The organism is Mesobacillus selenatarsenatis SF-1, assembly GCF_000813125.1.
GTDB classification, from domain to species: Bacteria; Bacillota; Bacilli; order Bacillales; family Cytobacillaceae; genus Mesobacillus; species Mesobacillus selenatarsenatis.
Map to the genome: position 1 here is coordinate 56880 of NZ_BASE01000071.1, position 85763 is coordinate 142642.

80 protein-coding genes and 2 pseudogenes (1 of these 82 only partly in view) are annotated in these 85763 nt (G+C 43.0%); 5 read left to right on the forward strand and 77 right to left on the reverse strand.

All coding sequences use genetic code 11. From position 1 onward, the window contains the following. Positions 1-877, reverse strand: partial view of an NAD(P)H-dependent flavin oxidoreductase gene (locus tag TY49_RS14465; RefSeq protein WP_041966615.1) — the 5' portion only. The gene continues 71 nt to the left of window position 1, outside the view; the window shows 877 of its 948 coding nt (coding positions 1-877); its start codon is at positions 875-877; its stop codon lies off the left edge, out of view. A gap of 74 nt (positions 878-951) precedes the next feature. Here TY49_RS14465 and TY49_RS14470 point away from each other — a divergent pair, with 74 nt between their 5' ends. Then, positions 952-1473, forward strand: a complete 522-nt coding sequence (locus TY49_RS14470; RefSeq protein WP_041966616.1) for a gamma carbonic anhydrase family protein — start codon at positions 952-954, stop codon at positions 1471-1473. 51 nt (positions 1474-1524) lie between these two features. Here the strand turns inward: TY49_RS14470 and TY49_RS14475 are convergent, their stop codons facing one another. From TY49_RS14475 to TY49_RS14545, 15 genes and pseudogenes are all read right to left on the reverse strand, one after another. After that, entirely contained in the window at positions 1525-2199 is a 675-nt protein-coding gene (locus TY49_RS14475; protein ID WP_041966617.1) for an NAD(P)H-dependent oxidoreductase, read from the reverse strand. Positions 2200-2258: 59 nt separating this feature from the next. Next, positions 2259-3296, reverse strand: coding sequence for a DmpA family aminopeptidase (locus tag TY49_RS14480; protein ID WP_041966618.1), 1038 nt, complete (start codon positions 3294-3296; stop codon positions 2259-2261). Between the two features lie 495 nt (positions 3297-3791). Continuing rightward, positions 3792-4667, reverse strand: a complete 876-nt coding sequence (paaX, locus tag TY49_RS14485; RefSeq protein ID WP_041966690.1) for a phenylacetic acid degradation operon negative regulatory protein PaaX — start codon at positions 4665-4667, stop codon at positions 3792-3794. A 133-nt stretch (positions 4668-4800) separates the two neighbouring features. Beyond that, a complete protein-coding gene (locus TY49_RS14490) occupies positions 4801-5577 on the reverse strand; it encodes an enoyl-CoA hydratase-related protein (RefSeq protein WP_041966619.1) in 777 nt (258 codons plus the stop codon). Continuing rightward, positions 5578-6786 (reverse strand): 3-oxoadipyl-CoA thiolase, encoded by a 1209-nt coding sequence (gene pcaF / locus TY49_RS14495; protein WP_041966620.1) that lies wholly within the window; start codon positions 6784-6786, stop codon positions 5578-5580. It lies immediately after the preceding gene. A gap of 12 nt (positions 6787-6798) precedes the next feature. Beyond that, a complete protein-coding gene (locus TY49_RS14500; RefSeq protein WP_041966621.1) occupies positions 6799-7662 on the reverse strand; it encodes a 3-hydroxyacyl-CoA dehydrogenase in 864 nt (287 codons plus the stop codon). A gap of 66 nt (positions 7663-7728) precedes the next feature. Further along, positions 7729-9246 carry an aldehyde dehydrogenase family protein gene (locus tag TY49_RS14505; RefSeq protein WP_041966622.1) on the reverse strand — a complete coding sequence of 506 codons (1518 nt, stop codon included), beginning with the start codon at positions 9244-9246 and terminating at the stop codon, positions 7729-7731. A gap of 37 nt (positions 9247-9283) precedes the next feature. Beyond that, positions 9284-10057: an enoyl-CoA hydratase-related protein gene (locus tag TY49_RS14510; protein WP_041966623.1), complete on the reverse strand. Its 774-nt coding sequence runs from the start codon at positions 10055-10057 to the stop codon at positions 9284-9286. A gap of 14 nt (positions 10058-10071) precedes the next feature. Continuing rightward, positions 10072-10851 (reverse strand): enoyl-CoA hydratase-related protein, encoded by a 780-nt coding sequence (locus TY49_RS14515; RefSeq protein WP_041966624.1) that lies wholly within the window; start codon positions 10849-10851, stop codon positions 10072-10074. Beyond that, entirely contained in the window at positions 10844-11152 is a 309-nt protein-coding gene (locus tag TY49_RS14520) for an EthD family reductase (protein WP_041966625.1), read from the reverse strand. Before TY49_RS14520 ends, TY49_RS14515 begins: the two co-directional genes overlap by 8 nt. A 115-nt stretch (positions 11153-11267) precedes the next feature. Continuing rightward, positions 11268-11750 carry a 1,2-phenylacetyl-CoA epoxidase subunit PaaD gene (gene paaD / locus TY49_RS14525; RefSeq protein WP_041966626.1) on the reverse strand — a complete coding sequence of 161 codons (483 nt, stop codon included), beginning with the start codon at positions 11748-11750 and terminating at the stop codon, positions 11268-11270. 6 nt (positions 11751-11756) lie between these two features. Next, a pseudogene (paaC, locus tag TY49_RS14530) lies at positions 11757-12576 on the reverse strand (1,2-phenylacetyl-CoA epoxidase subunit PaaC). Next, positions 12573-12920, reverse strand: a complete 348-nt coding sequence (paaB, locus tag TY49_RS14535; RefSeq protein ID WP_041966627.1) for a 1,2-phenylacetyl-CoA epoxidase subunit PaaB — start codon at positions 12918-12920, stop codon at positions 12573-12575. The pseudogene paaC and the gene paaB overlap by 4 nt, the downstream one beginning before the upstream one ends. A 50-nt stretch (positions 12921-12970) precedes the next feature. Then, positions 12971-13930 (reverse strand): 1,2-phenylacetyl-CoA epoxidase subunit PaaA, encoded by a 960-nt coding sequence (gene paaA, locus TY49_RS14540; RefSeq protein ID WP_041966628.1) that lies wholly within the window; start codon positions 13928-13930, stop codon positions 12971-12973. Positions 13931-13949: 19 nt separating this feature from the next. Beyond that, positions 13950-15274: pseudogene (locus TY49_RS14545) on the reverse strand (phenylacetate--CoA ligase family protein). Positions 15275-15432: 158 nt separating this feature from the next. On the opposite strand from TY49_RS14545, the gene TY49_RS14550 reads away from it, so the two are divergent. After that, on the forward strand, positions 15433-15693 hold the full coding sequence (locus TY49_RS14550) for a hypothetical protein (RefSeq protein WP_041966629.1): 261 nt from the start codon (positions 15433-15435) through the stop codon (positions 15691-15693). Between the two features lie 136 nt (positions 15694-15829). Here the strand turns inward: TY49_RS14550 and glnA are convergent, their stop codons facing one another. From glnA to hflX, 4 genes are all read right to left on the reverse strand, one after another. Further along, complete coding sequence (gene glnA / locus TY49_RS14555; protein ID WP_041966630.1) at positions 15830-17170, reverse strand: type I glutamate--ammonia ligase; 1341 nt, start codon at positions 17168-17170, stop codon at positions 15830-15832. Between the two features lie 45 nt (positions 17171-17215). Beyond that, complete coding sequence (locus tag TY49_RS14560) at positions 17216-17620, reverse strand: MerR family transcriptional regulator (protein WP_041966631.1); 405 nt, start codon at positions 17618-17620, stop codon at positions 17216-17218. Positions 17621-17765: 145 nt separating this feature from the next. Continuing rightward, positions 17766-19037: a methionine gamma-lyase family protein gene (locus TY49_RS14565; RefSeq protein ID WP_041966632.1), complete on the reverse strand. Its 1272-nt coding sequence runs from the start codon at positions 19035-19037 to the stop codon at positions 17766-17768. Positions 19038-19256: 219 nt separating this feature from the next. Continuing rightward, entirely contained in the window at positions 19257-20513 is a 1257-nt protein-coding gene (gene hflX, locus TY49_RS14570) for a GTPase HflX (RefSeq protein ID WP_041966633.1), read from the reverse strand. Positions 20514-20694: 181 nt separating this feature from the next. On the opposite strand from hflX, the gene TY49_RS14575 reads away from it, so the two are divergent. Continuing rightward, positions 20695-21300: a trimeric intracellular cation channel family protein gene (locus TY49_RS14575; protein ID WP_041966634.1), complete on the forward strand. Its 606-nt coding sequence runs from the start codon at positions 20695-20697 to the stop codon at positions 21298-21300. Between the two features lie 131 nt (positions 21301-21431). Here TY49_RS14575 and TY49_RS14580 read toward each other — a convergent pair whose 3' ends face one another. From TY49_RS14580 to miaA, 5 genes are all read right to left on the reverse strand, one after another. Next, positions 21432-22451, reverse strand: coding sequence for an STAS domain-containing protein (locus TY49_RS14580; protein WP_041966635.1), 1020 nt, complete (start codon positions 22449-22451; stop codon positions 21432-21434). Between the two features lie 355 nt (positions 22452-22806). Then, positions 22807-23037, reverse strand: a complete 231-nt coding sequence (locus TY49_RS14585; RefSeq protein ID WP_041966636.1) for a glutaredoxin family protein — start codon at positions 23035-23037, stop codon at positions 22807-22809. An 84-nt stretch (positions 23038-23121) separates the two neighbouring features. After that, positions 23122-24078 (reverse strand): stage V sporulation protein K, encoded by a 957-nt coding sequence (gene spoVK / locus TY49_RS14590; RefSeq protein WP_041966637.1) that lies wholly within the window; start codon positions 24076-24078, stop codon positions 23122-23124. A gap of 662 nt (positions 24079-24740) precedes the next feature. Then, positions 24741-24971, reverse strand: coding sequence for an RNA chaperone Hfq (gene hfq / locus TY49_RS14595; RefSeq protein WP_041966638.1), 231 nt, complete (start codon positions 24969-24971; stop codon positions 24741-24743). A 29-nt stretch (positions 24972-25000) separates the two neighbouring features. Further along, entirely contained in the window at positions 25001-25954 is a 954-nt protein-coding gene (gene miaA, locus TY49_RS14600) for a tRNA (adenosine(37)-N6)-dimethylallyltransferase MiaA (RefSeq protein ID WP_041966639.1), read from the reverse strand. A 278-nt stretch (positions 25955-26232) separates the two neighbouring features. On the opposite strand from miaA, the gene mreBH reads away from it, so the two are divergent. After that, positions 26233-27240, forward strand: a complete 1008-nt coding sequence (gene mreBH, locus TY49_RS14605; RefSeq protein WP_041966640.1) for a rod-share determining protein MreBH — start codon at positions 26233-26235, stop codon at positions 27238-27240. A 99-nt stretch (positions 27241-27339) separates the two neighbouring features. On the opposite strand, the gene TY49_RS14610 is transcribed toward mreBH, so the two are convergent. The 18 genes from TY49_RS14610 to TY49_RS23945 form a co-directional block, all read right to left on the reverse strand. Further along, positions 27340-27786, reverse strand: coding sequence for a hypothetical protein (locus TY49_RS14610; RefSeq protein ID WP_041966641.1), 447 nt, complete (start codon positions 27784-27786; stop codon positions 27340-27342). Positions 27787-28134: 348 nt separating this feature from the next. Continuing rightward, the gene (gene mutL, locus TY49_RS14615) at positions 28135-30066 is read right to left on the reverse strand and encodes a DNA mismatch repair endonuclease MutL (protein WP_041966642.1); all 1932 of its coding nucleotides are present in this window, start codon (positions 30064-30066) and stop codon (positions 28135-28137) included. Positions 30067-30324: 258 nt separating this feature from the next. Then, positions 30325-32985: a DNA mismatch repair protein MutS gene (gene mutS, locus TY49_RS14620; RefSeq protein ID WP_041966643.1), complete on the reverse strand. Its 2661-nt coding sequence runs from the start codon at positions 32983-32985 to the stop codon at positions 30325-30327. A 306-nt stretch (positions 32986-33291) separates the two neighbouring features. Continuing rightward, the gene (locus TY49_RS14625; protein WP_052442195.1) at positions 33292-33990 is read right to left on the reverse strand and encodes an ABC transporter permease; all 699 of its coding nucleotides are present in this window, start codon (positions 33988-33990) and stop codon (positions 33292-33294) included. A gap of 1 nt (position 33991) precedes the next feature. Beyond that, a complete protein-coding gene (locus tag TY49_RS14630; RefSeq protein ID WP_041966644.1) occupies positions 33992-34423 on the reverse strand; it encodes an ABC transporter permease family protein in 432 nt (143 codons plus the stop codon). Continuing rightward, on the reverse strand, positions 34416-35606 hold the full coding sequence (locus TY49_RS14635; RefSeq protein ID WP_041966645.1) for an ABC transporter permease: 1191 nt from the start codon (positions 35604-35606) through the stop codon (positions 34416-34418). The genes TY49_RS14630 and TY49_RS14635 overlap by 8 nt, the downstream gene beginning before the upstream one ends. A 13-nt stretch (positions 35607-35619) precedes the next feature. After that, positions 35620-36552 carry an ABC transporter ATP-binding protein gene (locus TY49_RS14640; RefSeq protein WP_232310460.1) on the reverse strand — a complete coding sequence of 311 codons (933 nt, stop codon included), beginning with the start codon at positions 36550-36552 and terminating at the stop codon, positions 35620-35622. Positions 36553-36731: 179 nt separating this feature from the next. Then, positions 36732-37358, reverse strand: coding sequence for a response regulator transcription factor (locus tag TY49_RS14645; protein ID WP_041966647.1), 627 nt, complete (start codon positions 37356-37358; stop codon positions 36732-36734). Further along, positions 37336-38379, reverse strand: a complete 1044-nt coding sequence (locus TY49_RS14650) for a sensor histidine kinase (RefSeq protein ID WP_041966648.1) — start codon at positions 38377-38379, stop codon at positions 37336-37338. The genes TY49_RS14645 and TY49_RS14650 overlap by 23 nt, the downstream gene beginning before the upstream one ends. A gap of 143 nt (positions 38380-38522) precedes the next feature. Beyond that, positions 38523-39032 carry a GNAT family N-acetyltransferase gene (locus TY49_RS14655; protein WP_041966649.1) on the reverse strand — a complete coding sequence of 170 codons (510 nt, stop codon included), beginning with the start codon at positions 39030-39032 and terminating at the stop codon, positions 38523-38525. A gap of 96 nt (positions 39033-39128) precedes the next feature. Then, complete coding sequence (locus tag TY49_RS14660; RefSeq protein ID WP_041966650.1) at positions 39129-39455, reverse strand: hypothetical protein; 327 nt, start codon at positions 39453-39455, stop codon at positions 39129-39131. Between the two features lie 28 nt (positions 39456-39483). After that, positions 39484-39627: a hypothetical protein gene (locus tag TY49_RS25035; RefSeq protein WP_198135625.1), complete on the reverse strand. Its 144-nt coding sequence runs from the start codon at positions 39625-39627 to the stop codon at positions 39484-39486. A gap of 216 nt (positions 39628-39843) precedes the next feature. Further along, on the reverse strand, positions 39844-40299 hold the full coding sequence (locus TY49_RS14665; protein WP_041966651.1) for an NUDIX domain-containing protein: 456 nt from the start codon (positions 40297-40299) through the stop codon (positions 39844-39846). 145 nt (positions 40300-40444) lie between these two features. Continuing rightward, entirely contained in the window at positions 40445-40885 is a 441-nt protein-coding gene (locus TY49_RS14670; protein ID WP_052442196.1) for a hypothetical protein, read from the reverse strand. 146 nt (positions 40886-41031) lie between these two features. Then, the gene (gene nrfD / locus TY49_RS14675) at positions 41032-41928 is read right to left on the reverse strand and encodes an NrfD/PsrC family molybdoenzyme membrane anchor subunit (protein ID WP_041966652.1); all 897 of its coding nucleotides are present in this window, start codon (positions 41926-41928) and stop codon (positions 41032-41034) included. Between the two features lie 5 nt (positions 41929-41933). Then, positions 41934-42470: a 4Fe-4S dicluster domain-containing protein gene (locus TY49_RS14680; RefSeq protein ID WP_041966653.1), complete on the reverse strand. Its 537-nt coding sequence runs from the start codon at positions 42468-42470 to the stop codon at positions 41934-41936. After that, positions 42470-44665, reverse strand: coding sequence for a molybdopterin-containing oxidoreductase family protein (locus tag TY49_RS14685; protein WP_041966654.1), 2196 nt, complete (start codon positions 44663-44665; stop codon positions 42470-42472). Before TY49_RS14685 ends, TY49_RS14680 begins: the two co-directional genes overlap by 1 nt. A gap of 208 nt (positions 44666-44873) precedes the next feature. After that, positions 44874-45488: a molecular chaperone TorD family protein gene (locus tag TY49_RS23945; protein ID WP_052442197.1), complete on the reverse strand. Its 615-nt coding sequence runs from the start codon at positions 45486-45488 to the stop codon at positions 44874-44876. Positions 45489-45825: 337 nt separating this feature from the next. On the opposite strand from TY49_RS23945, the gene TY49_RS14695 reads away from it, so the two are divergent. Beyond that, on the forward strand, positions 45826-46707 hold the full coding sequence (locus TY49_RS14695; RefSeq protein ID WP_198135626.1) for a 4Fe-4S binding protein: 882 nt from the start codon (positions 45826-45828) through the stop codon (positions 46705-46707). Positions 46708-46839: 132 nt separating this feature from the next. Here TY49_RS14695 and TY49_RS14700 read toward each other — a convergent pair whose 3' ends face one another. From TY49_RS14700 to TY49_RS14865, 34 genes are all read right to left on the reverse strand, one after another. Then, the gene (locus TY49_RS14700) at positions 46840-47382 is read right to left on the reverse strand and encodes an outer spore coat protein CotE (RefSeq protein WP_041966656.1); all 543 of its coding nucleotides are present in this window, start codon (positions 47380-47382) and stop codon (positions 46840-46842) included. Between the two features lie 286 nt (positions 47383-47668). Continuing rightward, a complete protein-coding gene (locus TY49_RS14705; RefSeq protein WP_041966657.1) occupies positions 47669-48106 on the reverse strand; it encodes a YlbF/YmcA family competence regulator in 438 nt (145 codons plus the stop codon). A 1-nt stretch (position 48107) separates the two neighbouring features. Continuing rightward, a complete protein-coding gene (gene miaB / locus TY49_RS14710) occupies positions 48108-49652 on the reverse strand; it encodes a tRNA (N6-isopentenyl adenosine(37)-C2)-methylthiotransferase MiaB (RefSeq protein ID WP_041966658.1) in 1545 nt (514 codons plus the stop codon). Between the two features lie 344 nt (positions 49653-49996). After that, on the reverse strand, positions 49997-50863 hold the full coding sequence (locus TY49_RS14715) for a 2-oxoacid:ferredoxin oxidoreductase subunit beta (protein ID WP_041966659.1): 867 nt from the start codon (positions 50861-50863) through the stop codon (positions 49997-49999). A gap of 1 nt (position 50864) precedes the next feature. Continuing rightward, positions 50865-52598, reverse strand: coding sequence for a 2-oxoacid:acceptor oxidoreductase subunit alpha (locus TY49_RS14720; protein WP_041966660.1), 1734 nt, complete (start codon positions 52596-52598; stop codon positions 50865-50867). 297 nt (positions 52599-52895) lie between these two features. Next, a complete protein-coding gene (locus TY49_RS14725; protein WP_041966661.1) occupies positions 52896-53837 on the reverse strand; it encodes a dipeptidase in 942 nt (313 codons plus the stop codon). Between the two features lie 122 nt (positions 53838-53959). Beyond that, positions 53960-54220, reverse strand: a complete 261-nt coding sequence (spoVS, locus tag TY49_RS14730; RefSeq protein ID WP_010193268.1) for a stage V sporulation protein SpoVS — start codon at positions 54218-54220, stop codon at positions 53960-53962. A gap of 474 nt (positions 54221-54694) precedes the next feature. After that, on the reverse strand, positions 54695-55492 hold the full coding sequence (locus TY49_RS14735) for a TIGR00282 family metallophosphoesterase (protein ID WP_041966662.1): 798 nt from the start codon (positions 55490-55492) through the stop codon (positions 54695-54697). A 228-nt stretch (positions 55493-55720) separates the two neighbouring features. Continuing rightward, positions 55721-57283 carry a ribonuclease Y gene (gene rny / locus TY49_RS14740; RefSeq protein WP_041966663.1) on the reverse strand — a complete coding sequence of 521 codons (1563 nt, stop codon included), beginning with the start codon at positions 57281-57283 and terminating at the stop codon, positions 55721-55723. 331 nt (positions 57284-57614) lie between these two features. After that, a complete protein-coding gene (gene recA, locus TY49_RS14745; protein ID WP_041966664.1) occupies positions 57615-58655 on the reverse strand; it encodes a recombinase RecA in 1041 nt (346 codons plus the stop codon). A 269-nt stretch (positions 58656-58924) separates the two neighbouring features. Next, positions 58925-60175 (reverse strand): competence/damage-inducible protein A, encoded by a 1251-nt coding sequence (locus tag TY49_RS14750; RefSeq protein ID WP_041966665.1) that lies wholly within the window; start codon positions 60173-60175, stop codon positions 58925-58927. A gap of 23 nt (positions 60176-60198) precedes the next feature. After that, positions 60199-60777, reverse strand: coding sequence for a CDP-diacylglycerol--glycerol-3-phosphate 3-phosphatidyltransferase (gene pgsA, locus TY49_RS14755; protein ID WP_041966666.1), 579 nt, complete (start codon positions 60775-60777; stop codon positions 60199-60201). A gap of 183 nt (positions 60778-60960) precedes the next feature. Further along, on the reverse strand, positions 60961-61845 hold the full coding sequence (locus tag TY49_RS14760) for a helix-turn-helix domain-containing protein (RefSeq protein WP_041966694.1): 885 nt from the start codon (positions 61843-61845) through the stop codon (positions 60961-60963). Between the two features lie 20 nt (positions 61846-61865). Continuing rightward, a complete protein-coding gene (locus TY49_RS14765; RefSeq protein WP_041966667.1) occupies positions 61866-62657 on the reverse strand; it encodes a DUF3388 domain-containing protein in 792 nt (263 codons plus the stop codon). 209 nt (positions 62658-62866) lie between these two features. Beyond that, the gene (locus TY49_RS14770) at positions 62867-63124 is read right to left on the reverse strand and encodes a DUF3243 domain-containing protein (RefSeq protein WP_041966668.1); all 258 of its coding nucleotides are present in this window, start codon (positions 63122-63124) and stop codon (positions 62867-62869) included. A gap of 101 nt (positions 63125-63225) precedes the next feature. After that, complete coding sequence (gene ymfI / locus TY49_RS14775) at positions 63226-63948, reverse strand: elongation factor P 5-aminopentanone reductase (protein WP_041966669.1); 723 nt, start codon at positions 63946-63948, stop codon at positions 63226-63228. 72 nt (positions 63949-64020) lie between these two features. Then, positions 64021-65316 carry an EF-P 5-aminopentanol modification-associated protein YfmH gene (gene yfmH, locus TY49_RS14780; RefSeq protein WP_041966670.1) on the reverse strand — a complete coding sequence of 432 codons (1296 nt, stop codon included), beginning with the start codon at positions 65314-65316 and terminating at the stop codon, positions 64021-64023. Beyond that, positions 65316-66593 carry an EF-P 5-aminopentanol modification-associated protein YfmF gene (gene yfmF / locus TY49_RS14785; RefSeq protein WP_041966671.1) on the reverse strand — a complete coding sequence of 426 codons (1278 nt, stop codon included), beginning with the start codon at positions 66591-66593 and terminating at the stop codon, positions 65316-65318. The genes yfmH and yfmF overlap by 1 nt, the downstream gene beginning before the upstream one ends. Positions 66594-66827: 234 nt before the next feature. Next, on the reverse strand, positions 66828-67898 hold the full coding sequence (locus TY49_RS14790) for a GGDEF domain-containing protein (RefSeq protein WP_041966672.1): 1071 nt from the start codon (positions 67896-67898) through the stop codon (positions 66828-66830). A gap of 178 nt (positions 67899-68076) precedes the next feature. Further along, a complete protein-coding gene (locus TY49_RS14795; protein WP_041966673.1) occupies positions 68077-69030 on the reverse strand; it encodes an ABC transporter permease in 954 nt (317 codons plus the stop codon). 1 nt (position 69031) lies between these two features. Next, complete coding sequence (locus tag TY49_RS14800; RefSeq protein ID WP_041966674.1) at positions 69032-70111, reverse strand: ABC transporter permease; 1080 nt, start codon at positions 70109-70111, stop codon at positions 69032-69034. After that, positions 70108-71631 (reverse strand): ABC transporter ATP-binding protein, encoded by a 1524-nt coding sequence (locus TY49_RS14805; protein ID WP_041966675.1) that lies wholly within the window; start codon positions 71629-71631, stop codon positions 70108-70110. The genes TY49_RS14800 and TY49_RS14805 overlap by 4 nt, the downstream gene beginning before the upstream one ends. A 268-nt stretch (positions 71632-71899) precedes the next feature. Continuing rightward, positions 71900-72994, reverse strand: a complete 1095-nt coding sequence (locus tag TY49_RS14810) for a BMP family lipoprotein (protein ID WP_041966676.1) — start codon at positions 72992-72994, stop codon at positions 71900-71902. An 87-nt stretch (positions 72995-73081) separates the two neighbouring features. Next, on the reverse strand, positions 73082-73807 hold the full coding sequence (locus tag TY49_RS14815) for a GntR family transcriptional regulator (RefSeq protein WP_041966677.1): 726 nt from the start codon (positions 73805-73807) through the stop codon (positions 73082-73084). Between the two features lie 307 nt (positions 73808-74114). Beyond that, positions 74115-76451, reverse strand: a complete 2337-nt coding sequence (locus TY49_RS14820) for a DNA translocase FtsK (protein WP_041966678.1) — start codon at positions 76449-76451, stop codon at positions 74115-74117. Positions 76452-76707: 256 nt separating this feature from the next. Next, on the reverse strand, positions 76708-76917 hold the full coding sequence (locus TY49_RS14825) for a YlzJ-like family protein (RefSeq protein ID WP_041966679.1): 210 nt from the start codon (positions 76915-76917) through the stop codon (positions 76708-76710). Further along, positions 76914-77654: a ClpP family protease gene (locus TY49_RS14830; protein ID WP_041966680.1), complete on the reverse strand. Its 741-nt coding sequence runs from the start codon at positions 77652-77654 to the stop codon at positions 76914-76916. Before TY49_RS14830 ends, TY49_RS14825 begins: the two co-directional genes overlap by 4 nt. A 128-nt stretch (positions 77655-77782) precedes the next feature. Next, positions 77783-79453 carry a ribonuclease J gene (locus tag TY49_RS14835; protein WP_041966681.1) on the reverse strand — a complete coding sequence of 557 codons (1671 nt, stop codon included), beginning with the start codon at positions 79451-79453 and terminating at the stop codon, positions 77783-77785. Between the two features lie 389 nt (positions 79454-79842). Next, positions 79843-80709: a 4-hydroxy-tetrahydrodipicolinate synthase gene (dapA, locus tag TY49_RS14840; protein WP_041966682.1), complete on the reverse strand. Its 867-nt coding sequence runs from the start codon at positions 80707-80709 to the stop codon at positions 79843-79845. Positions 80710-80766: 57 nt separating this feature from the next. Beyond that, complete coding sequence (gene dapG, locus TY49_RS14845; RefSeq protein ID WP_041966683.1) at positions 80767-82011, reverse strand: aspartate kinase; 1245 nt, start codon at positions 82009-82011, stop codon at positions 80767-80769. A gap of 41 nt (positions 82012-82052) precedes the next feature. Then, complete coding sequence (asd, locus tag TY49_RS14850) at positions 82053-83102, reverse strand: aspartate-semialdehyde dehydrogenase (protein ID WP_084135495.1); 1050 nt, start codon at positions 83100-83102, stop codon at positions 82053-82055. Positions 83103-83500: 398 nt separating this feature from the next. Further along, entirely contained in the window at positions 83501-84097 is a 597-nt protein-coding gene (gene dpaB / locus TY49_RS14855; RefSeq protein WP_041966684.1) for a dipicolinate synthase subunit B, read from the reverse strand. Then, entirely contained in the window at positions 84094-84996 is a 903-nt protein-coding gene (gene dpaA, locus TY49_RS14860) for a dipicolinic acid synthetase subunit A (protein ID WP_041966685.1), read from the reverse strand. The genes dpaB and dpaA overlap by 4 nt, the downstream gene beginning before the upstream one ends. Before the next feature lie 231 nt (positions 84997-85227). Beyond that, positions 85228-85473 (reverse strand): YlmC/YmxH family sporulation protein, encoded by a 246-nt coding sequence (locus TY49_RS14865; RefSeq protein WP_023614840.1) that lies wholly within the window; start codon positions 85471-85473, stop codon positions 85228-85230. Positions 85474-85763 lie beyond the last annotated feature (290 nt).

Sequence of the window (85763 nt, forward strand, 5' to 3'; positions counted from 1 at the left end):
CGGTCGGAATATCAGAAACCAGTCCAGATACCTGGCCTCCATTCATAAATCCGTTTTCTTCGCTTCCTTCCAGTGCACCTTTTTTATGTATTTCCTCAGTCGTCAGTTCGGCAAACTCTTCTACGGTAATTCCCTGCTTTTCAGCTTCCAGCAGTTTTCCTGCATAAGAAGTATTCAGCAGCCTGCGGATTCTTCCGACAGATCTGCCGACTATGACCGTTTCATGGTCGCTTGCCTGCAAAAGCTTTTGCTTATACTTTTCATGGAACGGAGCTTCCTTTGTGGCGATGAACCTCGTTCCCATCTGTACACCGCTCGCTCCAAGTGCAAGCATGGCTGCAAGGCCCTTTCCGTCCCCAATTCCCCCTGCCGCTACAACCGGAATGTTTACCTGGGCGACAATTTGAGGAATCAGCGCCAATGTCGTCGTTTCCAGGTTCGAGTTAATCCCTGCAGCTTCATATCCCTCAGCCACTAAAATATCAGCACCTGCAGCTTCCGCTTTTTTGGCTTGTTTTACAGACGCTACAACAGTAATAATCTTGATTCCAGCCTCTTTTAGCTTTGGAATGAAAGGTGCAGGATTACCCGCTGATAAAGTTACTACTTGAACCTTATGTTTGACTGCCAAGCGCAGGATCTCCACCACATTCGGAGAAACACTTAAGGCCACATTCACAGAAAAAGGTTTTGATGTCCTCGATTTTGTTTCAAGAATAATTTGCTCAACTTCTTCAGCATGCATCGTTCCGGCACCTATTGTGCCCAGGCCGCCCGCTTCGGAAACACCCGCTGTTAAAATGGCATTGCTTATGTTACCCATTCCACCCTGGATGATTGGATATTTTATGCGCAGAACAGAAGTAATTCCATTCACAAAAATTCCCCCTTCGTTAAATTAATGTTATACTAGTTCTAAAATTATGACAATTGAAAAGGGGGATTTTTTCATTGATTCTAAGTTATTTAGATAAAAAACCGGTCATAGATGAAACAGTTTTCCAGGCACCTGGGAGCTACATCATCGGTGACGTGAAAATCGGCAAAAATTCCAGCGTGTGGTTCAATGCAGTTTTACGTGGCGATGAAGATACGATTACTATAGGAGAAAGCTGCAGTATCCAGGATAACGTAACATGCCATCTGTATGAAGGCTCTCCGCTTGTCATTGAAGATGAGGTCACCGTCGGCCACAATGCAATCCTGCATGGATGCACCATCAAGAAAAAATGCATTATCGGCATGGGTTCAACAATCCTTGACGGAGCTGAAATCGGCGAGGAATGCATTATCGGTGCCAATACATTGATTCCTGCAGGCAAAAAAATACCACCCCGCTCACTTGTTGTCGGAGCACCTGGAAAAGTTGTGAGGGAAATCAGCGAGAAGGATTTGGAGCTGATTCAATTATCGATCGATACATATGTTCAAAAGGGAAAGGAATACCGTGAAACTTTAAAAGATATCAAATAAAAAGTTAGAGCCAGGCAGACGCCTGGCTCTTTTGCTTTAATAGAGGCTACACTATACCCATTTAACTATGTCATCCAATGGTCTTCTTGTTTTTGGATTAGGCTCTTTTACCCGGTAGCCGAAGGCACACATGACGGAAATTCCGAAATGGCCATCGTCAAGCAATCCCTCATCTGCCAGAAGTTTGTTCATCTTATCGAAATTGAAGCCTTCAATCGGACATGAATCAATGCCAATTTGCGCTGCCGCCGTCATCATATTAGCCAGGACGATATACGTCTGCCTGCACGCCCAATCAAATAGCGGGCGGTCTCCGTCGAGCAGTTTAAAATCAGTCTTCTGGAATTCCTCGATTCGCTTGAGGTAATTGGCCATGAATTCCTCAGGCATTTTCTTCTTATTTCTAAAATGATCCTGCAGATATTCAGAATCGTATTTTGTATCAAGTTTAGTCCTCGCAAGGATAATCACAAAATGGCTTGCTTCCGGAAGCTTGCCAAATGCTCCCCAGGCGGTATTCTTAACTTTCTCCCGAAGCTCTTCACTCTGGACAACAAGAAAGCGCCAAGGTTCAAAGCCAAAAGAACTTGGTGATAGCTGGCCGGTCTCCAGGATAAAACGGAAGTCTTCCTCTGGAATCTTTTTACTTGGATCAAATTCCTTTGTGGCATGCCTAAAATGGAAAGCGTCAAGAATCTCCTGCTTCCTAGTCTCTTTGTCTCGCATATGTATCTCTCCTTCCAAGATATGTTTTTTTAAACTTATCATATTTTATTTAAAATTGCCTACAAAAAAGGATAAGCTTCAACCACTCTTCCTTTTCTGCCTTTAGTGGTTTCAGCCTGTGATAATGAATTCAGGATTGCTTCCTCGGTTGCTTCTGCTGCAGCCGCGAACAGTTCGTTCATCAATGGATGGTCATCCCTAATCAGGTTGATTGATTGAATAAATCCGTCGGTGTAATGCATTGTTTGATTGGCTGTAGAAAAAGCAATCACAATATCGCCGCTTCCATGACTGAAATGACTCCCAGTTCGGCCCAGGCCAATTCCGCACCTCTTTGCCAGGCGTAACAACTGGCGGTCACTTAACGGGGCATTTGTAGCAAGGACGATGATGATGGAACCGTCTGCCGTCTCGGATAATCCTGACATTATTGATTCAATCCCATATTTCCCTGCCATGAACTCTTCTTTTTTGCCGAAATTGCTGAGCACCAGACAGCCAATAGTATAAGTGTCGGCACTTTTTACAACCCGTGATGCTGTTCCAATACCGCCTTTATGACCGAAGCAAACCATACCTTTTCCCGCTCCGACAGCACCTTCTTCTGCTGGCATGGTGGAAGCTTTTTTAATCGCTTCTTTTGCATGTTCAGGTTTGACTGGAAAATGGCGAATTGAGTTTAAATAGCTATCATTGCATTCACCGACGACAATATTAATGGTACCCGTCGTCTCACCAATATCTTCATTTTCAGAAAGCATATACTCCAGCGTCCCCTGAGTAACAGCAGGTACCGCAAATGTATTTGACAGCATAATGGGAGCCTCGATCGTTCCGAGCTCATTCACCTGGACGAGGCCAGTCGTTTTCCCAAATCCATTAAGGACGTAGCTGGCAGCAGTCACTTTCTCTTTGAATACATTTCCGGCATGCGGCAGGATGGCCGTAACACCAGTGCATGCATACCCCTCGCCTTTGTCATCCAATGTATAATCCAGTGTTTCATGTCCGACTTTGACACCAGTCACATCGGTTATGCAGTTATTGCTCCCGGGGGACATCCTGCCAACCACAACCCCTCTATCGCGTACTTTCATTTTAACCCTCCTATAACACCTTATTGGGAGAAATTCGTTATCCGCCGTAAAGCTCAAGCTCGGCTTCTGACAGCTTTTCCTCTTCTTCCTTCAAACCTGTCCGAACTTGGGGCTACTTCTGACAGCTTTTCCACTTCTTCCTCCAAACCCGTCCGAACTTGGCGCTACTTCTGACAGCTTTTCCACTTCTTCCTCCAAACCCGTCCGAACTTGGCGCTACTTCAGACAGCTTTTCCACTTCTTCCTTCAAACTTGTCCGAACACCGGGCTACTTCTGACAGCTTTTCCTCTTTTCACACCAAACCTGTCAGAACTTCAGGCTTCTTCAGACAGCTTTTCCTCTTTTGACATCAAACCTGTCCGAACACGGGGCTACTTTTGACAGCTTTTCCTTTTTTCCCTGCAAACCTGTCTGAACCTGTAGCCACTTCGCACATCCCACCCAAGTAAATGATAGAAGAAAGCCACCCAAGGCTGTGCAAGGATGGCTTGATACTATTCTAAAATATACGGGTGGTCCATTACGTTATAGTCCACGTCTTTATGCTTGATTTCATTTCCTTCTTTGAAGACGGACTCAAAGAAGCGGGATGCTGGTTCTGCGAGTTCTTTGTAGTATTCGCTGAATAATGCGGCGGCGTGGCTTCCCAGCCATTTTTCAGGCAAAAGCTCTTCTGGGAGGCCTGGGTCAAAGAAGAGGAACTTCCTGTATTCATGTACCAGCTTTGTGCGCTCAACGAAGCATTCGGCATCTGACATGCTGCCCTTTTGTATCTTGTTTTTATCAATGATGTATTTCTGACTGTATTCACTGATAAAATCCTGATACTTTGCGTTGATCTCGCCAAGGTCCCAGCTTTTTTCAACGAGGCGCTGATTTTCATGCGGGCCTTTGTACTCTGCTACAAAAAAATCGACGTATTCTTCGATTTCATATTTCTCGATCAAGTCCCTTACCTGTCTCTCGAGATTATTGGCTGAAATCCAGAAGCTGTTCGACATCGATCCGAAGCCACTCCAGATCAATTCCTTGCGCAGTTCGTCACGAACATTGCGGATTTCCTCGGGAATCGTATACATCAGGATTCTCCACTTTCCGTCCCAATCTTCAGGCTTTAACTTAAAAATACGCTTGCCTGCCTCATCAATCCTCTTTTGGCCACGCGGCGTCAGTGAATAATAGCTCTTATTCCCGATTTTCTCAGCCTGCACCCAGCCCTGTTTGTTCATGCGCGAAATCGCCGCTCTAACCGACTGGTCATTGTGGCCAAACTCATTCAGCAGCCGAATCAGGCTGCCAATCCAAATCTTGCTTCCATAATGGGAGATATAGTCACCGTATAAGGTAAAAATCATTGATCTTGTATTCAAGCTTATGTCATCCTCATCCGTTTTTGTTGTACGTAATAAAACCGTTATAGAATATTTTACAATATTATCATTATTTTGCAAAAACAATTTGCTTAAAAAGTGAAAAACCATAGGGATTTCTCCCTATGGATTATTATTGCGCGGTAAATACAGGCTTGCGTTTTTCACTGAATGCCTTCAACGCTTCCACGCGATCTTTTGTAGGAATGGTAACCTCATAAGCTTTGGATTCAATTGCCAGCCCTGTCCGAAGGTCTGTGCTGCTGCCATGCTGGATCGCATACTTCGCCTGTCTTACGGCAATCGGCGCATTCTGGAGGATTTCCTCGGCAAGCTCCTTGCAGGCAGTCATTACATCTTCTTTAGGTTTAACAGCTGTTAGAATTCCTAGCTCAAAAGCCTTCTCGGCAGAAATCTTCCTTGCTGTAAAAATCAATTCCTTCGCCTTCATTTCACCCACCAGCCTTGATAGACGCTGCGTGCCGCCTGCACCTGGAATGATGCCCCAGCTCACCTCTGTCATGCCCATCAAGGCGCTTTCAGCAGCAATTTTAAAATCACAGGCCAACATCAATTCAAACCCGCCGCCAAAAGCAAAACCGTTCACAGCAGCAATCGTCGGCTGAGGCAGTTCGGCAATCGCACTGAAAACATCGCGAATCTTTTTTACATTGCGGCGCACTTCTTCCTCAGTAAGATGCTTCCTTTCTTTCAAGTCCGCACCAGCGCTGAAGGATTTCTCCCCTGCTCCTGTAAAAATGACGACTCTCACGTCTGAATCTGTATGCAGCATGTCTACTAAATCCCCTAGCTCCTGGAGTGTTTCATAATTGAAGCAATTTAACGATTCCGGACGGTCAATCGTTACATATGCGATATGCTGCTCTTTCTGCAATTTGATGTTTTTCATTTATCTCTCTCCTATATTTTCGATGATCGTGGCGATTCCCTGGCCGACACCTACACACATGGTCGCAAGTCCATACTTGGAATCCCGCTTTTTCATTTCATATAAAAGGGTTGTCAAAATCCTCGCTCCACTTGCTCCCAGCGGGTGACCGAATGCGATTGCTCCCCCATTGACATTCACCTTTGACTGATCCAGCCCCAGCTCCTGGATGCATCCTATTGACTGGGCTGCGAAAGCCTCGTTCAATTCAATCAAATCGATATCTCCAACGGCCAGATTGGCACGCTTTAGAGCCTTTTGAACTGCATATACAGGCCCCATGCCCATAATCGATGGTTCCAGTCCCGCTGTAGAAGACACAATATATTTTGCCAGCGGCTTTAAGCCAAGCTCCTCCGCTTTTTCACGGCTCATCAATAACAATGCCGATGCACCATCATTCACACCTGATGCATTCCCAGCAGTAACAGTGCCATCCTTAAATAAGGGTTTCAGTTTTGCCAGCTTTTCGACTGTAGTTCCTGGGCGTGGATGCTCGTCAGTATCAATCACTGTCTTATTACCCTTTTTATCTTCATAAACAACAGGAACGATTTCATTTTCAAAGCGCCCGGTCTCCATCGCTTTTTGAGCGCGAAGCTGGCTTTCTGCAGCGAATTCATCCTGGGCTTCCCTGGAAATGCGATACTTTTTTGCTACATTTTCTGCCGTCTCAGGCATACTGTCCGTACCGTACATTTCCTTCAGCTTGCTGTTCACAAAACGCCAGCCAATGGTTGTATCAAACATTTCCATATTGCCGCGCGGGAATTCAGCGTTAGGCTTTGCCATCACGAATGGCGCCCTTGTCATACTTTCCGTTCCTCCTGCGATGAAGATGTCACCTTCACCTGCTAAAATCGCTCTTGCTGCATAGTTGACTGCATCAAGTCCGGAGCCGCACAAACGATTGATTGTTGTACCGGCAACCTCGACTGGCAGTCCTGCCAAAAGGCCTGACATTCTTGCGACGTTTCGATTATCTTCGCCTGCCTGGTTCGCATTACCCAAAACTACCTCTTCAATTTCAGCTGCAGGTACGTCTGGATTGCGCTCGACCAACGCCTTGATGACAACCGCGCCTAAATCATCCGGGCGGATATGGCGAAGACTGCCATTGTATCTTCCTATCGGTGTCCTGACTGCATCGACAATTACAACTTCTTTCATTGCCATCCTCCTTTATTTAGTGGTAACTGACTCTCTATAATCGTACACACCGCGCCCGGTCTTCCTGCCGAGGCGGCCTGCTTTTACATATTGTTCAAGCAATGGTGCAGGGCGGTATTTTTCCCCAAGCTTCTCATGCAGGTACTTCAAGTTATTCAATCGTGTATCCAGCCCAACAAGGTCGCCCAACTCGAATGGGCCCATCGGATAATTTAACCCTAGCTTAATAGCCTTATCGATATCCTCGGGGCTGCCCAATCCTTCCTGAAGCATGTAAAAGGCTTCATTGCCGACTAGCGCGCTGATTCGACTTGTGACAAAACCAGGGAATTCGTTGACGATGACGGTTTCCTTGCCCATCTGTATTGCAGCCTTCTGGATCGCTCCAGCTGTTTCATCGCTAGTTTCCAGACCGCGAATGATTTCAACAAGCGGCATTTTATGTACAGGATTGAAGAAGTGCATGGCGATAACCTTCTCAGGACGCTTTGTAAAAGAGGCGATTTCAGTAGGACTCATTGTCGAAGTATTGGACGCAAACAGGCAATGTTCAGGTGCATGCTGGTCAATCACTTCAAAAATCGTTTTCTTGATATCTATTTTTTCAGGGACTGCTTCGATAACAAGGTCAGCATCCTTCACGTTATCAGCGAGGAAATTTGAGTAATTGAGTCTTGCTTTCGCCAACTCTGCGTCTTCTTGAATGATTTTGCCCCTGGCAATTCCTTTTTCAAAAATGTTGTTGATTTCCCGTTCGGCGTTAAGAAGTTGTTTTTCATCAACATCGATCAATACAGTATCAAAACCGCCCAGGCAACTGACGTAGGCAATCCCTCTGCCCATGACGCCTGAACCAATTACGACGAGTTTCTTCATTATATAAACCTCCTGTAGTAAACATTGAAAGGCGAGCACCCGAATCGAGGAGTGCTCGCCTCTTTTTTATACGTTAAACGGGTTAAGCGGGCGGCTGCCGTAATAAGAGACGATACTCTTAGTTTCTGTATATAAATCTAGTGTTTCGATGCTGAGCTCACGGCCGAATCCTGATTGCTTATAACCCCCGAATGGTGTGCCAGGGAAAGCCGAGAATGGACAGTTGATCATGACGATTCCTGCTTGGATCAACTTAGAAACTCTGGTAGCACGACCGTAGTCCTTCGTCCAGATGGCAGATCCCAGTCCATATTCACTATCATTTGCTAGTTTGACAGCTTCTTTTTCATCCTTGAACTTCATGACGACAACAACCGGTCCGAAGATTTCTTCTTTAACAGCCTTCATGCTGTGGTCTGTATCAGCGATGATGGTCGGCTCATACCAGTAGCCATTTTCATAGCCTTCCAGATTGGCGGCCTTTCCGCCTGTTAAAACTTGTGCTCCATCAGCAACCGCTGATTTCACATATCCATCGATGACATCCATTTGGTCCTGGCTAATGACAGCGCCGACATGAGTATCCTTTTCAAAAGGATTTCCAAGCTTAAGCTGCTTTGTTTTTGCCACGAATTTCTCCATGAACTCATCATATACATCCTCATGGACATACAAACGAGAACGTGCTTCGCAAGATTGACCTGTATTGTAGAAGATCCCGAATAGAGAGCCCGCTACTGCAGCATCAACATCTGCATCTTCGAAAACGATGCTCGGTGACTTTCCGCCAAGCTCAAGTGTCACACGCTTTAGAGTCTGGGAAGCTCTTGCCATGATATCCTTGCCGATCGGAGTTGAGCCTGTGAACGCAACTTTGTCGACTTTATCGTGCTCGACTAGATAGTTCCCTACTACTGAACCAGAACCCGGAATAACGTTCACAACACCTTCTGGTACACCGGCTTCGATACAGATTTCACCGAGCAGGATTGCCGATAATGGTGTCAGTGATGCTGGTTTGACGACAACCGAGCAACCTACTGCAATCGCAGGGGCGATTTTCCATGCCGCCATCATCATCGGATAGTTCCAAGGAATGATCTGGGCACAAACGCCGACCGGCTCTTTTTCAGTGATATTCTGGAATGCACCAGGCATGCTGTTCACAGCTCCGCGGTGGCTGACAATCGCACCTGCGTAAAATTCGAAATCCTCGATCGCCTGCATCACCTGTCCCTGTGCAGCAGCAAGGGATTTTCCTGTATCAAGAATCTCCAACTCTACCAGTTCATTGAAACGTGAGCGCATGATTGAAGCGATCTTATTCAGTGTGCGTGAGCGCTTGTTCACAGGGAAATGACGCCACTTACCAAAATCGAACGCATTTCTTGCCGCCTGTACCGCAAGCTCTGCGTCTTCTTTTGAGGCCTTCGCCACAGTTGCAACTTCCTCGCCTGTCGCTGGATTGTAGACTTTGTACGTTTCACCATTGACACTGTCCTGGCGAACTCCATTGATGATTAGCTGATATGTCTCGCGTTTTACTGCCATTGCTTCGAATTTTTGTTCTTTAACTGTTGTCACGCGTAACATCTCCTTTTAGTAGATTGATTGATCGAATTTAGTCACCCTTGAAAACCGGTTTTCTTTTTTCCATGAACGCTTGGACGCCTTCCTTATGGTCGGCAGTCTGCCCGGCAATTCGCTGGCTCTGGGCATCCCTCTCGAGATAGTCTTCGAGATTTGAATGCCAGCTGGCTTTCAGGTTCCTTTTAATCAGGCCGATTGCCTTCGTTGGCATATTGGCAAGTTTTTCTGCAAATGCAGCGACATTGTCGTTCCAGTTGTCCAAAGAGTAGACTTCCGTGACCAGACCAAAATCCTTTGCCTTATCTGCCGGTATTTTTTCTCCGAACACAGCAAGCTCCATCGCTTTCGCGTGGCCAATAAGTCGAGGAAGATAATACAGATTGCCGGCATCCGGCACAAGGCCGACATGGATAAACGCTTCTACAAAACTTGCTTTTTCCGATGCGATCCTGAAATCACAGGCAAGCGCAAGGCTCATTCCAGCTCCTGCCGCGACTCCATTTACTGCAGCAATCACTGGCTTTTCACAACGTTCAAGTTCCAGCAGCATCGGATTATAGCGTTTACGAAGTACCTCGCCATGATCCATTTCATCCGTAACCCCTGCCAAATCCTCTCCTGAACAAAATGCCCGGCCTGCACCAGTGATGACCAGGGCTCTTACCTCTTTGTCACGGGAAGCAGACTTGATTGCACTCTGGATATCCTTATTCAACTGCTCTGTGAAGGCATTCAATTTATCAGGACGGTTCAGGGTAATGTAGGCTACCTGATTCCGCACTTCATATAAAACGGTTTCAAACACAGCTATGTACCCCCTTATTTCCCTTTAAAATCCGGCTTCCGTTTTTCCTTGAAAGCCCTCATGCCTTCCTTCTGATCTTCTGTCGCAAAAAGCATGTAGAAGTTTTTGCGCTCGTATTGCATTCCTTCATATAAAGGATAATCAACCGCTTTCAAAATGGATTCCTTGATCAGCCTTACTGCGATTGGAGCCTGATTCGCGATTGTGTCCGCAAATTTCAGCGTCTCCTCCATCAGAACTTCTTCAGCAAAAGTCGAATTGATGATTCCATGGTGCAAGGCATCTTTTGCAGAAATCCGTTTGCCGCTAAGAATCCACTCCATCGCCTTTGTTTTGCCGACGAGCTTTGTCAGCCTTTGCGTACCTCCTGCTCCCGGCATGACACCTAGATTGACTTCCGGGAACCCGAACTCCGCATTTTCGGCAGCGAACAGCATATCGCAGCAAAGTGCCAATTCAAAGGCACCGCCAAGAGCGAACCCGTGTACAGCCCCGATGACCGGTTTTTTAATCCAGGCAAGTCGGTCCCAGTCAGTGAACTGGTTCAACGTTTCCATTGAGACCGCGTCAGCATCCATCATTTCATCGATATCGGCGCCTGCAGCAAATGCCCGGCCCTTACCTGCGAGGATAATCACCTTAATATCAGCATTTTCATCGTATGCTTCCATAGCCGAAAGCACCTCAGAAACCATTTGCCTGTTCAGGGCATTCAGGACCTTCGGGCGATTCAGCTCGATTAATCCGACTTGGCCTTTTACAGACGTTTCTATCATTTCATAATTTTTATTCATTCACTTCTTCACCGATCATCATCGTGACCAGATCACCCGCAAAGCTCATAACATCCTTTCCAGAAGCTTTGCCTTCAGCAGATTTCATGCCGGCTTTTAATGCTTCATGGTCGTCATAGTACATTTCGCACATTAAATAATATTTGCCTTCTCCACCCATTGGGCTGCCGACGATGCGTGTCACTTCCATTTTGCGAAGACCAGGAATTTTTGCTGTCAACGGAGCGTGCGTTTCAAAATAATGCTTGTCAAATGCCTCTTTGTCCTGTGGATGCTTGTAGATCGCGATTAGTTTTACCATTAAAAATCTCTCCCTTTTCTTCTAAAGTTTTATAGACCAAATAGAATATATGCTTTTCTTCTTGAAGCTATTAATCAATTGATATGACAACAGGGAATCTTTTTCGATTTTGTTCTCACATCAAAGTTGATACTGGTTTCATTGCCTCGAATGGATTTTTGCACGACTTGCAGTATAAAATGCTGCGGCAAGCAGTTGGACCAAAGAGGTTTTCCATCGTCGTATAGGTAGATCCGCAGTAAGGGCAATCAGCCTGCCACTCACCCGTTTCTGTAATATGTCTTGGCGGCGGAGCGATGCCGAATTCCTTCAGCTTTTCCCTGCCCAAATCACTTACCCGATCTGAAGTCCAGGGCGGGTGGAAAATGAATTTCACGTCCACTTTCTCAACTTCATCAATGGATGAAACTGCTTTGACGACATTATTTTTGATGATATCTAGCGCTGGGCAGCCCATGAAGGTCGGCAACAACTTTATCAAGACTCCATCATGAATGATTTCGAGTTCTTCGAGCATCCCTAATTCAATAATCGATACACTGTCGATCTCAGGGTCTTTGACGCTTTGCAACGCTTCGATGATTTTCTCTCTCAGCATCAGGCATCACCAGCTCGCTGCCGGATCAAAGTTGTAGACTTCGCCTAATGTATCGAGAGCAGTCTGCAGATCAGAAGTATGCTCGCCGTTTCTTCCATTTCCGCTCTTTGTCCCGAAATTCTTCGGCATCTTAAGGTCCAGGGATTCAAAAACAGGTATCATCATTTGCATCCATCTCGTTTTCAAATCATCCTCTGAATCTATCAAATTGTGCCTCGTGAACTCATCGCCCTGTGCCCCCATGGAGAACAAGCCTTCAAGTTCATCAAAAGCCTTCTCCATCGCCGCTTCCATCCTGGTTCTCGCTTCTCCACCTGCACTCACAAGCTGAGAGAACCACGTCTTCCAGTGCAACAGATGGTAGTAAAGTTCCATATTGATCTTTACCGCTGCTTCCGCCAATGGCTGGTATGATGAATTCTTCAGGGACTCCATTTTCACTTTTTTTGGCCTGGGCGTAAAAATAGTTTCTCACAACCGCGAATGCCCAGTCATAATGCGGTTCTGTCAAATACGTACCCGGACCGTTTACTTGTTCTAGTAAAATCGCATTCTTCCGTTCTGCAGCTGGCCTTGCATGTGCGAGTTGGTCTGGATCACCGGCTCCCAGGTCGCTTAGAAGCTGATAGAACATCGCCGCGTGACCCATTGTATCCTGGCTGATTGAGGAAAAAGCGACATCCTCTTCAATATGAGGAGCGAGTCCTAGCCACTCGGAACCACGGTAGGCGATCATGAAATCATCATCCGCAAGCTGGAACAGGAGTCCAACTGCAGCGTCGCGAAGGGCTTCATTTTTCAACGCATCTTCAAGTTCATATTTCATTTCTCCTGCTTCCCTCCCCATGACAAAATCTCTTTTTCATCAAGCATTTCCTGCTCATAGTGGCGCCATTTCTTTTTCAAATAGCCATAGCCTTTTGTATTGCGGTAATCTTTGTTATCGAGCCTTTGCAATGTTTGGCGCTCTTCAAGCGACATCTTTCTGACATCGTCCCGCTTGACGACCCAAATATCAGCAACCGGTTCCCGCCGCATGAAATTTTCCTGTGCCAGTACAAGGGCCATCTCGTGGTTCGGTGCCAGCAATGAGAACTGGTACTGCATAGGTGATGTGGCAGTCCGCTTGCTGAACACTTCAAATTCCTGATAAAATCCATTCCCAGACATGAATTTTCGCTCCTTTCCTGTGGTATTCCGGGACAGCTGTCCCCTGTTGCTTATGCTTTAACACTCAATGCATCGATGACCCACTTGTTGTTACTGTAGGAAATCTCCCTCAGCCTTAAACGATCCTTTGATTTCGGGCCATTGTTCTTGATGATTTGCTTGAACTTGCTCCAATCTGGCTGCTTGTATTGCCACATGCCTGACTCCTGGTCGAAATGCATTGTTTCATCCGGCAGCTTCAGACCTAGCGACAGGACCCTCGGAATGTATTTTGTGAAAAAATCCTGGCGGAGCTCCTCGTTCGTTTTCGTCCTGATTCTGTATTTGATGGTTGTGTCTTGTTTCGAAGTTCCAGTCGTAGACGCATCTGCAGGACCGAAAAACATAAGAAGCGCTTCCCACCAGCGGTCTAACGAATCCTGGATCATCGCTTTCTGCTCGTCTGTTCCTTCTGCAAGCGCCATGATGATCGCCTCGCCATGCTGGGCGTGGAAAACCTCCTCGGCACAGATACGCTTCAACGCTCTTGCGTATGGACCATAAGAAGCATCCAGCATATTCGTCTGGGATATGATTGCTGCACCATCAACAAGCCAGCCGATCAATCCAGCATCTCCCCATGTTTTTGCTTCCATATGGAAAACATTGTGGAATTTCAAGTCGCCGGATAGTAAATCCTGAATGATGTTCTCGCGTGATTTTCCGAGCGGCTTCATCAAATCCTCGGCCACCCTTAAAAGCAGTTGTCCGTGTCCCATCTCATCCTGCACCTTCGCCATGATTCCCAGCTTTCTTTTTAAAGAAGGAGCTTTTGGCACCCATTCCTTTTCAGGGAGCGCGCCCATGATCTCACTGATGCCGTGCATTGAAATAAGCTTGATCAGTGTCATTCGATAGTCACCCGGCATCCAGTCTTCTGCCTCGATTTTATCGCCAGCTTCGATTCGCTTCATGAAGTGCTCGTATTTAGCTTCTTCGGTCAGCTGGTCGAAGAAAATTGTGTTTTCCATGCTGCCTACCTCCTTAGATTTAAGTTCCAATCGGTTCTTTTGTTTTATCAACAATCCTTACTGCCTTGCCTTCAGAACGAGGGATTGTTTTTGGCGATGCACACGCACCTCCATTGAAATCAGGCACTGGCTCTTAAGTAATGACTGAATCCTTTGTTCCAATTGATAGACCGAATCCGAAATCGGATCAGCCCCGATCATCGTGAAGTATTCTTCGTTCATCTCAACATGCAGCTCAAGGACCTTCAACGTGCGTTTCTGTAAAATTTGAATCTGGTAATGCGGGGCAAGCTCAGGTACTGCCAGCAGACAATGTTCAATCTGTGACGGAAACACATTGACTCCATTGATAATCAACATGTCATCAATTCGCCCTTTGACTCGTGACATTCTAACTGTCGTCCGACCGCAGCTGCATTTTTCCTTTGTCAAGGAAGCGATATCCCCAGTCCGGTAACGAATGACCGGAAAGGCTTCCTTAGTTAGACTGGTAAAAACCAGTTCTCCTTCTTCCCCATCAGGGACAGGTTTCAAAGTATCAGGGTCAATGACTTCAACGTAAAAATGATCCTCGGCCACATGGAGCCCTGCCTGTGCCTCATGGCACTCACTTGCGACCCCAGGCCCGATCACTTCGCTCAGCCCATAAATATCGCATGCCTTGATTCCGAGCTTTTCTTCGAGCGTCTTTCTCATTTCTTCGGACCAAGGCTCAGCCCCGAAAATACCGTACTTCAATGAAGTATTGCGAGGATCCTTGCCCATTTCCTCCATTGTTTCAGCGATATTCAAAATGTAAGAAGGAGTCCCGCAAATGACTTGCGGTTTAAAATCTTCAATTAACATGATTTGTCTCTGGGTGTTCCCTCCAGAAACCGGTACTGTGACCATCCCTAGCTGTTCGCTTCCGTAATGCAAGCCCAACCCACCTGTGAAAAGTCCGTAGCCATAGGCATTGTGGAGGAAATTGCCTGGTTCTCCACCGCCAAGAGCAATCGCCCTGGCGACAATCTCTCCCCACATTTCAATATCCTTTTGTGTATAGCCAACGACCGTCGGCTTGCCGCTCGTTCCCGATGAGGCGTGTACCCTGACTAATTCACTTTGCGGTACAGCGAACAACCCGAATGGATAGTGATTCCGCAGGTCCTGTTTCTCTGTACAAGGAAGCGCTTCCAAATCTTCAAGACTAGTTAGCATTTCAGGAGAAAAATTGGCGCTCTCAAATTTCTTCTTGTAAAATGGCACCCTTTGAGCGACCTTCTCAACTACTGTCTTGAGTCTTTGAAGTTGAATTTTTTCTATGGACTCACGACTACTTGTTTCGATTTCATGTAAAATCAAGATTTCGCCCCCTGTATTACATAAAATTTTATTTATATAACGTTATATTACCGTAACACAATAAATGTGTTATATATTTTAAAACAAAGATAACGTGTATATAGGAAAAAGTCAATTATTTTTCTGAAAATTTTAATATTTAGTGGTGATTTCTTTGGTTGCAGTTGGTAAAAGTAGTGATTGTTGTCGTTTTCGTAGTGATTATTGGTAAATTCGGAGTGATTGCGGTTGTTTTCGTAGTGATTATTGGCAAATTCGGAGTGATTACCGGAAAAACCGGAGTGATTTCCGTTGTTTCTGGATTGTTTAACGGAGAAATCATAGTGAGTGCTGTTGTTTGGGGATTCTTTACCGGAGAAATCGGAGTTATTGCGAAGGTATCCATAGTGTTTTTAAAAAAAAAGCGGCGTGATTGTTGATAAAATCCAAGTGATTCTATTTATAAGCTTCGAGCTGACCATTGATAACAGCTTGTTTGTGCCAATATCTCTGTAGACTTTCTTTTTTATCTAAAAAAATGACCTCCTGACAGTGTCAAGAGGCCAATTTGTTCTATTAATACATGCTCATGTACTGCTCGCGTTCCCATGGGTGGACTTGAGTACGGAACATATCCCATTCAATCTCTTTTGCTTCGATGAAGTGTTCGAGGATATGGTCGCCAAGTGCTGCGCTGATTACTTCGTTCTTTTTAAGCTGGTCAAGAGCTGCTGCCAATGTTGGTGGCAGATCATCGATTCCTTCTTCAACACGCTCTTCCTTGTTCATCACGTAGATGTTGCGGTCTACTGATGCTGGAGGAGTCATTTTGTTCTTGATTCCGTCAAGACCTGCTGCAAGCAATACTGCCATTGCAAGGTATGGGTTTGCTGCAGGGTCAACGCTACGAACTTCAACACGTGTGCTCAAGCCGCGTGAAGCAGGGATACGGATCAATGGTGAACGGTTCTTTGCAGACCATGCAACGTAGCAAGGCGCTTCATAGCCAGGTACTAGACGCTTATAAGAGTTTACAGTTGGGTTGGTTACAGCTGTAAATCCTGATGCGTGCTTAAGCGTTCCAGCGATGAACTGGTATGCAGTTTCGCTTAGCTCAAGTTTCTTATCTGATGGATCATAGAATGAGTTCTCGCCATTGCGGAACAATGACATGTTGCAGTGCATTCCGGATCCGTTCACTCCGAACAATGGTTTTGGCATGAAGGTTGCGTGCAGACCGTGTTTACGGGCAATTGTTTTAACAACAAGCTTGAAAGTCTGGATCTGGTCACAAGCTGTCAAAGCATCTGCATATTTGAAGTCGATTTCGTGCTGTCCAGGAGCAACCTCGTGGTGGGATGCTTCAATTTCGAAGCCCATTTCTTCAAGTTCAAGCACGATATCGCGGCGGCAGTTTTCACCAAGGTCTGTTGGCGCAAGGTCGAAATAACCACCGTTGTCATTCAATTCAAGTGTTGGCTCACCGTTCACATCGAGCTTGAACAGGAAGAATTCCGGTTCTGGTCCAAGGTTGAAGTTAGTGAAGCCTAGCTCTTCCATTTCCTTCAGGACACGCTTCAGGTTACCGCGTGGGTCACCAGCAAATGGTGTGCCATCAGCATTTTTAATATCACAGATCAAACGTGCAACCTTACCTTTTTCAGCTGTCCAAGGGAAGATTACCCATGTATCCAAATCAGGGATCAGGTACATATCAGATTCTTCGATACGAACGAAGCCTTCGATTGAAGAACCGTCGAACATCATTTTATTATCAAGAGCTTTTTCAAGCTGGCTGATTGGAATTTCCACATTCTTAATCGTTCCTAAAATGTCAGTGAACTGCAAACGAATGAATTTTACATTTTCTTCTTTTGATAATCTTATAATGTCTTCTCTTGTGAACGTCTTAGCCATTGTTAAAGTTCCTCCTAGAATTTTAATGATAGATAATTTGGATTACTAATGAAAAAATTTCGACATGTCTCCGTGATTGCCAGATCGGTTAAAGCGTCCTGCCTGCTGTAATTCCTTGCGAAGCAATTTCCGCAAATCTGCATCAGATAACTCACGTCTCGTTTTTTCAGCTTGTTTTTTCTCAGCAGCACTAATGGCTGTCTGTTGTTTAACATTAAAAATTTGCTTGATGCCTGCCATGTTGACTCCCTGGTCAATCAAGTCTTTGATCTCGAGGAGCTTGTCAATATCGTTTAAGGAAAAGAGTCGTTTATTGCCCTCTGTTCTTGCCGGAGAAATCAATTCATGCTCTTCATAGTATCGAATTTGCCTTGCGGTTAAATCTGTTAGCTGCATGACAATCCCGATGCTAAAGAGCGGCATATTCCGGCGAATTTCACTTCCGCCCATTTTGATTTCTCCTCCTTCCCTATTAAGATAATCTCATTATATTCAATGTTAGGTATTCTGTCAAACATATGTAAGATAATCTGACATGAAAAATCATAAAAAAAAGAACAGGACTTATTTAGCAAGCGTCCTGTTGTATATTTACCTATTTTATAAGAATTAAACCTTTTTCGATTAAAGAATCGATTGCAATACAAACGGCCATCTTCACGTGGGAATAGGTTAAGCCACCCTGAACATACGCGACATAAGGCGGTCTGATCGGTCCATCAGCAGTTAATTCAATGCTCGCTCCCTGGATGAATGTACCAGCAGCCATAATCACATCATCCTCATATCCGGGCATATAAGCAGGATGTGCCGTTACATGGGAATTGATTGGGGATGCATACTGAATCGCCTGGCAAAAAGCCACCATCTTATCCCGGTCGTCGAATTGGACGGCCTGGATTAGATCAGTCCGTTCCGCATTCCATTTAGGCGATGACTTCATCCCTAAACGGTCCAGCATTGCGGCTGTGAAAACAGCACCCTTCAAGGCCTGTGCAACAATATGCGGTGCCATGAAGAATCCCTGGTACATTTCCTGCAATGAATATAATGAAGCGCCGGCCTCTGCCCCGATTCCTGGGGATGTCATCCGGTAGGAACATGACTCTACATATTGTTCCTTACCTACGATGTACCCGCCTGTTTTGGCAATACCGCCGCCAGGATTTTTAATCAATGAGCCAGCCATCAAATCAGCGCCGACATGGCAAGGTTCAAGTTCCTCGACAAACTCACCATAACAGTTATCAACAAACACAACGACGTCTGGTTTGATCTCCTTAACAAATTTGATCATTTCGCCAATTTGCTCAACAGTGAAAGATGGCCTTGTCGCATAACCTTTTGAGCGCTGGATTCCGATCATTTTTGTTTCAGGCTTGATTGCTTTTTCGACGGCACTCCAATCGATTTCTCCTTTTTCCGTAAGATCGACAGTATTATAAGAGATTCCAAATTCCTTTAATGAGCCGTTTCCGGTACCTCGTATCCCGACAATCTCTTCTAGCGTGTCATATGGTTTTCCAGTAATGTATAAAAGCTCATCGCCAGGTCGAAGAATCCCAAATAGTGAGATGGAAATCGCATGAGTTCCCGAGATGATTTGCGGGCGAACCAGCCCGGCTTCAGCTCCAAACACCTCCGCGTAGATTTTCTCAAGTGTTTCCCTTCCAGCATCGTCATAACCATAACCGGTGGTCGGGATAAAATGAGAATCACTCACCCGATGTTTCTGGAAACTCTGCAATACTCTGAACTGGTTTGAATCAATCCGTTCATCGATTTTCTTGTGCACAGGTGCAATTTGCTGCTCAATTTCGCTGACAAGCGGCTGCAGCATCTGCCCGTTTTTTAATTGTGTAAACATGTTGCTCTCCTATCTGTATAAAAGGCTGTTTTCGTAAAGATTGTTTTTAAAATCCTAAGGCCGATTTTAACTTGATAAAAAGCCATTTTGTAGTTCGGTATTAAGTGTGCAAGCTCTTTTCTCATAATAGATTTTTTTGTGAAGAAGCATAATTCATTCAATCCTATTTTGTAGTCAATAGCAACAAAGTTTGAGAAAAGAGCGTTATGAAAAATCAATTTAAATCGAAAATCGTTTCAGCTGGCCGGTAATTTGATGGTCTACCAAAGAGAACCCTCTACAGACATAGCCTTGCTTTTCTTCATCAAAAGCAAGTTCCCTAAGGATGGTCTCATTTTTCAGTTGTGCCAGCAGTTTCCCCTCATCGGACGGCACAAGGACATGAAATGGCTCCATCATACCAATGATTGACTGTTCGATTTTTAAAAGGAGGTTTCTGCGGTCTTCCTCACTGAACGCGCTTATAAAGGCCGTTTCATTTTTGGCATTTGGCACAAAATCCTGGTGTGCGATATCCCGTTTGTTATAAACAGTAATTTGCGGGATGTGGTGAACTTCCAGGTCCTCCAGCAATTTATTGACAGTCTGTTCATGTGAAAAATAATCTTCACTCGACATGTCCACTACATGCAGAAGCAAATCCGCCTCCCGGACTTCCTCCAGTGTCGAACGGAAAGCAGCGATCAATGTTGTCGGCAAGTCCTGGATGAATCCGACCGTATCTGTCAGGAGAGCCGTAAAGCCGCTAGGTAAAATCGCTTTCCTAGTCATTGGATCAAGCGTAGCGAATAATTGATTTTCTTCAAATGACTCTGCTTCCGTCAACCGGTTAAACAGCGTCGACTTTCCTGCGTTTGTGTATCCGACTAGCGCAATCTGGAACGTCTTATTCTTCTTCCGGCGTTCCCGGTAGCGGTCACGGTGCTGAACGATTACTGACAATTGAGTTTTAATATCGTCAATTCGTTTCCGGATATGACGGCGGTCTGACTCCAGCTTTGTTTCACCAGGCCCTCTTGTTCCGATTCCGGCACCAAGACGAGACATCTCAATCCCTTTTCCGCCAAGTCGAGGCAGCAGGTACTGCAGCTGAGCAAGCTCAACCTGGAGCTTCCCTTCTTTGGACCGAGCCCTTTGAGCGAAAATATCGAGAATCAGCTGTGTACGATCAATAACCCTCGCCTTTAAACCAGCAGAAAGATTGCGGTTTTGGCTTGGCGACAGTTCATCATTGAAGATAATTAAGTCCGGCTCGAGTTCCTCCTCTAGTGCTTGAAGCTCTTCCACCTTTCCTTTGCCAATGTATGTAGCAGGATGAACCTTTGGCCGCTTTTGGACAACTTGCATCAGGACATTTCCCTTCGCTGTTTCCGTAAGTGATTCAAGCTCCTCCATCGAATATTGAAAACGAAGATCTTCTTCAGTCGTCTGACAGCCAACAAGAATCACTTTTTCAAATACGTTTTCCTGTTCCAAATAACACCCTTCTTTCCATATATATAGCTAAAGACATCATACCAAAATAAAGCCGCAAACAAAAATTCTGAAAGTCGATGGAAAAATGGTTGTAAATTAAAATAAACATGATAAAATCAATATGTTTTCATTTAACTATTTTAGTATTCAGGCATCATTTTAACAAGAGGAGAAAAACATGATGACATGGGAAGTACTCAGCATGATTGGAACAGTAGCATTCGCGATCAGCGGTGCGTTTATTGCAATGGAAGAGGAATATGATATCTTCGGAGTTTATATATTAGGAATCGTTACAGCATTTGGCGGTGGGGCAATCCGTAACCTGCTAATCGGCGTACCAGTCTCAGCATTATGGGAACAGGGCACATTCTTTAATCTGGCCTTGATGTCAATCACCATCGTTTTCTTATTTCCTGGAAATCTATTAAAACACTGGCAGCGATGGGGCAACTTTTTCGATGCCATCGGGCTTGCTGCCTTCGCGATCCAGGGAGCAATTTACGCCTCAAATATGGGCCATCCATTAAGCGCCGTCATTGTTGCAGCTGTGTTAACCGGAAGCGGCGGCGGAATAATCCGCGACCTGCTCGCTGGCAGAAAGCCACTAGTATTGAAGGCAGAAATCTATGCAGTGTGGGCTATTCTTGCCGGACTTGTCATCGGCCTTGGAATGGCTAATCAAGCTGTCGAACTCTATGGACTATTTGCGGTTATCACAGCACTCCGCGTACTCTCTTATACCTACAAATGGCATCTGCCAGTCCGTAAACTTGGAGTACATTAGAAAGGCTCAAGCGCCTTGGTCAGTCCCGACAAGCGCTGGAGCTAGACAATTCTCGAAGCAAAAATTTATACTACTTATCTGGTAAAAAAAACAGAGCTGATTCATCATGAATCAGCTCTGTTTTTTTATGATTATATAATTTTTCTCCCCATCTGCCCGATTGCATAATGGATTCCATGCTGCAGTGTCTGGAAGCAATCGAATTTCGACAGGTTAATCTTAGATTGGGTGATTTCAATCCCAAGAGTGGATGAAATCCCAACCAGTATTGTTTTCGTGCCGATTAGCCTTGCTGCTGATCCGATTTTCTCGATCAAACTGACCGCATGTGGTCCGATTTCCTGGTCCATGCCTGTCAAATCCAAAACGAGATAGCTGGCTTTATAGGACGGCAGTCGGTTCAGCGTGTTTACAATCAGCTGATCTGCCCTGTCTTCCTCATATTTCCCAATCAGGGGAACGACGACGACTCCTTCAAGTACCGGGATGATTGGGGAGGAAAGCTTATTGACCAGCTCCTTTAATTCAGCTGTTTTTTCTTCAACAAGGCCTTCGAGTTTCCTGATTTGTACCGACTCCTTCTTTCGTGCCAGCTGGTGGATATTATCGGAAATTGTTACATCAGAAGGGAAGTACTCAATCACACTGTGTTCATGCCCTTCCAACTGATGCTGCTTAATTTTATACCAAATATTTGTCCCGAACAGTCCCGAAAAAACTCCAGCGTAATGCGCGGGCAGGAAACTTCCTCCCTTTGTCTTCCCCTGGGCAACATTTACTTTATGCTCCCAGCTGTCTTTCATAAATGCGGTAAATGTTTTCGTTTCAAAGTCCAGATCCTTTATAATCGTCAACCCCCAGCCGGCGGTTGCATATGTATTTGTAATCATGTCAGCAGCTTCAGATACGTTGACTTCTTTCATTTTCTCAAAATATTGTCCGACTACGAGTCCCTGGCGAAATCCAGTCGATTCAAATACAAGGTTTGAAGCCTCTTCTCCTGAAATCTCTTCAATCGTATCGAAAAACGTCTTCATTGCCGAAGAGATCCAAAAAAGCACTGCATCCTGTCCCTCGAACGTGAACTTTCCGGATTTTACATCCCAGCCGAAATCATAACCTGCAATATCGTAATTGTACTCATACCCCATTAATAATTAGCTCCTTTTTTATCTATATAAATCGTTAAGCTCCCTATTTATAATAATGATTAGTTTTGCCAAAAAATCTTTAAGGAAACCCCAATGTTTTACCACTTATTGATACTCCTCAAACCTAAACCCCTAAAAAAACATAGAAGGTAAAAACTCCACACCACCACTAGACTATTGTGATTACCAGCCTCAGTATGTTAAATCGTGGTTAAGAGGCACATCAATAATGGATGAGTTTTGGTAAGCCAATCCCGATGGATCTTCGTCCAAAAAACGGATGGTTAATATGAAGGGATTTATATTTTACACGGAAAATAAATAAGGATTCCAGCATTACTGGAATCCTCTGGAACTATTTTAAGAATGACATAACTGAATTAGGATCGAAGCCTAATACCCAGTTTCCGTTTACGTTTGACTGAGGCACACCCATTTGGCCAGTTGCATTGACCAGCCTTTGTGCGGCGATTGGATCTTGCTGTACATTCACTTCTTTATATGCGATCCCTTTATCGTCGAGGAAGTTCTTCAGCATGGTGCAGTAAGGACAAGTATTTGTAGTGTAAACTGTAATATCGTTCATTCTAAATTCCCCCAGTAGCTAATTTGTATACCCTTATGGGTATACTATCAAAATCAAAAAATAATGTCAACAAAGCTGCTGACATTATTTCCCCTTATCATCTGAAAAAACGAGGTCATTGCTGCGGAGAGTCATAAGTTCATGTCGGTCGTATTGATTTTGCATTAACAGCCGCATTGCCTGTGCCCGGATGGATTTCTCAATCACGTTACGGACATAGCGCCCATTCGAAAATGCTGCGGCACCAAGTGTTGATTTAACATTCACAAGGTGCTCCCGCAACTTCCGTTCAGCCTCGTGGCTCAGACTATATTCTCTCTCCTTCAGCATTCGCTGGCCGATTTCCATAAGCTGGTCTATTGAATAATCGGGAAAATCAATGACGAGCGGAAACCTTGAATGAAGCCCTGGGTTCAGAGTCAGGAAAAATTCCATTTCTCTCGAATACCCCGCAAGGATCAAAATAAACTCATGCTGTTTATCCTCCATATGTTTAACCAGGGTATCAATCGCTTCCTTGCCGAAATCCTTTTCTCCACCACGGCCTAGGGAATAGGCTTCATCAATAAACAAGATGCCCCCCATTGCCTTTTTTATCAGATCTCGCGTTTTTTGCGCGGTATGCCCGATATATTCACCAACAAGGTCAGCTCTCTCCGCTTCGATTAAATGTCCCTTCGAAAGGACATTCATTTTGAGGAAGAGCTTCCCGATAATCCTGGCGACCGTTGTCTTCCCCGTTCCCGGATTGCCCTTGAACATCATATGCAAAGCCTGTTTTCCAGCCTTTAGCCCCATTTCTTCCCTTTTCTTATTCACATAGATCCAGGCATAAATCTCTTTGATCATCCTTTTCATTTCTTCCATGCCCACAAGCGCGCCGAGCTCTTCCTCAATTTCTTTTAAAGCTGCGTGCTCCTGCGGGATTGACTTTGGAACCAGCTGCGACTCAGGCAATTCCTTTGTCAACGTCTTCCTCTGCTGTGCGTTCAAAACAATGCTGATTTGACCGTTGTTTTTCTTTCGTAGGTGTTGGTCCAAGGATTTCACCTCTCATTCTGGAAACAGTATACGCATCCTTGCTGTATTTGTGATATTCGCCTATAACACCATGCATGTTAAACACGAAGGACTTAAAGTTAAACAGGAATCCTCCCCGCAAAATTAAGACTCGCTAAAGTACGACAAACTACAGCAGCATTTATTTACTTTTGTCACAATATGCGCTTTCCCAAGAAATAAACTTCTATATTTATATGTATTCAAGGAAGTGGAAATTCATTTTTAAATTAAGGCTCTTTTCTCAAACTTTGTTGCTATTGACTACAAAATAGGATTGAATGACCTTGTTTCTTCAGAAAAATTAAAGCTTGTTATGAGAAAAGAGCCGGCACACTTAATACCGAACTACCAAAATGGTTTTTTATCACGTTAATATCGGTCTTAGGATTTTAACAACAATCGCTGCGAAAACAGCCTAAAATAAACAATTATCGCTTAAAAGTAAAAGAACAATGGTTTGAAATTGTCCCCTTATCATGTTGGTATTACTTCTTAAGGGTGCATTTAACTTCGAAACAGACCCTTCTGCGGTTGGTTTTACACTCATAAAGGTAAATTCCCATTCCAACAATATGCTCCTAGAAAAATATTTATAAAAAGAAAAAACCCGCACTAGGCGGGTTTCCTTCGTCATTATTTAATTAAGCTTGCCCCTCGAAATCGATCTGGACATTCTTTTGCGGTGCGAATGTTGAGATCGCATGCTTGTAGACAAGCTGCTGTTTTCCTTCAGATTCGAAAAGCACGGTAAAGTTATCAAAACCTTTAATCTGGCCTCTCAATTGAAATCCGTTCAATAAGAAGACGGTCACATTGATATTGTCTTTGCGTAGCTGGTTTAAATACTGGTCCTGAATGTTCACTTGTTTCATGGGCGGATCCTCCTCTTTTATCTCTATTATTATGTATTCGCTTTTATCTCGAGCTTTCCTTCAATGAACTTGGAAATTTCGGCGAATTTTTTTTCAGCGTCTTTAGACTCTGACATATCAAACCATTCCACATTCATCTTGTTTCGAAACCATGTTAGCTGCCTTTTTGCATATCGGCGGGAATTTTGCTTTAAATTCTCGATTGCTTGCTCCAGAGAAATCTTGCCATCAAAGTAGTCGTAAAGCTCTTTGTATCCAATTGCCTGGATGGACTGGCAGTCTTTTAAGCCCTTTTCGTAAAAGTACTTAACCTCATCAAGGAGTCCCTGCTCCATCATTAGCTCGACACGGAAATTGATCCGGGTGTATAGCATCTCTCTATCCATTGTCAGGCCGATTAGTGCTGTATCATACAAAAGTTCGGGTGATTGGTTCTCCTGCAGTTCTCCCGCAGTTTTGCCCGTGCAGTGAATGATTTCCAGCGCCCTGATGACACGCCGAACATTGTTAGGGTGAATTCTTGAAGCACTTTCGGGATCAACCTCTTTTAATTTTCCATGTACAAATTCCTGGCCTTTTGTCTCTGCTTCTTCCTCCAGGCTGCATCTGAAGACTGGGTCAGAAGGAGCTTCAGTGAAATGATAATCAAAAATCACCGACTGGATGTATAATCCTGTACCGCCAACAATCATCGGCATCTTCCCACGGGAGCTTATTTCATTTATTTTCTTGCGTACAAGTCCCTGGAATTCTGCGGTTGAAAAGCTTTCATCAGGCTCTTTGATATCAATTAAATGGTGGGGGACTCCCTCCATCTCTTCCTGGGTGATTTTTGCGGTTCCAATATCCATCCCTTTGTAAATTTGCATCGAGTCACCACTGATGATTTCACCATTGAATTTTTTCGCAAGTTCAATGCTCAGCTTCGTTTTGCCAACTGCAGTCGGCCCAATTAACACAATCAATTTCTGTTTTTGTTCCAAAAAATTTCACACTGCCTTTTCATAGAGCGTGTCAGCAATTTTGCATCTGACATCATTAATTTATTTTACCATTAAATAGAAAGCAGTTGAACATCTATGCATTATACCCGAATTTTGCAGGTATTATTCTCTTATATCATCTTTTGAAAAAATTTTCCTTAACTTTTACAGTTAGATAACGATTCAGTAACAAACGCACTTTCACCCCCACATTCATGATAGTTTAATAGAAGTCTATGAGTGGTTTAATAATTTATATAGAACTGGGTGAAAACAAAATGTTATCAACTACAGAAATAGGAATTGATTTAGGAACAGCTAACACTCTTGTATATAGTAAAAATAAAGGAGTCGCTTTGAACGAGCCTTCCGTCGTGGCGATTGATACTGAGACAAAAAATGTCCTTGCTGTCGGCAAGGAAGCGAAGGAAATGATCGGGAAGACACCTGGAAAAATCGTGGCCATCCGCCCGTTGAAAGATGGAGTCATTGCTGATTTTGATGTGACAACAGAAATGCTGAAACAAATCATGAAAAAAGCATCCAAGAAGGGCGGTTTCTCACTCCGCAAGCCGGACGTCGTCGTCTGCACACCTTCTGGTTCAACAAGTGTTGAACGCCGTGCGATCCAGGATGCGGTAAGGAATGCAGGCGCAAAGAAGGTACATCTTATCGAGGAACCAGTTGCTGCAGCAATTGGCGCAGGATTGCCTGTTGATGAGCCTGTAGCAAACGTTGTCGTTGATATTGGCGGCGGCACAACTGAAGTCGCAATCATCTCATACGGCGGTGTCGTTGCTTGTCATTCTATCCGCATCGCTGGTGACAGATTGGACGAAGACATCGTCCAATACGTACGTAAAGAATACAATGTACTGATTGGTGAAAGAACGGCTGAAAGAATCAAAATGGAGATTGGGTACGCGCTTGTTGACCATGAAATGATGGAAATGGACATTCGCGGACGCGACCTTGTAACCGGCCTGCCAAAGACCGTTACCCTCAATTCATATGAAATCAGAGACACTCTCAAAGAATCCCTGCTTCATATCATGGAGGCTATCCGCGCTACTCTTGAAGATTGTCCTGCCGAACTAAGCGGTGATATTGTTGACCGCGGTGTGATCCTTTCCGGTGGCGGCGCGTTGCTGAACGGAATTCAGGATTGGCTCGGCAGTGAGATGGTTGTTCCTGTACACATCGCACCAAACCCGCTGGAATCCGTCGCAATAGGGACCGGTAAAGCGTTGCAGTATATCCATAAGCTTCAGCCAGCTGTGAGGTAAAACCAAAAGAAAGATTGCCAGTTTTTAATTGGCAATCTTTCTTTTTTAGATTCAGAATCTTGGGTACATTCGTGGATAGGATACCTTATCTGTCAAACTTCACTCTTTATACTGTTTCCTTAGCCTATTAAAATACAGGAATACTGGCAAAGGAATCACTATAAAGCCCAGACTCTTGATGATTTGATTAACCGCTCTGTCTTTTTGCCGAGCCTTTTCTTCTGTAACATACATGTCATAATTACTGCGAAGTTCTTCCTCAGTCATGTCTGTCTCGGAACCATCAATTTTTCCATTTAACGTCATCTGCTTATATTCTGTAAAACTTTGATAATAACCTGTTGGGCTGACTAGATCCGCTGTCGCCATGAAGATCGAAACCCCGCCGCCAATTACCATCATCAATGTAGCAAACAATACTAGATAAGTATATAAATGTCTGACCACTTTCTCTCCCCCTTGCTCTTTATTTTTCACTGCAAAAGCTACTATAAAAATCAGTACAACTACAGGTAGTATGGAAAATAATAATGAGAATACGAACAATATATCGCCCCCTTTGAATATTATAAGAGCCAATAACCCATTTAATGAATAGATCATTTGATGTTTAATAAATTTCCTATTAGTGTAATTTTACACTAAATTTATATGGAATAGAAGAATTTTCATCCAACTGCAGTGAATTTTTTCATTAAAAAAACAGTGCCCCCAATTGGGAACACTGTTTCTTCTCGTAGAATAAGAGAGTATAAATTTTTACTTCAAGAATTGTCTAGCTCCAGCGCCTAGCCCCTCGAGTCGCTTCCGTCCGCCCATTGAAGTCAAAAACGACTTCACTGGGCAGCCCTCCAGCGCTTGTCGGGGCTGACCAAGGCGCTTGCGCTTTTCTAATTACATTACCCGCTTGAACATTTTCTCCATTTCATAAGTGGAATAATGGACGATGATTGGCCGGCCATGCGGGCAGGTGAACGGGTCGGATGAACGCCGCAATTCATCGAGCAATGCCTGAATCTCATCGTTGCGCAGATGGTGATTAGCCTTGATCGATGCCTTGCAGCTCATCATGATTGCTGCTTCCTCTCTAAGCTTTTTAAGATTGACTTTCTTCATCAACAAGAGTTGTTCAATCATGTCTTCGATCAGATCTTTCTCCTCTCCGCGAGGGAACCACTGCGGGTGTGATCGAACGATGAAGCTGTTGTAGCCAAATGGCTCAAGGAAGACTCCTACTTTTTCGAGCTCATGCTGATGTTCATTTATTTTAATGCACTCATCCGCTGAATACTCAAGAGTGATTGGCACGAGCATTTCCTGCAGCTCAGTCACCACCTCGCCTACCTTGTCCCTGAAGTACTCATATTTGATTCTCTCCTGGGCCGCATGCTGGTCAATTATATATAAACCACGCTCATTCTGAGCCAGAATATAGGTTCCATGCATCTGCCCAATTGGATAAAGAGGAGGGACTCGTGAAGCCTGCACTTCTGCAAAGGGTTCTTGGGCTGCAGGAGAAGTGTCTGGCTCGAGGATTTTTTCTTCATCATAAACGAGTTCTTCATCAGCGACAGGCGCAGTGGCCTCGAAGGTCGGGTTTTCTTGAGCTACAAAGGCATTCCTCCAGTCAGGAGCTCCCTGCTGTGAAAGATTTGGTGGTTCGGCAGCTTTATAGTTCCTGCTTAGCTCAACAGCCTTCTCCTCTACAAATGGCCTGCGTTCAATTGTCGATTGCATAATAGAAGGTCTATCTTCTGCTTCCGGCAAATGGTCCAGCTCCATGAAGGTTTGCTCTGACTTCGGTTTTTCCTGTTTCTGAGTGACCATTCCAGCCGGAATTAATTCCTTCGTTTTAAAAGCATTCTTTATGACACTTGAGACTAGCTCATTCAACTCCTGCTCCTTGCTCAACCGAACCTCCATCTTTGACGGATGAACGTTCACATCAATTAAGAGTGGATCCATTTCAATATTCAAAAGAACAACTGGATACCTGCCGATAGGGAGTAATGTATGGTAGCCTTCCTGAATTGCTTTTACCAGGGCATAATTTTTGATAAAACGGCCATTAATCATGGTCGAAATATAGTTTCGGGATGCTCTTGTGATTTCTGGCATCGATATATAGCCGCTTATTTTATAATCCAATGATTCTCCAGAAATAGGAATCATTGATTTAACCATATTAATACCGTAAATGGCAGCCAGCACCTGTCGGACGTCTCCGTTTCCCGTCGTCTTTAAAAGCTGGCGGCCATTATGGACAAGTCTGAAAGAGATATCTGGATTTGCCAGCGCAAGGCGGTTTACGACATCAGTAATATTGCCAAGTTCGGTATGAATGGTCTTCATGTATTTAAGGCGTGCCGGAGTATTAAAAAACAGGTCTGAAATACTGATATCCGTTCCTTTACGGCTGTCGGCTTTCTCTATTGACTCGACCTTGCCGCCTTCGATGACCACTTTATTGCCTTCAATTCCAGTCGATGTTTTCATTTCAAGCCTTGAGACGGAGGCGATACTCGGCAGCGCCTCTCCCCTGAACCCGAGAGTCCTGATCCGGAACAGGTCATTTTCATTCTTGATTTTGCTCGTGGCATGACGCTGGAAGGCGACGAGAACGTCATCTTCCTCAATCCCGTCTCCATTGTCTGTGATCCTGACCCGGGCAAGACCAGCCTCTTCAAGATCGATTTCAATCACAGTACTATTAGCATCAATCGCGTTCTCTAGCAATTCTTTAACAACAGAGGCCGGCCGTTCTACTACCTCACCGGCAGCAATCTTATTTGATAAAGCATCATCTAGTTGAATAATCTTCGCCATTCCGTCACCTCCAGCTTTTATTTATTCGCATGTGGGGTTTTGCAATCTAATTCTTTCTATGAGCCCTTTTTCTCGATCTTTCTTCACTTCGGGCTTATAGAATTTTTCTATAAGACCTTTTTCTCGATTTTCTCACATTTCAGGCTTATAGAATCTTTCTATGGGCCCTTTTTCTCGATCTTCTTTCATTTCGGGTTTATAGAATTTTTCTATACGCCCTTTTCCCCAGTTCCTGACCCATTTAGGGTTTATAGAATCTTACTTCCGCAGCTTCTTTTGTAAATCGTAAAGCATGTTCATTGCCTGCAAAGGGGTCATATCAAGGATTTCAAGCCCGTTTAATTGATCTAGAACCTGCTTCTCCTTTTTGCTTGCACCACTTGCTTTCTTCTGTTCGGGTTCTTCATCAAAGAATGATAACTGAGACGCGGCTGCTGTTTCTGCTGCCTGAAGCATGCTTTGTTTGTCTTGCTCATTTTGCAATGTTTCCCTAACAGAGTCTAAGCTCTTTTGACTCTCAGACCCAAGCGGAACCGGTGTGTCTGTTTGCTCAAGTATGTGCAGGATTTCCGCAGCACGTTCTATCAGGTCTGCCGGCAATTCAGCGAGTTGTGCAACATGGATGCCGTAACTCTTGTCCGCTGCACCCTCCCTGATTTTATGAAGGAAAACCACTTTGCCGTTCTGTTCAACTGCGCTAACATGGACATTCTTTAATTTTTGCAGTTCATTCTCAAGTGAAGTCATTTCATGATAGTGCGTCGAAAACAGCGTCTTTGCGCTAATTTTATCATGGATATATTCAATCATTGCCTGGGCGAGTGCCATGCCATCATAAGTGGATGTGCCCCGGCCAATTTCATCAAAAAGAATCAAGCTATCCTTCGTAGCATTGGTAATTGCGTTCTTTGCCTCAAGCATCTCGACCATGAAGGTACTTTGTCCTGAAACAAGATCGTCTGCCGCACCAATCCTGGTGAAAACCTGGTCAAATATCGGCATTACAGCCTCGGTCGCCGGGACGAAACAGCCAATTTGTGCCATGATCGCTGTCAAGGCAACCTGGCGCATATATGTGCTTTTACCAGACATATTCGGTCCAGTAATCAGCAGGACTTCGCGTTCATTGTCCATGTAGCAATCGTTAGGCACATATTCCTGGGCATTCATTACTTTTTCGACAACTGGATGGCGCCCATCCTTTAGGACGACTTTCCTCTCAGCTGAGAACACCGGCTTTACATATTGTCGCTGTTCACTAAGCTCTGCAAACCCTAAAAGCACATCGAGTTCACTAAGAGCCCTGGCAAGTCCCTGCAATCTAGGAATATATTCTTTGATCGTCTCACGAATTCCGGTAAATAGCTGGTATTCAAGCTCGACGCTTTTTTCCTCGGCAGCCAGAATCAAGTCTTCCTTTTCTTTCAGCTCAGGAGTGATAAAGCGCTCCGCATTCGATAACGTCTGCTTTCGTTCATACTGGCCTTCCTGCAAAAGATGCAGGTTCGCTTTTGTTACTTCAATATAGTAGCCAAACACACGATTGTAGCCGACCTTCAATGATCTTATGCCAGTTTTCTCACGCTCGTCACGTTCAAGCATGGCAATCCAAGTCTTGCCGTTCCGGCTGGCATCGCGATACTGGTCAAGCTGATGATTGTAGCCATCACGGATGATGTTCCCTTCCTTGACAGAAAGCGGAGGGTTATCAACGATTGCCTGTTCCAGCAGATCAGCCGCCTCCTCGCAAGGATCGAGTCTGTCTGCCATGAGGGCAGCTTCCTCATGGGAAAGACTCTCCAAAATATGCTTTAGTGACGGTACTTGTAATAAAGATCTCTTTAGCTGCATAAGGTCTCTTGGATTTAAATTTCCAAAAGCAACTCTTCCAGCCAATCGTTCAAGATCGTATACCTCTCTCAACTTTTCCCGCAATTCCTGGCGTTCAAAAAACTGTCCGACAAAAAGCTGCACCAATTCCTGGCGGCGGCCGATTTCTGCTTTGTCAATCAGCGGCCTGTTGATCCATTGCTTCAGCATCCTGCCGCCCATTGCGGTCATCGTCTCATCAAGCAGCCATAAAAGTGTTCCCTTTTTCGCTGTAGACCGTATTGTCTCTGTCAGTTCAAGGTTGCGCTTTGAAAAATAATCAATTTTCATATATTGCTGAACCTTGTATACTGATACTTTTTGTAAGTGGTCCAGGCTGCGCTTCTGGGTTCGGTACAAGTAATTGAATAACCTGGAAGCTGTGTTTTTTAATTGTTCATTTTCCAGGTCAGCAAAAAGTTCTGAAAAGCTTTCATTGAGATCGGTGTTATCCTCAATTGAAAGCGCCAGGATAGAACGCTCCTTCAACTTCTTCTGGACTTCCGGCGAAAGTGAGCTTTCGATGACAACTTCCTTTGCTCCAGAGATCGATAATTCGTTAATAAGCTCTTCAACACTGCCGTTAACTATTGTCGCCCTGCTTTCCCCTGTCGACAGATCACTGCAGGCAAAGCCATATGTGTCTCCAGGAAAAACTGAAACGGTAGCGATAAAATTATTTTCTTTTTCTAAAAGACCTCGACCTTCCATTACTGTTCCAGGAGTGATTAGCTGGACAACTTCCCGCTTAACGACACCTTTGGCAGTCTTAGGATCTTCTGTCTGTTCGCAAATTGCGACTTTATAGCCTTTGTTAATCAGCTGTTCAATATAGTTAGGAGCTGAATGATAAGGAACACCGCACATCGGAATCCGTTCCTCACCGCCGCCCTCTCTGCTTGTCAGTGTTATTTCAAGTTCTTGGGATGCCTTTAACGCATCATCGAAGAACATTTCATAAAAATCTCCCAAACGGAAAAATAAAAAGGCATCCTGGTAATCCGCCTTCACTTGCAGGTATTGCTTGATCATAGGGGTATATGTAGCCATATTATCCTCCAAAATTCACTTTGCTTTATTGTTATGGTTGTGCAGAGATTCTGCCTCTCCCATTTGATTTTATCAATTTCGGGTAATGCCAGGTGACCTGCCTTTACCCTTTCCGCCATATTCTCTTATTTTCGGGCAATGCAGCATGTCTGCTTTTACCCGAATAACTTTATCTATTCTTGTTCGGTCAACCCAAAAATCATTATTCGACTCTTACTCTAAATATCTATTATAACTCGACAAAATATAATTTTCGATAGAATCCCCTTAAAAAGAATTACCAGTCCAAAAATGGACTGGTAAACATCAATCATATTTCATTCTTTTCAGGCCGATTGTGAAAAATAGTAAGCTGAATGCAAGCAAGATTAATGCTGAATTACGGATGGCGGGAATATAAAGACTTCCACTGACAATTTCACGGAATCCTGTAATCATCCAGCTCTGAGGCACAGCCTTGGCTATTTGCTGCATGAATTCCGGAACAATTTCCAGTGGCCAGTATACGCCTCCCAGCATACATGTACTGACGATCAACACCGCACTTAGTGCACTTGCCTGTTGTCTTGTCTTCACGATACTAGCCATCATCAGGCCAAACCCGACAATCGTTATAATCACTAGTGCTGCAAATGGAACAAAGTAAATCAAATTACCCCACATGGAACCATAAATTAAATTCATCACGACCATAAGGACGAATAATTGGATTGCCCCCATCATGAAATATGAGAATAAATATCCTATCATCACCTGGATCTTCGACGTTGGTGACGTGAGCAGACGCTGCCATGTTCCTCCGATTTTTTCATCCAGAATGGTTGAAGCCGCTCCAGAAATCCCAAACATCATGAACATGATCGTAAAGCCGATCGCCAACATGCCGACTGAACCAGTTTTTGATTCTTCTTTTTGAATTACTTCACTGCTCAAATCCAGCGTTTCTCGCTCTGCTGCTTTATCAAGTATAGCGTTGACGGCAGCTGTATCTTGTTCGGGGACCATTTTAAATGTTTGGATAACTGTCCTTCCAACACCCTCTATATAACTGCTTAGTGCTAGATATTCCTGGTCTTTTTCTTTGGACAACGATTTGAAAAAACGGCTTTTCCGATTCCAAACTCTCAACTATCGATTCAGCGATAAGCACCGCTGCAATGGCTTCCTGATTTTCAACTGAACTCCGGGCTTGTTTTTCATCTGCCTTAAGCCAGGTGTATTGGTCATTTGAAGACAGTAGATCCACGATCCTGCCGTTACTTTCATTTTCTTCCGTAACCACCAGGACGTGAGGTTTATCTTGTGAAGATCCTTCAGAGCCAATACCTCCAAAAATAATACTGAACATGATTGGCATTATGAACATCATAACGATTGCAGATGGTGTTCTGAACAATGTTTTTAAATGGAGAATTGCGATGGACATAACCTTACGCATAGTAAGCCCTCCTTTTTGCCGAAAGGGATACAAATGCAATTAAAAGTGATCCGAGACCAATCGCAACTAAAATGCCGGCTTCGATCAATACTTGCCAAAGGTTTGCACCAGACATCAACTCCAGGAATGTTTGTAGTGCAAGGGCATTGGGAAGGACTTTCACGACCGTATTGACCCAGTCCGGAAAAATATACAATGGGACCATGCTTCCCCCAACTGCAGCCATTATTTGAGTGGCGAGCATGCCGGCAGCGTTGAATGTCTTCTCCGTTTTGACAAGAGTACCAAGCAGCACGCCGAGTCCGCATACGCTAAAAACAAAAGAAAACCCAAGTAGTATGACACCTGTCATCGATTCTCCCCAACGAACATCATAAAGGTACCGTGTCCCAATAATTATGATTAAAAATTGAATGGAAGACATAAACAACAGACCAATAAATTTACCGATTAAGTAATGGAAATCGGTCAGTTTTGTAACAAGCAGACGATTGTATACATCTTGTTCCTTTTCATCAATCATGGCGCTTACTCCGGTAATTACCGTCATCAACAAGAACATGACACCCATACCAGCGGCATAATACTGGAATGACCCTACTGGTTTTTGGTCCCGTTCTACCGCAGCTTCTTCAACTATGTTAATATCAGCATCCGTGAATTGAGACATAGCAGGAATGGCTTTAATCATCTCTGATGGTCCAGCAGCCTCCATGGCTATTACATTTACGGCAGCACTCTGAGTGAATTGCAGCACGACATTCTCCACAATTGATGACTGAATCGAAGCGGACGGAATGGAAATGACTTTCACCTCAGATTCTCCACCCATAATGATATGATCCGAAAAATCTCGTGGAAGAATAATTCCGACGGACAATTTCTGCTGCTTTAATCTATCTTCCAGTTCTTTTTGGGTCATTGCTTCTGCAGAAATCAGTTCAGGAAGACCTTTCATGAATACTTCTTCTGCCAAAGCATTACCTAGTTCACCTTCATCAAGATTGACTATACCTACTTGGAACTTTTCAATGGAGGCCACTTCTTCTTCTCCCATCATATTGCCAAAGGCTGCCCCCAGGATCCCAATCAATAAGATTGGCATGAAAACAAGCGTTAACAATGCCTTCCGGTCTCTTCCCATAAGGAGCGCATCTTTCAATGCCAGCCACCAAAACCCCATTTTAATAACCTCCTTAATCCCTTAAGCTTCGACCAGTAAGATGGAGGAACACACTCTCGAGATTGGGTTCAACTATTTCAACTGAGGCGATTTCAAAACCGGCCCCTGTAACCGACTGGATCAATTCACTTAGTATTTTTTGTGGTTCCTTATGAAAAATGGCAAGCTCATTGTGATTCATTAACAGGTCCTTTTCAGATATCTCAGAAGTTAAAATCGATTTTATTCTTTCAAGTTCGACTGCTCCAGAAAAGTTCATGACAATACGAGAACGATCACCGATTGTTTCCCTTAATTGCGAAATAGTACCTGAAGCAATGAATTCTCCTTGATCCATAATGCCAATCTTTTCACAAAGATACTCAACTTCCTCCATATAGTGACTTGTATAGATAACTGTCATCCCTTCACCATTTAGCTTTTTTACCGTTTCAAGAATGTGACTGCGAGATTGGGGATCTATCCCTACGGTCGGTTCATCCATGATCAATAGCTCGGGATTATGTAAGATCGCAGCTCCGATATTGACTCTCCGCTTCATCCCTCCTGAAAAAGTCTCTACTTTTTCCTTGGCTCGATCAGCCAACCCGATGATCTCAAGCACATCATTTATTCTTTTTTGCAAGTGGTCTCCGCTTAAACCGTACATTCTTCCCCAGAATGACAGGTTTTCCCTAGCACTCATGGTTTGGTAAAGAGCAATTTCCTGAGGGACGATTCCTAAAAGCCCTTGCCCACGCTTTGGCTGCCTGACCATATCAATGCCAGCAATTTCAATGCTTCCTGAACTCGGAGGAAATAAACCTGTAATCATTTGAATCGTTGTTGTCTTTCCTGCTCCATTGGGTCCGAGGAGACCGAAAGACTCACCCTTTTGAACGGAAAAAGAAACTTTCTTGACTGCCTCGAAATCTTTAAACCTCTTAGTCAATTGCTTCACTTCCAAGACTCCCAACCGAAACACCTACTTTCGACCTATGTTGATTTAATTATCTCAAAAATTCATGTCTTATGAAATAAATTCCAATTAATATATGAAAATATTTAGAAAAAATTCTAATGAACTAGAATTCATTCAGTATACATTGGCCAAACAAAAAAGCAAGACATCAGTATGTCCTGCTTCTAAGGTTGAAAAACATTATATTTCCTTGCTGTTTCTACCCATTCATATCGCTTGTGTGTTCCTAGCTTTTCACCAATTTTCTGACGGTGGTTTTCAACTGTTTTGACTGATATATCAAGCCTTTCAGCTATGTCTTTCTGGGAATATCCCTTAACCGTAAGGATGAATACCTCCTTTTCTCGCTTGGTGATCGGAAGGTCGACCAGATTGAATTGGTCACCCTCAATATCATCCTCCCATATATGTGTATCGAACACCTTCTGGTTTGCTAAAATTTTATCCAGAGATTGGATGAGATCATCCCGCTTCAGCTGTTTGATTAGATATCCGTCAGCTCCGGCTTCATAAGCCTTCTTTTGATACCCGATATCATCATGCATTGAGAAAATGACTATTTTTGCGTCCGGGAGAAGTTTCCGAAGCCTTTCCAATGTCGTCATTCCATCCAGGCCGCCTGGCATCGAGAGGTCCAGAAGTACCAGGTCGGCAGGAAAGTCAACCGCAGCTTTAACAGCTTCATAGCCGTCGCAGGCACAAATCCTCCCATCAATGCAAAAGGATTGCTGCAAAAGCATGCTCAGCCCATCCCTGACGATTTCATGATCATCGATGATCATTAGGTTCATCTTTCCTCACCCCTTCCAATTTTGTTAAAGACACAAACCCTTCCACCCGTGTAGGTCCGCCTTCCTTGCTGATCCACTTAATGTCCCCATCAAGCATTTTGCAGCGCTCGTACATATGCTTCAAGCCGAGCCCTTTCGTTTTACATCCTCCTACAATAAAGCCATTGCCATTATCATATAACTGAAAAAATATATATTGATAGTATGTCTTTAAATGAATGGAGAAATAGGTTGCTTTACCGTGGCGAACCGAATTTGTGATGCTTTCCTGGATGATCCTGAATAGATGAAGTTCTTTTTCTGGATCCAGTTTCTGTTCCTTATCGAGCTCCATCTCCAAAAAGATTTCTATCTGGTATAGTTTTCTCCAGTCCTTTACTGCTTGCCGAAGTGATTTTTCCAAACCTATGTCATAAACAATCTCAGGCCTGAGGCTTTTTGTCAGGCGTTTGATATCTTCCAAAGTTTTCCTCATGACATTAACCATGTTGGTGACATGATTTTGATACTTATCTTCGCTAATGTTCTGTTTAATAACCTCGAGGCCAAGAAATATGCTATAGACACTTTGTCCAATATGGTCATGCAGTTCCATGGCAATCCTTTTACGCTCTGCCTCCTGAGCGAGCAGCGTTTCTTGTACAAGCAGCTCATGGAATCGTGCCCGCTCACTATTTTCATTCTGGACTGGAGGCCGTATCCTTAGGACAAAATATACCTCTTCCGATATAGTCATTTTTTTTAAAGACATCTCAAATTCTTCAAGTCCCTCATACACTGCCAGATGGGAGTTAAAAGAAGGAATAGGATTATCAGAGGTTAAGATACAGCGATTCTCATCCTCTTCGAGTTCTCTTTCCTGGCAATAAGTACAGTAAGGTACCTTCTCTCCAAGCTTCCAGCCGGTCATGTCAACTGCTTTTTCATTAAGATAATGTATCGTACGATCTTTATCCATAACAATCATACCCTCAGGCAGATGGTCGACAATTTCCTCCAAATATTCTGTTTGCATCAACATAAGTGATCCCTCGCTAAAACTTCTCTTCGTCGCAACTCCATTTTAACCTCTATTTCAGGTGATACTTCGCCATGTTTATTAACATTAAGTGAAATCTCCAGCTGTTTATGTCTCCATAAAAAAAGACCCAATAAGGGTCAGAGTTAAGAAAATAACTTTTTCTCGTATTTACTGTGATGGTCTGTTTCACCGAGGTAGTGAAATCCGTTCTCTAAATAGAACTGATTCAATTTGCTGTTATCTGCTACACAGTCTAATTTTAGATATGCTTTGTCCGTTGAAAAATTCTTCTCAATCCAATTTAATAGCTCTTTTCCAAGACCTTTGCCTATATGTACTGGTAATACTGCGAGCCTATGCAAATACACTGAATCTCCTTCAGTTTCCCCACCAAAAATATGTCTGTCCCAATCACTTTGGATTGTCGAGAGGGTAAACGTTGCGATTAATTCTTCGTCATTCAGGACAATGAATGTTTCTTTTTGTTTAATCGCTTCCAGAATTTCCTTATCATCCCCTCCATTCAATAGATATTGCCACTGATTAATCTCCTGTTCACGCATCCACTGTGCAACTTTTTTCAGCATCTCAATGACCTTTGGTCCGTCTTCTTTTACAGCAGGTCTTATCTGAGCATCTTCAAGCAAAATCACACCCGCTTTCTATTAATTTATTTTACTATTCGATAATACAATTGTTTTTCCTTCAAAAAAAACAGGCTGAGTTCAGCCTGTTCAAAAGTAATAACATCATTTCAACGTTTTAAGAACTTCCTCAATATCTTCATTGGTCATTTCAGCTGCCTGAGTCATTGTCCTGACATCCTTCGATGCCCAGTAATCATATAAACGTGCCAGGTCATTACGATTATATACCTGATTACCATAGTGGCTGTAGAAATAGGCAACCAATAGATTGACTACATTGGCCGGTAGTTTATTTCGGGTTGAAATCGACCTTAATGCAATATTCTCAAGTCCGCGGATGTTATTATCAGTGAATTTTTCTACCACGTCAATTGGCATAGCGTTTTCACAAAATGAAAGGAATTCTGGATCGGTTAATTGTTTATTCATTTGAAAATCTCCTGCATAGTTTAATTATTCAGATTGTTTCCAGCGCGTACTCTATAAGTTCAATGTCCTTTGATATTGATTGTTTTAGTGTGGCACTTTCACACCGCTGGTATTCTTTATGAAGTCTTCTTAGTTCCTCGTAAAAAATCCGATACTCAAAGTTGTTAATCATAATCGCCCTCATTACTTTTTACTGTTCTAAGAAATATTTTCCCATTTATACCTATTGTCAAACAAATAAATAATGAGGATTTGATTAAACTAACATTACCATTAAGCAGGCGAGAAAGGGAAGAGGTAATTTGGTTCATTTGAATTTCCCAACAAAGCTGATTACAGACTTGTACCGTGGTGACCTTTTCATCAAGCAAGGCAGAGATATTTCACCTTATATTTCCTCATTTTTTTCAATCAAAACCAAAGCCTTTTGAAGGGCCCAGCTCTGATGTTCATGAAATAACATTTTCACTGCTGCGCCAGTTTCAACCCATCTAAGTTGATGGTCAGCTTCCACAGGTTCCCCTGCCTCTCCGGCTATTTCCGCAAAATAAAAATACCCTTCACCAAGATAATATTCAGAATCCTTCTCCGAATAAAAATAACGCTGTGCTTTTCCAATCCATTCTCCAATTTCCAGCAGACTACCCATTTCTTCAATGCCTTCCCTAACTAGACACTCCTTGTGACTTTCACTTCCTTCCAACCCACCGCCTGGAAGGAAGTACTTCCCATCACCCGTTTCAATCAAGGCAATCAAATTCTTTTGTTCATTAAAAATTATTCCATAGACACCTGGCCGTAATGTATAGCTTACTCCTAATTCGATTTCACCAAATGTAATCATTCATACATCCCTTCAGTCCAAAAGAGTCCTGTCAATACATCCGAGACATCGAATCTTGCGGCAACGGGCCATCTTTTGAAGAGATGTCTCGATTTAAATAGCGATCAATAGGTTGTAAAAACAACAAAAGTCGACGAAAAGAGGCCTAATAAAAGAAAAAATCAGTGTTTCTTGGCGTAACGCCCTGAATCCATAATGCTTCTTCCGTATTCCTGGCGGTGAATGCAAATTCAGTAGCCCAATGGCCGGAATGGAAGATGACTTCACCGTGAAACATTAAATTTACCGTGAACCATTTGAACCTATTATTCTTTTTATATTTATTTAAAAGTATATCTTGTACATTTTTATCATTAGAGATTTCAATAATAGTCATGTGGCTGCCAACCTGAACAGAACTGTTCAGTACAGATTGTATTCCCTGAATTGCTTCCTGTTCTTCATTCCAGCAATGTATTTCTACAGTATCTGTTCTTTCAAGGAAATGCTTGACTAAAGGTCTCCAATACTCATAATCATCTGGAAGTGGAAAGGTAGTGTCCACTTCATCAGAATAACTCCAAGGTACCGTAAATTGCACCTCCATTAACATCCCTCTTTTACATAAACGTTGGGAATATAATTCTGTATTCCAGGCTGATATCCCTTCTTTTTTAAGAAATAAAAAGCGTAAGAATTCTATCGAAACATAAAAGACCTAGACTTGTTTAGTCCAGGCCAGCTTTCAATTTTTTATAAAAATATTACCGGTACTGCTGCTGCTAGCAATAGATAGCGTAGAATGAAACCGCCTGCGAGTACGGCACTTTCTGTAATCAAGGTAGCTGTAATTCCGTAAGATCCGGAAGCTGCTACTTCAAGTCCAGCCTGGCTCTGATGAATTTTTTTCGAATTCCATAATTCGAGAGCCTCAATACTAATAGGAACAATCAATCCGATAACAATCAATCCTACCCAGAATAAGGGGCTATACTCACCAGAGAGTAGCATGCCAACAGATTGTGCTGCTGACTCATTGGTCGATGAAGTGATCAGGAACATTGTGAAAATCAGGAATACTTCGGAAATCAGCAATGTTAAGTGAATTTTTTTGATAGACATCACATGATGGATCATCTTTTTATCCAAGATAGCTGACACGAGCATTGTACCGGCAATTCCCGTTGAGAATGCCGACACGACGAACAGGATTGGCAAAATGGCTGTATTCCATAGTGGCACAGCCCCAATGACACCAATCAGGAAGCCGGTGTAAATGGCTGTAGCGACAGCAAATACGATGCCGACATACTCCACAATTTTGTTTGTATCTTTTTTCAGCAATTCCATCAGGGCGATATAAGCTGCAGCCATCATGAAAAAGCTAATGAAATAAGTACCGATTGTCATGACAGAACTGAAATTTGTAAACAAATAGATGAACCTCAAAGGATCCTTAAGACCTGCTTCTGCATCGACAATAAGAAGCAATAGTCCTATCCCCATAAGGATCGGGCTGATTAACCTTCCGACAATCCTGACTGTTTTGGCATCAGGATATTTCCTTGCTGCATAGGAAGATGTTAAAAACGCACCGGCACTAAGTCCAGCAAGGAATAAATAAGCAGCGATAATTGTTCCCCAAACCATTATAATCACCTCACGTAGTAAATTTTTGCCTTGCCTAAGTCCGGCCTTAAAGGCTGGGCATTCATTTTAACGATTGCTTTTGAAACTTCACTGTTCGGATCATCAAGGTCACCGAAAATACGGGCATTGCTGATGCATGTGCTGACACAGGCTGGCTGTTTACCCTCAGCCACAAGTTCAGCACAGAAGCGGCATTTTTCAACTACCCCGGTATTATGATCCTGTGTTCTGGCCCCATAATGGCAAGCCACCATACAATACTTGCAGCCGATACACTTATCAGCGTCAACTAGCACGATGCCTTCTTTTGTCGTGTAGGTTGCCTTTGTCGGGCAGACACTCACACATGGGGCATCCTCGCAGTGCTGGCATTGTACCGGGATGATTTCATTCTTGACGTTTGGGAATACACCCGTTTCTTTTTCGTAAAACTTAATATATGACTCTTCTACCGGAAGCTCATTCTGCATCTGGCAGCTTACCCGGCAAGCATAACAGCCGACGCATTTTCGTGTGTCTATTACCATTCCATAGCGTGCCATCAGCCATTCACCTTCCTAACTTTCACGATTACTTCGTGGATATTTCCTGCGCCACTCCATTTTTCAAAATCGAATGGTACGTGTTCCATATAGCCAAATCCTATGCCCTGTCCTGTCTTTAAATCCTTTGAAGTGATTCCATAATGACTTGGCACAAAAATCGCTTCTGGGTGGATTCTTTCTGTTAGCTTCACTCGAATTTTGCTTGTTGCTTCACTGGATTTCAATTCAACCATATCTCCATCCTTGATTCCCAGCGCTTTGGCACGAATAGGGTTGATCCAGATTCTCTCTAAATCATAATCTTTAGTAATCTGCATCAAGATTGGTATATTCGCAGTTTGAGTATGGCTGTGGATTGCCTGTTTACCAGTTATCAGGCGGAAAGAATCGTCTGCCGGGCTTACCTTTGGCTCAATCCATTCAACGATCGGTTTAAACCCTGCTTCTTTATATGTTTCACTGTAAAACTCAACCTTGCCAGAAGGCGTTTTCAGTTCTTTCATCTTACCTAAGGTGATTTCTTCATTAGGGAACATGATGGTTCCTTTTTCCCTTAGCTGTTTATAGGTAATACCTGTAGGCGCAAGCATCGCTTCGTTCAATTCATCAAGGGAGAAGTTGAAATATTGTCCTACACCGCAGACTTTAGCTAACTCAGTATAGATTTCATGTATTGGTTTTGTCTCCGGATGAACCTTCTCAACCATTTGTTGACGAAACGCAATTCCTGGTATTTTTCCTGATAAACCTTCAATCACCTCATCACGTTCAATATAAGTCACTTCCGGAAGGACATAATGTGCCAGTTGTGCCGTTTCAGACATTTGTACATCGATAGCCACGACGAGATCCATTTTAGAAAGAGCTTCCTTCATTACTTTGGGATTTCCATAGCCTAGCGCTGCATTAGAATGGTAATAAATTGCCGCCTTCATTTTGCCTTCCAATGCTTCTTTTGCCACGATTGTTGCAACACCGTTATTTGGGTATGCAATCGGGAATTCCTTTGAGCCAGCCTTTGGAGCTTCTGGTTCCTTTGGATTAGGATGTTTTTCTTTATTCAGTTTGCCTAGCGAAGGTTTCCCGCCAAATATACTTCCGCCTTTTTGCTGGTAGTTACCAAGTAAAGCATTGAACATTGCAACGGCTCGGCCGGTTTCTGTACTATTTTCATAGTTGCATCCGAATGCTCCTCTCCAAGATTGCTCAATCAATGCCTTTGGTTTGGCCTTGCCCATATCCATGGAAATCCGTGTGATAGCATCAGCAGGGAGACCGGTGATTTTTTCTGCCCATTCTGGTGTATATTTTTTCAGTTCTTTTGCATATTCTTCAAATCCAATTGTGTAGTTCTTAATGAATTCTATATCGTGAAGATTTTCTTTAATCAACACATGTGACATAGCCAGCACAAGAGCCAAGTCAGTGCCTGGTCGGATTGCCAGCCACTCTGTCGCAAGATTGCCTGTGTTATTCAATCGGGGATCGACAATGACAATCTTGGCTCCGTTGTCTTTTGCAGATGCCAATGCTTGTACAGAGCTTGGTCTAATTCCGTCTCCATAGCTTCTGCCTATGAACATAATGTATTTCGCATTACTGATATCTGCACTCGTAGCCGTTACTCCTACTGTATGAAGGAAACCTGCATCCCTTGAGTTTGAACAAACAACATGGTGTGTATAATAGTTCGACGAACCAAGCGCATTAATGAATCTAGGAGAATAGAATTTCCCTGAAGCCCGTGGGTCTTCCGTCAGTGCTACTGACTGTGGGCCATGCTCTTTTATGATCTTGTTCAATTTTTCTGCAATTTCCTTGTAAGCTTGTTCCCAAGTAATCGGCTCAAATTTCTTTTCACCAACACGTTTTAAAGGCTGTGTCAGCCTATCTTGGGAATAAACAACTGTAGCGTAACCATGCCCCCTGGCACATAGCTTCCCTTTCGAATAAGGGTGATCAGGGTGCCCTGTCAGCTTCCATAATCGCCCGTTTTTGACATGGCCGATCATCCCGCATTTACTTGAACATGCATTACATGTACTAGGTATTTCCTTTATTTCTGCATTTGCTCCTGCTTTTACATATTCACTGGACCATTCATTAAAGCCTACTGTTCCCGCAGATGCCAATGCAGCAGTTGCTGCAGAGGCTTTAATGAATCCTCGACGTGATAGTTTTGTATCCACCATTTTCTCTAGCCCTCCTTTTACTCCAGACCGATAAAACACTTAATAATTTTTGCCTTTACCGTTTATGCAAGGCATTTTTGTGATTGATGCTTTCTTACATTACTGCTGAATGTAAAACTCATTGACTCTTTCGCAGAGTATCCGGTCCCTTTAATGGTATCTGTTATCATAGCTCTTTTAAAAAGGATGTCCTTTAAGATTTAGAGCCTTACAGGTAACTATTTCGTTGTGCTTTTAATATTTCCATCAATGCTCTCGTCAATCTCTGATAAAATGGGTGAACCGTTACTTCCGAAAGCTGCGATTCGAATTCATCGAGCCAATCGAAATGATCATCCAAAAATTCAGCAGTGGAATTTTCGGGGGCATGCTCAATGAAATAAGCCAACAACTCCAACAGGATTGCTAGATGGTCCGGCATACCCTGTAATTCATAAGGGATTTCGATCTTAAGCTTTTCTAACAGGTAATTGATATGTAACGCCGAATCTCCCAATATATAACCTTTGTCTCTAGCAAAGGGTAGAGTGCACGTTTCATCCAGTGTCCACTGTTTATATAAAGACTCAATCGGAAGTGCAGCCTCCTTTTGCGTGCTGCCAATAGAGGTCATGTATAATTCAGCAAATTCTTCATAGTTCTCTGGCAGGACCTCCTCTATTGAAAAGTCGATACTAAAAAGTTCGTTGACCGATTCTTCCAGCTTCTTCAGTAGATCCTGCTGCTGAATCTCATCCCAGATCTCTCTAGTTGGTTGTTTATATAAATCTGCAAGGACTATAAAAACATTCGCACATTCTGTTTTTTTATCTAATCCAATCACCGGGATTCACCACCTTTCGATTACAACTTCACTATATTGCAATCAAGTTTGTGAAACAATATACATTCTGTGGATATTCCCCCATGCGTATGTGAAGGATTTCACCTAATTTAATTGTTTATTTTTTTGTGCTGATTATATAAAACTATTAAAAGACACTGAAACAAAGGGTTTATAACGCTTACAGCCGGTATGGAAATGTGAACATTCCTTTAAATATGTTTGAATATCCAGCAAACTCGCCACTTATCATGAACTTTAGTCGTAGAATAGAAGTATATGAATTATCACTCTTGAGGTGACCTATATGTCGCTACTAACCAATTGGCTCGAAAGCTTGAGCTATGAACTGGAAATATCAGAAGCGTGTTCAAAAAAGAAAAGTCCATTGAGTACCTGTACAGCTTGTATGGATGAATGTCCACAAGGTGCACTAATTATTGAAGAAGGAACTCTTAAGTTAGATGAAAAGTCTTGTTCTCTCTGCGGTATCTGCATAACGGTATGCCCGCAGCAGGCAATAAAAGGGCAGTCGCCAGCAAGGAAGGTCATCCAGGATCATCTTTTATTACAAGATGATTCCCCGCTTCCAACCTTCTTGGAATTGCTTTATTTCCATAAAAAAGGAGTCCGCTTTATTCAAAAAGCTGCTGCTGATGAGGAGTTAGAAAAACGCATAGGGAAAGTCAATGAACTTTTGAACGTCATGGAACTTGATCCAGTATTGATCACCAAGACCCTATCACTTAAGCAAGAGGCTCAACCCAAACTATCAAGACGTGGTTTTTTCACAAAACTCTCGATGGATGGCAAAAAAACTGTTCTGTCTTCAGTAACGCCAGTAAAATGGCGGTTCAATGAGGACAGCTTTAAGTCGTCTAACCTTTATAATGAATGGTCGTTACATGAAGTAAGGATACATGAGGAGAAATGCACATTATGTGAAGCCTGTTTTAACATCTGCCCTACACAGATTTTCACACTGGAGAACGATACACTAAGCATTGATGAAAAAAATTGTTCCGGATGCAAACTTTGCATGGACATATGTCAGCACAGCGGAATTCAGGTTGCTCATAGTATCCACAAGGTGCGTGAAGTTGCCTATCATGTGTATAAAAATGAATGTACTACTTGCAGAAGCAGTTATTACTCCTGGGAAGAATCAAAGGAATGTGAAATCTGCAAAAAAATCGAGAAACCAAATTTTTTCCTTTAAAGCCCTTTCAAAATAAAGAATGAGGCACCGGAACCAAAGCTGTTGCAGTTGCATAAACAGCTTCGAAACCGGTGCCTTCTCTTTGTTCACTTACAAAAAAAAACTAGGAAGTGAAAGCTTCCTAGTTCGATGTTATTCTTCCTCTCCCAGGAGGAAGTCTGGGTTCAAGTCTTCGAATTCGTCATCGTCGATGCCATGACCCCACTCGTCATCATCGCAATCGCATCCGCCTGGATGAGTGACAACACATACCTTCGTTTCACCAATGACTTCTACAAGGAATTCCCTCTCGACGTGAACGATGATTTTGTTGCCATTAGGCGAAATGACTGCTTCAATGCAGTTAGGCTGCTGCAGGACCTCTACAAGGACATCATGGTCATCCATGCAGTCAGGGTCACGGTACTTCAGCTTGATGACATCGCAGTAAGTTACTTTCTCCGTCACTACTTCAGTTTTTGTATTATCATCAAAGGAGTACCAGATGTTGGCTTCGTAAGACCCGTTTACTTCAACCACTTTCCCTACCTTTTTTGCCTTATACTTATGGTTTATGACCCAAGCGCCCAGAATGCTGCTCGGATTATGCGCTGGGTTGATCGTATGATTGGACTGCGTGAATTTGCGTCCCTTCGCTACGACGGCTTTCGTAATAATCTCTCTGTAATCTCCCATTGCGAGCGAAACCTCCTCAATCTTTTTCAATTCATCCTATGCGTGATATTAGACTAGTGTGCGATTAATTTTAGAACCGCTGGTAAAAACTTAGGCATAGTTCATTGTATGCCCATATGCCCTGAATGTTCCCGATTGATGAAAGTTGGTGGGGATTTAGATTGCATTAAAGTGACACGCACAGGGGAGGTACTTGCGAAGGCTAATCAAAAATTAAGGATTCAATCGTCAGCTATAAATAAAAAAATGGCACCTGAATATTCAGGTACCATTTACTGATCGATAATTAATGGTTGTGTGTATGGCAGCTTGCTTCGGTTTTCAGAGCTGCTCCTGTTTCACCGCGAAGTATATCTCCGCCAGTTGATGCGACTACTTCATCTGTAACCGTATTTGAAATCGTTGTGGCCACTAGCTGAAGCAATTCATTTACATCGATTTGCGACTGCTTGAATTCCTGGACCACCGGGATTTCATCAAGTTGTTGTTCTAGAGAAGCAATTTTTGCTTCAGTCTTCTTCAATGCTTCTGTTTTTCCATAGTGTTGGAAGTTAACAGCCTGTTTTTGAAGACCTTTAATAGAAGAAATAAGTGTTTTCACTTTTTCATTCTCATGGATTTGTGCTTCTGCACGCTTGAAGAAGTCAACTTCTTCTGTTTCCGCAATCATTCTTGCGATTTCTCTTGAACGCTGGATAATGTCATCTTTATTATATTTTGCCAACTTAGTTCACCTCAACTGGTTCGATTTCTTCTACCATTTCCCCGTTTAAAGACCATGTTTTTGCACCTGTGATCTTTACCTTGACGACTTTGCCGATTGCTGTTTTAGGCCCAACAAAATTGACAAGTTTCAACTTGCTTGTATAACCTGCAAGAACATCTGGATTGTTTTTGCTTTCGCCTTCTACCAGGACCTCAACAAGCTGATCCTGATATTTCTTCATAGACTGTGCAGATTGCTCATTCACAAGTGCGTTCAGTCGCTGCAGACGCTCCTTTTTCACTTCCATAGGGACATTATCCTGCATTTTAGCAGCAGGAGTTCCCTCCCTTGGAGAGTAAATGAAGGTATATGCTGCTTCATAGCCAACTTCACGAACAAGTGACAATGTTTCTTCAAACTGCTCATCCGTCTCGTTCGGATACCCTACAATAATATCCGTTGTCAATGTAACATTAGGAATTGCAGCTTTGATTTTGCGAACGAGTTCGAGATATTGTTCCCGAGTGTACTTCCTGGCCATTATTTTCAATACATCAGTAGAACCTGATTGTACTGGAAGGTGGATGTGGTCCATCAGGTTACCGCCCTTTGCCAGAACTTCAATCAAGTGATCATCAAAGTCACGCGGGTGACTGGTTGTAAAACGAATCCGCGGAATATCAATTTTACGGATTTCATCCATCAAGTCACCAAGACCATATTTCATATCTTCCAGGTCTTTTCCATAGGCGTTTACATTCTGGCCGAGAAGGGTAATTTCCTGGTAGCCCTGTGCAGCAAGCTGACGGACTTCCTGGATGATATCTTCAGGACGGCGGCTGCGTTCTTTGCCTCGTGTATATGGAACGATGCAGTATGTGCAGAATTTATCACAGCCATACATAATGTTTACCCATGCCTTAATATTGCCTTTGCGCACCTTCGGAAGGTTTTCAATTACGTCCCCTTCCTTAGACCAAACTTCTACGACCATTTCTTTGGACATGTATGCTTCTTGGAGAATATGTGGCAGGCGATGGATATTATGCGTACCAAAAATCATATCAACCTGGTTATACGTTTTTAGAATTTTGTTAACGACGGATTCTTCCTGGGACATGCATCCGCAAACTCCCAATAGAAGATCTGGCTTTTCTCTTTTAAGATGCTTCAAATGTCCAAGTTCACCGAACACCTTGTTCTCAGCATTTTCCCTGATCGCGCATGTATTCAAGAGGATAACATTCGCGTTCTCGACACTGTCAGTAGGTTCATAGCCAAGACCAAGGAAAATACCTGCCATGACTTCTGTGTCGTGCTCATTCATCTGGCAGCCATAAGTGCGGATGTAGAATTTGCGCCCCTGTCCCATGCCAATGAATTCTTCAGGGATGTCGAAGTCTTTATGATACTGGACTTCTTCCTTGCCGCGTTTTTTCGCATCCTTCAGGGAAGGAGCTGTATATACTGTTTCAAAGTACTTGCTGTAATCCTTGCTGGATTTTTTGTCCGAAGAATTTTCAGTTAGTACGTGCTGTCCTTCCAAGCGTTGATTTTCGTTCATTATAGATCTCCTTTCATTAGAAAGCGAGCAGGCAGATTGATAGAGCCTGGAGCCAGTGCTAGCTTCACAAACAGTTCTGCTTTCTACTTTTAAAAGGGCTATATTTCACCCTGAAAATATAAAATATACACATTATAATAGTATAAACTCTTCAATCAATGAACACAATAGCAGGCACTGGAAATACAGCTTTCTTGGTAAAAAAAGCCGACTTAATAAATTATATTACCTAACAGATTATTATTTTGTAGTGATGCTTGTCACTAATTCTAACAATAATAACAAAACCCCAATCTTGGTCGATTGGGGTTTTATTTCATTCCGGCTTGATTTCCGGATTTACATTACATGAATTCAGCAACTAGCTTATCAAAGTGAGCTTGATCTAGCTTCAGGTCAGCTTGAGATAGCGGAGTTTCAGAATAACCGCTGACTAGCTCCTGATAAGACTTACGCTCTGTATTTTGATAAATTAATCCAGTCACAAGACCATTGTGCTGCATCAATGTCTGCATTGCAGCTTCACGGTTTGATGGATCATACCCTTCGATGTCGCCAAGCTTTGTCAAGTTTTCCTTGAACCAATCGTAAGTGTTCACCTTGTTATATGTTACACAAGGGCTGAATACGTTGATTAATGAGAAACCTTCATGCTTGATTCCAGCCTCGATCAGAGCTGTCAAGTCCTTCAGGTCAGTTGAGAAGCTTTGTGCCACGAAAGTAGCGCCAGCCGTCAAAGCCAATTCCATTGGAGAAATGGCCTGCTCGATCGAACCTGCAGGAGTTGATTTTGTCTTGAATCCAGCAGCCGAACGCGGGGAAGTTTGTCCCTTTGTCAGACCGTAAATCTGGTTGTCCATGACAATGTAAGTGATATTGATGTTACGGCGGATCGCATGGACTGTATGTCCCATACCGATCGCGAAGCCGTCTCCGTCACCGCCGGAAGCGATAACTGTTAAATCACGGTTAGCCATCTTTACACCCTGCGCGATTGGAAGCGCACGGCCATGGATTCCATGGAAACCGTAAGAATTGATATATCCAGAGATACGGCCTGAACAGCCGATACCTGAAATTACAGCCAGGTCTTCAGGCTCTAAACCCACATTGGCAGCAGCACGCTGCATGGCTGCCTGTACAGAGAAGTCGCCGCAGCCAGGGCACCAGTTTGGTTTTACATTATTGCGAAATTCTTTAAAAGTCGCCATCCTAGAACAACTCCTTGCATTTTGTGTGGACTTCCTGCGGCAAGAATGGATTTCCGTCATATTTGAGGATCTTATGGATCTTCTCATGACTTCCGACATTCATCTTCATGATGTTTGCCAGCTGTCCTGTCGCATTGTTTTCAATAACTGCAACTTTCTTTGCAGATTGTACAAGCTGCATCATTTCATCAGCCGGGAATGGATGTACCAGGCGCACATGTGCGTGGTTTACCTTCAGGCCATCCTTCGCAAGTCTTCCCATTGCCTCTTCAATTGCACCTCTTGTAGAGTTGAAACCTACGATCAACAGATCAGCTTCCTCATGCGGAGCATTCTTGTGGATTGGCGTATTGAACTTCAGATTGCTGATTTTACGCATACGCTTATCCATTTGCGCAATACGGTTAGCAGCAGATTCCGAAGGTTTTCCTGTTTCATCATGTTCAACACCAGTAACGTGGTGGATTCCGTTCTTCATACCTGGGATAACACGTGGTGAAACACCATCTTCAGTTACTTCATAACGCTTGAAGTAGCCTTTATTATCAATTTCAGGAAGTGCTTCTGTAGCCAATTTCCCACGACGGATTTCCACTTTATCAAACTCAAGCGGTTCAACAGTCTGCTTTCCTAACGATAACTGCAGGTCAGTCAGCATAATGACAGGACACTGATATTCTTCAGCAAGGTTGAATGCTTCAGCAGCATCATAGAATGCTTCCTGGACAGTACTTGGAGCAAAGACAATTTTAGGGATTTCACCGTGTGTTCCATAAATCATCGCCATTAGGTCTGACTGTTCCTGTTTTGTTGGAAGTCCTGTTGATGGACCGCCACGCTGTGTATCTACGATGACAAGCGGTGTTTCAGTGATACCTGAAAGGCCGATTGCTTCCATCTTCAATGAAAGACCTGGTCCAGCAGAAGCTGTAATGGCACGTACGCCGCCATAGTTAGCACCGATTGTCATAGTGACAGCAGCAATCTCATCTTCAGTCTGTATCACTGTTCCGCCAAGAGCAGGAAGTTTCTTGATCAGATATTCCATGATTTCTGAAGCAGGTGTGATTGGATATGCAGCCATGAAGCGGCACCCTGCTGCTACTGCTCCAAGAGCGATTGCATCATTGCCAATCATGAACATGCGTTTCTGGCCATCAGCCTTTTCAAGCTGCATTGTCTCAGCGCCGCCTAATTGTTCTTTCGTATATTCGTAGCCAGCTTTGATGGCTTCCATATTTTTATCGACAACTTGTTGTCCTTTGCGTCCGAAAATCTCCTGGACGACTTCTTCAAAAACTTGGATATCCAAGTCTAGAACTGCACTAGTTGCACCGATGGCAACCATATTTTTCATAAGAGATGTTCCCAATTCAGTAGCCATTTCCGTAAATGGAACCGCATACATCGCAGCTTGAGTATCCTCAGGCTTTTTCGGGTCAAACTTCGCATCAGCAATAATTACGCCGTTCTCATGCAATTCTTTGTAGTTTACATCGATCGTTTCCTGATCGAAAGCTACAAGAATATCTAAATCGTCAGAAATAGATCGAACCTCTGTAGTGCTCACTCGAATCTTGTTATTTGTGTGTCCGCCCTTGATACGTGATGAAAAGTGACGGTAGCCATACAAGTAGTAGCCTAGACGGTTCAATGCAATAGAGAAAATTTCCCCGGTAGATTCAATTCCTTCTCCCTGCTGTCCGCCAACTTTCCATGAAAGTTGATTGATCATCTCTTACACCCCTTTAGATACGTAAAAAAATATGTAAAAACGCTTCGTTATTAAGTGTAGCACTTTTCCAAGTAATTCACTAGAATTAAGCGGTTTACATCTTGCATTTATTGCAGAAATCTAGCAAATGGATGGTACTAAACGCTTACAATTCTAGACCTATGTGTAAAAAAAAGCAACCCTTTCAGAATAATTATTGACGAAAATATGAATATTTTTTTATTTATTAAAATATTATAAGTTTCTTACTCTGCAACCCTTCGATTACTATGCAGAAATTCGCTGTCTCCATGGAATTTACGCTCTTTGCACAGATAATCTGGTGGCCATATTCCCATATAGGAACTTACTCACTTGTATATCAGAATAATATTTTTGCAATTCGTTCCAAAGGTTTTCATATTGTTCGTTACCCTTAAGGTTTTTTACAGTGAATTCAATTCCATCAAAGTCTGATCCAAATCCCACATGATTTTCTCCCCCGAGAGAACAAATGTGATCAAGGTGGCGGAGGACATCATCTATTGAAGCAGTATCCTTTTTACCTGATAAGAATTCTGGCACAAAGGTAACACCAATGACTGAATCTCGGTCAATCAGCTCTTTGATCTGATTATCCTTAAGATTGCGGGGATGGTGGCAAAGTGAATAACAGTTTGAATGGGATGCAAATACCCGGTCAGCTGCTTCCATTACATCCCAGAAGCCCTGTTCAGATAAGTGTGAGACATCGCAGATTGTTCTGGTTTCATTCAGAAGCTGGACAACCTGATGTCCAAACCTTGAAAGACCCGCTCCCCGTTCCTCCAGGGCACCATCAGCCACAAAATTCCCAAAGTTCCACGTTAATCCCACAGACCGTACTCCCAACCTCAACAAAGTACGTAATTTCAATAAATCCTGCCCAATCGCATCACAACCTTCCAGGGTCAGCACTGCACCAATTTCATCTTCGACGAGCAGGTCAATGTCCACCCTGTCCTTAATCAGCTTGATTTGGGGATGCGGCCTTAAGACTTTTTCATAAAATAAATCCGCCATTCGCAGTGCTGCTTCAAATTTTAGATCAGGGTGAACTGATTCAGGTACATAGATGGCAAATAATTGGATTTTGGTAGACGATGCCTTCAGCCGTTCAAGATTGACTTGCAATTCAGGGGATTTGGCAAAATCAAGCGTTGGGTCCATGAATAATTTATATAGAACATCACAATGAGCGTCATAGATTTTCACAAACATACCTCCTCTTTACATTCATAATACTCCATTCAATAAAATAAACCTGCTTGCAATAGCAAACAGGCTGAAAGTGACTATTGAAAATTCTTTAGAGTGCTAATCTATCTATAGCGCTGACGCTTTCATCTGGGTTCAACAATCAATTTAATGGCTGTCCGTTCCTCGCCATCAATCAGGATATCAGTAAATGCCGGGATGCAAATTAAATCGACTCCGCTAGGTGCTACGAACCCTCTTGCGATCGCTACTGCCTTAACGGCCTGATTCAATGCACCCGCCCCGATAGCCTGAATTTCTGCGCCCCCTCTTTCGCGCAGTACTCCAGCAAGCGCACCAGCTACAGAATTAGGATTAGATTTTGCTGAAACTTTTAATATCTCCATTCCTGGCTCCTCCTTATTTATCCCGTCCTGGACGTCTTAAGTGGACATCCAGTTTAGTCTGTTCCACTGCTACTATATTCAGGAGGAAGCCCACATATGACCTTCACTAGAAAAAAGGATTGCAATTGATGATAATGATCCTGTTTGTTAGAGTGAATTGTTTTTTTGGGGAAAGGTCTCTTTTGTCTAGGTACTTCCCTCTTGCATAGATTTGTCTCTTTTTCAATCTGCCTTCAATGGGACTTGAATGGTACCTTTATGTGGGCTTCTGGTGCATCATGAGGGTACATTTCAGCGGGAATAGCATCCTTATGCGCTCTTCTTCCTTTTTATAAGGGTATCTTTACTCCAGCTGCCCTGATATAGCCAACTCATACTGAAAACGCCTCCCATAACTAATTCAGGACAAATTAATAGACTGCAGGAATACTGGAATGAGTTCACCTGCAGCCTAAAAAAGGTTATCCATATATTTTAGTCATAAAAAGGATGATCATCATTAACAAGGATCTTCTGGATTTTCACCGCTTTGCCGGTCTTCTTATCCAAATCTATCAATACTGCAGATAGCTGATTCCTTCCATCCATAGCCACTTCAAATCGGGTTGGGAGACTTGTCATGAACCTTCTAAGCACCGCTTCTTTTTCTACTCCCAAAATTCCATCATACGGCCCGGTCATGCCTACATCAGTCAGGTAAGCTGTACCAGAGGGCAAAATCCGATCATCTGCTGTCTGAACATGAGTATGTGTTCCGACTACAGCGGAAACTCTTCCATCGAGATACCAGCCCATAGCCTGCTTTTCGCTAGTTGCCTCTGCATGGAAATCTACGAAAATGAGGGAAGTGCGTTTTCTTGCTTCCTCTATCAATTCATCTGCTTTTTTAAATGGGCAATCAAGTGGCGTCAAGAAAGTACGGCCCTGCAAATTGATTATAGCCAGTTCTTCCTGGTTGATCTTTAAATAAACGATCCCTTTTCCAGGTACTTCTTCAGGAAAATTCGCGGGCCTGACCAGGTATTTAGCATTATCAATGAATTCAAAAATATCACGATTATCCCATGCATGGTTTCCTAGAGTTACCGCTTGGGCACCCTGCTCAAGAAACTGACGATAAATCTTTTCGGTAATCCCTTTACCGCTCGCTGCATTCTCACCATTTATGATCGTAACAGTCGGGCGAAATTTCCCCTTTAGCTTTGGCAGGTATTCCGTAATCATATCCCTGCCCGGGGAACCTACAACATCCCCTACGAATAAAATTCTCATTGCATTCACTTTCCTGTCTATAAATTAAGATATTTAGGTGTAGCTCTTTTCTCAAACACTATTGTATTAAGCTCCAGTTCTTATGAGCCGCCTAGGAAATTAAAGCCCCGAATCTTTAACACATGTAAAACATCCATTATTAAAATTGTACCATAACATCGAGATTAGAGGAAAACCATCAGAACAGAACTATTTGACCAATATAAAAAGCGGCGCCGAAGCACCGCTTTATTTTGCATATTCAACTGCCCGTGTCTCACGGATAACTGTAACTTTGATATGTCCAGGATAATCGAGCTCTTCCTCGATTTTCTTGCGAATATCACGTGCGAGGCGATGTGCCTGCAAGTCATCAATTTGATCTGGCCTAACCATGATCCTGATTTCTCTACCAGCCTGAATAGCGAATGATTTCTCGACTCCCTCATAGGACTCTGAAATCTCTTCCAGCCTTTCGAGACGGCGGATATAGTTTTCAAGCGCTTCACTGCGGGCTCCAGGCCTTGCAGCTGACAATGCATCAGCAGCAGCGACAAGTACTGCAATAATCGAAGTAGGCTCAGTATCACCATGGTGGGAAGCAATACTGTTGATAACAACAGGATGTTCCTTATACTTAGTAGCCAGCTCAACGCCAATTTCAACGTGGCTGCCTTCTACCTCATGGTCGATCGCCTTACCGATGTCATGCAGGAGTCCTGCGCGGCGAGCTAATGTTTCATCTTCACCTAGCTCTGCAGCAAGCAATCCGGACAATTGAGCTACTTCCATTGAATGCTTAAGTACATTCTGTCCATAGCTTGTACGATACTTCAAGCGGCCAAGAATCTTGATAAGATCTGGATGCAGTCCGTGTACTCCCACTTCGAAGGTAGTCTGTTCCCCAACCTCTCGAATGTGTTCATCAACTTCACGGCGCGCTTTCTCAACCATTTCCTCAATTCGAGCCGGATGAATACGTCCATCCTGGACAAGCTTCTCAAGAGCTAGACGGGCTGTTTCACGTCTGATTGGGTCAAATCCGGAAAGGATAACTGCTTCCGGAGTATCATCAATAATGAGATCAATTCCAGTCAACGTTTCCAGGGTGCGGATATTTCGTCCCTCACGTCCGATAATGCGCCCTTTCATTTCATCATTCGGAAGATTTACAACTGATACAGTCGTTTCAGCAACATGATCTGCTGCACATCTTTGAATGGCCAGTGAAAGTACTTCTTTCGCTTTCTTATCGGATTCTTCTTTCGCCCTGTTTTCGTTTTCCTTAATCATTAGTGCAATGTCGTGAGCAAGTTCTTGCTCAGTTCGCTCCAAAATGATGGATTTAGCCTCATCACGCGTTAAGCCCGAGATGCGTTCTAGTTCAGTCTGCTGATTTCGTACCATCTCGTCCACTTTGCTTTCCATCTCTTCAATATGCTGTTGTCTTTTGGAAAGAGCGTCATCTTTTTTCTCTAAAAGATTCTCACGTTTGTTCAACGACTCATCTTTACGATCAAGATTCTCCTCTTTTTGCAATAAACGATTTTCTTGTTTTTGCAGTTCATTTCTTCGTTCACGAATTTCACGCTCTGCTTCTGAACGCAGTTTGTGATTTTCATCCTTAGCCTCCAGCAGGGATTCCTTTTTCATAGCCTCTGCTTCACGCTTCGCATCTTCAACAATTTGTTCTGCGGCGTTTTTGGCACCTGCAATTTTTGCTTCCGCAACGGATTTACGATAAAAATAGCCAACAACTGCACCGACGAATAGGCCAAGCAAAATGGAGATGATTGAAATAATTAGATCCATCATTTTCACCTCCTCTTGCTATGAACTTGTGTTACGTTTTTTAAAGTGTCGGCATGTACATTGTTACAAGCATCAATATACAGCTCAAATGCTTTTAAACGTTTTTAATACCATGAAAATGTAAAATATACATTTTTAATTGTAAAGCTGTCAAATTTTATTGTCAAGGGTTTGTCCCATAACGGTTCTATTGGTTTGATTAATTATTCAATCAATTATTATTTTTGTGCTTCGCCGGAAGATTTTCGTTCCAGGCGCTTCACTGTAAGCAAAAACACAAACAAGGTCTCCTAGCTTTCAGGAGACCTTGATCATAAACATAGATAATCTATTAATCCAATTTGAGTTCTTCCTGGTCTTCATCAGTTTCAGTTACAGTGAACTCGCCATCAAGACCATAGTGATTACGGATCTTCTGTTTGACTTCAAGACGAATGGACGGATTCTCTTTAAGGAAAAGCTTCGCATTTTCCCTTCCCTGCCCAAGACGCTCACCATTATAGGAATACCATGAACCGCTCTTATCGACGATATCAAGGTCTGAACCCATGTCGATGATTTCTCCCTCTTGGGAAATCCCTTCACCATACATAATATCCACTTCTGCTGTACGGAACGGAGGAGCTACCTTGTTCTTAACAACTTTAATCCTTGTTTTGTTACCAACCATGTCGTTACCCTGCTTCAATGTTTCTGCACGGCGTACTTCAAGACGCACGCTTGAATAGAACTTCAATGCACGGCCGCCTGGTGTTGTTTCAGGGTTACCGAACATAACGCCGACTTTTTCACGAATCTGGTTAATGAAGATTGCAATAGTCTTAGACTTGTTGATCGCACCGGAAAGCTTACGTAATGCCTGGGACATTAAACGAGCCTGAAGACCGACGTGGGCATCACCCATCTCACCTTCAATTTCAGCCTTAGGAACAAGAGCTGCAACGGAGTCAACAACAATAATATCAATTGCTCCACTTCGCACAAGTGCTTCTGCGATTTCCAAAGCCTGTTCTCCTGTGTCCGGCTGGGAAAGAAGAAGTTCATCGATATTTACACCAAGCTTTTGTGCATATACAGGGTCCAGAGCATGTTCGGCGTCTATGAAAGCCGCCTGTCCGCCATTAGCCTGTACTTCTGCAATCGCATGAAGCGCAACAGTTGTTTTACCTGAACTTTCAGGTCCGTAGATTTCAACAACACGCCCGCGAGGATATCCGCCTATTCCCAGTGCGACATCCAGTGCAAGGGATCCACTAGGAGAAGTAGATATCTTTGTGTCTGTCTTCTCTCCTAATTTCATAACTGAGCCTTTACCAAATTGCTTTTCAATCTGTTTTAACGCCATATCTAAGGCAGCTTGACGATCACTCACTCAAATTCCTCCTTATTATATAAAAACGAACCAGCATACTGCTTGGCCGCAAATCTCTTATTTAAAGCCTACTATTACTATACCTTTTTCCTAGGTGTTTGTCTATTAAAAAATCGAACATTTATTCGTTTTTTTTAGAACAAGGGAAATTGAGAAAATTGAATTTCATGTGAATGTTTCACTAGTTTTCAAACAAACTGTACCCTTTAAAAGAGGATTTTCGCAAGAAATCTTTCTTTTTTGTACCCTAATTAATAAAACACGGAAGTTCATAACTTCCGTGTTCCTGATAATCTATTAATTATAATCTGGGAGCCAAACTTTACAGCCCTTTTCCTGATAGCGGTGCGGGAGCCACTCAGGCTAAGTTTTTCTGAATGGACTGGTTGGCCTTTTACGTGTAGCCCGATAAATAAGGTCCCTGGAGGATGACCTTCCAGGCTGTCGGGACCTGCTACTCCGGTAAAACTGATGCCGATGTCAGAGTTGGTAAGCGATGCAGCATTCATTGCTAGCTCTTCCGCACATTCACCGCTTACAGCCCCATACTTCTCAATTGTTTCCGGGTTAACCTTAACAAGTCCTATTTTGGCTTCGTTCGAGTAACAAACCAAGCCGCCTTTGAAAAGGCTGCTTGCACCGGAGACTGAAGTCAATTCCTGCTGGAACATTCCGCCTGTCAAGCTTTCAGCCGCTGATACCGTCAAGTTTTTGTTTTTCAATAGTTTCGAAAGCTCGATCATTAACGAAGTTTCATCGTAACCATAAAAATACTCACCGACTCTGTCCATGATTTCTGCTTCCACTCTATCAATCAATGCTTGTGCTGTGTCTTTGGAATCATCCCTGGCCGTAAGTCTCAGTGTAACTTCCCCGTCACCAGCCAAAGGGGCGATGGTTGGATTGCCCTGCTTGTCAATCAAATCTTCTATTTCCGATTCAAGGGCTGCCTCTCCGATTCCAAAAAATCGCAGGACCCTTGATTCAATTTTAGCCTGATTGCCGGTCATGCTTTCTATAGCCGGCTGGCCATATTTCAAGAACATTGGCTCCATCTCGGATGGTGGTCCTGGCAGAAGCATGAACTTGCTGTCTGCTGTTGCCAGGAACATTCCCGGTGCCATGCCATGTTCATTTTTCAGGACGGTTGATCCCTCAATCACGAGAGCTTGCTTCCTGTTATTTTCAGTCATTACCCTGTTCGTTTTTTCAAAATACAATTCGATGGACCTCATCGCTTCTTCATTAAGAACAAGCTGTTTTCCAAGCTGCCCAGCAATTGTATCTTTTGTCAGGTCATCTTTAGTTGGACCTAAACCGCCAGTGAAGATAATCAGGTCTGCGCGTTCCCGTGCAATTCCCATCGCGTTCTTCAATCGATCAGGATTATCCCCCACGACCGTATGGTAGAAAACATTGATTCCCAGGTCGGCAAGCTGCCTGGAAAGGAATCTGGCGTTTGTATTGACGATTTGCCCAAGGAGCAACTCAGATCCCACAGCAATGATTTCGGCATTCATATCTTTTCCCCCTGACAAAATCATTATTTGGAATTACGGAACACTTGCATATTTTTAGCGAAGTAATCCCATCCGGACCAAATTGTAAAGATCATCGCCACCCATAATGCAATATCTGCAAACGGAATAGAGAATGCTTCAAAAATGATATTGTGCAGCAACAGCGCGGAAATTGCCACTGTTTGTGCCCACATTTTAATTTTGCCAGGCATTTTTGCTGCAACAACCTCACCACCGCCTGCTAGCAGTAAACGAAGTCCTGTCACCGCAAACTCCCGACTGATAATAATGATGACAATCCACGCAGGGGCATACCCCAGTTCAACCAACACAATTAATGCAGAGGAGACAAGCAGTTTATCCGCGAGGGGGTCAAGAAATTTCCCAAGATTGGTAACTAGATTGTGCTTTCGTGCCAGATAGCCGTCAACCCAGTCTGTCACAGACGCAAATATATAAATTAGCGCTCCCACAAAATGAGTGACCGGCATGGTTGTGCCAAGAAGGGAAATTTCCCCCCATGAAAATGGGACAATCATAATGATCATGAATAACGGAATCAATAAAATTCGTGAAACCGTAATTTTATTTGGCAAGTTCATATACTTTTCCTCCAGATGAAAAATTACAAAGCCATTACATTGACTTCTTTCATTATATCCAATATGTATAAATCATCATTAAATATGCCTACTATAATTTTAGCCCGTATAAACAAAAGTCCATACGGGCATTTTGATAAATCCTAGTTTTAAATGGCTCTTCAAAACACAAAGCCTTTAAACTTATTTCACGAAATTAATCGTAATCTCCTGGGTCATAACCTCTTCAGGAGGTACTGCATATTCAAGCTTTTGGTCATTTACATAGATTTCGGTATCTGGAGCAAAGCCAACTTTGATCAAAGCCTGAGTATCGTTTGTCAGGTCAGCGGTCTCGCTGACTTTAACATCTTTATTCAACTCTTCGCCAAAATAAGTCTTGCCTGCCCCGTTTTTAACACTGACCCATGTCCTGCCTAAAGAAACAACCTTCACGACGAACTTGTCTGTATTCTTCAATTCATATACCGTATTGCTGCCGGTGTTCGAGGCAACCGTAAGCTCCTGCGCAGGTGTTTCTGGCTCGGCTTCCTCTTCAACTGGTTCTTCTTCCTCTGCAGTATCTTCTTCCTCGCCTGTACCATCGTCACCGCTATCATCTGCAAAGTCATCAGTCTCTTCAAAATTAGGTTTGCTCTTGTCTGTATTTGCAGGCTGGTCAGCTCCATCACCTGCACTCTTGACAATAAGATACCAAACGAGGGCAATGGCACCAATCATGAATATGGCAATTAGTATTTTCGGTAAGAAGTCTAAGACTTTCGAAGTCTCCGGAGAGATGCTTTTCCTCGACTGGACACGGGAAAGCTGGTCAGGCAACTCTTCGTTGTATGTAGATGGAATTTCATTTTTGTGCTGCTCAAACAGTTGTTCTGGATCAAGCCCGACAGCTTCAGCATATTGTTTTATGAATGCACGGACATAAAACTTTCCTGGCATCATTGAATAATTGCCCTCTTCAATACCAAGAAGGTAGCGCTTTTGTATTTTCGTGATGGACTGCAGTTCGTCCAGGCTGAGGCCCTTAGCTTCACGTGCTTCCTTTAATATATTTCCTAACTCAGTCACGATAACACCTTCCAATACTGTTAAAAATCAAATCCTCCAAAATCAGAATCGGTAAACATGTGATTCTTCTGAACCATGTCATAAACGATTTCTTCATCAGGATTATTGCGAAGTTCAATAATATAATCAAAATCATCCATTGTATATTCTGTGTTTTGGACAAAAATATCCGGATGTTCCACAACTTTCACCGCAGGCAGGCGCATAATTTCCCTGACAAGCTGCCAGTGCTTTTCATTTGCCCTCCTTGTGGAAACGATTCCATCAATAATAAATAGGTTTTCTGCGTTATATTCATCTTCAATCAATTGATTCCGTATTGTCTGTTTCAATAATGTTGAAGAAACAAACAACCAGCGCTTATTTGCACAAACGCTTGAAGCCACAACCGATTCTGTCTTGCCAACTCGCGGCATCCCGCGGATCCCAATCAGCTTGTGCCCCTCCTGCTTAAACAATTCTGCCATAAAATCGACGAGTAGTCCAAGCTCATCCCTTACAAACCGGAATGTTTTTTTATCATCTGCGTCACGCTGTATATACCTGCCGTGTCTGACTGCCATTCGGTCACGAAGCTTGGGTTCACGGATTTTAATTACCCTTATTGTATCCATTGTATTCAAAATTGACTCTAAACGCTCAATTTGGTCATCATCTTTCGCAAGGATCAACAGACCACGTCTACCTTCATCGACTCCATTGATCGTAACAATGTTGATGGACAGCATACCAAGCAAAGAGGATATATCACCTAGCAGTCCTGGACGGTTAATCACTATTTCATATTCCAAGTACCATTCTTTCTTTTCCATCGTTCTCCTCCTCTGCTATAAGGTCACTTGATTGCGACACATTTTGACATCAAATATCTAGCTACTATATTATATGATTTTCAAGGAAGATGAAAGGAAAAACAAGCCAGAAGTTAAAAGTAAAAAAAAGCCGTGTATATGTTTCTATTTCAAGAAAGGGACAATAAAAAAAGAGAGGATTCTGGATGTCCTCTCTCAAATCTAACACATTATTTAGTGCCGTTGTTCTGTACAAGTTTAACCATCATTGTAGCGATGGCATGCTGTTCTTCCGGGCTTGCCACTGACCAAAGGTCTGCAAGCACTCTTTCCTGCTCATTTTTAGGATCGACGTTCTGAGCAAGATAGTCCCCGATCTGGTAGGCAAGGTCTCCCATAACTTCTTTATTCATTCCCTGGTCCTGCGCCTGATGAAGGCGGTCTCCCAAGAAATCCTTCCACTGATTCCAATTATCCAATACGGACATATTGACAACCTCCTTGTCTAAAATAGTACAAGGTTATTTTGCATACGAACGACAATTATTATTCATTACAGTACATGTTTTGAAAAATTGTCACATGTCCGTCACGTTAGCCAGCCACCATTCACTGCCAGGACCTGTCCTGTTATATAGGAGGACTTTTCAGATAACAGGAATTCAACACTACTTGCTACTTCTTCAGCTGAACCCAAACGTCCTGATGGAATATCCTCGGTAATGCCCTTGATCTCCTCATTGGTGAATCCTTCAACCATCGGGGTTTGAATGGCACCTGGAGCTACGGCATTCACCCTGATCTTGGAGCTTGCCAGCTCTTTGCTCAGAGCTTTGGCGAAGGCTATTTGCGCGCCCTTCACAGTCGAGTAGGCTACTTCATAGGATGCGCCTGTCTGTCCCCATATCGATGACACGGTGACGATACTTCCACTCCCCTTGGCCCTTAGCTTTGGAATAAGCTTTTTTGTCAGCATCAGCGGGGATACAACGTGAATCTGTATAAGTTCCTCTAAATCATTTTCCTCTAAGTCCTCAACAAGTCCGTATAAGGCATTACCCGCATTATGTACAATTGCATCAAGCGAAAAAATATTGGCAGCTAATTCCAAGTATCCTGATTTTGATGCCAGATTTGCCTTTATTGGTATATACTCACCGCCAAGGTGTTCAATCTGGTCCACAAGTTCTTCTACCCCTTTTTCATTCTGGTTAAAGTGCAAGTAAAGCGAATAACCTTCTGATGCAAGCTTCATGGAAATCGCCTTGCCAATCGCTCCACTTGCTCCTGTTACGAGCGCGAATTTCTTCATATTCTTCCTCTCCAAATACCTCATTAAATAATGCGCCGGTTAGGACCGGCGCACATCTCATTGAAAGGTGGGTTATTTCTTATCTTTTGGCACTACCTGACAAACCGTGAATCGCTCTTCGGCAATCAGCTTGTCAGCCGCCTGCTTGATATCGTCTAGCGTCAGGCTTTCAAGTACTGGAACAACATCAAACAGATCCATATCATTGAAAGCGTATCGTGTGAATTGGTTCGCTATATATTCAGGTGAATTGACCGCCCTGAGGAAAGCTCCTATTTTTTTCTTTTTTGTTCTTTCGAGGTTGTCATCTGTCAATCCTCGTCCGGCCTTTGCATCCATCAGCATGGTTTCAAGCTTACTGGCAAGGACATCAGGTTCGTTTGTATCACCGCCAACCATCGCAAAACCAAATCCCTGCTCCTCCGTATAATCGTATGAAAATGTGTCATCGATTAACCCAGAGCCGTATAACTCGGTGTAGTTCTCAGAACTTTTACCAAAAAGTATATCCAGCATCACATTGATCGAAAGCTCTTTTTTCAACATCTCCTTGCCTGACTCAGTTGGGGCGGCCGCCTTGATGCCAACAAGGCACTTTGACGTCTGGACATTCATTTTTAGAACCTGTTTCTTTTCAGCAACCCCAGCCTGTTCCTCATCAAATACGCGCTTGATTTCAGGCTGGTTCTTGTATTCCTTCTTCCCCTGGTTCTCTTTTATCAAGCCCATGATTTCATCAGGGTTAACTTGACCAACTACGAACAATAACATATTACTTGGATGGTAGAAGGTTTCATAGCATTCATACAGCATATCTTTCGTAATATCGGAAATCGATTCAATCGTACCTGCGATATCAATGCTTACCGGATGGTTCTTATACATATTCTGGATCAGGCCAAAATACAATCTCCAATCAGGGTTGTCATCATACATCGTGATTTCTTGCCCGATGATTCCCTTTTCTTTTTCAACTGTCTTCTCTGTAAAATATGGTTCCTGAACAAAGTCAATCAACGTCTCCAGGTTCTTCTCTACATTGGATGTACTGGAGAACAAATAAGCTGTCCTCGTGAAGGAGGTGAATGCGTTCGCAGAAGCACCCTGTTTGCTGAACTGCTGGAACACGTCCCCATCTTCCTTTTCAAACAATTTATGCTCAAGGAAATGAGCGATGCCATCGGGCACCTTCACATAATCATCCTTTCCCGGCGGAAGGAAGTGATTATCGATCGACCCGTATTTAGTTGTAAAAGTAGCATATGTTTTATTGAAGCCTTTTTTCGGAAGGATGTAGACATCAAGCCCATTATTCAGCTTTTCGTAGTACATTTCTTCCTGAAGCTGTTCAAAAGTGATCTTCTCCATTATTTGTCCGCCTCCAATCCAGTTAAGAAGTAGACCGTATCAAGCTGAACCTTTTTGGCTACATCAACGATTTCTTCTTTTGTGGTTTTACTCATGCCCTGAAGCCAGTCATCGAGGCTGACATTTTGATGTGATACAACATTATGATACAAGACCTCTACCATCCCTCTTGCAGTATCCATTGTTTCAAGCATTTGGTTTTCAATCACTGCCTTTGTTTGTTCGATTTCCTGGTCAGTAAAATCGCCTGCTTGCATTGCTTCCATTTGTTCACGGATTATTTTTACAGCCAGCTCGAAATTTTCAAATTCAATGCCTGACATTACCATCATCAAACCTTTATGGCTTTCAAGGCGGCTTGCGACGTAATAGGCAAGACTATTTTTCTCCCGGACATTCAAGAAAAGCTTGGAATGTGAAAAGCCTCCAAAAATTCCGTTGAAAACCTGGAGAGCATAATAATCGTTATCACCATAAAGTACATTTGTTCGGTAGCCTATATTCAGCTTTCCTTGTTTGACATCCTCCTGATCCTTGACAGTTTTCTCTTCGACATGGGCATCTTTAACAGGCTCAACGAGTTTCGGTGTGCGCTGGTCAAATTGCAGGAGTTCTTCGGCAATCGACTGGACTTCTGTCTCATCAACATCTCCGATAATGAACAAGTCAAGCTCATCTTCTGCAAAGGCTTTTTTATAGTATTCATAGAGATTCTTCTCATCGATTTGCGGAATGTCATCAATCTCGCCATTGACATGGAGCGCATACGGTTCATCCTTGCACATTTCCTGGACGAGCCTGAAATTGGAGTATCGCATTTTATCATCATAGACAGCCTGAATTCGCTGCTTTAACGTTCTTTTTTCCTTTTCGACAGTTTCTTTGTCAAAAGCCTCATTATCTGCAAGCGGATTCACTAAAATTTCCGCCATCAATTGCATTCCTTTTTTCAGTAAAGGGTTACGGTCGCTTAAAAATTTTTCATTGGCAATTTCCAATGAAAAACTGAGGACCTGATACTCTCCCTTTTTTGAAACATCAACAAATAAATTTGCTCCGTAAAGCTCATCAAGATAGGAACGAAACTTTGAAGTGGAAGGGTAAGCCTTAGAGTTGCTTTGCAGTACGTAAGGGAGCAGCGCCCTTTTTGTTGCATCCTCACTGGTAAGCGGTGCCTTCATCTTCCAAACAATTGTATTCGTCTTGAATTTTTCGGTTTTAACAATATGGAGCTTGTAGCCTTTCATATCCTTGATACTTTCTGAAATGACAGCCATTGAAATCCTCCTTTATTTATAACACCAGGACTTGCTTACAATCATTCTTCTTCACATCATTGATGAAAATAAAACATTCTTCTGTGTTATGTATACGTTGTGAAGTCTATATTTAATATTCCAATAAATATACTCTAACTATACCTTTGACATTCAGGCTAATTCAAGGAATTGGCAGCCAATACGGCAAAAGCTCCCCAATTGGGAAGCTTTTATTGCTTTGAAGCGGCTATTTCATCTATAGCTTTCGAATAATAATATGTATGTATGTCCTGATTCAAATTTCACCTGATTTTTTCCGTTTGCTTTTGCACTGTACAAAAGCTGGTCTGTGTATCCAAGTAGTTTATCCGGCAAAACCTCACCTTTTGAAGCAGCAATCCCAAAGCTCATTGTGACACTAATGCATTCTTTACTGAATTTCTCAGATGACAACCTTCCATATAGGTCATCAAAAAAACTAATCTGCCTGTTTTCCTCTGTGTGCGGTAATAGAAAGGCAAACTCTTCTCCACCATAACGGAAGGCCTGTGCATCGTAATCATCAGCCAGGTCCCGAAAAATCCCGCCTAAGTTTTTTAAGATTTCATCTCCTGTCAAATGGCCAAACTGATCATTGATTTGCTTGAAGTGATCGATATCTCCCATCACAAGCAAGAAGTTTTGCCGAGCACTCGTCATATTTCTTAGTTGTTCTTGGAAATGCCGATGATTGTATAAGCCTGTTAAATAATCAGTGAACATCAATTCATGAAAAATTTCCTTCTGTTTCAAATGCTTCCTTTCACGAATGACGATTAACGACCCGAACCCACCGATAATCCATATGAAAACGAGATTTAAAATAAAGACAAACGTTGTATTAAAATCAAATTGAGCCTGTACAGCAAAGATAGTTGAGTATCCTGCTGTCAACGAAATCGAGGATAAAATTGCCCCTTTTGTTCTCCAGTAAATGGTCGCATGCATGACAACCAAATAAGCAATCGGAAAAAGCGGCGATAAGACTCCATTCGTCAAGGCAAGAAGCCACATCAGCGCAATATAATCAAAAATAATACCGGCTTTCGTAAGTAAATTGAAATACTCGTTTACCGCCGACATTTTAATCAAAGCAACCTGAGTCACGGCCATGTAGACAAATCCTATCACCAACAATATAGGAAATGTTTCTTTAGTGAAATTAAGCCTGTCCGCCAGAGGGGGGAAATAAAATACCATAATCCCTACCAACAAGAATATCCAGCGTAAATAAGAAAAGATTTTTTCTGTTTCACGATCATCCATATATAATGATAGTTTCATATGCATGCCCTCTTGACGATATTATTTTTAGCAAACTTTTCCTTTATATTAACACATATGGAAGATTTATTCTAAAAGGAATATACAATTTCATATGGTATTTTATTCGTTAATAATATAAAAGTGACAAAATAAAAGAGGCACCTTGAGCAGGTACCTCTTTTTACAGTATAAAAGCTTAGCGTTTTCCACTGTCAAATGTTTCTCCAACAGCCTTTGGTGCTTGTGATGACTTGGAGAATATAACAAGTGCGATTAGCGTCACTACATATGGGAAAATCTTCAACAAGATCGGTGGAATAACAGCCAACTCAGGAATTACTTGAGAGACGTTTGCAATCGTACTAGCAAATCCAAAGAATAATGTCGCTGCCAGCACGCCTAGCGGTTTCCACTGACCGAAAATCAAGGAAGCTAGTGCAAGAAAGCCCAGACCTGCAACGGTTCCTGTGAATTCACCTGACTGCGTGACAATAATCAAGGCTCCGCCCAATCCAGCGAAAGCTCCAGAGATTAGTACGCCGCTGTAACGGACTTTCCTGACATTGATTCCTGCTGCTTCAGCAGCCTGCGGGAATTCACCACATGATCTTAAACGAAGTCCAAACCTTGTTTTATATAAAATGAATGAACTTACGAAAAGAATAGCTAATACAAGCCATGTTGTAGGATAAGTTTTTGTAAAAAATAAATCTCCAATCACTGGAATATCAGATAGAAAAGGAACATTTGATGGTGAAAAACCGCTTGAAATCCTTATGTTTCCACTTCCAGTGATATTTCGTGCAAGGAACACGGTCAGGGCAGTGGCAATCATATTGATTGCCGTACCACTGATGATTTGGTTTGCATTCAGATTAATGCTCGCAAACGCATGCAAGATGGAGAAAAGTATACCAGCAAGTACAGCAGCCAGCAATCCAAGCCATAGTACCAATGTGTGGTTGTCCAATACGCCGCTCAGGTAATGGATGGACAGAGCGCCAGAGAAGGCTCCAATGACCATTAATCCCTCGAGGGCAATATTAACAATACCGCTTCTTTCACTAAAAAGTCCGCCCAGCGCCGTAATAAGAAGAGGAATTGTAAAGATAATCGCGTAAGGAAAAATTTGTTCTATTATTGACCACATCTTATGAATCTCCCTTCTCGACTACAGGACCACTTTTATCTTCTTTGTTTGATTTTTTCGCCTTGAATTTGTTCAATAGACGTTCAATCATTACACTTGTTGCAGCAAAATAAATGATGATCGCGATAATGGTATTTGCCAATTCAGGTGGAATTTCAGTCATAGCATTCATGAACCCAGTACCTGAGTATAATATCCCGAACAGCACTGCTGCGAAGAATACACCTACAGGATGGTTTGCACCGAGAAGAGCGACCGCGATGCCATCATAACCCTGCGCAGGCAGAATACCAATTTGAATGCTTGAAGCATTTCCTGTATATAATGCTACCCCACCGACTCCAGCAAGTGCACCTGAAATCAACATGGATAAGATGATGTTGCGGTTAACTTTCATACCTGCATATTCAGCAGCGAATCTGTTAAATCCAACTGCCTTCAACTCAAATCCAAGGGTTGTCTTTTCGATGATGAAGGCAATAATGATTACTGCGATGACTGCAAGAAACAGACCTAAGTTAATATAAGATCCATCAAACATCTCTGTAAGGAATGGAGTTCGCAAAGTATCTGATTCTGCTAGTTTTTTAGATTCTGTCTCAAGGAATTCTCCCTTGAAATAACCTGGTACAATATAGTAAATTGTCCAGTAGGCGATCCAGTTCATCATGATTGTCGAAACAACCTCATGCACATTGAACTTTGCTTTAAGCAAACCGGGAATGAATGCCCATAAGGCACCGGCCACCAGACCTGCAAGGACCATTACCAAAAGAAGGATTGGCCTGGATAAATCGAAGGTCAAGGCAACTGCTGTCGCAGCAAGGCCACCAACCAGCATTTGTCCGGATGCCCCAATGTTAAAAAGACCTGTGCGGAAAGCAAAAGCGACAGACAAACCAGTGAATATGAGCGGAGTTGCTGTTGCTAAAGTATTACCGATACGCTCTAAGTTTTTCAATGCTCCTTGAAGTAAATAGGAATAGCCTTCAATCGGATTGCTGCCGATGAACAGCATCAAAATGCCACCAGCCACCAGACCTAGAATAATAGATATTAATGATACGATGGTATTTCTCATATGCTTCTCTCCTTACCCACGCCTGCCATCATAAGACCAACTTCATTTTCATTTGTTTCCGCAGCGATTACCTCGCCTACAAGCTCACCATTATTCACGATGGCGATACGGTCTGAAAGCTGCAGGACCTCGTCAAGCTCTAATGAAATAAGAAGTACTGCATTCCCTTTGTCGCGATGCTCAATAATCCTTCTATGGATATATTCAATGGAACCTACATCCAAACCACGAGTCGGCTGGACAGCAATCAAGAGTTTTGGATCCAGCTCAAGCTCTCGGCCGATGATTGCTTTCTGTTGATTTCCACCAGAAAGAGTCCTGGCAATCGAGGAAGCACCTTCACCTGAACGTACATCGAAGTTTTCGATGATATTTTGAGCATACGCTTTCATAGCAGGGAAATTCAATAGTCCTCGCTTAGAGAAAGGCTGCTTGTTATAAATTTGAAGCACCATATTTGATACAAGTGAGTAATCCAAAACAAGACCGCGCTTTTGCCTGTCTTCCGGAATGTGGCTAATTCCTTTTTCATTCCGCTGACGGATTGGAAGGTTCGTGATTTCTTCGCCACTGATTAAAATCGTCCCAGACTCAGCTTTTCTTAAGCCAGTGATTGCTTCAACTATTTCTGTCTGTCCATTGCCTTCAACACCAGCAATACCGACTATTTCTCCAGCTCGCACTTCCAATGAAAAATCCTTCAAGCCCATAACTTTTCTATTATTTTTAACTGATAAAGAATCTATTTTAAGTACCACTTCACCAGGGGTACTTTCTTTCTTATCCACTTTGAAAGAGACATGACGTCCGACCATCATTTCGGCAAGACTAGCCTCACTGGATTCTGCCACATTGACAGTTCCAATTCCTTTTCCGCGGCGAATTACTGTACAGCGGTCAGCAACTGCCTTTATTTCCTTCAGTTTATGAGTGATAATAATAATAGACTTACCTTCGTTAATAAGATTACGCATGATTTTCATCAATTCATCGATTTCTACTGGTGTAAGAACAGCTGTTGGCTCATCAAGAATCAGTACATCTGCTTCGCGATAAAGCATCTTCAAAATTTCTACCCTTTGCTGCATACCTACTGAAATATCTTCGATTTTCGCATGAGGATCTACATTCAAACCGTAGTGCTTTGATAATTCTTCAATTCTTTTTGCGGCTTTATCAATATCGAGTACCATGCCCTTAAGCGGCTCACTGCCCAATATGATGTTTTCTGTTACAGTGAAATTTTCAACCAGCTTAAAATGCTGGTGAACCATCCCAATACCTAAACGGTTTGCAACATTAGGATTAGTAATCTTCACTTCTTTGCCATTTACTTTTATTAAGCCTCGTTCAGGCTGATACATGCCGAACAGAACACCCATCAGGGTTGACTTTCCTGCACCATTCTCACCTAGTAGTGCATGTATTTCCCCTTTTTTAAGGGTAAGGGTAATATTATCGTTGGCTACGATACCCGGAAACTCTTTCCGAATATTCAACATCTCAACTACATAACTCATAGTAGCACTCACCTTTGTATTAGACTCTATACCTATTAAGAATAGCGTAAGCGCCTTGGTCAGCTTCACAAGAATAGGCCGGGTTACCATGAGGAAGTGATGAAACAAATCCTTGGGAAGGCCGATCGTTTGGAAGCCAGGCTCTGGAGCTGTACATTTCTATATCGAAATGGAAAATAGCTAAACACATTATAAATAATTTCTAATATTTTCCGTTTTGAGTTTGATAGACAAAAGAGACGGAAAAGACCGTCTCTTTTGCAATTTTTTACTTGAATAAATCTCCTTGTTCACCAGAGACCTTGATTTCTTCTGATTTAACCTTTTCGTATACTTCCTTTACCTTGCCAGTAGTTTCTTCGCTTAGGTTAGGGTTCTTCTCAGGAAGACCAATTCCATCGTTCTTAGCATCGAAAGTCAATGTTTCTCCGCCTGGGAATTTGCCATCAATCTCAGCTTGGACCATGTCGAAAGCAACCTGGTCAAGCTTCTTCATTGCTGAAGTCAAGATAACTGACTTGTCGCCATCGTACTTACCATCTTCAAACTGGTCAACGTCAACACCTACGATCCAGACGTTATCTCCAGCCTTTGCACGGTTCTTAGCTTCGTTGATCGCTCCAACACCAACACCACCTGCAGCAGTGAAGATGACGTCTACGCCACGGTCATAGAATTGGGCTGCGATTTGTCCACCAGCAGCCGCGTTGTCGAATGAACCTTGATATACAACGTTCTCAGCTTTCATTGTTACATTTGTGTCAAGATTTTCATTTGCATACTTAAGTCCTTGCTGGAAGCCCCAGTTGAACTTTTGTACTGCTGGAATTTCCATACCACCGATGAAGCCTGCTTCGCCTTCCTTCAACTCAACCGCTGCAGCAACACCTGCTAGGAAACCAGACTCATGCTCAGCGAAGAATACTGCAACAGTGTTGTCTTTCACTACTGGATTATAGTCTCCGTTGTGTGGGTTTCCGTCAATGATGACGAATTTAGCATCTTCATATTTATCTTGGGCTTGGAAAACTGCTGTTTCAAATTTAAAGCCCGGTGTAATGATAAACTTATATTCTGCATCATATAAGTTGCCGATTTCTTTTAGATATTCAGCTTCAGTTGTTCCAGCTGGCTTAAGGTACTTTGTCTTAACGCCAAGATCTTCCTCAGCCATCAGGATTCCTTCCCAAGTGCCCTGGTTGAAAGATTTGTCATCAATCGTACCTGCGTCAGTAACCATACCAACTCTTAAGTCTGACTCCTTGCCCTTAGAACTGTCGCCTTCGTCACTTCCGCAACCTGCCAACATTGTACCTGCCGCTAAAAGCAATGACATTACCAAACCAAATTTACGCTTTTTCAAGGTTTGTACCCCCCAGAGAATGTTTGTGATTTCGCAGGAATGTTCTGAAAAACCAATCAGTTAGCGTTTTCATTTTCTTAAAAAAAATTAAATTCTTCTTCTAAGGACATGAAAACTGAACTTGTCGGCTTTAAAGTAATTAACCGAATAAAGAATTGGAACATCGTTATCGTCGAAATGCATTTGCTTCAATACAAGCAGTGCTGTTTCCGGCTCGCATTCAAGGATGGGTGAAATCTTCTCATGATAGCCGATTGGCTCGATTTGGGCCACTGCGTATGTCACCTTCCGGTTCGATTTGACCTCAAGAAGATGAAGCAATGACTCATCCTCAAAAGAGTAATCTTCCGGCAGGATGCTTGCGGGAATCTTGTCCAGACAATAGACAACAGGTTCACCGTTTGCAGTTCTGACCCTTTCGACGAGTGTGATTTCATCATCAAGCGAGCATGAAAAACGACGAATATCTTCTTCGGTTGGCCCAGTAGTCGTTGAGTTTAAGAAGATTGTACCAGGCTTCATCCCTGCCTGCTCAATCATGCCCGTCACGCTGTTAAGCTGTTCAATGCCTGACTCAAACAATGGTTTGGCGTTGACAAAGGTTCCTACACCATGCCTGCGAACAATGACGTTTTCTTCTTCAAGGATTCGCAATGCTTCGCGGAGAGTCGCTCTGCTAACTCCAAGTTGTTTGGCAAGATCGAATTCTGAAGGTAATTTCTCTCTCTCTTTATATATACCTTTTTGAATATCTTGCTTCAGGTGATCGATTACTTGTAAATACAGGTGCCGGTTATCTGACTTGATCGACATGAGGCGTTCCTCCAACCTTTGCTCAAGACATCAGACATCTGATGTATAGCATTCCTACTAATCGAAAATACTATAACACTTTTTCTGACATAAATAAATAGTGTTTCAACAATTTGTCGAAAAAAGCTAGAATAACCAAAATTGTCACTTTTTCCGGGACAATCAACCTATATTTTTGATATAATAGTAATTTGTAAGCGGTTTTAATAGTATGACATTATTATTCCTCTTATAGGAGGTATCTCCTATATGAAAAGCAAAAGCCGGATGTGACCATCCGGCTTTTGTCTCTTTTCAAGTATCGATTTTATGCCTCTTCTGACTTAGCCACCAGGACGGTCCTTGGTTTACTTCCTTCATAAGGACCAACGACACCGCGCAGCTCCATTTCATCAATCAGCCTTGCCGCGCGTGAATACCCTATCCTGAATCTCCTTTGCAGCATGGATACAGAAGCTGTTTGCATTTCCACCACAAGGTCTACAGCATCACCGTACAATTCATCTTCAACCTCAGACGTGTTCTCAGGTATATCTTCTGGAATCATTTCCTCCTGATACTGTGCCTTTTGTTGGCCAATGACGAAGTTTACAACCTCTTCAACCTCTTCATCCGATAAGAAAGCTCCCTGCACCCTGACAGGCTTGGATGCACCGACCGGCAGGAACAGCATATCTCCTCTTCCTAGCAGCTTTTCGGCGCCGCCCATATCAAGAATCGTCCGTGAGTCTGTCATAGAAGAAACGGCAAATGCAATTCTTGATGGAATATTTGCTTTGATTACCCCTGTAATGACATCAACAGACGGTCTCTGCGTAGCAATGATCAGGTGGATCCCCGCAGCTCGTGCCATCTGAGCGAGTCTGGTGATTGAATCTTCAACATCAGAAGATGCGACCATCATTAAGTCAGCTAGCTCGTCCACAATTACGACAATGAATGGAAGCAGAGGCTGGTTGGCTTCTTCCTCGCTATTATACTTCTTAATATATTCATTGTAGCCTTCTATGTTCCTTGTACCAGTGTGTGAGAAGAGCTCATAGCGCCTTTCCATCTCACTGACCACTTTTTTCAGTGCCTGGGATGCTTTTTTCGCATCGGTAACGACAGGGGCCAGCAGATGTGGAACTCCATTATAAACATTTAACTCTACCATTTTCGGATCAATCATCATCAGTTTGACTTCATGAGGCTTTGCCTTCATGAGAATACTAGTGATGATACCGTTAATACATACACTCTTGCCGCTTCCCGTAGCACCAGCAACAAGAAGGTGGGGCATTTTATTCAATTCTGCGAGCACTGCTTCACCGGTAATATCGCGACCTAAGCCAATTTGCAGTTTTGACCCAGGTTTGTTGTGCTGTTTTGAATCAATAACTTCCCGTAAAGAAACCATTGCCACCTCGGAATTAGGCACCTCTATTCCAATGGCTGATTTCCCCGGTATAGGCGCTTCGATCCTGATATCCTTCGCAGCCAAAGCTAGTGCGAGATCATCGTTCAGACTAACAATTCTGCTGACCTTGACACCGACGTCGGGGTGCACTTCATATTTCGTAACAGCAGGACCAAGATGCACCTGGGTAACCCTTGCCTTTACGCCAAAGCTGTGGAATGTACGTTCAAGCTTGGCCGCATTGGCATGGATCATTTCGTATTCCCCGCTCTGGTCGGTTTTATTAGGCAGCTTCAATATATCTATCGGCGGCAGCTCATACGAGGTATTCTCTACCTCAGTAAAAGTAATGGGCTGTGGCAATTCGTCACCGTCAACTTCTTTGTCAGTTGCAGGCTTAGCCTTCTTCTCCGACTGCTGTGGCTGTGCTTCAGCAGAGTTTGCATAGGCTCGCTCCGCAAAGCTGGAGATGATTGGCTCCGGAGCTGGCTCCGAGTTAAGGTCAATTGTTTTTTCAACAGTTACTTCCTGCGTATCAGCCTGTTTGCTCTCGATTTTTGCCTGTTTCGCTTCGAGCGTCTTGGCTTCCTTTCTATGCTGTTGAGCTTCTTTCCACTGCTTTAGATCATCAATGAATGAAATCCATTGACCTCTGATAAAACTGCCAATCGGTGTAAGTATTTTCCCCGCAACTTCACTAAAGGTCTTCCCTGTAATGAGAATCGCTCCAATGATAATTAGTAGAAAGGCAATCAATTGAGATCCTGCTGCATCAAACAAAAAGTAAAACAGTGCAAACATCACAGCCCCGATCATCCCGCCTCCGAGGTCTGTCGTGCTTGTCTCTCCTTTTGCTTCCATGACATATAGCTCAAAAGTATTTTTAATGACACTAGGATCCTCAAACTTGCCTCCATTGGATAATAGTTCGAATAACGTCACGTGACTTAATAATAAGATTGCACCAACAATCAGATATGTACCAAGCAATTTGGTATGGAATATAAATGGGAGGCTGCGTTTCCACATTATATAAATACTGAACACGACCAGCCCTACTAGACTGAGCATATACCATTCCCCGAAGAAAAAGCGAAAAAACATCACGACCGCCCTTCCTACAGCACCTAAATCCGCCATCGCTATGATGGCCAACGCGAGCAGTGCTAACCCGGCAAGTTCATATTGAACTGTTGTTTTCAATGTACTCTTCTTTCTCGATTGCCGTCTTTTCTTTTTGGCCATTTTATCACCTGAATATTTATAGCTTCACTATCAGCATAAACAACGAGTCCTGTTCTCAAACTTCAGTAAGAAGAAAAGCAGCCCTATTCGGCTGCCAATGCTTTAGTGTAACCATATTATATCATATTTGCCAGTAGAATCGGCACAATCGTTTTATTAATAACTGTGCTGGAGCACTTTTCTAGGATGCATCTAAACTGTTTACATTTTTAGCGCTCGTACTAACCTTTTTAATTAAGTCGAGAAATCAACTTATCTAAGATAGTGTAAATGTCGAACCCGGTAAACATGTAGGTTCCATGTAATGGTTTGGATCAGTACTCATTACCCTTACTACCCGATATTCGTGATTCTCGGTCAATTCAGCCATGATAGGGATTCCGTTATAACTTACCATAACCTGATTTACGGCTCCCTCTTCTGGAGGGAATACCTGTTCATGCGGCATCATAGTATAAAGGATCATTGTACAATCACTTCAGACTTTTGTTTATTCATATCTATCAATTCATTTAACTTTTTCATCGCCTGTCCAATGCCACCGACTTCATGGATCAGACCAGTCTCAACTGCATCATGGCCGACAACGTTCGTTCCGATGTCCCTTGTCAGGTTTCCTTTGGCAAACATCAACTCTTTGAATGTTTCTTCAGCGATATTGGAATGCTTCGTAACAAAGTTAACTACTCTTTCCTGCATTTTATCGAGATATTCAAAAGTTTGCGGAACTCCAATGACGAGTCCAGTCAACCTGATCGGATGAATCGTCATTGTGGCCGTCTCCGCAATGAACGAATAATCACATGAAACCGCTATTGGCACTCCGATGGAATGTCCGCCGCCCAGGACAATTGAAACTGTCGGCTTTGAGAGTGAAGCCAGCATCTCTGATATAGCCAATCCTGCCTCCACATCCCCCCCAACAGTATTCAAGATGACAAGCAACCCTTCAATATTCTGGTTTTGTTCAATTGCAACAATTTGAGGAATCAAATGTTCATATTTTGTCGTTTTATTATGAGGCGGAAGCTGCATATGCCCTTCGATTTGACCGACAATCGTCAAACAATGAATTTTTGAATCCTGAGACAACTGGGGTACATTCGTCTGACCAAGCTGTTGGATCTTCTCAAGAAGACCAGATGGTTTGTTCTCCTTATCCCCTTGCTGACCTTCCTGGTTTTCTGAACTGAATTTATTCATATCCTTTTGCTCCCTTCAGGCATGATAATTTTAGTATGAACATCATCATCAATTTCATTCCAGAGCTAAAAGAGACATCAACATTTATAATTAAAAAGCACTGGCTTTGAGCCAGTACTTTATCGTGCTTATTTAACTTCCATTATGATTGGCATGATCATTGGGCGGCGTTTTGTTTTTTCATATAAGTATTGGCTCAGTGAATCACGTATATCCTGTTTTAGACTGTTCCAATCGAATGACTCTTTATTTGTATTTTTCTCTACGACCTCTTTTACCAGGGTAGTTGAATCCGCCATCAGCTTTTCTGATTCACGTACATAGACGAAACCGCGGGATATAATTTCCGGGCCGGCTGCGATTTTTCTGTCTGCTTTATTCAGTGTGACGACTACAATTAAAACACCGTCCTGCGAGAGCAGCCTGCGATCACGGAGAACAATATTGCCTACATCTCCTACTCCAATTCCGTCAATCAATGTATTCCCTGCCTGTACCTTCTCTGTGGACTTTAGTTTTCCACCAGAAATGTCAATAACGTCACCGCGGTCCGGGATGTAAATATTCTTTTCCGAAATTCCGCATGACTGCGCTAACTTTTTGTGGGCCTTGAGCATTTTGTATTCACCGTGCACAGGAATGAAAAATTTTGGGTTCATTAAATTGATCATGAATTTCAATTCTTCCTGGCTTCCATGGCTTGAAACCTGAACACTTTTTTTGCTTGATACTACGTTTGCTCCAGCTCGGTAAAGCATATCCATTGTCTTAAAAATAAATACTTCACTTCCCCTTAATGGAGATGCTGCAAACAAGACTGTGTCCCCTTCCTGGATATTCACCTGGGGATGTACTTGTTTAGCCATTTTTTGAAGGGCTTCAATTGGCTCTCCCTGATTTCCCGTGGTTAAAATAACTACCTGATTATCTTCATAGTTCTCCAAATCATTTACCGATATAATCAAGTCCTTTTCAACCTGTATGTAGCCAAGTTGTAATGCTATGTCATAGACACGTTTCAGGCTTTTTCCTGCAACAGCTACCTTTCGGGCATTTGCCGCCGCACTGTCAAAAAGATGCTGGATTCTGTTTAGGTCAGAGGCAAAGCAGGCAGCAATGATTCTGCCCTGTGCATTATAAAATACATTAGACAACTCAGAAACCACGGTTGATTCAGATGGAGTATATCCTGGTCTCTCAGCCTCTGTACTGTCAGAAAGCAGGCAGAGAACTCCTTTTTCACCAATTGCGGCCATCTTGCCTATTTCAGGCTTGTATAGTGGGGCAGCAGCCTGATCGAATTTAAAATCCCCTGTATGTACGATTGCTCCTTCTGAGGTATCTATGCTGATGCCAACTGAATCAGGGATACTGTGATTGGTCTTGAAAAAGGAAACAGAAACACTGTCGAATCTCAAAACAGTATCTGCATTGATTTCATGAAAGTCAACTGAACCAGAGAATTCCTGTTCTTTCATCTTCTCCTTCGCAAGGGCAATAGTAAGCTTTGTTCCATAAACAGGAACATTTATTTTTCTCAAAACATAAGTTAATGCGCCAATGTGGTCTTCATGCCCATGCGTCAGTAGAATTGCCTTTACCCTTTCACTATTAGAAGTTAAGTAGGAAAAATCGGGAATAACAATATCGATCCCCAGCATCTCATCTTCAGGGAACATTAATCCCGCATCAACAACAAAAATATCACCGTCCACTTCGGTGACGTACATATTCTTACCGATTTCCCCCACTCCACCAAGTGCGATGATTTTTATATTTTCATTTTTCTTCGTATTCAAGTCTACGCTCCTCCTATGTTGTTATATCTCCGACCGTGACCAATTAATAACATTATACTTGATGACAGAAAATCTTGACAACTTAATATCCTGAGGTATTTTCTTAGCTGACAGGAACCCGATTTTTCATTAATCTGCTTTTATCCTTTATTAGACATTTTGGAACATGAGCACTTTCAATATGTCCAAGACACTGTGTTTATTAGACATTTCGGAGCATGGTCACTTTCAATATGTCCAAGAAGCATTATTTATTAGACATTTCGGAGCAAGAGCACATTTTATATGTTCAATAAGGAAGACATAATGACATTTCGGAAATTCTATAGGTCGAAATTGCTTTTTTTACATATCAAAGGCCAACCCCGAAAAGGTTGGCCTTACACAATTTATTGAAATAGTTTAGCGACTGCGGTTCTTTCAGGTTCTGTCAATGGTACCATTGGCAAACGTACTGATCCCACATCAAGTCCTTTTAGCTGCAATGCTGTTTTGACAGGTGCCGGGCTTGGAGCCGCGAATAGTCCTTGCATGATTGGCAGCAGGCGCTGGTGCAGTTTAGCTGCGTCGGCATTTCTTCCGCTGAAGTATGCATCGACCATAGCTTGCATTTCATTTCCAATTACATGTGAAGCTACAGATACAATCCCAGTACCGCCTATTGCAAGCACTGGCAGAGTCAATCCATCATCTCCACTGTATAGAAGGAAATCGTCCGGTGTATTTGCGATGATTTGCGTCATGGCGTTCAAGTCACCGCTCGCTTCTTTTACAGCGACAATGTTCGGGATTTCAGCAAGCCTGATGATTGTTTCTGGCAGAATGTTGACTACTGACCTGCCCGGAATGTTATACACCATTACTGGCAGTGAGGTAGCTTCAGCAGCTGCCTTAAAATGCTGGTAAAGGCCCACCTGGTTTGGCTTATTATAGTATGGTGCTACGATCATGATCGCGTCCACACCAATCTCTTCTGCTTTTTTAGTCAGCTCGATGGTAGCATAAGTGTTGTTGCTGCCCGTTCCGGCAATGACAGGAACCCTCTTGTCAACAACCTTCACGACGTGCTGGAATAATGCGATTTTCTCTTCTTTAGATAGAGTCGGGGATTCACCTGTTGTCCCTGCAACAACAAGCGAATCTGTCCCGTTATCGATCAAATGGTTTACTAGCTGGGTCGTTTTATTGAAATCAATGTGACCTTTGTGGTCAAATGGGGTCACCATTGCTGTGGATACTCTTCCGAATTGAACCATTCCTGTTCACTCCTCTTCTGAAAGGCTTCCGCTTTAGAGGCTGGAAGCAAAATCTTTTTAAATATCTTGACGCTCGAAATCTGCTGTTTCCTCTTCGAGTTGGAAGGCATCATGCAACGCATTTACTGCCTTTCCTAAATCCTCTTGTTTGACCAATACCCAAATGGTTGTATGGCTGTCAGCGGACTGAAGGATGCGGATCCCTTTTTCAGATAATGCTGTAACAATTTTTGAGGTTACACCCGGGACTCCTGCCATTCCTGCTCCGACAACCGATACTTTCGCACAATGTCTCTCAATTTGCGGAGTGTGTCCCAATCCTTCTAATACTCTTACAGCCCGGTCCGTCATTTCGTCTAAGACAGTGTAGACCACTCCATTTGGAGAAATATTAATAAAATCTACGCTGATATTTTCATTGGCCATTGCCTTGAAAACCTCAGATTGGAGATTGTATTGGTCTTTTTTTGCAAAGACCTTTATTTGGCTTACATTTGAAACATGCGCAATTCCTGTTACAGGTCGTTCCTTAATGTCAGTTCCTTTATTTTCACGATTAAGGGTAGTAACCAGTGTGCCAAGGCCTTCCGAATAGGTAGACCTGATTCTGATCGGAACTTTTGCCTGCATGGCGATCTCAACGGCACGAGGGTGGATTACCTTTGCTCCCTGGTAAGCCATATTACAAACTTCAGTATATGTTACCACGGAAAGTGGCCGTGCGTTATCAGCAATTCTCGGATCAGCAGTCATGATTCCTTCGACATCGGTAAAGATGTCAATCCACTCCGCGTTTAACGCTGCGCCAAGTGCTGCAGCAGATGTGTCACTGCCACCCCTGCCGATTGTTGTCACGTCCCCATTTTTTGCTGCGCCCTGGAATCCTGCCACGACGACAACGTCGACCTGATCCAGTTCTCTTAGCAACCGGTCGCACTTCATATCCAGAATTCTTGCGTTCGTATGCTCGCTATTTGTCCTGAAACCTGCCTGGGCACCTGTAAGCGCAGTTGCATTAATACCATTTTCAAGCAGCATATTGGTAAAAACGACACTAGAAATCGTTTCTCCACATGATAGCAACAGATCATGCTCCCGCTTGCTGATCTTGCTGTCACTTCCTCCCAGCAGGCTGAGGAGAGTGTCAGTAGCGTACGGATCTCCCTTCCTGCCCATCGCAGAAACGACAACCACCGCTTTGTATCCATCCGCGATCGCCTTCTTAATATGACTCATCGCTTGGATGCGGCTTTGTTCGTCTCGGACAGATGTACCGCCAAATTTTTGAACGATTATTTTCATCGTAACACCTCAGAATTTCTGTCATTAAATCAATTATGTGTTTACTTTACTATTCCTAGCTTTACAAGACTTTCAGCAATCTGGACTGAGTTCCATGCTGCACCTTTTAACAGGTTGTCAGAAACGACCCACATATGGAAGCCTTTGTCATTGTCTAGATCCTTCCTGATTCTGCCGACAAAAACGTCATTTTTGCCAACGCAGAATGCAGGCATTGGATACAGCTGCTGTTCAGGATCGTCCTGCAGGACAACTCCTGGTGCATCAGACAAAAGTTCTTTAACATCAGCTGCGGAAACACCGTCCTGGCCAATTTCAATATACACCGATTCTGAATGACCTGTGCCTACCGGCAGACGTACGCATGTTGCCGCAACCTGCAGTCCAGGCATGTGCATAATTTTCTTAGTTTCATTGATCATTTTCATTTCTTCATACGTAAAACCGTTATCTACGAATGTATCGATCTGTGGAATGGCGTTGAATGCAATCTGGTAGTGCTTATCCGCTGACTTGACCGGAAGGATCTTTGGTTCATATTCCTCTCCGTTCAGGATTGCCTGAGTCTGCTCCTCCAACTCCTCGACAGCAGCAGCGCCTGCACCAGATACTGCCTGGTACGTGGATACGATAATCTTTTCCAGGCCGAACTTTTTCCGTAATGGCTCCAATGCAACGACCATCTGGATCGTAGAGCAGTTTGGGTTAGCGATGATTCCATTATGTGAATGCAGATCCTCCTCATTTACTTCAGGCACGACAAGTGGAGTGTTTTCATCCATGCGGAATGCACTTGTGTTATCCACAACGATCGCACCGCGTTTGACTGCTTCTGGTGCCAGTTCCTTGGAAACACTTCCTCCTGCGCTGAACAAGGCGATATCTACACCTTCAAAGCTTTCTGGCTTGGCTTCCTGTACTGTCAGCTCTTCGCCTTTATATTGGACCTTTGTGCCTGCTGATCTTGATGATGACAGCAATAATAGCTCAGCCACAGGGAAGTCCCTGCTTTCAAGCGTCTGGATCATCTGCTGCCCTACTGCTCCTGTTGCTCCAACTACTGCTACACGGTAACCTTTTCTCTCTGACATTGCTGTTTCCCCTTCCACTACCATTATCGTTTTAATACCCCGCATATTAGCTGAGGTTGTTTTAACCATAAGTATAAAACGGCGGTTTATAAGAAATAACCGCCTAGTATATTATCCTATATTTTATCATAATCAATCATTAAGAAAAGAAACATTTTGCTTCACTGCCGGAGAAAAGCATTTCCAAATTCTAATATGCAGTATTCGTGTTGTTGTTTATGAGATAAAGACTCTTTTCGCATTGATTGTTGATATCCGTATATTCCCTTGAACTCCGCGTTTATAAGCTTCCAGGCTCTTTTTGAAGTTGCCTTGAACAGATAAGGCTTTGCTTGTGTAAAATTCATTTTTTGACCCAGCAAGCAACAATGCTTTCGAAAAGAGCCTTTAAATTAGGCTTAGTTATCCTTGTAACGCTCGACTAATACTGGCTGTAACTGTTTTCCATTCATCGCTTCAAGGATTGTTTCGGAAAGCATCTCCATTCTTGCAACCATTGAATTTGGCTTTTTCACTGGATCATCCTGGCCAAAAGGAATCATGTAAATATTCTTGGTTGCCATCAGCCTCATAAGGTTCACGCCGTTAAGCCCCAATGCATCGTTAGTAGAAATACCAAGGACAACTGGCTTTTGGTTCCTTAATGTTGCTTTCGCAGCCATCAAAACTGGAGAATCTGTCATTGCATTTGCAAACTTGCTCATGGAGTTACCTGTCAGAGGCGCAATGACCATGCAATCCAGAGGGATTTTTGGACCTAGAGGTTCTGCCTTTACAATCGAATCAATCACTTTATTACCTGTTAGCTCTTCAATGCGCTGTACCCAATCTTCACCTTTTCCAAAACGTGTTTCTGTATTTTTAACAGTGAATGTGACAACCGGTAAAACTTCAGCTCCTGCATTCACTAACTTTTCAATCTCCGGAAAAACAGCATCATACGTACAATGTGAGCCTGTTAATCCAAATCCAATCTTCTTACCTTGTAAACTCATACTTCTTTCTCCTTTCGGTTTATAAAGTCATCCATAAGCAGCTGAGAAAGAACATTCGCCAAAATTTGTCCCGCTGTTTTCGGGGCCACGATTCCTGGCAATCCAGGTGCAAGCAATGCTTTGATTCCACGTTTTTCCGCATAGCGAAAATCCGTTCCACCTGGTTTGGATGCAAGGTCAATGATCAAAGTATGAGCAGGCATCCTCGAAATGACTGACGCAGTAACGATTTGATGAGGAATCGTATTGATGCAAATATCGGAATCCGAGACAGCATTGCCTATATCGGATAAAAGGAACGGCTCTAATCCCATTTCCGTAATCCTTGCAATGTGTTCGCTTTTCCGGGCTCCGACTTTCACCTTTGCTCCGAGGGCGTGGAAAGTTCTCGCGACACTCATCCCAACTCTTCCCAGACCAAGAACAGCTACCTTTGAGCCGTGGATGGTGAAATCCGTATGTTGGATTGCCATCATGATCGTTCCTTCGACCGTCGGGATCGAGTTATATATTGCAACATCATCACGAGCGAATAACTGTACGAGTTTCCTGTTTGCTTGATTTGTAATCCCAGTTAAATAGGAATTACTGATGCCTGAATAAACTGTGCAATGTCCAGGAGTCTTTTCAAGCATTTCTTTTATAAGGACTACTTTTTCATTCGAGAAAATGGTCTCGACCTGGCCCTCCATACTCGTACCTGGCACAGGCAGGATCAAAGCATCCTGTACGGAAAAATCAACTTCATCTATCTTTTCTTTTGAGGCACCTGTAAAAGCATGGTCTAACTGCTCGAAGCCTATTAAAGAAAGCTTTGCATCAAGCTCTGTCAGCTTGCGAATAATCTCCAGCTGTCTCGCATCACCGCCGATAACCGCGATTTGCATTCCTGTCAGCATGAGAACAATCACCTTCTTTTCCATTAATCCTGGAATATATATTTCATTCAATTTGAACTACTTCAACATCATATGTATCAGACTTGGAATAGGTGAGTTTTCCATAAAAGAAAAGCGCCGGCCCATGGCCAGCGCTCAAAATCGAATAGAAGTAAAGGATTATTCTGTTGATCTTAAATCAATACTACATAAATACAGAGGCAAAAAATAAAGCCGGCTTTAGGCCCGCTTTTACTCTTCGTCATCTGGGATGTCGATGATAATCATGTCTGAACCTATTTTTTTGATATGCTTCCATGGAACCCTTACTTCTCCTGATTGTTTACGGAGGCCGAACCATTTTAAAGACGGAATGATCAAGGCCTCTATTTGGCCCGTCCTTTCATTGATTTCCAAATCTGTCTGACCAAGTACGCCCAATCTTTCTGCCCTCTTTACATCTACGATTTCTTTTCCTCCGAGTTCACTTAATTTCATGATGCCCTCCCCCTGTCACTTTGTCCTTATTCTATATGTATCAATCCGGGAAGTTTTTTAGAATACATATCAGTGAAAAAAGGGGCATTGTTGTCAAGAATCTGCTGTTATATAGACAGCTTTTCAGGAGTAGAAGCTCTAGCTGGCATGATTGCTTCATTTTCTTGACAGCTTTTCAGGTGTAGAGACCAAACCTGTCACGATTCCTTTGTTTTCTTAACAGCTTTTCTGGTGTAGAAACCAAACCTGTCATGATTCCTTCGTTTTTTTGACAGCTTTTCTGGAATAGA

Bases quoted from the DNA above. Each gene is read 5' to 3' on its own strand.
- TY49_RS14475 (WP_041966617.1), bottom strand. From the start codon at position 2,199: ATGCGAGACAAAGAGACTAGGAAGCAGGAGATTCTTGACGCTTTCCAT.
- TY49_RS14480 (WP_041966618.1), bottom strand. From the start codon at position 3,296: ATGAAAGTACGCGATAGAGGGGTTGTGGTTGGCAGGATGTCCCCCGGG.
- TY49_RS14490 (WP_041966619.1), bottom strand. From the start codon at position 5,577: ATGAAAAACATCAAATTGCAGAAAGAGCAGCATATCGCATATGTAACG.
- pcaF (WP_041966620.1), bottom strand. From the start codon at position 6,786: ATGAAAGAAGTTGTAATTGTCGATGCAGTCAGGACACCGATAGGAAGA.
- TY49_RS14500 (WP_041966621.1), bottom strand. From the start codon at position 7,662: ATGAAGAAACTCGTCGTAATTGGTTCAGGCGTCATGGGCAGAGGGATT.
- TY49_RS14515 (WP_041966624.1), bottom strand. From the start codon at position 10,851: ATGAATAAAAATTATGAAATGATAGAAACGTCTGTAAAAGGCCAAGTC.
- TY49_RS14520 (WP_041966625.1), bottom strand. From the start codon at position 11,152: ATGGTAAAACTAATCGCGATCTACAAGCATCCACAGGACAAAGAGGCA.
- paaD (WP_041966626.1), bottom strand. From the start codon at position 11,750: ATGCTGAGAGAGAAAATCATCGAAGCGTTGCAAAGCGTCAAAGACCCT.
- paaB (WP_041966627.1), bottom strand. From the start codon at position 12,920: ATGTCTGGGAATGGATTTTATCAGGAATTTGAAGTGTTCAGCAAGCGG.
- paaA (WP_041966628.1), bottom strand. From the start codon at position 13,930: ATGGAAAACACAATTTTCTTCGACCAGCTGACCGAAGAAGCTAAATAC.
- glnA (WP_041966630.1), bottom strand. From the start codon at position 17,170: ATGGCTAAGACGTTCACAAGAGAAGACATTATAAGATTATCAAAAGAA.
- TY49_RS14560 (WP_041966631.1), bottom strand. From the start codon at position 17,620: ATGGGCGGAAGTGAAATTCGCCGGAATATGCCGCTCTTTAGCATCGGG.
- TY49_RS14565 (WP_041966632.1), bottom strand. From the start codon at position 19,037: ATGTTTACACAATTAAAAAACGGGCAGATGCTGCAGCCGCTTGTCAGC.
- TY49_RS14575 (WP_041966634.1), top strand. From the start codon at position 20,695: ATGACATGGGAAGTACTCAGCATGATTGGAACAGTAGCATTCGCGATC.
- TY49_RS14580 (WP_041966635.1), bottom strand. From the start codon at position 22,451: ATGGGGTATGAGTACAATTACGATATTGCAGGTTATGATTTCGGCTGG.
- TY49_RS14585 (WP_041966636.1), bottom strand. From the start codon at position 23,037: ATGAACGATATTACAGTTTACACTACAAATACTTGTCCTTACTGCACC.
- hfq (WP_041966638.1), bottom strand. From the start codon at position 24,971: ATGAAACAAGTGAACATTCAGGACCAGTATTTAAACCAGCTACGCAAA.
- mreBH (WP_041966640.1), top strand. From the start codon at position 26,233: ATGTTATCAACTACAGAAATAGGAATTGATTTAGGAACAGCTAACACT.
- mutL (WP_041966642.1), bottom strand. From the start codon at position 30,066: ATGGCGAAGATTATTCAACTAGATGATGCTTTATCAAATAAGATTGCT.
- mutS (WP_041966643.1), bottom strand. From the start codon at position 32,985: ATGGCTACATATACCCCTATGATCAAGCAATACCTGCAAGTGAAGGCG.
- TY49_RS14625 (WP_052442195.1), bottom strand. From the start codon at position 33,990: ATGGTCCCCGAACAAGATACAGCTGCCGTCAACGCTATACTTGATAAA.
- TY49_RS14630 (WP_041966644.1), bottom strand. From the start codon at position 34,423: ATGCGTAAGGTTATGTCCATCGCAATTCTCCATTTAAAAACATTGTTC.
- TY49_RS14635 (WP_041966645.1), bottom strand. From the start codon at position 35,606: ATGGGGTTTTGGTGGCTGGCATTGAAAGATGCGCTCCTTATGGGAAGA.
- TY49_RS14645 (WP_041966647.1), bottom strand. From the start codon at position 37,358: ATGAACCTAATGATCATCGATGATCATGAAATCGTCAGGGATGGGCTG.
- TY49_RS14650 (WP_041966648.1), bottom strand. From the start codon at position 38,379: ATGTTGATGCAAACAGAATATTTGGAGGAAATTGTCGACCATCTGCCT.
- TY49_RS14660 (WP_041966650.1), bottom strand. From the start codon at position 39,455: ATGAATAAACAATTAACCGATCCAGAATTCCTTTCATTTTGTGAAAAC.
- TY49_RS25035 (WP_198135625.1), bottom strand. From the start codon at position 39,627: ATGATTAACAACTTTGAGTATCGGATTTTTTACGAGGAACTAAGAAGA.
- TY49_RS14665 (WP_041966651.1), bottom strand. From the start codon at position 40,299: ATGATTACATTTGGTGAAATCGAATTAGGAGTAAGCTATACATTACGG.
- TY49_RS14670 (WP_052442196.1), bottom strand. From the start codon at position 40,885: ATGGAGGTGCAATTTACGGTACCTTGGAGTTATTCTGATGAAGTGGAC.
- nrfD (WP_041966652.1), bottom strand. From the start codon at position 41,928: ATGGTTTGGGGAACAATTATCGCTGCTTATTTATTCCTTGCTGGACTT.
- TY49_RS14680 (WP_041966653.1), bottom strand. From the start codon at position 42,470: ATGGCACGCTATGGAATGGTAATAGACACACGAAAATGCGTCGGCTGT.
- TY49_RS14685 (WP_041966654.1), bottom strand. From the start codon at position 44,665: ATGGTGGATACAAAACTATCACGTCGAGGATTCATTAAAGCCTCTGCA.
- TY49_RS14700 (WP_041966656.1), bottom strand. From the start codon at position 47,382: ATGGGAGATTACAGAGAGATTATTACGAAAGCCGTCGTAGCGAAGGGA.
- miaB (WP_041966658.1), bottom strand. From the start codon at position 49,652: ATGAACGAAAATCAACGCTTGGAAGGACAGCACGTACTAACTGAAAAT.
- TY49_RS14715 (WP_041966659.1), bottom strand. From the start codon at position 50,863: ATGGCGACTTTTAAAGAATTTCGCAATAATGTAAAACCAAACTGGTGC.
- TY49_RS14720 (WP_041966660.1), bottom strand. From the start codon at position 52,598: ATGATCAATCAACTTTCATGGAAAGTTGGCGGACAGCAGGGAGAAGGA.
- TY49_RS14725 (WP_041966661.1), bottom strand. From the start codon at position 53,837: ATGTTTGTGAAAATCTATGACGCTCATTGTGATGTTCTATATAAATTA.
- spoVS (WP_010193268.1), bottom strand. From the start codon at position 54,220: ATGGAGATATTAAAAGTTTCAGCAAAATCTAATCCTAATTCTGTAGCT.
- TY49_RS14735 (WP_041966662.1), bottom strand. From the start codon at position 55,492: ATGAGAATTTTATTCGTAGGGGATGTTGTAGGTTCCCCGGGCAGGGAT.
- rny (WP_041966663.1), bottom strand. From the start codon at position 57,283: ATGGATCTAATTATTTCAATCATCTCCATTTTGCTTGGCCTATTCGTC.
- TY49_RS14750 (WP_041966665.1), bottom strand. From the start codon at position 60,175: ATGAATGCCGAAATCATTGCTGTGGGATCTGAGTTGCTCCTTGGGCAA.
- pgsA (WP_041966666.1), bottom strand. From the start codon at position 60,777: ATGAACTTGCCAAATAAAATTACGGTTTCACGAATTTTATTGATTCCG.
- TY49_RS14765 (WP_041966667.1), bottom strand. From the start codon at position 62,657: ATGGAAAAGAAAGAATGGTACTTGGAATATGAAATAGTGATTAACCGT.
- TY49_RS14770 (WP_041966668.1), bottom strand. From the start codon at position 63,124: ATGTCCGTATTGGATAATTGGAATCAGTGGAAGGATTTCTTGGGAGAC.
- ymfI (WP_041966669.1), bottom strand. From the start codon at position 63,948: ATGAAGAAATTCGCGCTCGTAACAGGAGCAAGTGGAGCGATTGGCAAG.
- yfmH (WP_041966670.1), bottom strand. From the start codon at position 65,316: ATGGAGAAGATCACTTTTGAACAGCTTCAGGAAGAAATGTACTACGAA.
- yfmF (WP_041966671.1), bottom strand. From the start codon at position 66,593: ATGGCTGTCATTTCAGAAAGTATCAAGGATATGAAAGGCTACAAGCTC.
- TY49_RS14790 (WP_041966672.1), bottom strand. From the start codon at position 67,898: ATGAAACTATCATTATATATGGATGATCGTGAAACAGAAAAAATCTTT.
- TY49_RS14795 (WP_041966673.1), bottom strand. From the start codon at position 69,030: ATGTGGTCAATAATAGAACAAATTTTTCCTTACGCGATTATCTTTACA.
- TY49_RS14800 (WP_041966674.1), bottom strand. From the start codon at position 70,111: ATGAGAAATACCATCGTATCATTAATATCTATTATTCTAGGTCTGGTG.
- TY49_RS14805 (WP_041966675.1), bottom strand. From the start codon at position 71,631: ATGAGTTATGTAGTTGAGATGTTGAATATTCGGAAAGAGTTTCCGGGT.
- TY49_RS14815 (WP_041966677.1), bottom strand. From the start codon at position 73,807: ATGTCGATCAAGTCAGATAACCGGCACCTGTATTTACAAGTAATCGAT.
- TY49_RS14820 (WP_041966678.1), bottom strand. From the start codon at position 76,451: ATGGCCAAAAAGAAAAGACGGCAATCGAGAAAGAAGAGTACATTGAAA.
- TY49_RS14825 (WP_041966679.1), bottom strand. From the start codon at position 76,917: ATGATCCTTTATACTATGATGCCGCATGAACAGGTATTCCCTCCAGAA.
- TY49_RS14830 (WP_041966680.1), bottom strand. From the start codon at position 77,654: ATGAATAAATTCAGTTCAGAAAACCAGGAAGGTCAGCAAGGGGATAAG.
- dapA (WP_041966682.1), bottom strand. From the start codon at position 80,709: ATGGTTCAATTCGGAAGAGTATCCACAGCAATGGTGACCCCATTTGAC.
- dapG (WP_041966683.1), bottom strand. From the start codon at position 82,011: ATGAAAATAATCGTTCAAAAATTTGGCGGTACATCTGTCCGAGACGAA.
- asd (WP_084135495.1), bottom strand. From the start codon at position 83,102: ATGTCAGAGAGAAAAGGTTACCGTGTAGCAGTAGTTGGAGCAACAGGA.
- dpaB (WP_041966684.1), bottom strand. From the start codon at position 84,097: ATGAGTTTACAAGGTAAGAAGATTGGATTTGGATTAACAGGCTCACAT.
- dpaA (WP_041966685.1), bottom strand. From the start codon at position 84,996: ATGCTGACAGGAATGCAAATCGCGGTTATCGGCGGTGATGCGAGACAG.
- TY49_RS14865 (WP_023614840.1), bottom strand. From the start codon at position 85,473: ATGAAATTAAGTGAACTCGGAGGAAAAGAAATCGTAGATGTAAAGAGG.